A 110,630-nucleotide genomic window follows, 5' to 3' on the forward strand; every position below is an offset into this window, starting at 1 on the left:
TCTGGGCCGTGGCCATGAAGGAGAAATACGGCGCCAACGAACGCAGCCAGAAGCTCAAGTACCACATCCAGACCTCGGGCCGCAGCCTGCATGCGCAGGAAATCCAGTTCAACGACATCCGCACCACCCTGCAGGCGTTGATCGCCATCTACGACAACTGCAACTCGCTGCACACCAACGCATTTGACGAAGCCATCACCACGCCGACCGAAGAATCGGTGCGCCGCGCCATGGCAATCCAGCTCATCATCAACCGCGAATGGGGCCTGGCCAAGAACGAGAATCCGTCACAGGGCGCCTTCATCATCGAAGAGTTGACCGAGTTGCTCGAAGAAGCCGTGCTGCTGGAGTTCGAGCGCATTGCCGAGCGCGGCGGCGTGCTGGGCGCCATGGAAACCGGCTACCAGCGCGGGCGCATCCAGGACGAGTCCATGCACTACGAGATGCTCAAGCACACCGGTGAGTTGCCCATCATCGGCGTCAACACCTTCCGCAATCCGCACGGCGATGCGGTGCAGGACAAGCTGGAGCTCGCGCGCTCTACCGAAGAAGAAAAGCAGAACCAGCTCAAGCGCCTGGACGACTTCCACCGCCGCCACGCCGCCGAATCACCGGCCATGCTCAAACGCCTTCAGCAGGCCGTGATTGAAAACCTCAACGTGTTCGAAGTGCTGATGGAGGCCGTGCGCGTCTGCTCACTGGGGCAGATCACCAATGCGCTGTTTGAGGTGGGTGGGCAGTACCGGCGGAATATGTAGCCGGCTCGTATAGCCCGGTTTAACCCGTCGCCCCGTCCTGCGCGGCAGGCTGCAAGTCATGCTTGCCCATCGAATAGGAAAGCGCGTAAATGCCGTGTGTCATGCCCGCAAGGGCGCCTGCAGCCTGGAGATGCTGCGGCGACAGCTCTTCGGCCAGGGCATGTTGCAGGGCTTCCGTTTCATAGGACGACAGCAAGACAATCCAGTCAGCGGCGGCATCCCCGCCGCGGATTTTTTGTTCTTTCGTCATGGCGGCCTGCGGCGTTCGGGTTTGCAGCAGGTGCGCCCCGACGATGCCCCTGCTTTCTGCCAGGCGCGCCAGCAGCTTGTCCAGCCAGGCCCGCAAAGTCCCTGCCTGTCCATCGGCAGGTGACAGGCGAATCGTCAGCATCGCCCGGCCCAGTCCGGCGCCAAAACTGCTGAGCAGCTGGCACTGGCTGCGCACCATGTGCAGGTGGTGCGGCATCATCTTCGTCGACCATGGTGACGGGTTATTCAGGCTCTGCAGGTATCCCGCAGAGGTGAGGGTTTCATACGATGCCAGCTCATACATCACAAAAAACCCTGTTCCTCCATCGATGTTGGACCAGCGTGAGCCGCGCAGAAAGCCGTCTATGCCCATGCGCTCCGGAAAGTGTTCGCGGGAGTGCCACTCCTGGAACTCCTCGCGTTGTGCGGGCAGGATATCCCACCACATGGCAACTGCAGCCTTGCCTAAAAGTGCCATATCGTCGAACCTCAGTAAAACCAGCTTGCCGGAACGGTGACCAGTTTGGGGAAAGCCACCATCAGGAACATCACCGCGAACTCGGCGATCATGAACGGGACTACCCCCTTGGTGATGTCGTCCATGCTGATCTTGCCGACACCCGCCACCACATTGAGCACCGTGCCGACCGGCGGCGTCACCAGCCCGATCGAGTTGTTGATGATGAACAGCACGCCGAAGTAGACCGGGTCTATGCCCGCGGCCTTGACCACGGGCATCAACACAGGCGTCAGGATCAGGATGGTGGGCGTCATGTCCATGGCCGTGCCGACGGCCATGACCAGCACCATGATGGCGACCATCAGCAAGATCGGGCTGTCCATGAAGGGCTTGAGCAGGCTGACCACCATCGCCGGCAGATTGGCCACCGTGATCAGCCAGGCGCTGACCATGGCTGCGGCGATCAGGAACATCACGACGGCACTGGTCTTGGCCGATGCGACGAACACGCCGTACAGCTGCGGGAGCTTGAGTTCGCGGTAGATGACGGTGGATACGAACAGGGCGTAGACGGCCGCCACCACGGCCGCCTCGGTGGGCGTGAACACGCCCATGCGCAGGCCGACCAGGATGATGACCGGCAGGACCAGCGCCCAGGTGGCATCGCGGAACGCCTTCATGATCTCTGCAGCCGACTTGCGCGGCGGCGGCACGATCTTCTCGCTGCGCACCAGCCAGGCCCAGGTGATCCAGAGCGCGCCGCCGATCAGCAGGCCCGGCACGATGGCCGCGAGGAAAAGCTTGGAGATCGACACATTGGCCGCCACACCGAAGATCACCAGCCCGATGCTGGGCGGGATCACCGGGCCGATCACGCCCACGGATGCGATCAGGCCGCCTGCGCGCACCTTGTTGTGCCCTGCCTTGACCATCATCGGCAGCAGCAGCGCGGTGAGCGCGGCCGCGTCCGCCACGGCCGAACCCGACAGCGCCGACAGCAGGCAACCGGCCATGATGGTCACGTAGCCCAGCCCGCCCTTGACGTGGCCGACCAGCGCCAGCGCCAGGTCGACGATGCGGCGCGACAGGCCGCCGACGTTCATGATCTCGCCGGCCAGCATGAAGAAGGGCACAGCCAGCAGCGGAAAGCTGTCGGCGCCGCCGACCAGGTTCTGCGCGAGGATCTGCGCGTCGAACAATTGCAGGTGCCACATCAGGGCCACACCGCTGGCCAGCAGCGCAAACGCGATCGGGATGCCCAGGGCCATGGCGGCCAGCAGCGAGCCAATGAAGATGGCGATGGTCATGGGCGCGCTCCGGCAATTTTGTCTGACTCTCGCGCGTCGTCCAGGACCTGCTTGAGCTGCACGGCCTCTTCCGACTCCTGCACCATGACCAGTTCATCCTCTGACAGCCGGCCGGTGAGGACCTTCCACAAATCCAGCAACAGCAGGCCGCACGCAAGCACGCCGAACACGAGGCCCGAGAGGTAAACGATGGACATGGACCAGCCCGTCGTCGGCGCCGTGACGTCCCAGTTGATCTTGACCTGCTCCCAGCTGCCCATGGCCAGCAGCACCACGATGAAGATCATCAGCACGTGGCCGATGATGAGGCAGATCTTTTTGCCGGTGACCGGCAGCCGCCCGACCACCATGTCGATGCCGAGGTGGCCGTGTTCACGCAGCGCGACCAGCGCTCCGAGAAAGGTGCCCCAGATGAAGAGCCAGCGCGACAGCTCTTCGGACACCGTGATGCCCGAGTTAAAGCCGTAGCGCAGCACGACATTGCCGAACACCAGCACGACCATGAGGGCCAGGCCGAGGGCGATGAGGAACTCGATGCCTCTGCAGGCCTTGTCGACAAACTTTTCCATCTCAGTTTTGCGCGGCAAGAGCCTGCGCTTCGCGCGCGATGTCGGTCACGACCCGAAGGCCCTGCAGGTAGGAGCGCGGGCCGAACCCCTGGATCGTGCCCTTCACGGCCGGCGAGATGATCGAGTGGTGGCGCCATGGCTCACGTGTCGCGAGGTTGGACATGTGCACCTCAATCACCGGGAAGGGCATGGCCTTGATCGCGTCATGCAGCGGCACGCCATGCTGCGTGAGCCCGGCGGGATTGACCAGTGCGCCCTGCGCCGCGTCGATGTTCTGGTGCAGGAAATCGATCAGCGCCCCTTCATGGTTGGACTGGATGGTCTCTAACGTCACGCCCAGTTCGCCGGCCAGTTTGGCCAGCATGTCATTGATCTGTGCGAGCGTGGTGGTGCCGTAGATGTGGGGTTCGCGGCGGCCGAACAGGTTCAGGTTGGGCCCGTGGAGGACAAGTATTTTCATGGGATCAGAACCTGGAACTCAGAACTTCGACACGCGTTCCAGTTCGGACTTGAAGAGCGTCACGATGGCCGGGTCATAGGCGGCGGAAAACTTGTCGTACACAGGACGCACTTCGGCGCGCATTTTGGCCAGCTCGGCGGGCGGCACGTCGTTGTAGAGCATGCCCTTGGCCGTCAGTTCGCCCAGGGCCTTGGCCGAGACCTCACGGCTGACCACACGCTGCCAGTTTTGCGCTTCGATGGCGGCGTCCTGCAGGATCTTGTGTTCCGTCGCCGAGAGCTTGTCCCAGAAGCGCTTGCTGATCTGGATCGGGTTGGTGGCGTAGACGTGGTTGGTGCCGCTCACGTACTTCTGCACTTCATAAAACTTGCTCGAGGCGATTACCGCGAAGGGGTTTTCCTCGCCATCCACAGCCTTGCTTTCGAGCGCGCCGTACAGCTCGGCAAAGGGCATCGGCACCGGGTTGGCCTTGAAGGTCTTGAAGGTCTCCAGGAACACCGGGTTCGGGATCACGCGCAGTTTCAGGCCTTCCAGGTCGGCGCCCTTCATGATGGGGCGCTTGCTGTTGGTGACGTTGCGAAAGCCCAGGTCGAAGAAGCCCAGCACGATCACGCCTTTTTCAGGCAGTTTGGCAGTGAGCATCTTGCCCAGGGGGCCGTCGACCAGCGCGTCAGCCTGTTTCGCATTGGCGAAAAGGAAGGGAAAGTCGAGCAGCCCGAACTCCTTGACGATGCCGTTCAGCGACGTCGTCGAGGCCACCAGCATTTCCTGCACACCGCCCTGCACCGCGGACTGCTGCTGCAGTTCGTTGCCGAGCTGCGAGGCCGCGAATTCCTGCACCTTGATCTTGCCGCCGCTCTTGGCGGCGACGATCTCGGCGAATTTGCGCACGCCCAGGCTGGTCGGGTGGTCGGGGTTGTTCAGGTGGCCGAACTTGATGGTGCGTTCCTGGATGTCCTGGGCCAGGGCCGCGTTTGACAGGCCCAGCAGGGCGGCTGCGGCCAGGGCGAGGGTACGGCGGGTGAAACGGATGGAAGGCATCGACGTCATGGAAGGGTCCTTTGTCTCGGATTTGGATAGTGGAAAAACGGGCGACCGGCAGCGCCAACACGCGCGCCACCATCGAGGCAGGCTGGATCATCGGTTAAAGTGGAAAGTCTTTCCACTATGGAAAACCATTAGCATTTTCTGGTTCATCCGGGCTCAAGGCATGGCCCAATATGCCTATGCCCCCGCCTAAAAACGCCGTTTCCCCATGAGCACCCTTCTCGAACGAAGCTTTAAAACCCTGGAGCAGCTGGCCGCGCACCCCGAGGGGCAGACCGTGTCCATGATTGCCGCGACGCTCGACATGCCGCTCAGCGCCACCCACCGGCTGCTGGCCGAGCTGTGCCGCTGCGGCTATGTGCGCCAGGTGCGCGAGCAGGGCGAATACGTGCTCACCATCAAGCTCGTGTCGCTGGGCCTGAGCTTTTTGAGCGCCTCGGGGGTGGTCGATGTGGCGCAGCCGCTGCTCGACAGCCTGGCCGAAGAATCGGGCGAGCTGGTGCGGCTTGCCGTTGTCGATGGTGATGACCTCACCTTTGTCGCCAAGGCCCAGGGCGCGCGCCGCGGCCTGCGTTATGACCCGGACATGGGCCTGTCGGTGCGCCTGTCATGCAGCTCGGCCGGCCACGCCTGGCTGTCAACCCTGAGCGACGAAGAAGCCATGCGCCTGGTGGCCAAACAGGGCTTCGGCCTGCCCAAGGACTTCGGCCCCAGAGCCCCCACCACCGTCAAGGCATTGCTGGCCTATGTGCAGGCAGCACGCAAGCGCGGCTTCAGCATGATCAGTGAAGTGTTTGCGCCGCAGATGACGGCCATGGCCGCACCGGTGATGTCACCCACGGGCGCGATCGGCGTGGTCACCATCGCCGGCCCGCTGGTGCGCCTGACCGAGGCGCGCATGGAGGAGTTGTCGGAAGCCTTGCTGCACACGGCCGGAGAGATCCGCGCGGCGAGCGGTGCGTCAGCCATGTTCAAGAAGCGGGCCTGAGCAGGTCGCCGTCCGGCTCAATGGTGAGGACCCCACGGGCCTTCCCAGAGCGGCATGGCCGGGTTCGTTCCAACTGTGCGTTTTGCCATGGGCCGGGTTTTTGCCGGCTTGGCCTTGGGGGCGGGCACACGCGGGGTTTGTGTCTGGCTGGCGGCAGGGGCTGGACGGTCGCCGGCAGCGTCTGACGCGTGCAGACCCGTGGTTGCGAAGGCGGTCGCGAGGCCGACCCACGCAAGGGGGCGCAAGATAAAGACCAGCATCTGAAACCTCCCGTCGTGAATCGTCGTGACGATGGGCACCACGCAAAGGACGTGCCAGAACCTGGCGTTGACCAGGCGGCGCCGGGGCTGTTGGTGCTTATCCCCGCGGGCAGGCAGGCCCGGCATCAACGGCCAGATTTTCTTAATGCAAAGTGGCTTGGGCCCAATCAATACCTTGGGTATCAGCTATCGAATTGATAGCAACGGGAACCATCGGCCAGCAGCGGGCGCCGGCATAAAAAAAGCGCCCTGAAGGCGCTTTTTTTGGATGCAGCCCTTGGGCCGCATCGGCAAAACCGGCTTAACCCTGGTGCGGGCGCTTGCCTGGGTTCTTTTTGCTGCGGGTGTGCGAACCGCGCTCCAGGCTGATTTTCTGGCCGCGGCCGGTCGTGATCGTGTAGCCCTTTGGCGGGACTGGCTTGGGGGCGCAGATGTCGGCTTCGACTCTGATTTTCTTGGGCATGGAAGACTCCGGTTAAAAATGGCGTAGCCCGTGATTTTAAGCTACTGCGCGCCTTTTGCCCTGGAATGCCCCATCAGGCATGCAACAGGGCCAGTTACAAAGCAAAGCGGCGCCTGGGAGGGCCGCAGGCCCCAAGGCCTTACTCGATCGTCGCGCCGGAAGCCTGCACGATGCCCTTCCACTTCTGGTAGTCGGTTTTCAGCAGGGTGGAGAACTGCTCGGGCGTCATGTTCTGCACTTCGGCGCCTTGTGCATGGATGGCAGCTTTCATGTCGTTGGTGGCCAGCAGCTTGTTGACCTCGGCATTGACCGTGGCCACGATCTCTTTGGGCGTGGCCGCCGGCATGAAGAGGCCATACCAGGTGCTGACGTCAAAGTCCTTGTAGCCCAGTTCGGCCACGGTCGGAATGTCCGGCAGCGAGGTGCTGCGGCGGGCCGAGGTGACGGCCAGCGGGCGCAGCTTGCCCGATTTGATCTGGGCGATGGCCGACGGCAGCGACGACACCATCAGGTCCACATTGCCGGCCAGCACATCCATCATGGCGGGGTTGGAGCCCTTGTAAGGCACATGGCGCAGCTTGATGTTGGCGGCGCTGTTGAAGATTTCACCGGCCAGGTGGATGGTGGTGCCGTTGCCGGGTGAGCCATAGGTGATGGAGTCAGGCGCTGCCTTGGCGGCGGCCACCACATCGGCAAGCGTCTTGAAGCGTGACTGCACACCGGTGACGATCACGACGGGCGTGTAGGCCACATGGGCCACGGCCACCAGGTCTTTGGTCGGGTCGTAGCTCAGGTTTTTGTACAGCCAGGGCGCCACCACCAGGTTGTCTTTCTGGCCCATCACCATGTCGTAGCCGGTGGGCGCTGCGCGAACGGCCTCGGCAATGCCGATGGTGCCGCCGGCGCCGCCGCGGTTGTCGGGCACCACGGTCCACTTGGCGGACTCCGTCAGCTTGGTGGCGACCAGGCGCGACAGGATGTCGGTGCCGCCGCCGGGCGGGAACGGAACGATCAGGCGGATCGGCTTGGCCGGGTAGGTTTGGGCCTGCGCGGCGCACAGCATGAGCGCCAGGGCAATGAAGGACAAGATTTTGCGAAGCATGGGGGAAGGTCTCCTTATGGGGCTTGCAAGCATAAGGCGAATGAAATAGACGCGCCCGCCTGCAGCCGGTTTGACCTTCGATTTTATTCGCCGGCCTGTCTATACAACATGAGGACGACCGCCGGCCAGACCGTGATCCGCGGGGGCCGGCGTCTCGTTTGGCGATGGGCCGGATGCCTGTTAAATCATCTCCAGCGGGGTGGCGCGAGACGGCGGCCGGAACAGCGCGTCCAGTTCGGCCAGCTGTTCACCGCTGAGCTGAACCTGCGCGGCCGCCACGTTCTCCCGCAGCCGGTCGGGGTGGCCGGTCTTGGGAATCGCGATCACGCCGTCCTGCGCCAGCAGCCAGGCCAGCGCAGCCTGCGCGGGCGGTATGTCGTGACGCCCGGCAAAGTGCGCAAGACCGTTGTGGTGCAGCAGGCGCGCCTGCTCGATGGGTGAATACGCCATGACGGGCACGCCGCGTTCGCGCAACCAGGGCAGCAAGTCCCACTCGATGCCGCGCCGCGTCAGGTTGTAAAGCAGCTGGTTGGTTTGCACGCCCTGCCCGCCCGGCACGTTCCACAGTTCCTGCATGTCGGCGAGGTCGAGGTTGCTCACGCCGTAATGCCGGATCTTCCCGGCCTTTTGCAAGGCCATGAGCGCCTGCATGGTTTCGGCCAGCGGCACCGAGCCGCGCCAGTGCAACAGGTAAAGATCGATGCGGTCGGTGCGCAGCCGCCGCAGGCTGCGCTCGCACGCCGCCACCGTGCCCGCCTTCGAGGCATTGTGCGGATACACCTTGGTCACGATAAAGGCTTCGTCGCGCCGCCCCTGCAAGGCCTCGCCCACCAGTTCTTCGGACAGGCCCTCGCCATACATTTCCGCGGTGTCGACCAGCGTGCAGCCCAGGTCCAGGCCCAAGCGCAAGGTCGCCAGTTCATCCGCGCGGCTCGCCCGCGCATCGCCCATGTTCCAGGTGCCCATGCCCAGGGCGGGGACGGCTTCGCCGCAAGGCAGCAATACGGTTTTCATGAAGGCCATCTTAGAGCTGTTCATGCCGGTTCACCCCAGGACGGAGTGCATTTCACTGATGCGCGTATGGAATCAATCCAGCCCGAAGAATTCATGTTTCGAGTGGCTGCGAGACGTAGCATGGCGGGGCTTTCACTGCGCCACGCGCTCACCTGATGGAGACAGACATGAAGATCATTCGCAGCAAGGATTTCACCGCCGAACGCGCCTGGGGCGCGATGACGGTGGCCAATATGCAGGGCATCACCACACGGCTGCACTGGACCGACAAACCCTACAAGTGGCACATCAATGAGGGCGAAGAAGTGTTTGCCGTGCTCGACGGCCGCGTCGAGATGCGCTACCGCGACAACTGCGGCCAGTGCTCGGTGATGCTGGAGACCGGCGACATCTTTTTTGCCAGCGCCGGAACGGAGCACATCGCCTCGCCGGTGGGCGAAGCCCGCGTGCTGGTGGTGGAAGTGGAAGGCAGCGACTGAAGCCCGTTCCCTGGCAAACTTTACGAAGCCGCCGCCGGCAGCGGCAAATTGACCAGCAGGTTTTGCGGCTTCAACCGGACCACACCGTCGGCGTTCATCATGAGCCCCAGGTACACCGGCTTGCCCGCCACATCGGCGCGCATCTCGCGCGGGTCGGCAAAGTCCAGGCGGAACAAACTCACCAGGCGCTGAAGGCGCGCGGGCTCCACCTCGCGGCCTTCGTACAAATCGTTGAGCAGCGCCGTCGCCTCGACGTCCAGGCCCACATGCCAGCGCCAGGCTTCGTCGTCCACCTTTTGCACCGGCCGGATGGTCACCGTGACACCCAGGAAGTGACTCACCCATTTTTGCAAGACACCAGCCAGCGCCTTGAGGCCCGAACGCGCGCGCACCATGGTGAGCACCAGGCCGTGGCTGAGGTCGTTGCTGACTTCGTGGGTGAGGTCCAGCAGGAAGCGGTGGCGCCCCGCCTGCTGCCAGTAGTCCACGGCATTGCCGTCGTTCAGCACCTGCAACTGCACGGCCGCCACGGGTGCACCCGCCTCGGCCAGAAAGCGCCCGAAGTCCCCCACGCCGCCGGTTTCATGGAACATGTCGATCACTTCCAGGTCGCCGCTCAGCACCTGGCCGTCCTGCGTGCTGATGCGCTGGGGGCGAAACAGCATCTCGGCCGCGCGCATTTCATAGGCATCGGTGGAGCCGTCCAGCATGTTGTGGAGGATGGCCTGCGCCACCAGGTCGATAAAGAGCGGCGGTATGTTGATATGGCCCGTGCCGTCGCGCGGAAAGAGCCCGAGGTAATACGCCTCCAGGGTGCCGGCGGCCAGCAGGCCGTCGCGAAAGCGCAGGAACAGCGTGTAGTTGTCCCGCGCGTCGGCGTCCTTGAAGGCCTGCAATTCAGGCGCCGCCACCGGCCGGGACGGAGAGGCCACCAGCGCGGCATGCAGGGCGCGCTCGGCTTCGCATGATTCCGGCACCAGCGCCAGCTCGGGCCGCGCCAGGAAAAGCCGCAGGTAATCGTCGCTCGGCTGCAGCCAGCCGCGTTCGTTGCGCAGGGGCTGGTAAAAACTGCCTTGGGGCCATGGGTTTTGCATGGGCGCAATCGTCTCATACCGCACCGGAAAAGGTTTCGCCCCGACAATTGCTATATTTTTGATAGCTATACACCTTTAACCAGTAATGGCTACAGGCAATTTTTGCTTTAGATCTCCCGCACCGGCCCGCCACGGGCTGCTTACACGCTGTTGCATCACACCCCCACCCCGGTGCAATTTTTCCGGCCGGCAGGAGTCCATCTACCTGTGGACCCAAGCGGGCGGTAAAGTGCCCCTTACGCCCGAGGCCAATCCAGGCAAGCCAGCGACCCCATGCAGGAAGAGAGCATCACCATGACACCCTCGTTGAAAAACCCATTGCAGCGGATTGGCCTTCGTGCCCTGCCTGGCCTGGCTGGCCTGCGTGGGGGACCGGCAGCCCTGGCTGTTGCCTTCCTGCTGCAGCACCCCGCCAGCGCGCAGGATTCCGTCATCACCTTTCCCGAGCGCACCTGGTCTGACACCCATCAGCCCGTGCAGCGCGACCTGCAAGGCCGCCCGTGGGACGAATCCCCCGGCCAGCGCGCGTTGCGGGAGCAGGCACAACGTGACTTCCAGTCTCGCCAGATCCAGCCCCAGTACAACAGAGACAGCCAGTACAACCGCGAGCGCCATGACGAATGGGTTCAGCGCCAGCAACAGCGCCGGCAGCAGGAAATACTTCAGGGCCCGCAACTCGAACTGCAGCGCCGGCAAGGCGAAGAACCCATCGGCCAGCGCGCCCTGAGGGAGCAGGCGCAGACGGAGCGCGAGAACGAGCGCTTCCGGCAGGAAGCACAGCGCAGGTCCGGCGGCGCGGGCACCCCCAAGCCAGGCAGCGGAAGCGGTTACCCACGTTAGGGCAAACCGTTGCCACTGCGGGCGTTCGCAAAAGCCCGTCTGGCTAGGCGCGCCAGCCGCAGACAGTGCACCAGCACGGCAAGGCGGCGCAACAACGCCAGGCGGGCTTTTGCGAGCGCCCGCTAGGGTTGCCGATCACGCAAAACTACCTAAGGGTCTGCCCGGTATCGCCCCCGTAAGCGGATAGCTAGGATGACCACCTTGTGTTCACGGGCCTATGCCTGCTGCTGCATATGCCGGGCCGCCTGAACGCCCCGTGACGTCAACCCCTACCCGCCGGAGACTAATTTGTCAGTGGAGTTCATTCTCGAAACACGAGGGCTGACCAAGGAATTCAAGGGTTTCGTGGCCGTCAACAACGTGGACCTCAAAGTCCAGCGCGGGCATATCCATGCGCTGATCGGCCCCAACGGCGCCGGCAAGACCACCTTCTTCAACCTGCTGACCAAGTTCCTGACGCCGACGCGCGGCAGCATTGTTTACAACGGCAACGACATCACGGCCGAGCAGCCCGCACAGACCGCGCGCCGCGGCATCGTGCGTTCGTTCCAGATTTCCGCCGTTTTCCCGCACATGACGGTGCTGGAGAACGTGCGCGCTGCGCTTCAGCGCAACCTGGGCACCTCCTTCCATTTCTGGAAACCCGAAGACAGCCTGTTCCACCTGCACGACCGCGCCCGTGAACTGCTGGCCGAAGTCGACCTGGGCGGCTTCGCCGACGAGCTGACGGTGAACCTGCCCTACGGCCGCAAGCGCGCCCTGGAGCTCGCCACCACGCTGGCGCTGAAGCCTGAGCTGATGCTGCTGGACGAGCCCACCCAGGGCATGGGCCACGAAGACGTGGACCGCGTGACGCAACTGATCAAGAAAGTCTCGGTCGGCCGCACCATCCTGATGGTCGAGCACAACATGAACGTGGTGTCGTCGATCGCCGACCGCATCACGGTGCTGCAGCGCGGCGCCATCATTGCCGACGGCCCCTACGGCGAGGTCTCGAAAAACCCGCTGGTGATCGAGGCGTACATGGGCACGGCGAATACCGAGTTGCAAGGAGCCCACTGATGTCGAAGGAGCTCCTCAAATTAGAAGACCTCAACGCCTGGTACGGCGAGTCGCACATCCTGCACGGCGTGAACCTCTCGGTGAACGAAGGTGAAGTCGTGACCCTGCTGGGCCGCAACGGCGCAGGCCGCACCACCACCATGCGCGCCATCGTCGGCATGACGGGCGCGCGCAAAGGCTCCATCAAGATCAACGGCGAAGAAGCCATCAAGCTGGCGCCGCACAGGGTGGCACGCCTGGGCGTGGGCTACTGCCCCGAAGAGCGCGGCATTTTCGCCAGCCTGACGGCCGAAGAAAACCTGATGCTGCCGCCCACCATCGGCCCGGGCGGCATGAGCCTGGACGAGATTTACGCGATGTTCCCCAACCTGAAGGAACGCGCCAGCAGCCCCGGCACGCGCCTGTCGGGTGGCGAGCAGCAAATGCTGGCGGTAGCGCGCATCCTGCGCACCGGTGCGCGCCTGCTCCTGCTCGATGAGATTTCCGAAGGCCTGGCGCCCGTCATCGTGCAAAAGCTCGCCGAGATGATCCTCACACTCAAGGCCAAGGGCTACACCATCGTGCTGGTCGAGCAGAACTTCCGCTTTGCCGCACCGCTGGCCGACCGCTTCTACGTGATGGAGCACGGCCGCATCGTCAAGCAGTTTGCGCAAAGCGAGCTGGCCGGCAACATGGGCATGCTGCAGGAATACCTCGGCGTCTGACGCTGAAACACGACCAGCCTTTTTACCGTTTTTTCGATTTCCCCACCCCGGTTCACCCCCATCCATAACAGGAGACACCATGAAACTCAAAACACTCGTTGCCGCACTCGCCGTCGGCCTCACCGGCGCCGCCTTCGCGCAAAACACCGGCCCGATCAAGATCGGCATCATCACCGACATGTCCAGCCTGTATGCCGACATCGACGGCCCGGCCGGCGCGGAAATGCTGAGGTGGGCCGTGCAGGACTTCGGCGGCAAGGTGCTGAACCGTCCTATCGAAGTGCTGAGCGCCGACCACCAGAACAAGGCCGACGTCGCATCGTCCAAGGCCCGCGAGTGGATCGACAAGGATGGCCTTCAGATGCTGATCGGCGGCACCAACTCCGGCACGGCGCTGGCCATGTCCAAGGTCACCACCGAAAAGAAAAAACCCTTCATCGCCATCGGCGCCGGCTCGGCCCGCCTGACCAATGAAGACTGCTCGCCTTACACCGTGCACTACGCCTATGACACGGTGTCGCTGGCCAAGGTGGCCGGATCCGCCCTGGTCAAGGCCGGCAACAAGAGCTGGTACTTCCTGACCGCCGACTATGCCTTCGGCTACTCGCTCGAAGGCGATGCTTCCAACGTGGTCAAAGCCAACGGCGGCACCGTGACCGGCGCCGTCCGCCACCCGCTGAACGCGTCCGACTTCTCGTCCTTCCTGCTGCAGGCGCAGTCTTCCAAGGCACAGATCCTGGCGCTGGCCAATGCCGGCGGCGACTTCACCAACGCCATGAAGGCCGCCAAGGAATTCGGCATCGGCAAGACCATGAAGGTCGCCGGCCTGCTGGTGTTCATCAACGACGTGCACTCCCTGGGCCTGGCCAACACCGAGGGCCTGCAGCTGGCCGACAGCTGGTACTGGAACCAGGACGACGCTTCGCGCAAGTTCGCCAAGCGCTTCTTTGACAAGTACAAACGCATGCCTTCCAGCCTGCAGGCCGCCGACTACTCGGCCACGATGAACTACCTGAAGGCCGTGCAAACTGCCGGCACCACTGACTCCGACAAGGTCATGAGCACGCTCAAGGGCATGAAGATCGACGACTTCTATAACAAGGGCCAGATCCGCGCCGACGGCCGCATGATCCACGACATGTACCTGTATGAAGTCAAGAGCTCCAAGAACTCCAGCACGCCATGGGACTACTACAAGACCATCGCCAAGGTGCCGGGCGACCAGGCCTTCACCACGGTGGCCGAATCCAAGTGCGCGGCCGTCAAGAAGTAAGCCGGTAACTGACGACAAAAAAGACGGAGAAGAGCGAGGGGTTCGGTCCAGCCGGTCATTCACGCAGAAATGCAGGAATGGCCGGCTGCTTCCTTGAACGGCCTCCCGCTCCCGCCACAATTAACGGTATTGGTGTCCTGACAGGTTCCCATGGAAATTTTCGGTATTCCCCTGCAAGCGTTTATGGGCCAGCTGATGCTGGGCCTGGTCAATGGCGCGTTCTACGCCATGCTGAGCCTGGGGCTGGCGGTGATTTTCGGCCTGCTGGGCATCGTCAACTTTGCGCACGGCGCGCTCTACATGCTGGGCGCGTTCGCCGCCTGGATCATGCTGGACCAGTTCGGCATGAACTACTGGTTCGCGCTGGTGCTGGCGCCGCTGACGGTCGGCATTCTCGGCGTCATCATTGAGCGGCTCTTCCTCAAACACCTGTACAAGCTGGACCCGCTCTACGGCCTGCTGCTGACCTTCGGCCTGGCGCTGGTGCTCGAAGGCGTGTTCCGCGAAATTTACGGCGTCTCCGGCCAGAACTACAACGTCCCCGACCTGCTGGCCGGCTCCATGGACCTCGGCTTCATGCGCCTGCCGATCTACCGCGCCTGGGTGGTGGTGATCTCGCTGGTGGTCTGCCTGGGCACCTGGTTCCTGATCGAGCGCACACGGCTGGGCGCCTACCTGCGCGCCGGCACCGAAAACGCGCCGCTGGTGCAGGCCTTTGGCGTCAACGTGCCCATGATGGTCATGCTGACCTACGGTGCAGGCGCCGCACTGGCAGGCCTGGCCGGCGTGCTGGCCGCGCCCATCATCCAGGTCAACCCGCTGATGGGCTCCAACCTGATCATCGTGGTGTTCGCCGTCGTCGTGATCGGCGGCATGGGCTCCATCCTCGGCTCGGTCATCACCGGCCTGGGCCTGGGCATCGTCGAGGGCCTCACCCGCGTGTTTTACCCTGAGGCTTCCAACATCGTGGTGTTTGTCATCATGGTCATCGTGTTGATGTTCCGGCCCGCCGGCCTCTTCGGAAAGGAAGCGTAATCATGAGCGCCCTCTCCACTAAAGCCGCCAACATGCTGCGCATCACCTACCTCGTCCTGCTGGCTTTTGCACTGGCTGCGCCCTTCCTGGGCCTGTATCCGGTGTTTGTGATGAAGCTGCTGTGCTTCGCGCTGTTTGCCTGTGCCTTCAACCTGCTGCTGGGTTTTACCGGCCTGCTGTCTTTCGGCCATGCGGCCTTCTTCGGCTCGGCGGCGTATGTCACCGGCTGGTTCATCAAGTCGCAAAACTGGACGCCCGAGCTCGGCCTGCTGGCCGGCGCGGTGGCGGCCGGGCTGATCGGCCTGCTGGTCGGCCTGGTGGCGATACGCCGCCAGGGCATTTACTTCGCCATGATCACGCTGGCGATTGCGCAGATGGTCTACTTCGTCTGCCTGCAAGCGAGCTTTACCGGCGGTGAAGACGGCCTGCAGGGCGTGCCGCGCGGCAAGCTGTTCGGCGTGCTGCCGCTCGAATCCGACATCTCGCTGTATTACGTGGTGCTGGCGGTGTTTGTGGCCTGCTTCCTGTTCATCTCGCGCATCGTGCATTCGCCCTTCGGCCAGGTGCTCAAGATGATCCGCGAGAACGAGCCGCGCGCCATTTCGCTGGGCTACAACGTCGATCGCTACAAGCTGCTGGCTTTTGTGCTGTCAGCCTCGCTGGCGGGTCTCGCCGGCTCGATGAAAACGCTGGTCATGGGTTTTGCCACGCTGTCGGATGTGCACTGGTCCATGTCCGGCGAGGTCATCCTGATGACGCTGCTGGGCGGCGTCGGCACTTTCTTCGGCCCCGTCATGGGCTCGGGCATCGTCATTGCGCTGCAGAACCTGCTGGCCGATAAAGTCGGCTCGTGGGTCACCGTGATCATCGGCGTGATCTTTGTGCTGTGCGTGCTGGCCTTCCGCAAGGGCGTGATCGGCGAGTTGCAGGCCTTCCTGGAGCGCCGCCGCAACGCCGCCAAGGCGGCATCGCAGCAAACCTGAGCAGCGACTACCGCCCACAAAAAAAGCGCGCAAGATTTGCGCGCTTTTTTATTAGGTGGTCAAACGATCAGGGGCCGTCGGTCGACAGCGCGTAGTTCACATGCTGCGGCACGACCAGCTGCCCCTGGCTGTTGGGCACCGCCTCGATATGGATCTGCGGCTGCGCCGCGGTCACGCTGCCGAAGATAGTGGCAAACGCAATGTCGGCCGCATCACGCCCTGTGGCGAAACGCACAAAACCCATGGGAATGGCTGTGCCCGAGGGGTCGAAGATGTACCAGCGCTCACCCAGGTAGACCTCCACATACGCGTGGAAATCCGGCGGGCCCAGCACCGGGTCGGCGCCGTAGTCCATGCCGCTGGCCATGCGCGCCGGCAGGCTGGCGGCGCGGCACAGCGCGATCATCAAATGCGCAAAATCGCGGCACACACCGACCCGTTCAATCAGGGTGTCGATCGCCGAGGTGGTGCTGTTGCTGGTGTTGCCCTGAAAGCTCACATGCTGCTGCACCCAGTCGCAAATCGCCTGCGCGCGGCTGTAGCCCAGCGGCAAATGGCCGAACTGGCTATTGGCGAGCGTGAGGAGCCGGTCCGACTGGCAATAACGGCTGGGATACAGGTAAGGCAGCACCTCGCCGGGCAGGGCGAGCGGGCCCAGCTCAGGCAGCGACGCCGGTTGCGCCTCATAGTGAATAAGCTCCACCACGGCCGTATAGCTCAGCGTGAAGTTGCCGGGCTGGGCGTGCACGCGCAGAAGCCGGCTTTGTGTGGCCGGGTCGGTGTAGCCGCTGGTGAGGACTGGCTGGCTCAGGCCCAGGGACTCCTGCACGACGATCTGCCGCGGTGTGTAAGCGGCCTGGAGGTTGAAGATGAAATCGGCGCCCGGCGCCATCACCTCGTAACTTAGCACGGTGGAAAACTCTAGCCTGACCATACGATGCCTTATGCCTTTTGCGTTGAGGGGATTGGCCCCGAAAAGGGCCGTATGTCTGTAGCGGCGGAAACCGCCTGCCATCAACTTCCATTAGGCGCGTAAAAAAAGCCTGCATTTGTCGTTGGCGAAATTTCCCGGGCGTGCCTGCCCACCGGGGCCGACATTGCGGCGTCGTCTGCACCTACAGCGGCAAGGGGTCTGCCAGTTTTTTGTATCCGCTATGCTTTTTATAGCTACCGGCCTAGATACACAAAGGGCTGGAGGCCGATTTCTTATAAATTCCCAGGCACACGAAACTCGCGCCGGTAGGCGGAAGGAGACGTCCCGAGCGTCGCCGCGAAATGCTGGCGCAGCGACACCGCCGAGCCAAAGCCCGCATCAACGGCGATCTGCTCCATCGAGCGGTCTGTCGTTTCAAGCTGGCGCTGCGCCAGCCCCAGGCGCTGGCTGGTGAGCCACTGGCCCACCGTGGTGCCCGTGACCTGCCGGAAATGCCGCGTGAAGGTGCGCCGGCTCATCAAGGCCCGCGCCGCCAGCGCATCCAGGCTGTGCGGCTGGCCCAGGTTTTTCTGCACCCACGCGAGGATGGCCGACAGCCGGTGGTCGGCGCCCGTGGCCGGCACAGGCTGCTCGACATACTGCGCCTGCCCGCCCTGGCGCTGTGGCGCCACCACCATGCGGCGCGCCACACGGTTGGCCACCTCGGCGCCGTAGTCCAGGCGCAGCACATGCAGGCAGCAATCGATGCCGGCCGCCGTGCCGGCAGACGTCAGCACATCGCCGTCGTCCACATACAGCACATCGGGCTGCAGGCGCACCTGCGGGTAGCGCGCGGCAAACTCGGTGGCCAGCGCCCAGTGCGTGGTCGCCGGCCGGCCGTCGAGCAAGCCAGCTTCAGCCAGCACAAACGCGCCCAGACACAGGCCCACGATGCGCGCGCCGCGCCGGTGCGCGGCTTGCAAGGCTTTGAGCAAGGCCTCGGGCGGGCGCTCCCTCGGGTCGCGCCAGGACGGCACCACGATGGTCTGCGCCTTTGCCAGCGCACCCAGGCCTTTTTGCACCTGGATGCCGAAGCCCGAGGTGGTGCGCAGCGTGCCGGGCTTTTCAGCGCACACCACCAGCCTGAAGCGCGGCTGGTCAGCGGCGGAAAAATCATTGCCGAACACCATGCAGGGCACCGACAGGTGAAAGGGGCTGATGCCATCAAACGCGACCACGGCCACCGAGTGGTCCTGGCCGGCGGTAGAAGAAGCGTTCCGGGTTGATTTGAGGGCGCGTGGCGACATGACCCGATTCTATCGAGTATTGACATTCGGGCCACTGTCTAAAAAACCCGCCCGGCACAACAATTCAGGCACCGAGCAACGCTTTAACTTTCAGAAAGCTTTTTATGACCCGCACCGATGCCAAAGCCCCGCGCCGCGCCCTTGTCGTGATCGACGTCCAGATGGAATATTTCAACGGCGGCCTGCTGATCGAATACCCGCCCGTGGCCCAGACCCTGCCCAACATCGGCCGCGCCATGGACGCCGCCCGCGCGGCCGGCATTCCGGTGGTGGTGGTGCAGCACAGCGAATCCGCCGCCGCGCCGGTGTTTGCCAAGGGCTCGGCCACCTGGGCGCTGCACGACACCGTGGCCAGCCGCCCGCGCGACCATTACATCGAAAAAGCCTGGCCCAGCGTCTACACCGGCACCGACTTTGCGCAGTGGCTGGAGCAACGCGGCATCGACACGCTCACCGTGATCGGCTACATGACGCACAACTGCGATGCATCCACGATTTTCGAAGCCACGCACCGCGGCCTGCATGTGGAGTTTTTACAGGACGCCACCGGCGCCCTGCCCTATGCCAATGAAGCCGGCCAGGCCAGCGCCGAAGAAATCCACCGCGTGTTCAGCGTCGTCTTCCACTCGCGCTTTGCCGCCGCCGGCTCCACCGATGCATGGATCACCGCCATCCAGGCCGGCGGCCGGCTGGAGAAGAACAATGTGCTCGCGTCGAACCACGCGGCGGTGGCCGCGCGCTGAGGGCGTAGGAGCTTAGTCCTCCAGCAAGCGCACCTTCACGCTCTTGCCCTTGACGCGGCCGGTGGAAAGCTTGTGCAGCGCATCGGCCGCGATGCGGCGGTCCACCGCGACATAGGTGGAGAACTCGTTGACGTTGATCTTGCCGACCTGCTCGCGGGTGAAACCGGCATCGCCGGTCAGCGCGCCCAGCACGTCGCCCGCGCGGATTTTTTCCTTGCGGCCGCCGACGATCTGCAGCGTCACCATGGGCGGCAACAGGGGCTCATTGCTGGCGGGCGTCAGTTCGCTCAGCTTGTGCCAGTCGGATTCGGCCTTCTGCAGCACCTCGATTTTCCCGACGTAGCCCATCTCGTCCATGCTGGCCAGGCTGATGGCCCAGCCCTCTTCATCGGCGCGGCCGGTGCGGCCGATGCGGTGGATGTGTACTTCGGCGTCCGGCGTCACATCGACGTTGATGACCATCGCCAGTTGCGCAATGTCCAGCCCGCGCGCGGCCACGTCGGTCGCCACCAATACGGAGCAGCTGCGGTTGGAGAACTGCACCAGCACCTGGTCGCGCTCGCGCTGCTCCAGCTCACCGAAGAGCGCCAGCGCGCTGAAGCCCTGCTCTTTTAAATAGGCCACCAGTGCGCGGCACTGTGACTTGGTGTTGCAAAACGCCAGCGTGCTGGCCGGGCGGAAGTGCCGCAGTACTTGCGCGACGGCGCCCAGGCGGGCTTCATCGTGGTCGCTGTCGGGCACCTGGTACCAGCGCTGCTGGATCTTGGTTTTTTCATGCTGGGCCTGCACCGTGATGGTTTGCGGCGTCTTCATGAACTGCTGGCTCAGCTTGGCGATGCCTTCGGGATAGGTGGCCGAGAACAGCAGGGTTTGCCGCTCTTTCGGGCACTGCTTGGCGACGGTGACGATGTCCTCGAAGAAGCCCATGTCCAGCATGCGGTCGGCTTCATCCAGCACCAGGGTGTTCAGCGCTTCCAGCGTCAGATTGCCGCGGGCCAGATGGTCCATGATGCGGCCGGGCGTGCCCACCACGATGTGCGCGCCGTTTTCCAGGCTGGCGGTCTGGTTGCGCAGCGGCACACCGCCGCACAGCACCACGACCTTGGTGTTTTCTTCGGCCCGCGCCAGGCGGCGGATCTCGGTCGCTACCTGGTCGGCCAGCTCGCGCGTGGGGCACAGCACCATGGCCTGCACGGCAAAGCGGCGCGCATTGAGGTTGGCCAACAGCGGGATGGCAAAGGCGGCAGTCTTGCCGCTCCCGGTTTTGGCCTGGGCGATCAGGTCTTTACCCAGCAGCGCGACAGGCAGGCTGGCTGCCTGGATGGGCGTCATGCTGAGGTAGCCGAGCTGCTTGAGGTTGGCCAGCACAGCGGGCGTCAGGGGCAGGCTGGCGAAGTCGGTGCTGCCGGCGGAGGAAGGGGAGGAAGGGGAACTCATCCCCCATTATCGGCTTCGCCTCTAAAAGGGGGGTTTCAGCGATGGTTAAACACCGGCCGGCGCTTCTCCACAAAGGCCGCCGTACCCTCACGCGCATCCTGCGACGCCGCCGCGATCATGAACTGCGCAGCCTCGATCGCCAGGCCTTCGTCGATAGATACGTTGAGGCCGCGCGTCACCGCGCGCAGCGAGGCCGTCACCGCCACGGCGGAGTTGGCGGCGATCAGGTCTGCCATACGCAAACACGCCGGCAGCAAGTCAGGGGCGGGCACTACGTGGTTGATGAGGCCGATCAGCAAGGCCTCTTCTGCACTGATGGCCTCTCCGGTCAGGATCATTTCATTGGCGCGCTTGCGGCCGATGTGCCGCGGCAGGCGCTGCGTGCCGCCAAAAGGCGGCGGAAAGCCGAGGCGGATTTCGGGCTTGGCAAAGCGGGCATGCTCCGCCGCGATCGCCAGGCTGCACGCCTCCATGGTTTCGCACCCGCCGCCGAAAGCCATGCCGTTGACGGCCGCGATGATGGGTTTGGAATAGTTCTCGATGCGGCGCGTCATGGCCTGGCCGCGCATGACGAAGTTGCGGTACGCCGCTTCGGGCGACGCGGCGATATCAGGCGCGAAGCCGGCAATATCGGCACCGGCGCTGAAGGCCTTGTCGCCCCGCCCCGTCAGCACCAGGCAACGCACACTGTCGTCGCGCTCCAGTGCGTTCAGCCGGTCCATCAATTCGTCGATCAATTCATAACTGAGTGCATTCAGTTTTTCGGGACGATTCAGGGTGAGCACCACGTGCTGGCCATGGCGTTCGGTTTCTATCAGCATGCGGCCTCCAGAAGACTCCGGGGAAAAGCGCCGGATGATGAAAGTGACAGCACGCCGCAACCGCGCGGGGCGCCCACAAAGTAGGTCGCGGCCTGCGGCGTGACAAAAGACTGGCCGCTCTCCAGCACAACGTCGCTGTCGGGGCCCAGCCCGGCCAGCGCATCGCTGGTGATCCAGAGCGTGCCTTGGGCGCAGGTCAGGGCCTGGCCGCGCGGCAGGCGAAAGCGTTTCGGGATGGGCCCGAGCTTCAATGGGGTTTGTGGGGCGTGCATGGCGGACTCCTTGAAAAGTGTGGTTTGATTCTTCAACGGAGCCGGCCCGCGTGGCCGGATGGTTTGTCATCCGGGGTATTCCAATCGTTCATGCCATGCTGAGTCCTTCCTCCTCCCACGCCCTGCGTGCCATGTCGCTCGACGCCATACGCGGCTTTGAATCGGCTGCGCGCCACTTAAGCTTTACAGCGGCCGCCGAAGAGCTGTGCATCACGCAATCCGCGGTGAGCAAACAGGTCAAAAGCCTGGAAGACGCGCTGGGCACGGCCTTGTTCCTGCGCGGCGGAAAAGGGCTGAGCCTTACGCCCGAGGGCCGCCAGCTGTTTGAGGCGGCCCGTGCCTCGCTGGCGCAGCTGGCTTCGGCGGTGGACCGCTTGCTGGCGGCAGACAGGGTGTCAGTTTCAGTCTCGACAACGCCGTCATTTGCCGCGCTGTGGCTGGCGCCCAAGCTCGCGCAATTTCAACAACTGGAGCCCGCCATCGACGTGCGCGTCGACGCCTCGGAAGCGCGGGCCAACCTGGAGCGCGAAGGCCTGGATATGGCTGTGCGCCTGAGCCCGGTGCAGCCCGGTGAGCCCGGGCCGCCGTTCCTGTTGCAGGAGCAGGCCCTGCTGGTCGCAACACCGGCCCTTGCGGCGCGCATCAAAACGGCTGACGGCATCCTGCGCACCTCACTGCTGGTGTACTACGACCCGGCCACGCGCTTTCCGTGGATGTCATGGCCGGCCTGGTACGAGCGCCTGGGCCTGCAGCAATCGGCGCAGCAACCGTGCCTCTATTTTTCGCAGTACGAGCACGTTCTGACCGCCGCCGTGCAGGGCGCCGGCATTGCCATAGGACGCACGCCGTTGGTGTTGCCGCTGCTGCGCAGTGGCCAGCTTGAGGTGGTCCTGCCCGGCGAGACGGTCCCGGGCCTCGGTTACCGCATCGTCATCTCGGCGCACAGCGCTGAACGGCCGGCGGTACAGAAATTTCGTGCCTGGCTGGAGCGCGAACTCGCCCTCGAAGCCATCGGCTGAGGCAATTGCGTAAAAACTACTGAGCGCTGCCAGATCATCACCAGTCCCCACGACCGCTCGCCCTGAGGCATCGAAGGGCTGGTGTGCCACAGTGGCTTCGATACGCCGTCAGGCGTACCCTGTCCTGAGCCTGTCGAAGGGTCAGCCCGAACGGTGTGGTGTTCGGAGCTACCGGAAGATCAAACAGTCCAAGCGCCCGTGGTCTCGAGTACCGGTGAGAGTTCCGCTTCACCCCAACGCAAAGGCAGCGAATTTTCCACCAGCCGCATGGACTGCACCTTGAAGCGCAGCAGGCGCTGCGCGCCGGTGAAGACCTCGACCTCCGGGCCGTCCCAGATAATTTCGGCCGTGACGGCCAGGTACAGCAGGTCTCCGTTGTCGAAGTCGGCAAACAGCAAGCCGGCGCGCGGGTTCACCGCGATATTGCCCAGCGTGTTGAAGAAAAAATTACCGAAAAAGTCCGGCATGGTGAGCGTGCCGTCGGCATCCACCCGCACAAAGCCAGGCTTGCCGCCGCGGTGCGACACATCCACACCGCCGGCACGGCCGGCCTGTTCATCATCGCCCTTGTAAGCGGTGGCGATGAAAAGGGTGTCGGCCAATTCGATCATGCGGCGTGCTGCGTCGTTCAGCTGGGGGGATTCATGTACCACCGGTTTGGCCGATAGCGCCTGGTCAGCATAGACAGGCTCACGCGCCTGGATGTACTTGGGGCAGTTGCCGAAACTCTGGCTCACCTCCACCGCAAAGCCTGACGCGCTGAGCCCGCGCACGATGCCGTTCATGCGGTTGCGCCGGCGGGTATGCGGCTCCAGGCCCAACAGGCCGATGGGCGCGCCGTCAACCAGCGTGCCTTGCAAGGGATCACCCGCCAGGGGCTGTGCGCGCAGCACCAGGTGATGCGCATCGGGCGAGTGGATAAAGCCGGGCGGCTGGGCCAGCATCGACGCCCAGGGCTGGCCGGCGCCGTCTACCGTGCCGGCCACGATAAACGGCAGCTGCTCAAAAAACTCGCGGTGCTGGTCGGGCATGAAGTCGCGGATCACACGCGGGCCGATTTCCGCCATGCGCGCGCGCACAGCCGCGCCCACGCGGGCCTGCACCGCGCGCTCGCCTTCGTGAAAAGTTGCGGTGGTCATGCTGCCAACCCTACCGGTGTTCTGACCATGGGCACAAAGCGCGGCAAGGCTTCGATGCGTGCCAGCCAGGCGCGCAGCTTGGGATAAGCCTCCAGCGACACGTTGCCTTCGGGCGCGTGCGCCGCATAGCTGTAGTTGGCGATGTCGGCCAGCGTCGGTGTGCTGCCCGCCAGAAACGCGGACTGGCCGAGCTGCTGCTCCATCACCGCGAACAGGGCGTGGGCGCGTTCAATCGCCTCGGGGCTTTCGGGGCGCTTGAACAGCTGGATCACACGCGCGGCAGCGGGGCCGTAGGCGAGCTGCCCGGCCGCCACCGAGAACCAGCGCTGCACGGCCGCGGCGGCCAGCGGGTCGCGCGGTAGCCACTGGTCGGCGTCCGGCGCATAACGTGCATTGAGGTAGACGAGGATGGCATTGGAGTCGGCCAGCGTGACGTCACCATCCTGGATCACCGGCACCTGGCCGAAAGCGTTCATCGCCAGGAAGGCCGGTGTTTTGTGGCCTTTGGCAGCCAGGTCGATTTCGATGCGCTCAAAGGGCAGGCCCAGCAGCGATAGAAAGAGTTCCACCCGATGCGAGTGGCCGGAGATGGCGACACGGTGCAGGCGTATGGGCTGGGCCGGCGTGGCTTTGGCGATGGGTGTGCTCATGGTTGGTCTTTCGGGTTATGGGCTGGGCTGTATGGAATGGGTCTGTCAGGGATGGATTCTGTTTGAACCGTTAATCTGAATAAATGGCTGAAATCAGATTTAACTAATCCGATTAATGGATTAATAAGCGCAACAGGCGTAGCATCTCGCCCATGGACAAACTCAAGGCCATGCAGGCTTTCATTCACATTGCCGAACAAGGCAGCCTGACCGCCGCGGCGCAGGTCATGGAGTCGTCGCTGCCCGCCATGGTGCGCACGCTGGCCGGCTTTGAGGCTGAGCTGGGCGTGCGGCTTTTCAACCGCACCACACGGCGCATCTCGCTCACCGAAGAAGGCCGGCGCCACCTGGAAAGCTGCCGCCAGGTGCTGACCGCGCTGGCCGATGCCGAGGCGGCGCTCTCGGCCGACGCGGCCGAGCCCGCCGGCCACCTCACCATCACCGCGCCCATGCTGTTTGGCGAAATGCATGTGGCGCCCGCCGTGACGCGTTTTGTGCAGCACCACGACAAGATGCGCTGCTCCATGGTGCTGCTGGACCGCGTGGTCAACTTGCTCGAGGAAGGCATCGATGTGGGCATCCGCATCGGCGAGCCCGAAGACTCCAGCCTGGTGGCGCAAAACGTGGGCTACATCCGCCGCCTGGTGGTGGCCAGCCCGGCCTGGCTGCGCCGCCATGGCGTGCCCAAACACCCCAAAGACCTGCTCAAGGCCAACTGCGTGCGCATCACCGAGCATTCCCCCACGTGGGGACCGTTCATCGACCAGGGCCGGCCCCTGCGCCTGGCCGTCAGTGGTAATCTGGAGTTCAACCAGATCGCGCCGGCCGTGGCGGCGTGTGTGGCGGGGGCGGGCCTGGGTTCATTTTTCTCGTACCAGGTGGCGCCGTTTTTGAAGACAAAGCAGCTGCGCACCGTGCTGCAGGATTTCGAGCCGCCGCCCCGGCCCATCAACCTGGTCTATCCGCACGCCCGGCTGCTGCCCATGCGCACACGGGTGTTCATCGAGTGGATGAAAAAGGAACTCCGGGAGTTCCAGTCTTGAGAGCCGGCAATCAGGCACCAGATAGCCAACACAGTACAAACACAGTAAATAGAAGACAGCAGAACAAGGAATACAGCGCATGCAGACTTTTGACTTTGACCTTTTTGTGATCGGCGGCGGCAGCGGCGGTGTGCGCGCGGCGCGCATGTCGGCCCAGCGCGGCGCACGCGTGGGCCTGGCCGAAGTCGCCGCGATGGGCGGCACGTGTGTGAACGTGGGCTGCATCCCGAAAAAGCTCTACAGCTATGCCGCGCATTACGGCGACAGCTTTGAAGAGTCGCACGGCTTCGGCTGGGTCGGCGAAAAACCGGTGTTCGACTGGGACCTGCTCAAGGCCAACCGCGCGCGCGAGATTGCACGGCTCAACGGCATTTATGTGCAGCTGCTCGAAACCGCCGGCGTAAAGATCATCAAGGGCTGGGCGCGGCTGCTGGATGCGCACACCGTCGAGGTCGACGACCAGAAGTTCACCGCCAAACACATCCTGGTCTCCACCGGCGGCACCGCCACCGTGCCGGCCGTGCCGGGGCGTGAGCATGTGGTGACCTCCGACCACATGTTTGACCTGAATCCCTTCCCCAAACGTTTGCTGGTGGTGGGCGGCGGCTACATCGCCAGCGAATTCGCCTCCATCTTCAACGGCCTGGGGTCAGAAGTGACGCAGGTGCATCGCGGCGACAAGCTGCTCACGGGTTTTGACGACGACGTGCGCCGCTTTATCGGCGCCGAGATGAGCAAAACCGGCATCAAGCTGCAGTTCAACTCACACGTCGCGGCCATCACGAAGACCGGCTCGGGCCTGCAGGTTGAACTCAAAGAGGGCGGCGTGAGCCTTGAAGTCGACACCGTGCTGTATGCCACGGGGCGTGTGGCCAATGCCAACGGCATCGGCCTTGAAGCCGCCGGTGTGACAGTCAACGCCGCCGGTGCGATCCAGGTGAATGACCAGTACCAGACGTCGGTACCGTCGATTTATGCATTGGGCGACGTGACGGCCCGCCTGCAGCTCACACCGGTGGCAACCGGCGAAGCCATGGTGGTGGTCGACCAGCTCTTCGGCCCCGCCGCCGGCAAGAAGCCGCGCAATATGAGCTATGAGTTTGTGCCGACGGCCGTCTTCACCCACCCCAACATCGGCACCGTCGGTTATTCGGAAGCCGATGCGCGCAAAAAATTCGGCAAGGTCACGGTGTTCCGCGCCGACTTCAAGGCGCTCAAGCACACGCTGAGCGGCAGCACCGAACGCACGCTGATGAAGCTGCTGGTCGAAGACGCCACCGACCGCGTGGTGGGCCTGCACATGGTAGGCCCCGACGCAGGTGAAATCGTGCAGGGCTTCGCGGTTGCCATGAAGGCTGGCGCCACCAAGGCGATCTTTGACAGCACCATCGGCATTCACCCCACTGTGGCCGAAGAGTTCGTGACGATGCGGGATCCGGTCAAGGACTGAGTTCAGCGTGCTTTAAGAACGACTAACGGAGAGAAAGAAAAATGAGATTGCTGATTGCGCTGATTCTTCCGTGGCTGACTTTTTTTACCATCGGGCGGCCGTTTGCAGGCATTTTTTGCCTGCTGCTGCAGATCACCCTGATCGGCTGGTTGCCGGCCACGATCTGGGCCGTTTATGCACTGAGCCAGTACAAAACGGACCAGAAAATCAAGGCGGCGATGGCCGGCCAGGGCCGGGCCTGAGCAACCCGCCCGCGGGCTGCGCTCAATCCGTGTCGGCGTCGCTGTCGTCGGCTGCTTCCGCATCCGGCTCGCGGTCTTTCAGCCGCGCCGCCAGGCGTTCGCGAAGAGCGCCGGCTTCGTCCAGGAACTGCGGCACCGGCACCGCCGGCGCCATGCGCAACGACGGCGGGTAGATGGTGGACAGATAAAGCTTGTTGGACAGGCGCTTGTTCTGCAGCCAGTTGGTGCCCAGCATGGCCACAATGCCCAGCACCGCCACACCTGCCACCAGCCCGGCCAGGCCGCGGCGGCGTTGCGGCACGATGACCGTCAGGTGCACATAAATGGCCACCGCGGCGCCCAGCAGCGCCAGCTGCACTTCATAACGCGCCAGGCTTTCCAGCGAGAACATGAAAGCCAGCAAACCGGCCAGCGCCGAAACAAGCTGTATCGCCAGCGCACTGGCGCACGCGATGCGCACATGCCGCCAGAACTGCAGGCGGTGCGTAAAGAGTTTGGTGGCCAGCGCCCACAAGCCCGCCCATACGGCGGTGCCCATCGCGACGGCCGCGATCAGCCCAGGCAACTGCCGCGCCAATTGGGAAGGCTCGGTCAGTGTCAGCCACGACTGGCCCACCACCAGCGCCAGCATGCCCAGCACAGCCAACACCGTCCAGGCGACGGTGCGCCAGGGGAAATGCGGCAGCGGCTCTTCAACGGCTATGGGTTCGTCGGCCAGGCGCAAGCCGAGCTTCAGCCGCCCCAGGGTCAGCGCTTCGCCGGCAGGCCAGTTGAACTGCGCGCCCTGCCCATGCTGGGTGCGGCCCAGCGCCACACCATTGCGTGTGTCCAGCACCTGCACGGTGACGCCGCCCTCGGGTGTGCGGTCTATGCGCAGGTGTTCACCTGCCACATGGCTGTCGTCCAGCACCAGGTCGGCCGTCAGCGCGCGGCCCAGGGTGACGGGCCAGTGCCGCACATCGAAGCGGGCTACCACAGCGCCGTTGCGGTCGGTGGCCTGCAAGAGGCCCAGGATGGCTGCGCTCATGGTGCGGCCTCCCACTTGAACCCGGCAAGGTAATGCGCGACCAGCTTGAGGCCGTTGTCAAAACTCACGCCCTGCGCATCCATGCGGCCCTGCACGCCGCGCACGGACTGGTTGACCGACATGGTCAGCACCGACACGTCATACAGGCCCGGCAGCTTGCGGTAGGCGCTCATGCAGACCACGGCGCGCATCGGCATGCCGCCGGTTTCGATGAAGCGCTCCGAGCACTCGGCCGGCGTGGCCTTGCGCGAGCCCCGGGTGGCGAAGTATTCGTTGGCAAAGCTTTGTGAGTACATCGCAGAAAACCGCAGGGGGCCCAGCTTGGGCGCGTTGTAGGCCTCGTAGCGCAGGCGAATAAAACCGGTGTTGAAATCGCCGGCAAACACATGGCTGTCGATCTGGCAGTCGGTGCGTTCGAGGTCGAAGGCCTTGAAGTCAGGCGCACGCCCGCGGCCCCAGCAACGGGCCAGCGCATCGTCGGGCACCGGCACGCTGTAGCCGCCGTGTTTTTGCGCGGTCAGCGGCGCGGCGGTGAAGCGTTGTGTCAGCAGCGCCTGGTGTTCGGCCAGCTGGCGCGCCACTTCGGCATGCGCCGGCTTGGTAATGGGCTTGGCCGATGCGGACCTGGCCAGCAGGGCCTGGGCAAATTCGGCGGGGATGAGAAAGCTCAGCAAATCGCCGTCCAGCCGCTTGGACACATTGACGCCGACCACCTGGCCTGCGTCGTCGAGCGCGGGGCCGCCGCTCATGCCGGGATTGAGCGCGCCGCCGAAAAAGATGCGCGGGTAAAAGCTGCGCTGCACCAGGCCGTTGTAGGTGCCCTCGGTCACGGCGAAGCCGATGTCCAGCGGGTTGCCGAGCGAGTAGATGCGCTCGCCGCGCGCCAGCGGCCTGTCGGCCCCGCGAAAGGCCAGCTGCGGCATGCCGGTGGCGGGCGCCTTCACGCGCAGCAGGGCCAGGTCGTTGCGCACATCAAAGGCCAGCAGTTCAACTTCGGCCTCCTTGCCGTCGACCGGCACGTAAACGCCGCGGTAGCGCTCGGGCTCCAGCGCGAGCTGGCTGGCCACGTGGAAGTTGGTGATGATGAGGCCGTTGGCCGAGACAAAAAAGCCCGAGCCCACACTGGCCTGGGTGTTGGAGTTGCGCAGCAGGGTGCGTATCTGCACCAGCTTGTCGCGGGTTGTTTCGTAGGCTCGTTGGGCGTCGCGGGAGATTTGGGCCGGGGCCGCGGCAGGTGCGGTGGCTGCTGCCGGGGCGCCGCGTGCGGGCGCTGGCGCCTGGGCGTGGGCTGCCTGCAAGGACAGCAGGCCCGCAACGGCAGCCAGAAGGGCGCGCCTTAAATGCCTTGATGGCGTGGAATGGTTCATCGATGCATTCTAGGGCGCGGCCATTACGTTTGCCGCACAATGAGGGCATGCCCCGGTTCCACCGCTCGTCCCCTTCAACACAAGGAATTTGCATGCGCCGTCTGCTCAACAACGCACTCCTGCTGATCACGGTCTTCACAGCCGGCGCAGCACAGGCGTCTTCACCGGATGCCTGGTCTGCGCATGACAAGGAAGTCGCTGCCGCCTGCGTGAAAGCCAGCGGCCTGAAGAACGCCAAACCCGCTGGCCAGCCCATGGCCTATGACGACAGTGTGGGCATGACGGCCTTGCTGGTGGCCGGCCGCTACCCGCAGGCGCACATGAAGAACCGGCCGGGCCGCGTGCTCTGCCTGTTCGACCGCAAAAAACGCGAAGCCGCCGTCACCGAAGCCGACCAGCTCAGCCTGGCACCGGCCACCCCGTCTAAAACCAAGAAGTAAACGAAGACATGCCCTACCTCCCTCCTTTCATCGCCCCTACCCGATACAAAGACCCGGCCGCCGCGCTGGCCCAGGTTCGTGCCATTTACGACCAGCAGATCGCCCACCTGCGCGATGCGATGCAGCGTTATGTGGCCGGCGAAACCCTGCCCGGCCATGTGCGCGCCTGCTACCCCTTCGTGCGCATCCACACCGACACGGTGGCCCGCGCCATCCTGGAAACACCGGACATTTCGCAACTGAGCTTCGGCTTCGTCGCCGGGCCCGGCCGCTTTGAAACCACGCTGACGCGGCCCGACCTGTATGGCAATTACTACCTGGAGCAGTTCCGCCTGCTGATGCAGAACCACGATGTGGAGCTCGAGATCGGCACCAGCACGCAGCCCATCCCCATCCATTTTTCGTTTGCCGAAAACGACCACATCGAAGGCAGCATGGATGCGTCTCGCCGCATGCTGATGCGCGACGTGTTCGACCTGCCCGATCTGGGCGCGATGGACGACGGCATTGCCAACGGCACGTATGAACCCCTGCCCGGCGAACCGCAGCCGCTATCGCTGTTCACCGCGGCCCGTGTTGACTATTCGCTGCAGCGCCTGCGCCATTACACGGGCACCTCGCCGCACTGGTTCCAGAACTTTGTGCTGTTCACCAACTACCAGTTCTACATCGACGAGTTTGTGCGCCTGGGCCATGAAGCAATGGCCGACCCCAACAGCGAGTACATCGCCTTCATCGAGCCCGGCAATGTGGTGACGCGCCGCACCGGCCTGCCTGCGGCGCCCGGCGACGAGCTCGGCGTGCAGCCGCCGCGTCTGCCGCAAATGCCGGGCTACCACCTGCTGCGCGCCGACCGCACCGGCATCACCATGGTCAACATTGGTGTCGGCCCGGCCAACGCCAAGAACATCACCGACCACATTGCGGTGCTGCGCCCGCACGCCTGGATCATGCTGGGCCACTGCGCCGGCCTGCGCAACAGCCAGCAGCTGGGCGACTACGTGCTGGCCCACGGCTATGTACGTGAAGACCATGTGCTGGACGAAGAGCTGCCGCTGTGGGTGCCGATCCCCGCGCTGGCCGAAATCCAGAAGGCGCTGGAGCAGGCGGTGGAAGACGTGACACAGGCCGTCGGGCCGGACCTCAAACGCATCATGCGTACCGGCACGGTAGCCTCTACCGACAACCGCAACTGGGAACTGCTGCCCGGCAACCAGCCGCAGCGCCGCTTCAGCCAGAGCCGCGCGGTGGCGCTCGACATGGAAAGCGCAACGATTGCCGCCAACGGTTTTCGCTTTCGCGTTCCCTATGGAACGCTTCTGTGCGTCAGCGACAAACCGCTGCACGGCGAGATCAAGCTGCCCGGCATGGCCAACCACTTCTACCGCGAGCGCGTAGACCAGCACCTGCGCATCGGCATACGCGCTGTCGAGTTGCTGCGCGCCGAAGGCATCACCCAGCTGCACAGCCGCAAGCTGCGCAGTTTCTCGGAAGTGGCCTTCCAGTAATGCCACCGGCCCAGCCTGCTATTGCTATGTTTTGTATAGCAAGAAGTCAATGCAGGTATTGGGCTGGAGGCCTATTTCATATATAAACTCGCCAGACACCATGGACCCGCAGCCGCCCCTCATCCTGATCACCGCACCCACCCACGGCGTCGAGATCGACCTGATCTACGCCAGCGACAAGAACTTCACCGGCAAGGTGATTTATGAAAGTGCGCTGTGTTTTTTGCACCCGCAGGCCGAAGCCGGCTTGCGCAAGGCCATCGCCGCAGCGCGGGGCATGGGCTTTCAGCTGAAGATCTTTGACGCCTTCCGGCCCCAGGAGGCGCAAGAGGCGCTGTGGGCCGTGGCGCCCAACCCGGCCTACATCGCCGACCCGGCCAAAGGCTCCAACCACACGCGCGGCGTGGCCGTTGACCTCACCCTGGTGGGCGCCGACGGGCAGGCGCTGGACATGGGCACGCCGGTCGACACCATGAGCACGGCGTCGCACCACTTTCATGCCGCGCACCCGGTGGAGATCCAGCTCAACCGCATGAAGCTGTTGACCATCATGCTGGAAGCGGGCTTTGTGCACCACCCGAATGAATGGTGGCACTACCAGTTGCCGGACGCGAAACAGTTTCCGCTGATTGACAGCCACGCCTTCATGCACTGCGCGGCGCGCGCTGATACCGCGCAGGCTTAAAGCGACCGGGGAGGCTGTGGCGTTTCGTTGAGGGACGCGTCGGGCCCAGGCGTGCCGGCGATCTCGGCCCGCATCAGCGGCAAATACTGCGGGTATTCGCGCTGCATGAAGTCCACCAATGCTTCGCGCACCTTGCAACGCAAGTCCCAGTTCAGGCTGGAGTTGCCCGAGGTCACCAGCACGCGCAACTGCATGCTGCGCTCGCCCGCCTCTACCACCTGCAGCAGGCACAAACGCTTGTCCCACTCGGGCGCGGCTTCGCAGGCGCGGCGCGCGGCCTGGCGCAGCGGCTCCAGCGGCATGCGGTAATCCACCCACACAAACACCGTGCCGATGATCTGCGCGCTGCTGCGCGTCCAGTTCTGGAAAGGATTCTCGATAAACCACTGCAGCGGGATGATCAGGCGCCGCTCGTCCCAGATCTTGAGCACCACATACGTGCCGGTGATTTCTTCCACGCGGCCCCACTCGCCCTGCACGATGAGCACGTCGTCGATGCGCAGCGGCTGGGCCAGCGCCAGTTGCAGGCCGGCAATCAGGTTGCTGAACACCGGCCGTGCCGCGATACCAGCCACGATACCGATCACACCAGCCGAGGCCAGCAGGCTGGCGCCCACCTGCCGCGCACCGGGAAAAGTCATCAGCATCAGCGACAGCCCCGCCACCAGCACCATGAAGCCGGCGGTGCGCGACAGCAGCCGCGTCTGCGTGTGGATGCGGCGCGCGTTGAGGTTGTCCTCAACCTCGACCGAATGCTGGCCGATGACGCCCTGGGCGACGCCGTCGATGGCGCGCAGCGCGAGCCAGGTGAGCGTGGCCAGCAGCAGCAAGGCATTGCCGTGGCGCACCTGCGAGATCAGCGGCAGCGCATCGGGCGCGGCCTGCCAGACGGCCTGCAGCGCAATCAGCGGCAGCACAAAACGTGTGGGCCGCCAGCTGCGGCGCGCCACCGCGCTGGAGATGGGCAGGTTGCGTGTGAGGCGCCAGATCACCGCAGCGCCAACGCGGTGCACCACCAGCGCCAGCACCACCGCCAGTGCTGCAGAGATCAACACACGCCAGGAGGAGTCTTCCAGAAGATGAAGTTCGTTGAGATTCATCAATGAAGGACTTCGGTCATGGCCTCAAGTTCCCTGCAGGCGGTTATCCGGCCTTGCGCGGCTTGACGAGCCCCGCAGCCATCCTGGCATTGACGCGCGCGTTCTCCACGTCGGCATCAAAGGCCAGCGCCACGCCCATGCGGCGCTTCACAAAACTCTCGGGTTTGCCGAACAGGCGGATGTCGGAGTTGGGCACGCGCAGCGCCTCGGCCACGCCGTCGAACACGATGCCCTGCGCATCCACGCCGCCGTAAATCACGGCGCTGGCGCCAGGGCTCTTGAGGGCGGTGTTGACGGGCAAGCCCAAAATGGCGCGCGCATGCAACTCGAACTCGTTTTGCCACTGCGTGCACATCGTGACCATGCCGGTGTCGTGCGGGCGCGGGCTCACTTCGCTGAACCAGACGTCGTCGCCCTTGACGAACAGTTCGACACCAAAAAGCCCCTGGCCGCCGAGGTTGTCTGTCACGGCCTTGCAGATGTCGCGGCTCTTTTTGAGCGCGGCCTCGCGCATCGGGTGCGGCTGCCAGCTTTCGACATAGTCGCCGCTCACCTGGATATGGCCAATGGGTTCGCAGAAATGGGTTTCAATTTTCCCGTCAGCGCCGACAGCGCGCACGGTGAGCTGGGTGATCTCGTAGTCGAAGTCGATAAAACCTTCGACGATCACGCGGCCGTGGCTCACGCGGCCGCCGGCCATGGCGTAGTCCCAGGCTTTCTTCACGTCGTCAGGGCCGGCGATCTTGCTCTGGCCCTTGCCCGACGAGCTCATCACCGGTTTGACGATGCAGGGATAACCGATTTTGGAATCAATGGCGGCCTGCAGCTCCTGCAGCGAATCGCAGAACACGTAAGGGCTGGTCGGCACGCCCAGCGTCTCGGCCGCCAGGCGGCGAATGCCCTCGCGGTCCATGGTCAGCCGCGCGGCGCGGGCTGTGGGGATCACACGCACGATGCCCGCCGCTTCCAGCTCTTCGAGCATGGGAGTGGCAATCGCCTCGATCTCGGGCACGACCAGGTCGGGCTTTTCCTTTTCAATCAGGGCCTTGAGCTGGGCCGGGTCGCTCATGGTGATGGTGCGCGCATGGTGGGCCACCTGCTGACCCGGGGCGTTGTCATAGCGGTCGGTGGCGATCGTCTCCACCCCCAGGCGCTGCAGCGCGATCAGCACCTCCTTGCCCAGCTCGCCGGAGCCGAGCAGCATGACTTTGGTGGCGTGGGGGGACAAAGGGGTTCCGAAGATGGTCATAAGCGCTGTATTGGATGAGGGGGTCAGACGGAAAAGGGACGAGGGCGAGGGACGAGAGCCGCCGGGCGGGCGCCGCTGGCACTTACTTTACTGCACGGGGCCGGCGCGACCGGGTAGGACATCGCCCTTCCTGCCATCTCAGCCCTTACAGCCCGCCTTTCCCCTGCAAACCACCGGCCCATTGCAATCAGATGATAATTATTCTCAACTAGAACGATCCACCCCAGCCGCACGCGATGTGCCGCCGCCTGAAAGACACCATGTCCACCACACCCTCATCCTCACCATCGACCGAAGCCGCACCGCGCAAACGCCGCCCGCCGCGCCGCGTGCAGGTCACGCGCGTTGAAACGCTCAGCCCGCTGATGCGCCGCATCACCCTGCAGGGCGCGGAGCTCGAAGGTTTTGAGGTGAACGATCCGGCTTGCTACATGAAGCTGATTTTTCCGGAGCCCGGCCAGACCGAGCCCGAGCGCCCGTTGCCCGACGGCCCGCGGCCGAAATCCATGCGCACTTACACGCCGCTGGCGGTGCGCAACGATGTGCACGAGGTCGATGTCGATTTTGTGCTGCACGGCGACGGCCCTGCCTCCACCTGGGCCGCACAGGCGCAACCGGGCCAGGTGCTGTTTTTGATGGGCCCGGGGCCGGGCTACAAGCTCGCACTCGATGCGCCCACGCATTTCCTGATCGGCGACGACAGCGCCCTGCCCGCGTTTGAAACCATTCTGGCCAGGCTGCCTGCTAGCGCCCAGGCCAAGGTGCTGGTCGAGGTAGTGGATGCCGCTGAAGAGCGCGCGCTGCAAAGCCCCGCCAAAGTAGACGCGCAATGGGTCGCCCGCGGCGCAGACAACAACCAGGCTGGCCAGGCACTGGAAGCGGCCCTGCGCAAAGCCGGTGCGCCCGCAGGCGATGCCCGTATCTACCTGGCCTGCGAAGCCGCCGCCATGCGCCGCATCCGCACGTTGCTGATTGAAGAGCTGGGCGTGGAGCGCAGCCGCATCGTGGGGCGTGGGTACTGGAAGCTGGGCACCGTCAATCATCCGGATCACGATTACGGTGAGGATTGAGCCCCCACGGTCGCTCACTTTGTGTAGCTCCCTGCCCCCCGAGGGGGCCGCCCGCCTGTGGCCCGGCAAAGCCGGTTCCACGGCTCATGCTGGGTTGAAGAGTTGGGGTGCAGCTCTTCACTCGAGAGAAAAACCGACCTCTAGCCCATACCAGTCATGGACTTTCAGCTATCTATTTAATAGCAAACAGCCGCACCCCGACTCACAGGTCGAAGAACACCGTTTCCTTGTCACCCTGCATATGGATGTCAAAGCGGTACACCGGCCCGGCGCCGGTTACCTCGCGCTTCGCCACCAGCGTCCCACGCCGCGCCGCCGGCACGCTCGCCAGCACCGCATCCTTGCCGTTCGCTTCCACCTCATCCTCAAAGTAGATGCGCGTAAAGGTATGTACCAGCAGGCCGCGCATGGTCACGCAGACATTGATGAAGGGCGCTTGCCCCGCAGCGGCCACGCCGGGCTTGACGGTGAAAAACTCGTAGTGGCTTTGCGGCAGGGTGCCGGTGCCGCAGCGGCCGAAGCCGGTGAAGCCGCGGGCTTCAGCGTCCGTCACCGAGGCGATGGGCCGACCGCTGCCGTCGGGCTGGCCGATCTCGACCATGGCGTCCATCACGGCGTTGCCGGCGCCGTCAAACACCTGGCCGGTGATGCGGATGTGTTCGCCTTGCGCATTCGGCTGGGCCAGCACGGGTGTGAACAGGCTTTTGAGGTCGTAGCCGTATTGCGTGGGCGTGAGGCCGTAGGCAAAGAAGGGGCCGACGGTTTGCGAAGGGGTTTGTTTGAGTTGGCTCATGATTTTCTGTTCCGGCCGCTTATTCAAACCGCGTGGCCTTGGGGCCGCGTAGCACGATGTCGAACACATAACCGAGCGCGTAATCGGCTTCGGTCACGTCGAGGCTGAATCTGGAGACCATGAGGTCACGCACGCTCTCGGGCGCGCCCATGTACATCGGGTCGTAGCCCAGCAGCGGGTCGCCCGGGAAATACATCTGCGTGACGAGGCGGCTGGCGAAGTAGTCGCCGAACAGCGAAAAGTGAATGTGCTGCGGCCGCCAGGCGTTGGGGTGGTTGCCCCAGGGGTAGGCGCCGGGCTTGATGGTCTTGAAGCTGTAGCGGCCTTCGTTGTCGGTCATGCAGCGGCCGGCGCCCAGGAAGTTCGGGTCCAGCGGCGCGTCGTGCTGGTCGACCTTGTGCACATAGCGGCCGGCGGCATTGGCCTGCCAGACTTCCACCAGCGTATTGCGTACGGGCCGGCCGTCTTCGTCCATCACGCGGCCGGTGACGATGATGCGTTCGCCCAGCGGGGCGCCGTTCATGACGGCGTTTTGGGTCAGGTCGTTGTCCAGCGGGCCGAGTTGCTCTGCGCCATAGACGGGCGCATTGAGCTGAGCCAGCGCCTGTTTGATGGGAATCAGGGGCTGCTTGGGACCGCGCAGCAGGGTCGATTTGTAGCCGGGGTAGATATGCGGCGAGTGGCTGGTCCAGTCGCGGGGGGCGAGAAAGCTGTTGGTGAGGTCGGGTTTCATGGGGTGTCTCCGTGGATCAGGTGGCTGCCTGGCCGCCTTTTCAGGCGATTTTCGGCGCTGGGATGACTTTAATCGCGCCAAATAGTTATGTATATTGACATTTGATCGACTTATCCATAACCAAATTAACCAATCATGGCGCTTGGTGGTTAAATCCGCACATGGTCGATGAACGCATCAAATTCCGGCATCTGCAGTGCTTTCTGGCCGTCGCGCAGCACGGCAGCCTGCAAAAGGCGGCCGACGTGCTGGCCATCACGCAGCCGGCAGTGTCCAAGACGCTGAAAGAACTTGAAGGCCTGCTGGCGGTGCGGCTGTTTGAGCGCGGGCGTAAAGGCGCGGTGCCCACGCGGGAGGGCGAGGCCTTTATGCGCCATGCCGGCGCCAGTGTGAGCGCGCTGCGCGAGGCCGTTTCCAGCGTGGCGCAAACCCGGCGCCAGGGCAGCGCCGTCATCGCCATGGGCGTGCTGCCGACGGTGGCGCCCTGGCTGATGCCGCAACTGCTGCTGCGCCACGATGCCGCGGCGGAGCCGGGCGCGCGCACCAGCCTGCGCATTGAGACCGGCTCCAACCCCGAGCTGCTGACGCGCCTGCGCCAGCGCGAGCTGGACCTGGTGATTGGCCGCTTTGCCGAGCCCGCCCACATGGTGGGCCTGACGTTTGAACACCTGTATGCCGACCCGCTGGTGCTGGCGGTGCGGCCGGGGCATCCGCTGCTGGCCGAAGGCGCACCCAGGGGCCATCTGCTGGCAGGGCTGGAGGACTTCGCCGTCATCCTGCCGATGCAGGGCACCGCGATTCGCCATACGGCCGACAGTTTTTTCCTCACGCGCGGGCTGGCGCCACCGGCGCGCACGCTGGAAACGCTGTCGGTGTCGATTGCGCGCGGCTACGCGCTGCAAAGCGATGCGGTCTGGGTGTCGCCGCTGGGCGCGGCCAGGCCCGAGCTGGACAGCGGCATGCTGGTGCAGTTGGCCGTCAGCATGGACGGCACGGAAGAATTGGTGGGACTGACGCTGCGTGCGGACATGGCGCCCACCGAGGCGCAGCAGCGGCTGATCGGCCATATCCGCCTGCTGGCGGCGCAGCGCCGCAGCCAGGCAGCGCCGCCTGTTTAAGCGGCCACGGCGGGTTCGGCCTGCACCGCAAAACGCGCGGTCAGCTCACCCAGGCCCAGCTCGGCCAGCACTTCGCGCAAGCGCGCTTGCGCCGCACGGGTCCTGGCCGCCTGCGGCTGCGCGGGCCGGCTCGCCAGGATGAGCTCGTTCTTCATCGAATGCTCCCAGCCCACCAGCTCGGTCACGGTGACCTGGTAGCCGTTGGCTTCGAGCTGCAGGCAGCGCAGCACATTGGTGATCTGGCTGCCGAACTCGCGGGTGTGCAACGGATGGCGCCAGAGTTCGGCCAGCGGGGTTTTGGCCAGCGACAGCGCGCGGCTTTTCTTCAGCACGCCGGCGACTTCCGCCTGGCAACAGGGCACCAGCACCATGTGGCGCGCCTGCTTGGCCAGGCCGAAAGCAATCGCGTCGTCCGTGGCGGTGTCGCAGGCGTGCAGCGCGGTGACGATGTCGACCGCGGGCGGAAGCTCGGCTGAAGTCGTCGCCTCCTGCACTGACAGGTTCAGGAAAGACATGCGCGCAAAACCCAGGCGAGCGGCCAGGGTGCGGGATTTTTCGACCAGCTCGGCGCGGGTTTCAATGCCGTAGACATGCCCGTTCATGGCTTCGCCCTGGTGCGCCACGTTAAAGAACAGGTCGTAGAGAATAAAACCCAGGTAGGACTTGCCGGCCCCATGGTCGGCCAGGGTGAACGCCGCTTTGGCGGCCGCGACCTCGTCCAGCAAGGGGGCGATGAACTGGTAGAGGTGATAGACCTGCTTGAGCTTGCGCCGTGTGTCCTGGTTGAGCTTGCCTTCGCGCGTGAGGATGTGCAGCTCCTTGAGCAGCTCAATGGACTGCCCGGGGCGCAATTCTTCAATCACCTGCGCGGCGGGCGCGGGTTTTCCGGGGTTTTTGGAGGCTTTTGGCGCGCGCGCGGGACTGGGGGTTGGCATGGGGCAAGTTTAGTGGGCGCGCCTGGGCCCGTACGGGCAGGGGCATGCCCTTATCCGGGAAATGGAATAAAAAAGGAGCTTTAACAATTCTGGGCGCATAATCGAGCAGTACGGGTTGCAAAACACCCGGACAGGTTAGTGATCGGTCAGTTTCGCGCGCCACGGCGGTACTTCTTTGGTTTGTTGTGCTTTCGGGACCCCATCGCTTTTGTTTTTATGTGTTTTTTGAGGAGTCCCCATGGGCAATAAACTTTACGTCGGCAATCTGCCATACACGGTCCGTGACGAAGACCTGCAACAATCTTTTGGCGCCTTCGGCTCCATTACCAGCGCTAAAGTCATGATGGAACGCGACACCGGCCGCTCCAAAGGCTTTGGTTTCGTCGAAATGGGCAACGATGCCGAAGCTCAAGCCGCAATCGCCGGCATGAACGGCCAGTCCCTCGGCGGCCGTAGCATCACCGTGAACGAAGCCCGTCCGATGGAGGCACGTCCTCCCCGTACCGGCGGCTTCGGCGGCGGTGGTGGCGGCTACGGCGGTGGCGGCGATCGCTCCGGCGGTGGCGGCTACGGCGGCGGCGGCGGTGGTGGCCGTTCCGGTGGCGGCGGCTACGGTGGTGGTGGCGGCGGCGGTGGCCGCGGCGGCTACTAAGCCCTGCAAAACTAGCTGACTCAGCCCCGCGCTGAGCAAAGCACTAAAGGCTTCAAGACTTCGGTTTTGGAGCCTTTTTCTTTTGGGGGCCTGCGGCGCGGGCAGCCCCCAACCCCCTGTTGTTCACCATGCCTGAAGCGTTTGAAACATCTTTCAACGAATTAACTTGCACACAATTTAATTGTGCGCTACAATTCACCCATGCCAAACAAAACCGACACCGTTGACGCCATGCTGCAGCTGGACAACCAGCTGTGTTTTGCGCTGTATTCCACGTCGCTGGCCATGACCAAGCTGTACAAACCCATGCTCGATGAAATGGGCCTGACCTATCCGCAATACCTTGCCATGCTGGTGTTGTGGGAGCAGGACGGCCTGAGCGTGTCCGAGCTCGGCGAGCGCCTGTACCTGGACTCAGGCACGCTGACGCCGCTGCTCAAGCGCATGGAAACCGCCGGCCTGGTTTCGCGCATCCGCGCCGTGCAGGACGAGCGCCGCGTGCACATCACGCTGACGGCCGAGGGCCGCAAGCTCAAAGCCAAGGCCGCCAAAATCCCCGGCTGCATCATGAGCGCCACGCAATGCTCGATCCCCGAGCTGGTGTCGCTGACACAGCAAGTGCAGTCGTTCCGCAAGCGGCTGACTGCCTGACGAGCACCAGATCACTTTCACCACATCACCGAATTTTTAACCCGCCCCAAACCGGGGTATTTCCCAAAGGAAGCACCATGACCAAGCTCGAAAAAGTTCTCTACACCGCCCACGCCCACACCACTGGCGGCCGTGACGGCAAGTCCAAAACCGACGACGGCCGCCTGGACGTCACGCTGAGCTCGCCCGGCACCGCCGGCACGGGCACCAACCCCGAGCAGCTGTTTGCCGCAGGCTACGCAGCCTGCTTCATCGGCGCGATGAAGGCCGTGGGCGGCATGCAGAAAATCGCCGTCCCTGAAGACGTGTCCATCGACTCCAGCGTTGACCTGGGCAAGATCCCCAACGCCTACGGCATCGCCGTGCGCCTGGACGTGAGCCTGCCCGGCATGGACCGCGCCGCGGCCCAAGCCCTGGTGGACGCGGCGCACCAGGTTTGCCCTTACTCGAACGCGACGCGCGGCAACATTGACGTGACTATTACCCTGAAGTAAACGGAGCCCAACAGTCCCCTCACCAGCAGGGGCTGCGGGGCTGGCTTTGCCAGACCGCAGGCCCTGCCCCCTTGAGGGGGGAACAGGCTACACGCAGTGAGCCTGGACGGGGGTGTCACGAATGCGGCCCGCCGGTGTTGAACCGGCGGGCCGTTTCATTTACGGTGTGTGGATGAATACCGCCACTTTCCAGATTCGAAAAGACGCCCTGTCCGAAACGCGCTGGGTGAACGACGCGCCTTTGCCGCTGGCCCCTGGCCAGGTACGGCTGAGCGTGGAATCCTTCGCCCTCACAGCAAACAACATCACCTACGCGGCTTTCGGCGACGCGATGAATTACTGGCAGTTCTTCCCGACCGGCGACGAGGGCTGGGGCTGCATTCCGGTGTGGGGGTTTGCCACCGTGGCCGAATCGTTATGTGACGGCGTTGCCGTGGGGGAAAAGTTTTACGGCTACTACCCCATGGCCAACACGCTGGTGTTGCAGCCGGCGCGCATCACGCCCGCGGGCTTTTGGGACGGCGCCGAACACCGCAAAACGCTGGCCGCCGTTTACAACCAGTACATGCGCTGCAGCAGCGACCCGTTCTACACCGCAGCCACTGAAGATGTGCAGTCGCTCCTGCGCCCGCTGTTCATCACTTCGTTCCTGATTGACGACTTTCTGGCCGACAACGATTTTTTTGGCGCCCATACGATGCTGCTGTCCAGCGCGTCGAGCAAGACGGCGTACGGCACGGCGTTTCAGCTGGCCCAGCGGCCGGGGATTGAAGTCACCGGGCTGACCTCGCCGGGCAACGTGGCGTTTTGTGAAAGCCTGGGCTGCTACAGCCGCGTCGTCACCTACGGCCAGCTGGAGACCATCGCCGCCGGCACCGCCTGCATTTACGTCGACTTCGCCGGGAACGCCGGCCTGCGCCAGCAAATCCACAGCCGCTTCAGCCAGCTGCGCTACAACTGCTCGATAGGCGGCACGCATGTGGACGAGCTGGCCGCCAAAGGCAGCAGCCGCGACCTGCCGGGCCCCAAGCCCACCTTGTTCTTTGCGCCGGCGCAAATCAAAAAGCGCGTGGCCGACTGGGGTGCGCCGGTTTTTCGCCCAGCGGGTGGCCCAAGCCTGGCAGGCCTTCACGCGCAAAGTCGCCGGGGCAACGCCGCCCTGGCTCGCCCCGCAACGGCATGCGGGGCAAGCCGCCCTACATGCCGTTTACCAGGAAGTGCTGGCCGGCAAGGGCGACCCGCGCACCGGCCATATCCTGCTACCCTGATTGCTATAGTTTTGATAGCTACAACCCAATGCTGTCATTGGGCTGGAAGCACTTTTCATTCAAAACACAGGCATTTACAAGCCCCGCGCCTGCGCACGCACATCTGCGCGGACAATCGGGGGCATGACCGAAAAAAGCCCATCCCCCGCCAGCGACGCGCTGCATGTCTACGAGACGCTGACCCCTGACCGCGTGCTCGACGCGCTGGCCAGCGTGGGCTTGTTGGGCGACGGCCGCCTGATGGCGCTGTCCAGCTATGAAAACCGCGTCTACCAGGTGCACCTGGAAAGCCCTGTGGGCGATGCCGACCTGGCGGGCGACGTGGTGGTGGCCAAGTTTTACCGCCCCGACCGCTGGAGCGACGCGCAGATCAACGAGGAACACGCGTTTGCCGCCGAACTGATGGCGGCCGAAATTCCGGTGGTCGGCCCTTTGGTACTCGAGGGCAAGACGCTGAATCACTTCGACGGTTTCAGCTTCAGCGTCTCGCCCAGCCGCGGCGGGCGCCGGCCCGAACTCGACAACCTCGACGTGCTGGAATGGATAGGCCGTTTCCTCGCGCGCATCCACACCGTGGGCAGCGCCAAGCCTTTTGCGCACCGCCCCGCACTCAACCTGCAGACCTTCGGCTACGGCCCGCGCGACATCCTGCTGGCCGGCGGCGCAAAAGGCGCAGCAGGCGCGCATGGCACCCACGGATATATCCCGCTGGACATGGAGTCGCGCTGGTGCAAGGCGTTTGAAGAAGCCATGCTGGTGGCGCAATCGGTGTTTGAAAGCGTGGGCGATGTGCAAACCCTGCGCCTGCACGGCGACTGCCATCCCGGCAATATTTTGTGGACGCCCGAGGGCCTGCCGCTGGCGGGGCCGCATTTTGTCGACCTGGACGACGCCCGCAGCGGCCCGGCCGTGCAGGACCTGTGGATGCTGGTGTCGGGCGACAGGGCGCAGAGCACCCGGCAGCTGGGCGCGCTGGTCGACGGTTATGAAGAGTTCCGCGAGTTCGACCGGCGCGAACTCGCACTGATCGAGCCGCTGCGCACCCTGCGCCTGGTGCACTACAGCGCCTGGCTGGCGCAGCGCTGGCACGACCCGATCTTCCCGATCAACTTTCCCTGGTTCGGCTCCAGCGACTACTGGAAGGGCCAGGTCGACATGCTGGAAGAGCAGACCGAGGCCATGCAGGAAACGCCGCTGATTGTGTAAAGCCGTTAAAGCCGATTAGGCCGGTTAGGCCGGTCAGTTGCTAAGTACACATAGGGATTGCGATGAGCCCGAAAACGCAAGCCCCCACTAGCATGTCCCAAGCCCCGCACCTTGACGGCGGCACGTCTGGAGACATGCATGAAGTTCCGCCCGATTCTTTTGGCCGCCCTGCTGCTGGCCACCCACGGCTGGTGCGCCGCCCAATCCGCCCAATCGGCGTGGCCCACCAAGCCCATCACCATGATCGTGCCTTTCCCGCCCGGCGGCCTGGCCGACCTGGTGGCGCGGCCGGTGGCCGAGGCGATGTCGCGCGACCTCGGCCAGCCGGTCGTGGTCGAGAACAAGGCCGGCGCCGGCGGCGGCATCGGCATGGCCTACACCGCCAAGGCCAAACCTGACGGCTACACCGTCGTCATGGCGCTCTCTTCGTTCACCGTGATCCCCGAAGCCGACGCCCTGCTCGGCCGCGCCCCGATGTTTGCGCTCACCGACCTGCGCCCGATTGCGCGCTACACCGCCGACCCGACCGTATTGGCCGTGCGCGCCGATGCGCCCTGGCAGACCGTGCAGCAGTTTGTGGACGATGCGAAAAAGCGGCCCGGCGCGATCAACTATGGCTCGTCCGGCAACTACGGCACCATGCATGTGCCGATGGAAATCCTGGCGCAGAACGCCGGCATCAAGCTGACGCACATCCCGTTCACCGGCGCCGGCCCGGCGGTGGTGGCGCTGCTGGGCGGGCAGATCGATGCCGTGTCGACCGGCCCGGCCACCGTGCTGCAACAAGTCAAGGCCGGCAAGCTGCGCGTGCTGGCGCATTGGGGCAACGACGCCTTGCCTGCGCTGCCCGAGCTGGCCAGCCTGAAGGGCGCCGGCTTCAATGCCGAGTACGCGCAGTGGTCGGGGCTTTTCATCCCGGCGGCAACGCCCGAGCCTATCGCCCAGCGGCTGCGCGCCTCGGCCAGGGCGGCCGCGCAGGATGCGAAGGTCAAGGAAGTGATCCTCGGCGCCGGCAGCCCGGTGCTCTACCAGGACAGCCCGGACTTCGAGAAATACGTGCAGGCCGATGCCAGACGCATGGCGGAGGTCGTCAGGCGCATCGGCAAGGTCGAGTAAGTTTTTTCCCATCGGAGCCCTTTATGTCCATCCATTTCATCCGGTGCGCACTGCTCGCCCTCGGTGCGGCTTTTGCGGCAGCGCCCATGCCGGCCCTGGCGCAAAACTACCCGGCCAAACCGGTGCGCATCATCGTGCCCTTTGCCGCGGGCGGCCCGGCCGACGTCTATGCGCGCTTCATCGCGCAACGCCTGCAGGACTCGCTGGGGCAATCGTTTGTGGTCGACAACCGTCCCGGCGCGGGTTCCATCATCGGCACCGATGCCGCGGCCAAATCGGCGCCGGACGGCTACACCCTGCTGCTGATGTCGAACGCGCACACGGTGAACGAGTCACTGATTCCCAACAAGCCGTTCCAGCTGATGCGCGACTTCGTGGCGATTGCGCCCATCAATTATTCGGACCTGGTGCTGGTGGCCACGCCGGCGCTGCGGGCCAACACGCTCAAGGAGCTGGTCAGCGACGCCAAAGCCAGGCCGGGCAAGCTCAACTACGCCTCCTCCGGGCCCGGCACGCCGTACCACATGGCCGGCGAGTTGTTCAAGAGCATGGCGGGCGTCTACCTGGTGCACATTCCCTATCGCGGCAGCTCGGGTGCGCGCACCGATGTGATCGCGGGCCAGGTCGATGTGATGTTTGACGCCGTGACCACCATGGCCGAGCAGGTGAAGGCCGGCAAGGTCAAGGCCCTGGCCACCACCGGCAGGCAGCGCTCCGAGGTCTTGCCCAATGTGCCGACGCTGAACGAAGCCGGCGTGCCGGGCTACGAGGCCACCATCTGGCTGGGACTGATGGCGCCCCAGGGCACGCCCAAAGCCGTGGTCGACAAGCTCAACGAGGCCGTCTCCAGAATCGCCAGCCAGCCGGACGTCAAACAGGCCTGGGGCAAACAGGGCGCCGTACCCCTGGTGATGAGCCCCGAAGCGTTTGACAAGTACGCGAGGGACGACATTGCCAAGTGGGCGCGCGTGATCAAAAGCGCCCACATCACGGTGGACTGACGGTTTGGCAGCCCGCCCCAAGGACACATGCCATGACCACTGTTCACCTGCTCAGCGGCGGCGCCGCCCAGGGCCTTGTCACCCGGCTCGAAGCACGCTTGCAGCAGCAGCACCGCGCGGATATTGACGCCTGCTTTGGCGCCGTGGGCCTGATGCGCGACAAGCTGCTGTCGGGCGCGCCGTGTGACCTGGTGATACTCACCGAAGCCCTGGTGACCGAGCTGACCGCCGGCGCGGAGCTGGTGCGGGGCAGCGCCCGGGCCCTGGGCGTGGTCAAAACCGGCGTAGCCGTCAAAAGCGGCGCACCCGCACCGGCCGTGGACAGCCCCGACGCGCTGAAGGCGGCGCTGCGTGCGGCAAGCGGTATTTATTCTCCGGACCCGGTCAAGGCCACGGCGGGCATTCATGTGATGGGCGTGCTGCGGCAACTGGGCCTGGACGCAGAGCTTGCCGGCCGCCTGCGCGTCTACCCGAATGGCGCCAGCGCGATGAAGGCGATGGCGGACAGCGGCGAAGACGGGCTGATCGGCTGCACGCAGGTCACTGAAATCCTTTATACGCCCGGTGTGACGCTGGTGGCGCCGCTGCCCAAGGCTTTTGAGCTGGCCACGGTTTACACCGCAGCCGTGTGCGCCCGCGCCCGGGAGCCGCAAGCCGCCCAGGCGCTGATCGAACTGCTGGCGAGCGGGGACGCGGCGCCGCTGCGAAAGGCCTGCGGCTTCGAGTGACGGGGCGCCGCCCGTTCGGGCAAACCTACACCAGCAGCGCGTTCACACGCCGCACATACGCGGCAGGGTCGGCCGGCATGCCGCCTTCGGCCAGCAGGGCCTGGTCAAACAGGATGTGCGCCAGGTCGTCAAAGTTTTCGCCGCCCTCCAGTTTTTTCACCAGCGGGTGCTGGGCGTTGACTTCCAGGATGGGTTTGGCTTCGGGCACAGCCTGGCCGGCCTGTTTGAGCATCCGTGCCAGCTGGGTCGACATGTCGCCGTCCTGCACCACCAGGCAAGCGGGCGAATCCACCAGGCGCGTGGTGGCGCGCACGTCCTTGGCCTTGTCTTTCAGCGCTTCCTTCAACTTGTCGAGCACAGGCTTGAACTGGGTTTGCGCTTCTTCGGCGGCCTTCTTTTCATCCTCGTCCTGCAGCTTGCCGAGGTCGACCGCGCCCTTGGCGACCGACTGCAGCGGCGTGCCGTCGAAGTCGTGCAGGTAGTTGAGCGCCCACTCGTCCACGCGGTCGGCCATCAGCAGTACTTCGATGCCCTTCTTGCGGAAGATCTCCAGTTGCGGGCTGTTCTTTGCGGCGGCCAGCGTGTCGGCGGTGATGTAGTAAATCGCGTCCTGGCCTTCCTTCATGCGGGCCTTGTAGTCGGCAAAACCCACGCTCACGGTGTCGGTGGTCGATGAGGCGAAGCGCAGCAGTTTGGACAGGCGCTCGCGGTTGGCGAAATCCTCGCCCAGGCCTTCTTTGAGCACGGCGCCGAACTCGGCGTAGAAGGCCTTGAACTTCTCGGCATCGTTGGCGGCCATGTCTTCAATCATGGACAGCACGCGCTTGGTGCAGCCTTCGCGGATGGCTTTGACGGCGCGGCTTTCCTGCAGCAGCTCGCGCGAGACGTTGAGCGGCAGGTCGGACGAGTCCACCACGCCCTTGACGAAGCGCAGGTAGGTCGGCATCAGCGCCTGGGCGTCGTCCATGATGAACACACGCTTGACGTAGAGCTTCACGCCCGCGGCCTTGTCGCGGTTGAACATGTCCATCGGCGCCTTGGCCGGGATGAACAGCAGCTGCGTGTACTCGGTCGAGCCCTCTACGCGGTTGTGCGTAGTGGCCAGCGGCGCTTCGCTGTCGTAGCTGATCTGCTTGTAGAACTCGTCGTACTGGTCCTGGGTGATGTCCTTCTTGGCGCGCGTCCACAGGGCCGCGGCCTGGTTGACGGTTTCCCACTCGCCGGTGAACACCATCTCGCCGGGCTGGTCGTTCTCGCCCTCTTTCCATTCTTCCTTTTGCATCAGGATGGGCAGCGAGATGTGGTCGGAGTATTTGTTGATGATGCCCTTGAGCTTCCAGGCATTGAGGTAGTCCAGCGCGTCCTCTTTCAGGTGCAGGGTGATGCTGGTGCCGCGCTCGGCGCGTTCGATCTCGCTGACCTCGAATTCGCCGGTGCCGTCGCTGACCCAGCGCACGCCCTGGCCCGCCGGCAGGCCGGCGCGGCGGCTTTCCACCGTGATCTTGTCCGCCACGATAAAGCCCGAATAAAAACCCACGCCGAACTGGCCGATCAACTGCGCATCGTTTTTCTGGTCGCCCGAGAGCTTGGCCATGAAGTCGCGCGTGCCGCTCTTGGCGATGGTGCCCAGGTTGTCGATGGCTTCCTGCTGCGACAGGCCGATGCCGTTGTCGGTGATGGTCAGCGTGCTGGCCGCCTTGTCAAAACTCACCCGCACCTTGAGCTCGGTATCGCTTTCGTACAGCGATGCGTCGTTGAGCGCCTCGAAACGCAGCTTGTCGCAGGCGTCCGACGCATTGGAAATCAGCTCGCGCAGAAAGATCTCGGGGTTCGAATACAGCGAATGGGTCACCAGTTTGAGCAGCTGGGCGACTTCAGCCTGAAAAGAAAGCGTTTGTTTTGAACTCATGGGACCTGAAAAGATGGATTGGGAAGAAAAAAGGGAGGGAAACGAGGGCGAAACGGGAAAAAAGGGGGAAAAAAGCCGTCCGGACCACTTTGGGAGGCGACCCGGAGCATATGGAAACCGACCGTGAAATCTCAAGGATTTTCAGAGGGCAATTGAAACAAAGTAGTTACAAGTATTCAAAATTTAGAGAGCCAATACAGTTTGTGACATATGTCTCGGTCTCACAAGGTTTATCCAAGTCGTTGATTTTGTGAGACTTTTATCACTGACAAGGTTTTGGCGGGCGCTTACAGTTCAGTCACTAATTGTTACCAACCCCCTAAGGAGCCACCATGAACAAACTGCTACTGATCGCCGCCCTCGGTTTCGCCGCAATGGCTACCGCCCCCGCCCAAGCTGCCACGCAAACCGGCAACTTTGACGTCAACATCACCCTGACCAGCGCCTGCGTGTATACCAAGACGTCCGACGTGGTCTTCAATTACACCTCATTCCAGACGGCTGCCGCTGCCCAGACCACGGCCGGCGCTTTCACCGTCAAGTGCACCAACACGCTGCCTTACACACTGGCCCTGGACAGCGCAGGCAGCTACACCGACGCGGCCACCAACCTGGCCTACACCCTGACGCTGAGCTCTTCCAGCGCCACCGGCAACGGTTCGGCCCAGTCGTACACGGTGAACGGCTCCATCGCCGGCAACCAGGGCGGCACCTGCGCCACCGCCGGCGGCGTTTGCACCAACACCGGCAGCGCCAACAAGCAGCGCACCCTGACGATCTCTTACTAAGCAGCACGCAAGGCCAGCCTCATGCCGCACGCAATGCGCCGCATGGCTGCCGCAGCCTTGCTTGCCCTGGGCGGCCTTTCAACGCAGGCCGGGGCCGGTTCCGCGGCAGGCAGCTTTGCCGTCCATATCAACCTTGTTCCCATGGTGCCGGCCAGCCCCGCCAGCGGGCTGGGCCAGGTGCCCGCCTCCAGCGGGTTTTGCACCAGCGAATCCCTGAGCAAGGCGAGCAACGCCCTGGTCACCGTGGTGTGCGGCACCGGCCAGTTCGTCAGCATCCGCCCGATGCCGGGCAGGCCCTTTACCGGTACCCACGGCGGCGCTTTTCGTTATGTGTTCGGCCCGGGCATGGCCGCCAGCCCGCTGGCCAGCTCGCAGCTCAATCCTTATATAGGCACCGGCACCGTGACCTCGCTGCGCGTGCTCGACGTCAGCGGCCAGGAGGGCATTCTGGAATTCTTGGTAAGCTTCTGAGCCATGAATACTCCAAAGCCCGGGATTGCAGCCCTGTTGCCCGCCGTGTTGCTGGCCACAGCTTTTTCCGCACTGCCCCGGCATGCCGAGGCGGGCGTCTTTTCAGTCACGCCGGTTCGCATCTTCATGCAGCCCCGCGACCGGGCCGTGGCCATTACCCTGACCAATGAAGGCGACACCGAAGTCGCCCTGCAGGCCGACATCAATGTCTGGACGCAAAAGCCCGACGGCAGCGACGACCTGGTGCTGACCGAAGACCTGATTTTGTCGCCGCCCATCATCAAGCTCGCGCCCAAGGCCCGGCAGGTGGTTCGCCTGGCGCTGCTCAAGCCGGCCGACGCCAGCCGGCAACTGACCTACCGCATGATCGTGCGCGAAGTGCCCGAGGCGACCGCCGCCTCCGACAAAACCATTGACGTACCGATTGCCCTGGCGCTGTCGCTGCCGGTGTTCATCACACCGCCGGTAGCCAAACGCGAGGTCAGCTGTACGGCTGCGCGCGGCGCGGCGCAGGCACTGGTCGCCACCTGCGCCAACACCGGCACCGCCTATGCCCAGATCCGGGAAGTCACGTTCAAGCGCGGCGAGCAACAGCTGGCGCGCCTGGAAGGCGGCACCTACATCCTGCCCGGCGCCAGCCGGCCGCTGAGCGCCAATTCGACCCAAGCCGTCCCGCCCGGGCCCATGCAGGTCACGGTGACTTTTGATGACGGGAAGAGCCAGTCCTTCGAGGCCGCCCTGCCTTAGTGCCTAATCTCCAAAGATGCCAGGCCTGAGAAAAAACCGTGCTGCAAACCTAAGCCCCGCCGCAATTGCCCTGGCCACCACGCTGGCCATGTCTGCAGCACGTGGCCAGGAGCTCGTGCAGGCGCAGCAATCATCTCCGGCCGCCAGCCTGCCCGTCGTCAGCGCCACCACCAAAGAGCGGATCATCCCGCTGGAAGTCTCGGTCAACGGCGCCATCAGCGGCCAATGGGCCCTGCTGGAGCGCAACGGCATCCTGTACGCACCGGCCGACGCGTTCGAAGAGTGGCGCATCAAGCTGCGGGCCGCGGCCGTTTCGGTCGACTACCGCGGCCAGACCTGGTACCCGCTGACCGGCGTGCCGGGCTTTGAGGCCCGTTTCAATTTTGCCAACCAGTCGGTCGACCTGGTGTTTTCGCCCGCCTCGTTTGCCGCCACGCGGCTGGCGCGCGACAACGAAGCCGCACTCGTGCTCACGCCGGCCGTCCCGGCGGCCTTTGTGAACTACGACATCAGCTACACCGGCTCCAGCTTCAGGGGCGCGTCTTCGGTGCGCGATTTAAGCGCGCTGACCGAACTGGGTTTTTCGGGCAACTGGGGCGTGGTGACCTCCAGCTACGTGGGGCGCAACCTGACCGCCAGCGACCCCAACAGCCCGGCCGGCCCGGCCAGCTGGCGCCGGCTGGAGACAGTGTTCAGCCGCGACTTCCCGGAAAGCACCACCACGCTGCGGATCGGCGACACCATCACGCGCACCGGTGTCTTCGGCAACAACCTGTATTACGGCGGCGTGCAGCTGACGCGCAACTTCGCACTGCGCCCCGGCTTCATCACGCAGCCGATCCCGGTGATCGCCGGCACCTCCAGCGCGCCCAGCACGGTCGACCTCTATATCAACGACGCGCTGCGGCAAACCTCCACCGTGCCGACGGGGCCTTTCACCATCGACAACTTCCCGCTGATCACCGGCACGGGCGAGGCCCGCGTGGTGGTGCGCGATGTGCTGGGCCGCGAGACCGTGGTGGTTCAGCCTTTTTTCACCCACAACGACCTGCTCGAAGAAGGTTTGTCGGACTGGAGTTTCGAGGCCGGCAAGCTCAGGCGCAACCTCGGCCAGGACAATGCCAACTACGGTGCAACCTTCGCGTCGGGCCTGTGGCGGCAGGGTCTGAGCAAATCCCTCACGGCTGAAGCCGAGGGCAAGGTGTCGGCCGACTCATCGGCCCTGTCACTGGGCATGAGCTACGAGCTGCCGCTGCAGTCGCTGGGCCTGCTGGCGATCAGCCGCTCGCGCAGCAAGCTGTCCGGCCAGGGCAGCAAATGGGCTGCCGGGGTCGAGCGCACCAGCCTCAAGCAAAGTTTCACGGCGCGTGTTGAAGGCGCCGGGCGCGCCTACCGCGAGCTGGGCTGGGAAGACACGCGCCTGGCCAACCGCCTGCAGGCTTCGGCCAGCTACAACTACGCCACCGAAAACTGGGGCGCCTGGGGCCTGGGTTACGCCCGCATCAACACCTATGACCGCGGCTCGCTGTCAACCGCCAGCCTGAACTACTCCATGCGCGTCGGCCAGCGCGGCGCGCTGTCTTTCACCGCCACGCGCGTGTCGGGCAGCTCCCAGGGCAACTCGGTCGGCGCCACCTTGCTGCTGCCGCTGGAAAGCGGCGTCACGGTGTCCTCCAGCGTCACGCGCCGCGCAGGCCAGACCGACGCTTATGCCAGCGCCAGCCGTTCGCTGAGCAGCGACACCGGCACCGGCTGGCGCGCGCTGGCCGGCACGCGCGGCAATTCGGCCTACAGCGAAGGCGGCGTTTACATGCAGGGCGACAAGTCGCTGCTGACGGCCGACCTCAGCGCATCGCGCGACCAGCAGACGGTGCGCCTGGGCGCCCAGGGCGGCGCGGTGGCGATCGACGGGCGCGTGTTCGCCTCGCGCCGCGTGGACAACAGCTTTGCGCTGGTCGAAGTGGTGGGCTATCCCGATGTCAGCGTGGGTTTCCAGGGCAGCAAGCTGACGCACACCGACAAGGACGGCGTCGCCCTGCTGCCACGCCTGCAGCCCTACCAGCGCAACAGCATCCGGCTGGACCCGAGCGAGTTGCCGATCAGCGCGGAAATCGACAACATCGAACTGGTTGCCGTGCCGGCGTCGCGCACGGGGGTGAAGGTGACCTTCCCGGTGCGCTCGGGCCGCGCGGCGCTGATCAAGATTGATTTTGACGACGGCGAGGCCGCCCCGGCGGGCGCGATGGTGGCGCTGGGCGGCGATGCCAAGGAATTTTTTGTGGCGCGCCGCGGCGAAGCCTTCATCACCGGCATGCAGGCGAAAAACAGCCTGCGCCTCACCTGGAACGGCCAAAGCTGCAACCTGGCGATCGAATTGCCTGCAGGCGCCCTCGACGACATTACCCGCATCGGCCCGGTGCGCTGCTCAGGAGTAAAACGATGACGAATTTCTGGCGCACCGCCATCTTGCCCCGCATTGCCGCGGGTCTGCTCGCCCTGTGCGCCGGCAGCGCCTGGTCTTACAGCTGCAACATGTCGGCCGGGGGCACCGGCGTGCTGCTGGACACCTACAACGCTGCCCAGGACAGCAACGGCACCGTCACGCTCAACTGCACGCGCAGCAGCGCCGAAGCCACCACCCTCACCTACCGCATCAAGGCCGACAACGGCCTGAACTATTCCACCCAGCGGCGCGCGCGGCTCGGCACTTCCGGCAATTACATGGGCTACTGGCTGCAACGCGGAACGACGGTGGGCGGCTCTGCCACGTGCGCCAATGCCACCAACTGGCTGGAGCCGGCCACGGGTAACACCAACGTCATCACCGGCACATTGAACTTCGGCACCTCACTCAGCGCCTCGGCCGTCTGGGGCTACTGCGTGCGGCTGCCTTCGGTCAATATCATTTCCTACTTCTTCGCGTCAGCCGGGATCTATACCGACACGGTGTATATCTACGCGCAATACCCGGGTGTGGACGGCGGCGCGCTCACGCCCGAGGTGCCACTGAACTACACCATCGGCGTGAAAGAGCAGTGCGTGTTCAACTCCTTCCCGACCAGCCTCAACTTCAACTACACCTCGTTTTCCCCCACGGCGCAGACCGACACTGAGGTCTTCAACCTGCGCTGCAGCAGCGACCTTCCGTGGACAGTGGCGGTCAGCCCCAGCACCAGCACGGCACTGGGGCTGAACTACACCGTGGGCATCGCGCCGGCCAGCGGCACCGGCACGGGCGCCAACCAGCCGATCACACTGACCGGCACCATGCCGGCCGGGCAGACCGGCACCTGCGCCCTCGGCAGCTGCGCCGCCAAGGTCGTGCACACCGTCACCATCACTTACTGAGTTGCTGAGAGGCGCCTGAGAGCCAGAGGCGCAACCTGCGCTGCACATCCGCCGACGTGAGCAGCGCCATGTGATCGGTCTGCCAGGCGATGTATTGCCGCTCCTGCGGAAACACCAGGCTGCGCGCGCCATCCGCATGCAGGCCCAGGGCGCTGTGCACCGGCACCAGCCCGTCCCCCCAGAGCGCGTCCGCCAGCCGTGACCGGATGGATCCAACACCCCCGGCCGGCTCGCTTGACGTGCTGGCTGCCACCGTGAAACATGCCACGCCCTCGGGCAAGGGCAGCGGCTCACGGGCGTCGGGCGCCCGCTCGAAACGCCCCGCGTCGTGCCAGTCGGCCTGCAACACATTGCCGTGGCGCAGGTCGGTGATGCCGGCGCTGCGCACCTGGCCGATTTTGACAAAGGGGCGCGTCACGATATTGCTGCCGAGCACACCGTCGACCCAGCTGCCCAGGCGCTCCAGCGGCGCGCCGTGGTGCGGTGTGCCCAGAAACACCAATGACTTGAGTTGCGCCAGCCAGCTATGGCCCGCCCCTGCCGCGTGGTGGCAGGCGCTGCGCGCGACCAGGCCGCCCATGCTGTGCACCAGCAGTGTCAGTTCCTGCACAGGCTGCGGCCAGGCTTTGCTCAATTGCTGCAGCAGGTTGGCCAGTTGCTCACCGTTGGCGGAGGTGTGCAGGCCGGTGTTGTAGTGCAGGTAGACCGGCGTGTAACCCAGCTCGCGCGCCAGCTGCTCGCCGTGGCCGCCCAGCGCACCGGCTGTGGCGCTGTTCCACTGAAGATCGTTCATGCACAGGCCGTGAACCAGCACCAGGACCTTGCCCGTGGCGCCCGGCAGTTGCGCGGCCAGCGCCTGGCGGTCCAGCACCAGCGGCCGGCCTTCGCTGCGCAGGCGCATGGAAATGGCCAGCGGGTTGGCCGTCTCCTGCAACTGGTCGCCCAGCACGCCGTTCAGCGCCGACAGCATCGCCTCGCGCTGCGGCGTGGACGCCTTTTGCGCCGTCAGCGGCGCGGCACGCGACAGCGCCGCATTGGCCGCGCCGCCGGCCAGCCGCGTCACGCCCTTGATGCTGCCGTACACCAGGCCGGTAATGCCGGCGCGCCGCACCCCGCTGCTGCCCGGCAAGCGGTCGATGAACTTCGCGCCCAGCGGGCCGAACGGCGCGGCCACCGCCTTGTAGACATTGCCCTGCACTGTTTCGGCCAGGCCGGTGATACCCAGCGTCGCTTGCGTGGCCAGCTGCGCCAGCCCCTGGATGTCAGAGACGTGCAGCCAGGTGGGCAGCCGCTTTGAAGAAGGCGAAGCGGCCGCGGCGCCGGATGGTTCGGGTGTGTGCATGCCGCGATTGTGGGGGCAGGTGCGTGCACCGCGCAATGCCGGATGGCACGTTGAAGCCGGCCCTGCGCGATTAAACCCTGTGCCGGCAGGCCACGGCAAACAGGTGTCGTACCCCGCCGGGCTCAGTAGGTCAGCGTCACCGTGACGGTGTCTGAATAGAGGCCGGGGGCGGTCGTTCGCTGGGCCGGCACCCGGCCGTAGACGGTCTGCAGGATCGAGGTGGACTCTCCCTCGCCGGCGCCGCTGGCGGTGTCGGTGCCGATGGTGTTCCCCCAAGGCAAGGTGCGCGCGCTGTCGCGGTAGAGTTCGTAAGTGACATACTGCCCGGACGCGCTGCGCATACGGCGTGTGGTCCCGTCCGGGTTGTTGCCGTTGGACAGGCCCAGCCGCCATTCGGTGCCGACAGGGCAACGCACCCTGATGGCCGCCGTCTGGTTGAGGTCCGCCTTCAGCGAGTCGGTGTTGCCGAAGTTCAGGTCGGTGGCCAGGGTGATGCGGCAGGCGTTCGAGACGCTGGCGCTGACGCTCTGGGAAAAGGTGTCGCTACCGGTACCCCCCGCACCGCTGGTGCAGGTGGGTGGATAGGAGGCATTGCTCCAGGCCCAGTAAATCGTGCCGCCGCCAATCTGCGCCTGGTAGGCAGTTCCAGCCGGCAGGTTCTGCACTGCCGGCACGCGCCCATAGATGGCGGCAACGCCCTGCTGCTGGACACCGCCGCCGGGCACCAGCGCCGTGAAGCTGTAGACCGGAAAGCTGTTACCCGCGGGCGGCGGCGGGCCGATGACCTGGGTGCGCGCGGCGTCTGAATACAGGTCGTACTCCATTTGCGCGCCCTTGCCATTGCTCATGCGGCGCGGTCCGACGCCGGCGATCGGGCCCTCCGGCAAGTACATGCAGAGGCGGAAGTAGGTAGGGCTTGCGTTGGACCGGCAGGTATAGGGCAAGCTGGTCTGGGTGTCCGTGTGGCGGTCCGGGCTGGTCAGGCCGAAGACGATGCCGCCGGCGCTGCCGAGGGTGCAGCTTTGGGCCGTGGCCGGCGAAGGCGCGGCCAGGAGCATCAGCGCCCAGACAAAGGGCAGCCACCACAGCAGGCGGCGCGTCAAATGGCATGGCGGCAAAAAATCACGTGAAGAATCATGTTGCATGGCGAGCCTTTCGCTGGGTGGCGCCGGAGCCCCGGGCGCAGTGGGGGCGCAGTGGCAATGTCATTGGCAGGTCAGCACGCCGAGGTCGACGGAGCCCGTGCCGGGAATGCCCGCAGGCAGGGCAACGCCGCACTCGCCGCCCCGCACGAAAACACGCAGCGCCGCACCGGGCGGCGGGTCTTCCAGGTAGACCAGTCCGTCATGGCCGACGACAGCGCCCGGCCTGGCAACGGGAGCAGTCGCCAGCAAGGGGACGGGGCTGGGAGCTACGTCAAAACGCACCTGGCTGCCGGCCGCAATCCACTTGCCCGCCGTGTCGCGCAAGCTGAACTGCAAGGCCAGAATGCGCCGCAGTTCAAAGTTTGCGAGCATGCCGCTACGGCTTTCCGGCACGGCGTCCATGGATTCACGGGCGATGCGCATGTCGGCCGGGAGGTTGAGCGTGTCGATGGCCAGTTTGTTCTTCTGGTAGGCGTTGAGCTGGGTGACGAACAGTTCGCCATTGGCATCGGTCTCGCCGATGAGGCGGTTTTCCAGCCGCACCGGCACACCGGGCACGCCGCTGGTGCTGACCAGGGCAAAGGCATCGTCGACCCGGCGGGACGCGTGCAGGCCGCCTCGCATCAAGACCAGGCCGCCATTGGCGCTGCCGTACACCGTGCGGTTCGAGCTCCCGTTGGCCTGGCCGCCCTGCTGGTCGACGCCGGCGGTCCACTGCCCGACAGGACCCAGCCGGCTGACCTGGCCCCGCAGGCTCTGGCCATCGCCCAGGCCGGCCTGTACGCGCCAGCCCCAGCCCCCGACGTCACCCGGCGGGGTGCGCACGGCATTCAGCGCCAGGCTGTCCCGGCCCTGCGAATGCTGCACGCTGGAAGACACATAAAGATTGCGTTCCAGCGGCATGGACCAGGACAGGTAAAACCGGGCACCGCTGGCATCGTCAAGGTTGCGGTTGATGCTCAGATTAAGGTAGGCGTTACCCGGCAAGCTGTAGGACCAGCCGATGCTGGCATAACGCTCCGGCGGCGCGTTGAAATAGACCTGGCGGATCAGGCTGAAGCCGACCTGCCCCCAATCGCCCATACCGACGCCGAAATACGCCGAGTCGCTGCCGCGCGCTGGCAACTGCGTGGCCGGGATGGCCAGGCTGGCCACGTCCCGAAAGCCCGGGCTGCGCCGCAAGCTGTTGAGCGAAACGGTAAAGCGCTGGGTGTTCCACTGGTAGCCGCCGGCATGCTGCCGTCCGTTGGCGGGCGTGTTCATCGCCGCCGCGCTGGCCGACTGATGGCTGCCCGCCAGCGACGCGCTGAGCAGGCCCGTCTGGCCCGGCAACAGCCACACGCCGCCCATGCCGCCTTGCACCACGCCCGAGCCGGCTTCGGCATGGGCCTCCAGCGTCGTGGACGCCGACAGGCCGTAGCGCCCGCTCGCGCTGGCCAGCAAGCCGCTATAGGAAAAGGACTCCAGGCCGTAGTTGCGCCGCACTGTGCCCAGGTCCAGTGACCAGCTGGTCAGCCCCGCCTCCAGCAGCTGCGGCGCGCCGTACAAATCAAAGCTCACCGTGCGACTCTGCCCGTTGATGTCGGTGATCACCATCTGCGCCTGCCCGGCCCCGCCCAGCGAGGGGACGCCGCTGAGCTGGAATTGCCCGGGCTGCACCGTCTGGCTGGTCTGCTTGAGCCCGTTGATGAAAAGATCCACCGTCGACGGCAGCAAGGCCGAGCCCTGGAACGATGCCAGCGGCGTGGTCGCGCGGTAGGGCTGCAACGCGAAGTTGCTCGACAGCCGCACGCCACCGATGCGCGCGGCGCGCGACCACGGCAGAGAACCGGTCGTCAGGTCGCCGACGGTCAGCGACACCGCCTCGTCCGGGAAATTACGCTGCCAGCTGGTGTCCAGGCGGATGTTGCGGTACCGGGCCGTACTCCCTGCGCCGCTGTCGGCACCGCTGTCGGCGCGGCTGACCATGGTGTTGCTGTAGACGCCGGGCCCGACACCGAAGAGCCGTGCCTCGGTAAAGGCGCTCACCGTTTTTTGGCCGCCGCTGTTTTGGGCAAACAGGTCGTAGTTGGCCACCAGGCCGGGCACCTGGGTCGACGGGTCTACCCGCACCTGCTGGCTGGCCAGCGGGTCGAACTGCGCGCCGAACCGCACCACTGAGGCGTTGAGCAATTCCACCGGCGCTACCAGTGCCAGGCGTTGGGTGGCCACATTGAATTCCGCTGTCAGCCCCGGAACGGACGCCAGGGCAATCAGGCCGTCTTCCGCCGGGAAAGAAAGACCCGCAGGCAAATTGAGGCCTATCTGCTTGAGGGTCTGGGCGCTGGCATGCAGGCCTGGGGCAGGCGTGCCGGCCTTTTTGACAAAACGGGACAAATGGTCTGTCTTGACGGTGTTGAGCGTCACATCCAGGTAGAGCTCAAAGTCCTCTTCCGGCATGGCCGGCAAGACATTGGGGGCCCCTGCCGGAGAACGGCCGGGCAAGGGCTGTGCACCGGCACCGCCCCATGCGCCCAGAACGCCTGCCAGACTAAGGGCGAGTGTTGACCAGCGGCAGCGTCTGCTCTTCAAGGTCGGCATTGAATTTGGCCTTGAAGGCGCCTGCTCCGAAAGCACCGGGTGGGAGTGCGACCTTCAGCGGCCACTGCATCTGCTGGCCGGCCAACACATAGCCCAGCAGGCCCGGCGCCAGCACGGTGCGGCGGCCGTCAGCATCCACATAGGCCAGTTGCGCCAGTTTGAAGTGCGTGCGGCCTGTGTTTTTGACAACGAGTTGCGGCGGTTTCGACGCGGTTTGCAGGCTGGCCGACAAGGTGCTGATGTCGGTCTGCCTGCCGCCCACAGGCGAAGGCGCTTCCACGGCAACGAACACGGGCACCAGATAACGCATCAGGAACTGCAGGCCGGGCGGTGGGCTGCCGTCGACGGTGTCGACCTGTAGCTCGTCAACGATCAGGCGGTAGGACTGCTCAATGGCCGGCGCGACCGGCTGCTGGCGGATGAGGCGCACCAGTTGTTTGCCGCCGGGCGGAATCTCGACGGCCGGCGGGCTGGCGATGAGGTCGCGCGTGGGGGCGAGCTGATCCTGGTTGGCGGTTTGGGTCCATTGCTGCACCCGCACCTGCGCGCGCAGCGGCTTGGCGCCGGTATTGCTGAGCCAGATACCGTGCGCCTTTTCGCGTGGGGAAAATTCGAGGGAGATGGGCGAAACCTGCAGGTCGGCGGCCACGGCGTTGCCGCCGAAACCTGCCGCCCACAGGCACGCCATCAAGATGGCGGTGGTCACGCTCCGAAAGGCCCGGCAGCGGAAAAACATTCCCGATGACGGGGCAAGAGGGAGCGGATTCACCTTGAGTTCGCCAGCGAAAATCAGTAAGTGATGGTCGCGGTCACAGTGTCGGCATAAACGCCGGCGACAGCGTTAACGTTCGTCACGCGGCCATACACAGGAATGGCCTCGGGGTTACCCGTGCCGACGCTGCTGAAGGTGTCGCTGTTGACAACGTTGCCCCAGAAGGTGGTGTGGGTGGGCTCCTGGTAGAGGTCATAAGTGACGTAGTTGCCGGCTGTCCCCTGCATGCGGCGGCTGCCGAGCGCCGGCGTGTCGACTGAGCCCGTGTTGTTGGCGCCGCCGTTCAGGCCGATGGTGTAGTTCGTGCCGCTGGTGCAGGTCACGTTCAGGGTGCCGGTGGCGTCCAGGGTCACAGCCGCAGACGTGCTGGTTGTCCGAGCGAAAGCCACGGCGTCCGAAGGCGCACTGAATTGGCAGCCACTGTCAAGCGTCAGGCTGACGCCGAGGTCGGCGGTTTCGGTGACAGCCTGAGCGCTGCTCATGGCAGCCAGGGCGGCGAGGGCCACCAGGGCCAATTTGGTTTTGCCGAATGCGAATTTAGACATTGAAATTACTTTCTAAGGGTTGAAAAGAGTGCGAATTCTGGCTTGGGGGAAGTAACCAATAACGTACATTTGCGAATACTTTTGGCCGGCAAGTCCCAGGCAAATCATTTGCAATTGACACAAACCGGGGGTTGAAAGATGTCGTTGATGGGTTCGTCCTGAGCTGTATGGCCGGCATGTGGCAGCGGTTGGCAGTCCGCATGGATGTCCATCCAGAGAGCGTTTTTTCCGGTCAACCGCTGCAAGCGCCAGAGAATCAGCAAGCGCCGGGATGCATTCGACGCTTCACGCCGAAGCGGCTGCGCGAGCCGGACTGTCTGCGCTATGTAATAGGCAAACAAACCGTCGAGCTCGCTGGATTTGTCAAAGACGGCATCGGCCCCGGGAGGGCGGCGTGGTGGCAGGCACTGCGCGGCCAGGCGCCATGCTGTGCCCGGGCATGGGCATGGGCATGAGGTGCACTTTTGCAAGAAAAAGGCCTCCAGCCCATACGGGACCTGCGCTTACAGCTACAAATTCAATAGCAACATGATTTGCAGCGCAGGTTCGGGGGCGTTCAACGCCGCCTCAACAAATAAGACGAGGACATGCCCGCAGGCTGAAGGGCCGCAGCCAAGTGGGCGGCCAGGAAGGCGAAGGGCGCAAGCGCGAGGTTGTTGCTGCAGCCGGAAGACACCGGCGCCACGCTTGCGCGGGTGCCCGGGGAGGCCGACATGTTTTCCGCCGAGGTGCTGCGGCAGGGGCGTTTTGCCGAACTGTTTGCCGCAGGCTTCACCCTGTCTGACGGATCACGTTCAGGGTCACCGCCAACCCCTCATGGGCGCAGCACTAGGCGTGGGCGGCCGTTTGCTGCGTGCAATAGTTAAACAGGCCCTCCAGCTCACCGGATTTGTCAAACACCGCGTCGGCACCCAGGTCTGCTGCGCGCCGGCGGATCTCATCGGTGGCGTAGTTGGTCAGCACAACGACCTTCTGGTCGGGCTTGCGGTTGCGGCAGCCTGCCAGCACACCCAGGCCGCTGCCCTCTTTCAGGAAAAGATCGACGATGGCCAGGTGCCAGTCGCCGTTGTGGGACTGCAGCCACTCGGTGGCTTCGGCCTGTGTGGCACTGTGACCCGTGATTTCGACAGCGGCGATCTCCTGGAGCGCCTCGATGAGGTTGTCCAGAACGATCTTGTTGTCTTCGACGAGGTAAGTAATAAGTGCCATACAACCCACTTTAGGGCGCGGGCTGAAGGATGCTGCCATCCGTTGGCCCACATCCGGGTAGGACAGAGCACTGGTCTGCCTACACGAATGGGTGGACTGACCACCCGATCCAGAGCCACTCTAGAAGTGTTCGTGCGGGGCCAGGTAGCGCCACTGCCCCACCGGCAAATGGCCCAGGTTGACCCGGCCGATGCGCACGCGTTTGAGCCCGGTCACAAAAAGCCCCACTTGCTCGCACATGCGGCGGATCTGGCGTTTTTTGCCTTCTTTCAGGATAAAACGCAGCTGCTCGGGGTTTTGCCATGAAACCTGGGCGGGCTTGAGCGGCTGGCCGTCCAGACTCAGGCCGTGGTTCAGCAGGGCCAGCTTTTCGCGCGGGAACAGGGCCTGCACATTGGCGGATTCAGGGCCATAGCTCACGCGCACCAGATACTCTTTTTCGATGTCGGAGTCTTCACCGATCAGTTGGCGCGCCACGCGCCCGTCCTGCGTCAGCACCAGCAGGCCGATGGAGTCGATGTCCAGCCGTCCGGCCGGGGCCAGCCCGCGCAGCTGCTCGTGGCCCCAGCGCATGCGGCTGTTGCATTCGCGCCAGCGGTTTTGCGGCTGCACCAGCACCACGGCCGGTTCATGCCCGTCCTCGGCCTGGCCGCTGACGTAACCCACGGGCTTGTTGATCAGGATGGTGACCTGCTGGCGCTGCTGCTGCTCGGCCTGGCGGTCGATTTCAATGCGCGCGTCCACCGCCACGGGCTGGCCCATCACGGCCGGCGCGCCGTTCACGCGCACCCAGCCGCGTGCGATCCAGTCGTCGGCTTCGCGGCGCGAGCACAGGCCCAGCTCGGCCATGCGTTTGTTCAGCCGCACGGTGGCCGCCGGCGCGCCGGGCGCGGCGGCGGGCGCCGGGGTTTTGGGGATGCGGACGGCGGCGCCAGGCGGTTTGGGGCCGGCTCCGGGTTTGAGGGGTTCTGTCATTTGCTATTTACTATCTTTTTTATAGCTACAATCCCATACCAGTCATGGGCCGGGGCCATATTTCTCTTAAATTTTGCCTGGCAGCCCTCAGGCCACCCAGAGCCGGTACCCGACGGCGGTTTCCGTCAACAGATGTTTGGGCTGCGCCGGATCGGCCTCGAGCTTTTGCCGCAAGTGGCCCATATAGATACGTAAATAGTGATTTTGCCCTGCATGCGCCGGGCCCCACACCTCGCGCAGCAACTGGCGGTGCGTCAGCACCCGCCCGGCATTGCTCATCAGCACGGTGAGCAGGCGGTACTCGATGGGCGTCAGGTGCACCTCAACGCCGGCGCGCCGCACCAGCCGCGCCTGGCGGTCCACCACCACGTCGCCAAAACTGAACAGCGGCTCGTCGGGTGCGCCGTCGGCGCCGGCCGCACGCGGGCGGCGCAGGTTGGCGCGCACGCGGGCCAGCAGCTCGCCCACGCCGAAAGGTTTGGTCAGGTAGTCGTCGGCGCCGGCGTCCAGCGCAGCAATCTTGTCGGCCTCATCGGCGCGCGCCGACAGCACCACGATGGGCACCGCCGACCAGCCACGCACGTCGCGTATCACGTCCAGCCCGTCGCCGTCGGGCAGGCCCAGGTCCAGCACCAGCAGGTCGGGCTTGCGGGTGCCGGCTTCCGTCAGCCCGCGCTGCGCGGTATCGGCCTCAAACACCTGCCAGCCTTCGCCCTCCAGCGCTGCGCGGACAAAGCGGCGTATCTGCGGCTCGTCTTCAATCACAACGGCAACCGGCGTGGGGTGGGACATGGGTGGAAGGGGTTCAGGCGGTTTCGGGCGTATCGGGCATGGCCGGCGGCGGACGGCGCGGCAGGCTCACCGTGAATTCTGCACCACCCCCCGCGGCATTGCCGGCCGTAAGCTGCCCGCGGTGCGCCTGCACCACCGCCTGGCAGATCGCCAGGCCCAGCCCGACGCCCGGCGTGGCGGATTCGGCCACACCGCGCGTGAACTTCTCAAACAGCTCATGTTCGCGCCCGCGCACGGCCTCGGGCAGGCCGGCGCCGTGGTCGCGCACCGACAGCACCAGCGCCTTGTCGGTGACGTGCGCACCGACTTCAATCGGCGCCTGCCCGTATTTGGCGGCGTTTTCCAGCAGGTTGACGAGCACGCGCTCCATCAACACCGCATCAAACTCCACCAGGGGAAGGCCGGCCGGCAAATCGGTGGTGACGGCCTTGCCCGCCAGTGCATGCTGCGCCTGGCGGATCGCCGAACCCACGATTTCTTCAACCGACTGCCATTCGCTTTTGAGGTTGACGGCGCCGCTTTGCAGGCGCGCCATGTCCAGCAGGTTGTTGACCAGCGTGCTCAGGTGGCGCGCTTCGCTGCTGATGGCGCGGGCGGCTTCTGCTTGCGCCTCGCCCAGCGGCGGCGCCGTGCGCTGCAGGGAATCGGCCAGGCCGATGAGCGCCGTCAGCGGCGTGCGCACGTCATGCGAGATCGCCGCCAGCAGGACATTGCGCAGCTTTTCAGACTCCATCTGCACCACGGCCTCCTGCGCCACTTCTACATAGTGCACACGCTCCAGCGCTATCGCGACCTGCCGGGCCAGCGTGTCGAGCTGCTGCATTTGCTCCGGAATCAACAGCCAGCGCGGCTGCGCCGGCTTGAGCGCCAGCACGCCGCGCACCCGCATAGGCGCCTTGAGCGGGATGTAATGCCAGGCCTGCGCCGACAGGGTGGCGGTGGCCAGCCCGGCCGGCTGCTCGTTGCGAAACACCCAGTCGGCCACGCTGGCGTCGAAGTCCGGCGGCGGGTTGACCTGCGGCCGCAGCTGGTCATGCGCGTCGGTCGCCAGCACCAGCGCCTGCCCGCCGAAGTTGCGCTGCACGGCCGCCTCGCCCAGCTCGATCACCTGCTCGCTCAGCAGCGCCGCCGACAAATCACGCGTGAGCTCAAACAGCGACTGCGCGCGGCGCTCGCGGCTGGCCGCGATGCGCGCCTGAAAGCGCAGGCCGGCCGTGAGCTGGCCCGTCAACAGGCCCACCACCAGCATCACGCCGAAGGTCACCAGGTACTGCACATCGCTGACGGCAAACGACAGCCGCGGCGCCACAAAAAAATAATCAAACGCCGCGACGTTGAGAAACGCCGCCAGCGCCGCCGGCCCGCGCCCGAACTTCAGCGCCACCAGCACCGTGCCCAGCAGGAACAGCATGACGATGTTGGCCAGGTCGAAAAAAGCCAGCAGCGGCAGGGCCAGCAGCGTGATGGCGGCGCTGCCGGCCGCGGCCCAGGCATAGGCCGGCAACTTGCCCTGCCAGGCGGTGGCTTCGTCATCACTGGCCGAACGCTGCACGGCGCGCGCCAGGCGCCGCGCGCTGTCGGCGTGGCCCACTTCCACAATGTCCAGCGTGGGCGCCCGCCTGGCCAGCCGGCGCGTCATGGTCGGGCCCACCCAGAGGGCGCGCCAGCCCGGCACTTGCGGGCGGCCCACCACCAGCGTGGCGCAGTTGAGCCGCTGCGCCTCGTTCACCAGCTCGGCCGCGGCATCGCCGCCGGTCAGCACGGCCGTTTCGGCGCCCAGCCCTTCGGCCAGCTTGATCACGGCCAGGATCCTGTCGCGCTCGGCCACCTCCAGCAGCTGCAAGCGCGGTGTTTCCACATAGGCCGCATGCCAGCGCACATTGAGCTGGCCGGCCAGCCGCGCCGCCGTGCGCACCGTCTGCTCCGCGCCTTCGCGCGGGCCTATGCAGGCGAGGATGGCGCCTTCGGTGTTCCACACCGGGGCGATGGATTTTTCGACGCGGTAGCTGCGTACATCGTCTTCCACATGCTCAGCCGTGCGCCGCAGCGCAATCTCGCGCAGCGCGATCAGGTTGCCCTTGCGGAAAAAATTCTGCGCCGCGCGCTCAGCCTGCTGCGGCATATAAACCTTGCCGGCCTTCAGCCGCGCCATCAGCTCGTCGGGCGTGACATCGACCAGGATCACTTCGTCGGCCGCGTCCAGCACCGTGTCGGGCACGGTTTCATGCACACGTATGCCGGTGATCGCGCCCACCGTGCCGTTCAGGCTTTCCAGGTGCTGCACATTGACGGCCGACCAGACATCGATGCCGGCTTCCAGCAGCTCGTGCACGTCCTGCCAGCGCTTGGCGTGGCGCGAGCCTTCCACATTGCTGTGCGCCAGCTCGTCGACCAGCAGCACGGCCGGCTTGCGCGCCAGCGCCGCATCCAGGTCGAACTCTTTCAATGTGCGCCCACGGTAAGCCACCTCGCGCAAGGGCAACTGCTCCAGCCCCGCCAGCAGCTCCATGGTTTCGCTGCGGCCATGCGTTTCGACCACACCCACCAGCACGTCGCGCCCGGCCTTGCGTTCGCGCTGCGCGGCGCTGAGCATGGCGTAGGTTTTGCCCACGCCGGCGCTGGCGCCGAAGTAGATGCGCAAGCGGCCCCGGCGCGCCTTGTCATCCTCGCCGCGCAGGTGGGCCAGAAGCTGGTCGGGGTCAGGACGGGAGTCGGGGTAACTGGCCATGCCGCTGCGTTGTTGCTGTGTGTTTGAGGTGACTCAAAGGTCGCTGCGCAAAGGGTAACACCGGGGGCGTTCTTCCTGTGCATCAGGCTCATCCTTTTCAGGCACGACCGGATCTGGTTTGTCGCCGCGCCCCGCGATCCACCAGGCCACCGCCAGCGGCAGGCCAAAGGCCGCCAGCGCACTCAAGGCCCGCAAAAGTTCAGAGTCCATGGCCAAGCCCATGCCGTTCAAGGTGGCGCCGCCAGGAGACCAGCGGGCCGATCACGCCGTCGGGCACACACACCATGACGCGGTGCATGACCTCGGCGGCCATGGCCCCGGGCAGGCGGATCTCCAGCCGGACCTGCTGCTCATCCAGCCGCGGGATGCAGCGCACGATGCCGGCCCCCGCACAGTTCACCAGCGCGCGGCGAACCGTCAGGGCATCACAGCTGCGCACGGTGACATCCATCACCGCCCACTGCGTGCGCAGCGGCGGTGCGGCACGGGACGGCGTCAAACCAAACGATTCACAGTAAGCGGCATAGGCCATGGCGATATCTCTTAGCGAAGAGCCTCCAACGCAAGATTGAGCTTGAGCACATTCACCCTGGGTTCATCCAGGATGGCGAGCAGCGGCTGCTCGGTGTGCTGTTCGAGCAAGGCCTGGACTTTTTCTGCCGGCAAGCCGCGCGCCCTGGCCACACGGGCCACCTGGTAGCGGGCCGCAGCCGGGCTTATGTGCGGATCCAGCCCGCTGGCAGACGCCGTGACCAGGTCGACAGGCACCTGGGCGGTGTTGCCCGGGTCGGCCGCTTTCAGCGCTTCGATGCGGCCCTTGACGGCATCGACCAGCGCCGGATTGAGCGGCCCTTGGTTGGCGCCGCTGGAAGCCGCGGCGTTGTAGGGCATGGGGCCGGTGGCCGATGGGCGGCCCCAGAAGTGATGGGGGTCGCTGAAGTTCTGGCCTATCAGTTCGGAGCCGACGGGCTTACCGTCACGCACGATCAGGCTGCCAGCCGCTTGAGAAGGGAACAGGGATTGCGCAGCGCCGGTCACCACGAGCGGGTAGGCCACGCCGGTGGCCAGGGTGAGCACGGCGAACATCACCAGTGCGGGTCTGAGAATGGTTTTCATGAGTTTTCCTTGATGGAGGGGTTTCAGGCCAAATTCATGGCGACCAATAAAAGGTCAATCGCCTTGATGCCGATAAAAGGCACGGCCAGGCCGCCCAGGCCGTAGATCAGCAGGTTGCGGCGCAGCAGGGTGGCAGCGCCCACCGCGCGGTACTTCACGCCCTTGAGCGCCAGCGGGATCAAAAACATGATGATCAGCGCGTTAAAAATCACCGCCGACAAAATCGCCGAAGAGGGGCTGCCCAGGCGCATCACATTGAGTGCGGCCAATTGCGGGTAGGTGCTCACAAAAATCGCCGGGATGATGGCGAAGTACTTGGCCACGTCGTTGGCGATCGAAAACGTGGTGAGCGAGCCGCGTGTCATCAGCAAGGCCTTGCCGGTTTCCACAATCTCCAGCAGCTTGGTCGGGTTGGAGTCGAGGTCCACCATGTTGCCGGCCTCTTTGGCTGCCTGCGTGCCGCTGTTCATGGCCACCGCCACGTCGGCCTGGGCCAGCGCCGGCGCGTCGTTGGTGCCGTCGCCCGTCATCGCCACCAGCCGGCCCTCAGCCTGGTACTGGCGTATCAATTTCAGCTTGTCTTCGGGCGTGGCCTCGGCCAGGAAGTCGTCGACACCCGCTTCGGCGGCGATGGCGGCCGCCGTGAGCTTGTTGTCGCCGGTGATCATCACCGTCTTGATGCCCATGCGGCGCAGCTCGCCAAAACGCTCCTTGATACCGGCCTTGACGATGTCTTTGAGCTCTACGATGCCCAGCACCGCGCTGCCGTCGGCCACCGCCAGCGGCGTGCTGCCGCGGCGCGACACCTCGTCCGACACGCGCAGCACCTCGGCCGGCACGCTGCCGCCCAGCGACTCCACATGTTTGCGGATCGCATCGACCGCGCCCTTGCGCAGCTGGCGCGTGCTGCCGTCGGGGCGTTGCACGTCGATGCCGCTCATGCGCGTCTGTGCAGTGAAAGGCACCTCATGGCTCTCACCCACCAAAGCCTCACCGGCTCCAAGGCGCTGGGCCAAAACCACAATGCTGCGGCCTTCAGGCGTTTCATCGGCCATCGAGGCCTGCATCGCAGCGGTGGCCAGCTTGGCGCCGGTCACGCCGGGCGCCGGCAGAAAGCTGGAGGCCTGGCGGTTGCCGTGGGTGATGGTGCCGGTCTTGTCGAGCAGCAGCACGTCCACGTCACCGGCGGCTTCCACGGCACGGCCCGAGGTGGCGATGACGTTGGCCTGCATCATGCGGCTCATGCCGGCCACACCCACGGCAGAGAGCAGGCCGCCAATCGTGGTCGGGATCAGGCAGACCAGCAAGGCCACCAGCGCAGTGATGCTGACCACCGTGCCCGCGCCTGCCGCTTCCACGCTGAACATCGAAAACGGCAGCAAGGTCACGGTGACCACCAGGAACACAATGGTCAGCGCCACCAGCAAAATCGTCAGCGCGATTTCATTGGGCGTCTTCTGGCGTTTGGCGCCTTCGACCATGCTGATCATGCGGTCCAGGAAAGACTCGCCCGGGTTCACCATGATGCGCACGACCAGCCAGTCGGACAGCACGCGGGTGCCGCCGGTCACGGACGAGAAGTCGCCGCCCGATTCGCGCACCACCGCGGCTGATTCGCCGGTAATAGCGCTTTCGTCGACCGAGGCCACGCCTTCGATGACTTCGCCGTCCAGCGGGATCATGTCGCCGGCTTCGACCAGCACCACGTCTCCTTTTCTGAGGTTCTCGGCTTGCTCCGGCAAAAAGGTGGCGCCGTGTTTGGGCTCCTTCAGCTTCTTGGCCCAGGTGCTTTTCTTCAGGCTGCGCAGCGAGGCCGCCTGCGCCTTGCTGCGCCCCTCGGCCAGCGCTTCGGCAAAGTTGGCAAACAACACGGTGAACCACAGCCAGACGGCCACGGCAAAGATAAAGCCTGCCGGCGCTTCGCCCTGGCCCTGCAAGGCCTGCAGGCCCAGCAAGGTGGTCAGGATGCTGCCGATGTAGACAACAAACATGACGGGGTTGCGCCACTGCACGCGCGGGCTGAGCTTGGTAAACGACGCCGCGATGGCGGGTTTGAGCAAGGCAGGATCAAGCAACACAAAAGGTTTTTGGGTAGTCATATCAATTTCTCTTTGAGCCTTGCGCTTAGTGACCTGGCCAGAGCATCAAATGCTCGACCACCGGGCCCAGCGCCAGGGCAGGCACGTAATTGAGCAGGCCCACGAGCAATACGGTGCCTATCAGCAGCATCACGAACAGCGGGCCGTGCGTGGGCATGGTGCCGGCCGTGACCGGCAGGCGCTTCTTGGCGGCCAGTGCACCGGCAATGGCGAGCACCGGCACGATGACGCCGAAGCGGCCCAGCCACATGGCGATGCCCAGCAGCGTGTTGTAGAACGGCGTGTTGGCCGACAGGCCTGCAAAGGCGCTGCCGTTGTTGTTGCCGGCCGAGGTCAGTGCGTAAAGGATTTCAGAAAAACCGTGCGCACCGGGGTTGGCGATGCCGGCCTTGCCGGCGCCCGCCAGGACGGCGATGGCCGTGCCGGCCAGCACCAGGATGGGCGTCACCAGGATGGCGATCGAGGTCAGCTTCATCTCATGCGACTCGATCTTCTTGCCCAGGTATTCGGGCGTGCGGCCAATCATCAGGCCGGCGATAAACACCGCCAGGATGGCAAAGATCAGCATGCCGTAAAGCCCGGTGCCGACACCGCCGAACACCACCTCTCCCAGCTGCATCATCACCATGGGCACCATGCCGCCCAGCGGTGTGAAGGAGTCGTGCATGGCGTTGACCGCGCCGCACGAAGCCGCCGTCGTGATCACTGCGAAAAGGCTGGAGGCATTGATGCCGAAACGGGTTTCCTTGCCTTCCATATTGCCGCCGGCCTGCAAGGCGCTGGCAGCCTGGTCCACACCCAGCGGGGGCAGCAGCGGGTTGCCGGCTTGTTCGGCCGGCGTGATGGCCACCACCGCGATGACAAACATCACCGTCATCGCGGCCAGGACGGCCCAGCCTTGGCGCGGGTCGCCCACGGCGCGGCCAAAGGCAAAACACAGCGCCGCAGGGATCAGGAAGATCGCCAGCATTTGAAAGAAGTTGCTCAGCGCGGTCGGGTTCTCATAAGGATGGGCCGAGTTGGCGTTGAAAAAACCGCCACCATTGGTGCCCAGCATCTTGATGGCCTCTTGCGACGCGACCGGGCCCATGGCCAGGGTCTGCTTGTCAGATTTGGCGTCTTCCATCACAGGGTTGCCCTTGTCGTCTTTCAGGGTCTGGCCATCGGCGCCGGTTTTGGGCACCTGATAAGAAGTGGTCTCGAGCGTTGCGACTTCCTTGTAGCTGTCAAAGTTCTGGATCACGCCCTGCCCCACCAGGAAGAGGGCGAACACCAGCGACAGCGGCAGCAGCAGCCAGGCCGTGATGCGTGTGACATCCACCCAGAAGTTGCCAATGGCGCCCGTGGCACGCGCGGCAAAACCGCGGAACAGCGCAAACACCACCGCAATGCCGGTGGCGGCGGACAAAAAGTTCTGCACCGACAGCGCCAGCATCTGCGTGAGGTAACTCATGGTGGACTCACCGGCATAACCCTGCCAGTTGGTGTTGGAGACAAAACTGACCGCGGTGTTAAAGGCCGAGTCGGGCGACACCGCGGCCATGCCGGCCGGGTTGAGCGGCAGCCAGACCTGCAGGCGCTGCAAGGCATACACGGCAATGAAACCCAGCACATTGAAGGCCAGCAAGGCCAGTGCGTACTGCGACCATTTCATGCTGGTGTCGGCGGACGTGCCGGCCAGGCGGTACAGCGGCGCTTCGACCTTGTGCATCCAGGCGGGAAGGCTGCCAGAGTAAATGCGCGCCAGCCAGATACCCAGCGGCCAGGCAGTGACCAGCAGGACACCGAGAAAGAGAGCCAACAGGCCCCATGACGAATTGCTCATCAAAACTCCTCAGCGCAAATCAGCGCATAGACGAGGTAGGTGAGCAGCACGATGGCGCAGACGCCGCCAAAGCCGTACAAAACATCCAGGCTGATCATGAGCGGCCCCCTTCCGGCTTTTCGAGCTTCTGAAAGCCCCAGACCAGCAGCACCATCACACCCCACAGGGCGGCGGCGCCAAGAATAAACGCGAGATCCATCACTTCACTCCAACGAATAACGATGGAGAAAGTGTCGGATCCGGCGTGTAAAAACGGGGATGAAAGAGGGGTGGCCGGTATAAAGAAAGCGTAAAAACCGGGCGAAAACGCCTGGTTTTTGTCCTATCCCGCAAGCCAGCGTATCGCGCTGCCGATCACCATATAAAGGCCAATCGCCAGCAAACCGGTAAAGAAAAGACGCTTGAAGGCTTTCTCATCCAGCCGCCCGCGCAGCATCTGGCCCGCCGCCATCCCCAGCAACGCTGCAGGCAAAGCCGCCAGCCAGCCCCAACCTCCGGGCACGGCGTCTGCCGAGAATGAACCTTCGAGCGCCAGGCGGCCAAAGAGCGCGACGGTGGACACCGTGAACGACAGCCCCAGCGCCTGCACCAGCTCATCCTTCTTCAAATGCAGGGCCTGCAGGTAAGGCACAGCCGGAAAGACAAAGACCCCGGTGGCAGCCGTGATCGCGCCGGTAATCAAGCCGGTGGCGCCGGACGAGAACCTTTCACCGCGGCGAGGCACCGACAGCGAAACCGCGGCAAGCCCCAGAACGGCATACACCATCAAGGCGGCGCCCAAACCTGCCGAGGCCACATTGGCGTTGAGGGTGACAAGGCTGACGGGCGCCCACAAGGTTCCGGCCAGCACACCCAATTGCAAAGGCCAGAGGCGCCTCACCAGGCGGCCCAAGGCAGCCCCGTCCCACATCTGCCAGGCGTTCGTCAGGAACGAAGGCAGGATCAAAATGACGGCGGCGTGGGCGGGCGGCATGACGCTGGCCAGCAAACCCATGGAAAGCGTCGGCAAGCCCAGCCCGACGACCCCTTTGACCAGGCCGGCCAGCAGGAAAACTGCCACCACCACTCCGAGAATGAAGACTTCGTGCCCCGGGCCCGTGAGGGCAGCCGCCGTGTTTGAATCGATATGAGCTGCATTCATGGCGCCCATTTTGGGCAAGCGCATCTGCGGGCTCAAGCTGTAATATCTTTCGGCAGCCTTCGCCATTTCCGAAGGCCGGGAGAATTTTGTGACTGCCAGCCTCCGCTTTGACCTTGTCGACCTTCGCCTCTTTCTTCACGTCACGGACACCGGCAGCATCACGGCGGGCAGCAAGCTCTCTCATCTGGCGCTGGCCTCGGCCAGCGCGCGCATACGCGGCATGGAAGACGCGTTGGGCGTTGCCTTGCTCGAACGGCTGCGCTCCGGCGTCAAGCCGACCAAGGCGGGCCTGGCCGTTGCCCACCATGCGCGGCTGGTGCTGCAGCAGCTGGATCGCATGCACGGCGAGATCGACGACTATGCCGGCGGCATGGCGGGCAAGGTCCGGCTGCTGTCCAACACCGCCGCCATCACCGACTACCTTCCCGAAGCGCTGGCGGCGTTCCTCAACGCGCATCCCGCCATCGATGTCGAGCTGGAAGAGCGCACCAGCCACGCCATCGTGCTGCAGCTGCTAAGCCAGGCGGGCGACCTGGGCATCGTGGCGGATTCCACCGATACCTCCCAGCTGGAAACCCAGCCCTTCCGCCGCGACCGGCTGGTGCTGGTGGCGTCACGGCAAAACATTCCCGGACGCTCGCGGCACATCTCGTTTGCGGACGCGTTGCACCATGATTTCGTCGGGCTGGGCGAAGACAGCGCGATGCAGCAACACCTGGACGCGCAGGCCGGGCGCCTCGGCCTGCGCATGCGCACACGCATCCGGCTGCGCAGTTTTGAGGCGGTGTGCCGGATGGTGGAGGCCGGCGTGGGTGTGGCCGTGGTGCCGGCGATTGCGGCGCAGCGCTATGCGGGAGCGGGCAGGTTACGTATCCTGAAACTCGACGATGCGTGGGCGGACCGTGAACTGCTGGTGTGCGCGCGGAAGTTTGCGGACCTGTCGGCGCCGGCGCTCAAGCTGGTAGACGCCCTGTGCGCCACCGGCGCGGGCCAGGCGACATGAGCAAACCCGAATCGCTATCAATTTAATAGCTACAAGTCCTTTCCGGTATTGGGCAAGAGCTCTTTTTTGCTTGAAAAAACGCTGGACCGCAGGGCGCCCAGGTCCAGCACACGCAGGCCGCCGTATTCGATGCGGATAAAGCCGCGCGCCTGCAGTGTGCTCAGGGCCTCGTTCACACGCTGGCGTGACAGACCCACCAGGTAGGCCATCTCCTGCTGCGTGATGCGCAGGATTTCACCCACACCGGGGTAGAGCACCGGGTTGAACAGCGCGGCCAGGCTGCGCGCCACGCGGATGTCGGGGTTGTTCATGCGGTCGATCTCGCGCGCGACGATGAACTGGCCCAGCCGCTCATTGAGCTGGTTCATCACAAAGCGGTTAAAGCCGATGGAGTGGTCGAGCAGCCAGTGGAAATCTTCGACCGGCAGCCCGGCGACGACTGTCTTGCGCAGCGCCTGGATGTTGTAGCGGTAGGGCTCGCGCTTGAGCACCGTGCCTTCGCCGAACCACGCGCCCGGCGGCAGGCCGGTGAACGTCATGGTCGCGCCCTGGGCGCTGTCGGTGCTCATCTTGAGCAGGCCCTCGACCACGCCGAACCAGTAGGTCACCGGTTTGCCGACGCGGCACACATAGTCGCCGATGTTGGCGTCGCCCACACGCACGCTGGCCACGGCGCGTTCGCGCTCGGCCGGCAGCAGCTCGGCCAGCCAGTGAATGCCGGCCAGCTCCTGCGCATCGGGCATGCGGGCGCGGATCTGCATCGACTGGCCGGTCATTGCTGGCATGCAAGCTCCTGGGAATCCTGGGTGACCTGGAAGTGGGCTAGGGGAAAGTCCGGGGGAGTAATCACCCTTGAATTGTCGTTGGAACGACAACCCAACGTCAAATGCATGTCTACCATGCATCCAAGAGACAACTTTTGGGCTAGCGGCGACCGGACGGCCGGGACCCAGGGCACAACAACCAAGAGACAAGGAATATGCAGACCACGTTCCCACGATTGCTGCTCAAACATGCGGCCGAACGCCCCGGCGCCGCCGCCATGCGCGAGAAGGAGTACGGCATCTGGCAGGCGCACAGCTGGGCCGGCATGGCCCAACTGGTCGAGCGCATCGCCTGCGGCCTGCATGCAGCCGGCCTGCAGCGCGGCGAACACGTGGTCATCATCGGCGCCAACCGCCCGCGCCTTTACGCCACCATGCTGGCGGCCCAGTCGCTGGGCGCGGTTCCGATTCCGCTGTACCAGGACGCCGTGGGCGCCGAGTGCGTCTTCCCCATCACCAACGCCGACGTGCGCTTTGCGCTGGTGGAAGACCAGGAGCAGGTCGACAAGCTGCTGGAAATCCGCAGCCAGTGCCCGCAGCTGGACCAGATCATTTACGACGACCCGCGCGGCCTGCGCAACTATGCCGAGACCGGCCTGCAGTCGCTGGATTCGTTGCTGGAAAAAGGCGAGGCCTTCGCCGCGCAGCAGCCCGGCTTCTTCAAGGCGGAAGTCGAAAAAGCCCATCATGACGATGTGGCCGCGATGTTTTTCACTTCCGGCACCACGGGCAACCCCAAGGGCGTGGTCCACACCCACAACACCCTGCTGGACCGCGCCAAAGCCGGCGCCGATTTCGACAAGCTCACCGCTGCCGAAGAAGTGCTGGCCTACCTGCCGCCCGCCTGGGTCGGCCAGAACATCTTCAGCTACGCCCAGTGGCTGGCCTGCGGCTATGTGGTCAATTGCCCCGAGAGCGCCAGCACGGTGACGATCGACCTGAAGGAAGTGGGCCCGACCTATTACTTTGCGCCTCCGCGCATTTTTGAAAGCCTGCTGACCACGGTGATGATCCGCATGGAAGACGCCGGCCGCATCAAGCGCAGCATGTTCAATTACTTCATGGGTGTGGCCAAGCGCGCCGGCCCCGCGCTGATGGACGGCAAGCCGGTGGGCGCGCTTGATCGCCTGCTGTATGCGCTGGGCAGCGTCATGGTCTACGGCCCGCTGCGCAACACGCTGGGGTTTTCGCGCGTGCGGGTGGCCTACACCGCCGGCGAGGCGATTGGCCCCGACCTGTTCACCTTCTACCGCTCCATCGGCATCAACCTGAAGCAACTCTACGGCTCGACAGAGACTGCCGTGTTTGTCTGCCTGCAGCCGGACAACGAAGCGCGCGCGGACACCGTGGGCGTTCCCATCGCAGGCGTGCAGATCAAGGTGGCCGAGAACGGCGAGATCCTCGTCAAGTCGGCCGGCCTGCTCAAGGAATACTATAAAAACCCCACGGCGACGGCCGAGGTGCTGAGCGCCGACGGCTGGTACCACACCAGCGACGCGGGTTTTATCGACGCCAGCGGCCACCTCAAGATCATCGACCGCGTCAAAGACGTGGGCCGCATCAAGGGCGGCGCCAACGACGGCGCCATGTTTGCGCCCAAGTATGTGGAGAACAAACTCAAGTTCTTCCCGCACATCAAGGAAGTCGTGGCCTACGGCGACGGCCGTGAAAAAGTCTGCGTGATGATCAACATCGACTTCGATGCCGTGGGCAACTGGGCCGAACGCCGCAACCTGCCTTACGCCGGTTACACCGACCTGGCGCAAAAGCCCGAGGTCTACCAGCTCATCAAGGAGTGCGTCGAGAAGGTCAACGCCGACCTGAGCGTGGACACCCTGCTGGCGGGCTCGCAGATCAGCCGCTTCCTGGTGCTGCACAAAGAGCTGGACGCCGACGACGGCGAGCTCACGCGCACCAACAAGGTCCGCCGCGGTTTTATCGCCGACAAATACCTGCCGCTGGTCGATGCGCTTTACAGCGGCAAGACCGAGCAGTTCATTGAGACGGTGGTGAAGTTTGAAGACGGGCGGTCTGGCAGCGTCAGTGCCACCTTGAAGATCGACGACACCAAAACCTTTGCCCCCGTGAAGGCAGCAGCATGAGCAAGAAGATCGGCGACGTCATTCTCGACGTCAAAAACATCTCCCTCAGCTTCGGCGGCGTGAAAGCGTTGTCGGATATCTCCTTCAATGTGAAGGAGCACGAGATCCGCGCCATCATCGGCCCCAACGGTGCAGGCAAAAGCTCCATGCTCAACTGCATCAACGGCGTCTATGCGCCGCAGCAGGGCTCCATCACTTTCCGCGGCCAGACCTTCAAGCACATGAACAGCCACCAGGTGGCGGTGATGGGCGTGGCCCGCACCTTCCAGAACCTGGCGCTGTTCAAGGGCATGAGCGTGCTCGACAACATCATGTCGGGCCGCAACCTCAAGATCAAAAGCAACCTGCTGCTGCAGGCGCTGCGCATAGGCCCGGCCGAAAAAGAAGAAATCATGCACCGCGAGGCGGTGGAAAAAATCATCGACTTCCTCGAAATCCAGGCCTACCGCAAGACGCCGGTGGGCCAGCTGCCCTACGGCCTGCAAAAGCGCGTCGACCTGGGCCGCGCGCTTGCGATGGAGCCGCAGGTTTTGTTGCTGGACGAGCCCATGGCTGGCATGAACGTGGAAGAAAAACAGGACATGTGCCGCTTTGTGCTGGACGTGAACGATGAGTTCGGCACGACCGTGGTGCTGATCGAGCACGACATGGGCGTGGTGATGGACATCTCCGACCGCGTCGTGGTGCTCGACTACGGCAAGAAGATCGGCGACGGCAGCCCCGACGAAGTACGCAATAACGAAGACGTGATCCGGGCATATCTCGGAACAAGTCACTAGCGGCAGGACTCAACAGATGGCATTCTTTCTCGAAACTTTGCTGGGCGGCCTGATGGCCGGCATGCTGTATTCGCTGGTGGCGCTGGGCTTTGTGCTGATCTTCAAGGCCTCAGGCGTCTTCAACTTTGCGCAGGGTGCGATGGTGCTGTTTGCAGCGCTGGCGATGGCGCGCTTTTCGGAGTGGATTCCGCAGTGGACGGGCATCAACAGCCTGCTGCTGGCCAACGTCGCGGCCTTTGTGATTGCCGGCGCCATCATGTTTGTGGTGGCCTGGGTGATTGAATTTCTGGTGTTGCGCCACCTGGTCAACCAGGAGGGCGCGACCCTGCTGATGGCCACGCTGGGCATTGCCTATTTCCTTGAAGGCCTGGGCCAGACGCTGTTCGGCAGCAGCATCTACAAGATCGACATCGGCATGCCCAAGGAGCCCATCTTTGTGCTGGAGTCCGCCTTCCAGGGCGGCGTGCTGATCAACAAGGAAGACCTTTACGCCGCGCTGATCGCCGCGGTGCTGGTGGCTGCGCTCAGCGTGTTCTTCCAGAAGACGGCGACCGGCCGTGCACTGCGCGCCGTGGCCGACGACCACCAGGCCGCGCAGTCCATCGGCATTCCGCTCAACCGCATCTGGGTCATCGTCTGGTGTGTGGCCGGTGTGGTTGCACTGGTGGCCGGGATGATCTGGGGCAGCAAGCTGGGTGTGCAATTTTCGCTTGCCACTGTGGCGCTGCGCGCGCTGCCTGTCGTGATCCTGGGTGGACTGACTTCGGTGCCCGGCGCGATTATTGGCGGGCTGATTATTGGCGTCGGTGAAAAGTTGTCCGAGGTTTATCTCGGGCCTTTTGTCGGTGGTGGTATCGAAATTTGGTTTGCCTACGTTTTAGCCTTGGGCTTCCTGTTGTTCAGGCCACAAGGGCTGTTTGGCGAAAAAATTATTGACCGCGTCTGAAAGAAAAAGAACACAACATGCTTTACAGAGAAAACGGCCAGTTCAAAACCACCTACCGGGCGGATCAGCAGATCTTCCCCATCCTGCAGGACCGCGTCTTCATCGGCCTCTTCCTGCTGTTCGCGTTTGCCGTCGTGCCCCTGCTGGCCAGCGACTACCTGTTTCGCGCCATCCTGATTCCTTTCCTGATCATTTCACTGGCTGCGCTTGGCGTGAACATCCTGGTCGGCTACTGCGGCCAGATTTCGCTGGGCTCGGGCGCCTTCATGGCCGTGGGTGCTTACGGTGCCTACAACTTCTTTGTGCGCATTCCCGGCATGCCGCTGATCCCGGCGCTGATCCTGGGCGGGCTGTGCGCAACGGCGTTCGGCATCCTGTTCGGCTTGCCCAGCCTGCGTGTGAAGGGCCTGTACCTGGCCGTCGCCACGCTGGCTGCGCAGTTCTTCAGCGACTGGATGTTCCTGCGCATCAAGTGGTTCACCAACGACTCGCCTTCGGGCTCTATCTCGGTCAGCAACCTGCAGGTGTTTGGCCTGCCGATTGACAGCGCGGTGTCGAAGTACCTCCTCTGCCTGTCGCTGCTGGTGGTGATCGCGCTGCTGGCCAAGAACCTGGTGCGCGGCGCCATCGGCCGTGAATGGATGGCCATCCGCGACATGGATGTGGCCGCCGCAGTGATCGGCATTCGCCCGATGTACGCCAAGCTCAGCGCCTTCGCGGTCAGCTCCTTCATCATCGGCATGGCCGGTGCGCTCTGGGCTTTTGTGCACCTGGGCTCGTGGGAGCCGGCGGCGTTCTCGGTGGAGTTTTCCTTCCGCCTGCTCTTCATGGTGATCATCGGCGGCCTGGGTTCCATCCTGGGCGGCTTTCTGGGCGCGGCCTTCATCACCATCCTGCCCATCGTGCTGAGCCAGGCGCTACCGGCCATCACACGGCTTTTTGGTTACGAGATGGGCACGGCCGGCGTTTCGCACGCGGAGCTCATGATTTTTGGCGGCCTGATTGTCTGGTTCCTGATTGTGGAGCCGCATGGTCTGGCCAAGTTGTGGTCGATCGGCAAGCAGAAACTGCGCCTCTGGCCGTTTCCCCATTGACCGGTCCGGGGACTGCTCGCAACTACCAATGCGTTTTAAGGGCTTTGTCCGTTTACTCAGGTATCCGCTTCTTTTTGAGTATGTGGATGTGTTTTTTCAGGGTGCTTTGCTTTTAATTTTCAGGAGACAACAATGAAGATTCGCAGTTTGATTCTGGCGGTGGCAGCCATTGCCGCCGGCGCTTCGTCCCTCGTGACGACCAGCGCTTATGCGCAGGCGAAAGAGCAGTTCTTTCCGCTGCTGTCTTACCGCACCGGCCCCTACGCGCCCAACGGCGTGCCATGGGCCAACGGCAAGCAGGACTACCTCAAGATGGTCAACGCCCGCGACGGCGGCATCAACGGGGTGAAGCTGACGTATGAAGAGTGCGAAACCGGCTACGCCACCGACCGCGGCGTGGAATGCTATGAGCGCCTGAAGAGCCGTCCCGGCGTGGCGGTGTTTGACCCGCAGGCCACCGGCATCACGTTTGCGCTGACCGAGAAAGTCCCCACCGACAAGGTGCCGCTGATCACGCTGGGCTACGGCCTCTCGGTGGCGCAGGACGGCCAGGCCTTCAAGTGGAACTTCCCGCTGATGGGCAGCTACTGGACGGGCGCCGACATCCTGATCCAGCACATCGGCAAGAAAGAAGGCGGCCTGGACAAGCTCAAGGGCAAGAAGATCGCGCTGGTCTACCACGACTCACCATTCGGCAAGGAGCCGATTCCGCTGCTGCAGGAACGCGCCCGCATGCACGGCTTTGACTTGCAACTGATCCCCGTGACGGCGCCCGGCGTCGAGCAGAAATCGGCCTGGCTGCAGGTGCGCCAGACCCGCCCGGACTTCGTGCTGCTGTGGGGCTGGGGCGTGATGAACTCCACGGCCCTCAAGGAAGCGCAGGCCACCGGCTATCCGCGCGACAAGATGTACGGCGTGTGGTGGGCCGGCGCAGAGCCTGACGTGAAAGACGTCGGCGAAGGCGCCAAGGGCTACAACGCATTGGCGCTCAACACCTCGGGCACGCAGCCCAAGGTCATCCAGGACATCCTGAAGTACGTGCACGACAAAGGCCAGGGCACGGGCCCCAAGGATGAAGTCGGCCAGGTGCTGTACACGCGCGGCGTGATCATCCAGATGCTGAGCATTGAAGCGGTGCGCCGCGCCCAGGAGCGTTTCGGCAAGGGCAAGGTCATGACCGGCGAGCAGGTTCGCTGGGGCATGGAAAACCTCGCACTGGACCAGAAGCGCCTGGACGCGCTGGGCTTTGGCGGCGTGATGCGGCCGCTGAGCACCTCGTGCTCCGACCACATGGGCTCGACCGCCGCCCGCGTGCAGACCTGGAACGGCAGCAAGTGGGAGTTCAGCTCCGACTTCATCCAGGCCGACGAGCAGATCCTCAAACCGATGATCAAGGCCGGTGCCGACAAGTACCTGGCCGACAAGAAGATGACGCGCCGCACTGCGGCCGATTGCCAGAGTTAGGCTCCCCCGTGGCGGCGCTATGCGCCGCCTCCCCCTCAAGGGGCGACACTGGCGGCCCGGCAAAGCCGGTTCCGCGGTGTCCTTGCCTTGAAACCCCCTGGTCAGACGGGGGGATGTGGCTCTCGCGAGCCGCCAGCCTTGAGAGCTGATTGCCCTGGCAGCAGCCCTCAAGATTGGTCAGGAAAAAATATGGACACACCCAACATCGTTCTCAATGTCAACGGCATCGAGGTCATCTACAACCACGTGATCCTGGTGCTCAAGGGCGTCTCGTTGCAAGTCCCGCAGGGCCGCATCGTGGCCATCCTGGGCGGCAACGGCGCGGGCAAGACGACCACGCTGCGCGCCATCTCCAATCTGCTACGGGGCGAGCGCGGCGAGGTCACCAAAGGCTCCATCGAGCTGCGCGGCGAGCGCATCGAAAACCTCTCGCCGGCCGACCTGGTGCAGCGCGGTGTGGTGCAGGTGATGGAAGGGCGGCACTGTTTTGCCCACCTGACCATCGAGGAAAACCTGCTGACGGGTGCCTACACCCGCACCAGCAAGGCTGAAGTGGCGGCCAACCTGGAGAAGGTCTACAACTACTTTCCGCGCCTGAAAACCCGCCGCACCTCGCAGGCAGCCTACACCTCGGGCGGCGAGCAGCAGATGTGCGCCATCGGCCGCGCGCTCATGGCCAGCCCCTCGATGGTGCTGCTGGACGAGCCCTCGATGGGCCTGGCGCCGCAGATCGTCGAGGAGGTCTTCAACATCGTGAAAGACCTGAACCAGAAGGAGCAGGTCACCTTCCTGCTCGCCGAGCAGAACACCAACATGGCGCTGAAGTACGCCGACTACGGCTACATCATGGAAAGCGGCCGCGTGGTGATGGACGGTGCGGCGAGCGACCTGGCCAACAACGAAGACGTGAAAGAGTTCTACCTTGGCGTGGGCGGCGGCGAACGCAAGAGCTTTAAAGACGTGAAAAGCTACAAGCGCCGCAAGCGGTGGCTAGCCTGAGCGCAGCGAGGAACACGCCCCATGAGTGCATTTTTTGACCCTTTTGAAACCCGCTCCCCCGCCGAACGCGAAGCGGCCCTGCTGACCGCCCTGCCGCAGCAGATCGCCCATGCCAAGACGCGGGCGCCCGCGTTCACCGCCATCCTCAAGGGCATCGATGCCCAGGCCGTCACGTCGCGTGCCGCACTGGCGCAGTTGCCCGTGACCCGCAAGTACGAACTGCTGGAGCGCCAGCAGGCCGAGCGCGCCCCCGGCGGCAGCGGCGATGCGTTTGGCGGTTTCAGCGCCTTGCGTTACGGCGCGCACATGCCCCATGTGTTTGCCAGCCCCGGCACCATTTATGAGCCGGGCGGCACACGCAAGGATTACTGGCGCATGGCCAGGGCCATGTTTGCCGCGGGCTTTCGCCCGGGGCAGCTGATCCACAACAGCTTCAGCTACCACTTCGTGCCGGCCGGCGCCATGATGGAAACCGGCGCCCACGCGCTGGGCTGCACGGTGTTTCCGGGCGGCACCGGGCAGACCGAGCAGCAGGTGCAGGCCATGGCCGAGCTCAAGCCGGCCGGCTACATCGGCACACCGAGCTTTTTGAAAATCATTGTGGAAAAAGCCGCTGAAATGAAGGTGGCGCTGCCCACCGTCACCCGGGCGCTGGTGTCGGGTGAGGCCTTCCCGCCCAGCCTGCGTGACTGGCTGGGTGAGCGCGGCATTGCCGGCTACCAGTGTTATGCGTCGGCCGACCTCGGGCTGATCGCCTATGAAACCGAAGCCCGCGAGGGGCTGGTGCTGGACGAAGGCGTGATCGTGGAAATCGTGCGGCCCGGCACCGGCGACCCGGTGGCCGAGGGCGAAGTGGGCGAACTGGTGGTCACCACGCTGAACCCTGACTACCCGCTGATCCGCTTCGGCACGGGCGATCTTTCTGCCGTGCTGCCGGGCGCCTGCCCGACGGGGCGCACCAATTCGCGCATCAAGGGCTGGATGGGCCGGGCCGACCAGACCGTGAAGGTGCGCGGCATGTTTGTGCACCCAGGCCAGGTCGCCGACATTGCCCGGCGCTTTCCCGAAGTGCTCAAGGCCCGGCTGGTGGTCAGCGGCGAGATGGCCAACGACAGCATGCACTTCCAGGTCGAGACCGCGTCGGCCCCCAGCGGGCTGGACCAGCGCATCAGCGAGGTGATACGCGACGTGACCAAACTGCGCGGCACCGTGCAGCTGATGGCGCCCGGAAGTCTCCCCAATGACGGGAAGGTTATTGAGGACGCCCGCAGCTACAAGTAACAGGCGACACACGGCCGCACCACAACGGCGCGGATGACGGGAATGCCCTTACGTAGTTCCCGCGATGTTCTACGGCGAATGGAACCGTAAACTTGGCGCGTTCATTACAAGGAGACGCTCATGAAACGCCTGTTAGTCCTCGCCGCTGTCGCGACGGCCTTTGCCGCCCACGCCCAAGCCCCCGCCTTCCCCGGCTCCAAGCCGATCACGTTTGTGGTTCCTTTCGCGGCTGGCGGCCCGACCGACCGCGTCGCGCGCGACCTGGCCGAAGCCATGCGCAAGTCCATGGGCGGCGGCGCCAACTTCGTGGTTGAAAACGTCAACGGCGCCGGCGGCACCATCGGCGCGGCCAAGGTGGCACGCGCCGCACCGGACGGCCATACCCTGCTGCTGCACCACATCGGCATGGCGGCCGCACCGGCGCTGTACCGCAAGCTGCCTTACAAGATGCCCGATGATTTCGAGTACCTGGGCATGATCAACGAAGTGCCCATGACCATCATCGGCAAACCGCAGCTGCCGGCCAACAACTACCGCGACTTCGAAAACTACATCCGCGCCAATTCGGGCAAGCTGAACATCGCCCACGCGGGCCTCGGTTCCGCATCGCACCTGTGCGGCCTGATGTGGCAAGCGGCCATCAACGCCAAAGACGCGATGACCACGATCCCATTCGGCGGCACGGCGCCGGCGATGAATGCGCTGGTGGGCGGCCAGGTCGACATGATGTGCGACCAGACCACCAACACCACGGGCCAGATCGAGGCCGGCCGCGTCAAGGCATTTGCCGTGACCACCGCCAAGCCCCTGTCGAGCAACAAGCTGCTCAAGGACTACCCGACCCTGCAGGAAATGGGCCTCAAGGGCTTTGACCTGACGATCTGGCACGGCCTGTACGCACCCAAGGGCACGCCACCCGCCGTGATGACCCAGATCAACAACGCCCTGAAAGTGGCGCTGAAAGATCCTGAATTCATCAAGAAGCAAGAGGGCCTGGGCGCCGTGGTGGTAACCGACAAGCGCGTCGAGCCGGCCGCCCACAAGGCTTTTGTCGTCGCCGAAATCAACAAGCTCAAGCCGGTGATTGAAGCTGCCGGCAAGTTTGCCGACTGAACGACCTCTGACACTTCTCACCAAAGCCGCCCTGCAATTGCCGGGCGGCTTTTTTCATGGCCTGGCCCGCTAGGTTTAACCCTCTTGAAGCCCCCTGCGGGGCACGGTAAGGTGCCTGACTACCAGTCGGCCCTCTCTTTTCTGGAGCCCATTTTGAGAAAAATCCTTAAGCAAAATCGCAGGTTAGCCCTTGCGGGTATTGCACTTTCAGCTATTAATTTGATAGCAATCCCGGTATCCGCCCAAACCACCTGGCCCACCCGGCCGGTCAAGATCGTCGTGCCTTTTGCGCCCGGCGGCACCACCGACATCCTGGCCCGCGCCATGGCGCCTGAGCTGTCCAAAGCTTTCGGCCAGTCTTTTGTGGTCGAGAACCGCGCCGGCGCTGGCGGCAACATCGGCGCCGACGTCGTGGCCAAATCGGCGCCGGACGGCTACACCTTGCTGATGGGCACTGTCGGCACGCACGGCATCAACAAGTCGCTGTACAGCAAGATGAGCTACGACCCGCAAAAGGACTTTTCGCCCATCACTCTGGTGGCGGGCGTGCCGAATGTGATGGTGGTCAACACCGAAAAAGCCAAGGCGGCCGGCATCAACAACGTGGCCGACTTCATCCGCGTGGCCAAGGCCAACCCCGGCAAGTTCAACATGGCCTCCAGCGGCAACGGCACCTCCATCCACCTGGCGGGCGAGCTGTTCAAGACCATGAGCGGCACCTACATGACGCACTTCCCGTACAGCGGCTCCGGCCCGGCGCTGCTGGCCCTGGTAGGCGGTGACATGGACGTGATGTTCGACAACCTGCCTTCGTCGATGCAGCTGATCAAGTCCGGCAAGCTCAAGGCGCTCGCCGTGACGAGCTCCGAGCGCTCGGCGGCGGTTCCGGATGTGCCGACGGTGGAGCAGGCCGGCGGCGCGGCGCTCAAGGGTTTTGACGCCAGCTCATGGTTTGGCCTGCTCGCCCCTGCGGGCACACCGCCCGAGATCGTCAACCGCATCCAGCAGGAAGCCGCCAAGGCGCTGGGCACGCCGGCCATCAAGGAAAAGCTGCTGGCGCAAGGCGCCATCCCCAGCGGCAACACGCCGGCGCAATTCACCGCCTTTATCAACGCCGAGCACAAGAAGTGGGCGCAGGTGGTGAAGGCCTCAGGCGCCAAGGTGGACTGAGTCTCCAGAAGCTTCAATTTTCCACCCCCCTTTTTTCAGAGGTAAATACATGGGCGTTTTGGACGTCGGGCCTTTCTATCACGGTACGAGAGCGGATATGCAGGTTGGCGGCTTGCTGACGGCAGGGTTCAGATCGAACTACGACGACAGCGTGGTGATGAACCATATTTATTTCACGGCTTTGCCCAAAGTGGCCGGACTTGGCGCGGAGATGTCCAAAGGCGAAGGTGCACCGCGGGTTTACATCGTGGAGCCCACAGGCGAATTTGAGAACGACCCCAACGTCACTGACAAAAAATTCCCTGGCAATCCAACGCGGTCCTACCGAAGTGGATCACCTTTGAAAATCATCGGCGAACTCGACAGCTGGGAACCCTACGATCAGGAGTTCATCCGGCAGCTCAGAATTCGCGTCCAGGCAGGGATGGGAGAGATTCTTAACTGAGGGTCGGCGATAGAAGCGGTTGGGGATGAGCGATTTTTAAGCGTCGCTGGCGCATCCCCTCCAATGCAAAAAGCCCTGTCACCAGGGCTTTTTATGGAGGCAACGAAAGCCTTGCGCCTAGACGCCCCAGACCACTTCGTGGCCGTTCTGGTGGTTGCGCTGCAGCATGTCGATAAAGGGCATGGCGCGCTGGCGCAGTCCCAGGCCGTCGCCGGGCACGACGGCATCACCGGCATTGGCGTCATGGGCTTCCTCATGGGCAATCGCCGCCTTGAGCGCCTCGATGGCGGCGGGCATTTGCTCGGGCAGGATGATGCCCTTGGGGCCGGCGTCCTTGCCGATGATCTCCAGCACCTTGCGGCCGTTGGCTTCCAGCATGATCACATCGCCGGCGTCTTTTGATTTGAATTTGTAAAGCATGGATGGGCTCCTCTAGTTAGACAGACGGACCATTATGGAAAGTTTTGGGGCCCCTGTATGTAGGCTGGTTTCACCTCTTGCCCCCTCAGGGTTTCCGGCTGCGCGGGCCTGGCGAGCCGGGCGGCTCAAGCAAAATGGCGGTCTATGTTCAATATCGCCACTGTCCCCAAGTCGGCCCGCCAGGCGCTCAGCCAGGACGGCCTCAGCCTGCTGAACCCGGCCGAACTGACGGCCACGCTGGAACTGGGCGCCGCCTGGGCGCCCGGCTGGAACGCCCTGATCCCTTCCTGGGACCGGCTGCCGCCGGATGCGCACCTGAAGGACGGCGGGCACTACCGCAAGCGCCGCCATTCCTGCTTTGTGCAAGACCTGGCTACCGGCGCGCTGGTGCAAACCCCGCACCGCGCGCACTGGCAACCCACCGACTACAACGCGCTGCACGGCGGCTTCGAGCGCTGGTTTGACCCGGTCGAACCGGCGGTGGCAACGGCCCCGGCGTGGACGGATTTGCTGGCCAGCCTGGGCAGGCTGTTTGCCCAGGTGCAGCCGGCCAAGCACTGGCACATTGAAGCGCACCAGTTCCGCATCGACACCGCCGGCGGCGTAGGCCGGCCCACCCCGGAAGGCGCGCACCGCGACGGCGTCGATTTTGTGGTGGTGATGATGGTGGCGCGGCACGGCGTCAAGGGCGGCGAAACCCGGGTGTTTGACGCCAACGGCCCGCACGGCGTACGCTTTGTGATGCAGGAGCCGCTGACGGCGCTGCTGCTGGACGACGCCCGCGTCATCCACGAGACCACGCCCATCCTGCCGGCAGACGACCAGCCGGCAAGCAGCTTCCGGGACACGTTGGTGCTCACTTACAGAGCATCGGGATTCCAGGCGCCCTAGCCTTCCAGGCCTCTCAAGCGCCCGGGGCCGAAGTATCGGCCCCTTTTTTTTGCGCTGTTGCACACAGTTTCTGGATCAGGGGGAAAAACCCGCTTGACGGTTTTAGTTTAAACCTAAACAATTAAAGCAAGATTAATCCAGAGAGTACGCATTCATGCACATTCTTTGCCTGGGCGGTGGTCCCGCAGGTTTGTATTTCGCCCTGCTGATGAAGCTGCAGAACCCCGCGCACACCGTGACGGTGGTCGAGCGCAACCGGCCTTTTGACACCTTCGGCTGGGGCGTGGTGCTGTCCGACCAGACGCTGGGCAACCTGCGCGTGGCCGACCCGGTCAGCGCCCAGCTGATCGGCGACGCCTTCAACCACTGGGACGACGTGGAGGTGTTCTTCAAGGGCACGTCCGTGCGCTCGGGCGGCCACGGTTTTTGCGGCATCGGCCGCAAGCGCCTGCTCAACATCCTGCAGGATCGCTGTATCGAACTGGGGGTTGACCTGCTGTTTGAAACCGACGTGCAGGACGACCAGGCGATTGCCGCGAAATACAAGGCCGACGTCGTCATCGCCAGCGACGGCCTGAACAGCCGCATCCGCAACCGCTATGCAGACACCTTCAAGCCCGATGTGGAGCTGCGCGCCTGCCGCTTTGTCTGGCTGGGCACACACAAAACCTTTGACGCCTTCACCTTCGCGTTCGAGCAAACCGAGCACGGCTGGTTTGCCGCGCACGCCTACAAGTTTGACGAGAACACCTCGACCTTCATCGTCGAGACGCCCGAAGCTGTCTGGAAGGCCCACGGCCTGGACCAGATGAGCCAGGAAGAAGGCATTGCCTTCTGCGAGCGCCTGTTTGCCAAATACCTGGACGGCAACGCGCTGATGAACAACGCCACGCATGTGCGCGGCTCGGCGATCTGGATTCGTTTTCCGCGCGTGGTGTGCGAGCGCTGGGTGCATGAGGCGTCTATCAACGGCAAGCAGGTCCCCATTGTGCTCATGGGCGATGCGGCGCACACGGCGCATTTCTCGATCGGCAGCGGCACCAAGCTGGCGCTCGAAGATGCGATTGAGCTGGCCAACTGTTTTGCGCAACACGGTGATGCTGCTGCGGCGCTCAAGACCTACGAAGCGCTGCGCTCGGTCGAAGTGCTGAAGATCCAGAATGCCGCGCGCAACTCCACCGAGTGGTTTGAGAACGTGGACCGCTACAGCGGCATGGAGGCCGAGCAGTTCTTTTACTCGCTGCTCACACGCTCGCAGCGCATCAGCCATGAGAACCTGCGTGTGCGCGATGCCGCGTGGTTGCAGGGTTATGAGCAGTGGCTGGCCAAAAGCAATGCGCCGCATGCACCACCGCCGATGCTGTTGCCTCTGAAGGTACGCGAGCTTTCTTTGAAGAACCGCATCGTCGTCTCCCCCATGGCCACCTACAGCGCCATCGACGGCGTGCCGCAAGACTTCCATCTGGTGCACCTGGGCGCACGCGCGCTCGGAGGCGCCGCGCTGGTGTTTGTCGAAATGACCGCACCGTGCGCAGAGGGCCGCATCACCCCCGGCTGCCCGGGCCTGTGGAACGACACGCAGGCCAAGGCCTTCAAGCGCATCGTGGATTTTGTGCACGCCTCGGGCGCCGGCGCCAAGATCGGCATGCAGCTGGGCCACAGCGGCCCCAAAGGCTCGACGCAAGTCGGCTGGGAGCAACCCGACGAACCGCTGGTCACTGGCAACTGGCCTTTGCTGGCGGCCAGCGCCGTGGCGTACGGCCCGACCAACCAGACGCCGAAAGCCATGACGCGCGCCGACATGGACCGCGTCAAGGCGGAGTTCGTGCAGTCCACCCGCTACGCGGCCGAAGCCGGCTTTGACTGGCTGGAGCTGCACTGCGCCCACGGCTATTTGCTGTCGAGCTTTATCACGCCGCTGACGAACCAGCGCACCGACGACTACGGCGGCAGCCTGGAAAACCGCTGCCGCTTTCCGCTCGAGGTGTTTGCCGCCATGCGCGATGTGTGGCCGGCCTACCTGCCGATGAGCGTGCGGATCTCGGCGCACGACTGGGCGCCGGGTGGCAACACCGCCGACGACGCCGTGGCGATCGCCCGGATGTTCAAGGCCGCGGGTTGCGACTTCATCGACGTGTCGTCAGGCCAGACCACGCGCGCGGCCAAGCCGGTGTACGGCCGCATGTACCAGACGCCGTTTGCCGACCGCATCCGCAATGAAGTGGGCATCCAGACCATCGCGGTCGGTGCGATCTCGGAAGTCGACCACGTCAACAGCATCATCGCCGCCGGCCGCGCAGACTTGTGCGCGATTGCCCGCCCGCACCTGGCCGACCCGGCCTGGACGCTGCACGAAGCGGCCAAGCTGCAGAGCCGGCATGTGAACTGGCCGCAGCCCTACCTGAGCGGGCGCGACCAGCTCTACCGCGAGATTTCCAAGCAAAAGGAGCTTGAAGCCCAGGTGGAGCAAGCACAAGTAGCTATCAAATAAGTAGCAAAGATAAAAATACCGATACCACCAAGGAGACCCACCATGGACATGGAAGCACGAGGCCACAGCGAACACCCCGAAGCATTGCGGCTCTGGCTGCGCATGCTGACCTGCACGCAGCTGGTCGAAAAGCAGGTGCGCACCCAGCTGCGCGAGCAGTTCGATACCACCTTGCCGCGGTTTGACCTGATGGCCCAGCTCGAGCGCAGCCCTGAAGGCCTGAAGATGAATGAGCTGTCGCGCCGCATGATGGTGACCGGCGGCAACGTCACCGGCATCACCGACCAGCTGGTCGCCGAAGGCCTGGTGGAACGTGTGGATGTGGAGGGCGACCGCCGTGCCTACCGCGTACGCCTGACCACCCGCGGCCGCAAGCTCTTCGACGAGATGGCCGCCGAGCATGAGGCCTGGATCGTGGCGGCCTTTGAAGGCCTGTCCGCACGTGAAGTGGAGTCCCTGCACAAGCTGCTGGGCAAGGTCAAGCAGCACCACACCTTGCTCGCCGACGCCAAACTGGAAACGACATGAAGCACTACATCAAGCTGGGCAATCCCATGCACGCGCAGTTCGATGCGCTGGCCCATCACCAGGCCGAACACTTCGCCTATTCGTTCGACGCGGGTGTGGCCACGCTGACGCTCAACCGCCCCGAGCGCAAAAACCCGCTGACGTTTGACTCCTACGCGGAGCTGCGCGATTTGTTCCGCACGCTGAACAGCGCCACCGACGTGAAGACCGTGGTGATCACCGGCGCCGGCGGCAATTTCTGCTCGGGCGGCGATGTGCACGAAATCATCGGGCCGCTGACCAAGATGACCATGCCCGAGCTGCTGGAGTTCACCCGCATGACGGGCGACCTGGTCAAGGCCATGCGCCTGTGCCCGCAGCCCATCATCGCGGCGATTGACGGCATCTGCGCCGGCGCGGGCGCCATGATGGCGCTGGCCGCCGACATGCGGCTGGGCACCGCCCAGGCCAAGACGGCCTTCCTCTTCACCCGCGTGGGCCTGGCCGGCGCCGACATGGGCGCTTGCGCCTTGCTGCCGCGCCTGATCGGCCAGGGCCGCGCCTCCGAGCTGCTGTTTACCGGCCGCGCCATGAGCGCGCAGGAAGGCCTGCAGTGGGGATTCTTCAATGCGCTGCATGAGCCGAAAGACGTGCTGGCAGAAGCGCAGAAGCTGGCGCAAAGCCTGGCCGACGGCCCGACTTTTGCGCACGGCATGACCAAGACCATGCTGCACCAGGAATGGGCCATGACGCTGGACCAGGCGATCGAAGCCGAGGCGCAGGCGCAAGCCATCTGCATGCAGACGCAGGACTTCACACGCGCCTACGAAGCGTTTTCGGCCAAACAAAAACCGGTGTTCCGCGGCGACTGACCCGCCCCCCCCGACAAGCTCACAAGGCAAGGATGTTTCACGCATGAGATCGACGACCGCCCACCTGGCGCTGCCATTCTTTGACGATGTCCACCGCGACCTGGGCCGGCGGCTGGCCGACTGGATGCCGCAGCAGCACGTCGACGAAAGCGACGACCGCCAGGCCTGCAAGGACTGGGTCCAGCTGCTGGGCGCCAACCAGTGGCTGCGCTATTGCGTGCCGGCCGGCAAGGACGGCGCACTCGGCGGCGCACTTGAAAAGCTCGACTCCCGCGCGCTGGTGATCCTGCGCGAGACGCTGGCATTTCATTCGCCCTTGGCTGATTTCGCTTTTGCGATGCAGGGCCTGGGCAGCGGCGCGATCACGCTGGCGGGAACGCCCGCACAGCAGGCGGCGTATTTGCCGCAGGTGGCCAGCGGTGCAAAGATTGCCGCCTTTGCCCTGAGCGAGCCGGATGCCGGCTCAGATGCCGGCGCCATGACGACCTCGGCCGTGAGCACGGGCGACGGCTGGGCGGTCAACGGCAGCAAGACCTGGATCAGCAACGGCGGCATTGCGGATTTTTATGTCACCTTCACCAAGACGGATCCGCAAGCCGGCACACGCGGCATCACCGCCTTCATCGTGGACGCAGCAAACAAAGGCCTGGACACCAGCGAACACATCGCCGTGATGGCGCCGCATCCCCTGGCGACGCTCAAGTTCACGCACTGCCAGCTGCCGCAGGATGCCCAGCTGGGTGCGCTGAACGGCGGCTTCAAGCTGGCGATGCAGACACTGGATATCTTCCGCGCATCGGTGGCTGCGGCGGCATTGGGCATGGCACGGCGTGCGCTGGCCGAGGCAGTACGCTTTTCCAAAGAACGCAAGATGTTCGGCCAGACGCTGGCGGACTTCCAGCTCACGCAGGCCAAGCTCGGCGAGATGGCCGCGCTGGTCGACGCAGCCGCCCTGCTGACCTACCGCGCCGCGTGGATGCGCGACGAAAGCGAACGGCTGGGCAGCGGCGCGCGCATCACCGCCGAAGCCGCCATGGCCAAGATGACCGCCACCGAGAACGCGCAGAAGGTCATCGACATGGCGCTGCAGATGCACGGCGGCCTGGGCGTGAAAGTAGGTACCAAGGTGGAAAGCCTTTACCGCGACATCCGCTCCCTGCGCATTTACGAAGGCGCCACCGAAGTGCAGCAACTCATCATTGGAAAGGCCGTATTGCAATCATGAGCACCTCTGTGTCCGATCCCGTCGTTTCTTCCGCGCCCGCGGCGCCTGCGGCGCCTTCGGCCCAGGCCGACCACTTTGTGCACGACCGCCTGCCGCCGCCGGCGCAGTTGCCTCGCATGGTGTACCCGCTGCCCGAGCAGCGCATCGCGGCGCAAGCCAACCTGGTGCAGACCCTGTTTGCCAATGCTTTTCATGAGGGGCGCGCGGACAAACCCATGCTGCGCTCGGACAAGATCACATTGACGTACGCCGATGCGCTGGAACGCGTCAACCGGATTGCGCAGGTGCTGACACAAGACTTCAAGCTCCAGCCGGGCAACCGCGTCCTGCTGCGCGGCGGCAACTCCATCGGCATGGCCCTGGCCTGGCTGGGCGTGGTGCAGGCCGGGCTGGTGGCGGTGGCCACCATGCCGCTGCTGCGCGCCAAGGAGCTGGGTGAAGTCATTGAAAAGGCCCGCCCCGCGCTGGCCCTGTGCGACGCCGGCCTGCTGGAAGAGCTGCAAACCGCCCAAGCACAAAGCGATACCTTGCCCGCCATCGTGCCCTTCAACCTGATGGACGAGCCCGGTTCGCTGGCCGTGCTCTCGGCGCAAAAAGACGGCAAGTTCACACCCTGCCCGGTGTCGGCAGACGACATTGCCCTGATGGCGTTTACCTCCGGCACCACCGGCAAACCCAAGGCCGCGGTGCACACCCATCGCGACGTGCTGGCGGCCTGCGAAGCCTGGCCGCGCCATGTGCTCAAAGCCAGGCCTGATGACATCGTGGTCGGCTCGCCGCCGCTGGCGTTTACCTTCGGCCTGGGTGGCATGCTGATTTTCCCCATGTGGGCGGGCGCATCGGTGTACTACCCGTCCATCGGCTACACGCCGGAGGCGATGGTCAAGCTCATCAACCAGGTGGGCGCCACTGTTTGCTATACCGCGCCCACCTTCTACCGGCAGATGGCCGCCTTTGCCAAACAGCATGGCGTGCCCAGCCTGCGGCTGTGCGTGAGCGCCGGCGAAAGCCTGCCGGATGCCACGCGGCAGCTGTGGAAAGACGCCACGGGCATCGAGATGATCGACGGCATAGGCGCCACCGAGATGTTCCACATCTTTATCTCCGCGGCGGGGCAAGACGTGCGCCGCGGCGCGATCGGCAAAGTGGTGCCGGGTTACACCGCCAGGGTGGTGGACGATGAAGGCGTGGAAGTGCCGCGCGGAACCATCGGCAAACTCGCCGTGGTGGGCCCTACCGGCTGCCGGTATCTTGACGATGAACGCCAGGGCAACTATGTCAAAGGCGGCTGGAACTACCCGGGCGATGCCTTCATGCAGGACGCAGACGGCTACTTCTTCTACCAGGCGCGCGCCGACGACATGATCATCACCGCCGGCTACAACGTGGCCGGCCCGGAAGTGGAAGACGCCCTGCTCAAGCACCCGGCCGTGGCCGAATGCGGTGTGGTGGGTTTGCCCGACGACGACCGCGGCATGATCGTCAAGGCCTTTGTGGTGCTCAAGCCCGGCGAGGCCGGCGGTGACGGAACGGCCAAGGCCCTGCAGGACCACGTCAAGGCGATGCTTGCGCCCTTCAAGTACCCGCGCCAGATCGAGTTCGTGGACAAGTTGCCACGCACGGAGACCGGCAAGCTGCAACGTTTCAAACTGCGCCAGTCATGAAGTTCACGGTTCAAAAGCAGGTCCGCTTTCATCACTGCGACCCGGCCGGTATTGTTTTTTACCCGCAGTTTTTTTACCTGCTGCACGAAGTTCAGGAAGACTTTCTGGCCCACATCGGATTTCCGGAGCATGTGCTGATTGCCGGCGGAACAGGCGTGCCGATTGTGGACCTGAAGACCGAGTTCCTCGGCATGTGCCGCAACGGTGACCCGCTCACGATGACCCTGGAGCTGACGCGCATCGGTAACTCGAGCATGGGCATGCAGTACGAAATCCACGGCGCGCCCTCCACACCAGACGCCGCCAATACCCTCAGGCTGAGGGCCCACGGCGTAGTGGTCTATTCACAAGTTCCAAACGGCAAACCGGTGCGCATCCCTGACGACATGCGCCGTGCCCTGATGCCTTATCTGCAAACACCCCTGGAGACACATGTTTAAAAAATTACAGCCACCCGACTGGGCAGAACCCAAGGGATATGCCAACGGCATCCTGGCGCGCGGCGCGCTGCTTTTTGTGGGCGGCCAGATCGGCTGGAACGCGCAACAGCAATTTGAAAGCGATGACTTCGTCGCACAGACCCGCCAGGCGTTGCTGAACATCGCAGACGTCCTGAAAGCCGGCGGCGCCGGGCCTGAGCACATGGTCCGCATGACCTGGTATGTGGTCGACCGCGTGGAATACATCGACAACCTCAAGGCGCTGGGCGGCGCCTACCGTGAAGTGATGGGGAAGAATTTCCCCGCAATGACCTGCGTGGAAGTTGCCGGCCTGGTGGAAGAGCGCGCGCGCGTGGAGATCGAGGTGACGGCAGTCATTCCGGACTGACACGCCCGGCCATCGAATAAAACCACGCACGCATTACGACGCATTTCGACGCATTGCGGGCAGCACCCACGCCGCAGAAAGCGCAGCATGCTCAGGCCTGAGCGGTATGCTCCAGCTCCAACAGGATGGTCGACACCAGCTTGCCCGGGACGTCTGCCGCGCTTAAACGGATGACGTTGCGCGGTCCAGGCTTTCGGGCCTCAAAGACCTCGGGCGCTGCTGTCACCTCGATCACCACAATAGCCCGGTCTGCGGATTGCTGCGCGAACTTTCTCCAGTAAGTGAACGCCGGGCTGTTAATGACTTTTCCCGTGGTGACGATGCAATGGGGCAACTCGGACGTGTCGGCGAGTTCGCTCATGTTCTTCAGCATGCGCGGGTGCTTGATCGATCCGCGGCTCAGGCTTGCGAGTACGGTCTCCTGCATGGACTGGTCCGGCAGCAGGGCCCACACCACCATCGCGGACGGGTCCAGCAGGGGACCGGGCTCCTGCACCCCAGGGGTTTCCAGCCACGCCACAGCCGAGTCGGGGCTCATCACCCGCCCAAACATCACCATCACGCGGATGCGGTCACCTTCAACCTTGCGCTTGACCTTCATCCCCTTGAGCCGCGCGAGCTGCCACAGAACGTACCACTGCAGGGAGTTCAGCTTCCTGTCTTGTGCGGCATCCGAAGAGAGATGGGTCACGCTGAGCCATAACTAGCCGAGCGGCGGCCCCCTTTTACGCAGCAGGCGCAGGTGCAGATGGCTTCCCAGCCCTTCGCCCCAGGCCAGCAAAGCCTCGAGCGCGCCCGAAAGCAACCCCCGGTCAATCATGACTTCCAGCGGGAGCAGGTCTTTGGCGAACATATGCCTCGGCGATATCCGCATACGCTGTTCGACTGCGTCGGAAATCATCACATCCAGCGCAACCGCCTCGTGCGCCGAATGAAAAGCCCTGTCCATGAGGCGTGACAGCTTCTGCGATGAGACACCCGCCTGGTACAGCGGCTGCAGGGGATTGAGCAACCAGCGCGCGTCGCTTTCCGTGATGCGGCCTTTGTTGATCAATTCAGCCAGCCTGCTGGTCACCTGCTGCACGCTATAGGTTGTATGGGCACCTAAACCGGCAACGAGGTGTTGCCAGCGCCCAGCCTCCATTTCATGGCTTAGCGAATCCTGGAAAACAAATTCAAAGTCCTCATCGTGGGATCGGGACGGCTCCGCCTCCAAATCGCTCATTATTTGCATGTCGCTTCCTTTAATTTCTTCAAGCCGCACTGGCTGTGCTGGCCGACCACCTGGTGTGTCTGCGCCTGTTTAGGTTCGGCTCTTTTGACCGCGACGCTATGAGCTGCGCATCACTACAAGCATTCATCGTCGCGCAGCTGCGGCGCTACCAGACCGGGAGACACCCGGGTCAGAATGCAAGCTCGTACCGCACAAAATTCAGCAACTGCCGGCGGAGCTTATCGAGGGTGTTTCCACCCCATCGGCCGGAGAATGAACGCCGAATCGGCCCAGCGCGTTCGCGATGGTCTCGCGCGCAATCCGCCTGCTTGCCACCTCGCGCCGCATCCGGGAGAGTTCGCGGCTTTGCTCATCGTTGCAGGGCAGTCCGCCGAATAGCCTTCCGGTCCCAGCCGGGATCAGTTCCTCAATCCAGCGGCGCACAACACTCTCGTGCACACCCAGATCACGGGCAAAAGCCGCAACCCGGTTGCCTGGTTGCGTCGCCTGCCGTGTTGAGTTCCGCTGAAGCCTGACCCGATCTTTCCATCAAATCTTGACCCACACTCTTTGTGAGCAGAGAGTGCTCACGGTGTGGATAAGTTCTTGATCTTCTCCTTTTTGGGCTGAGTCTGTGTGGATCTGCCTCAAAGTGCGCCGCTGTTTCCGCGATTTTGTTGCCTCGATTCCCAGCCAGGTGGCCAGCTTCTCAGCGTAGGGATCGAGCTTGCTTGAGCTGACCCGCCTTGCGTACCTGGGCTCAGCCTCATCGGACCGAAGGTACTTCTTTACTGTGTTGCGAGCCAGGCCTGTACGCCTTGCAATCTCGCGGATGGACAACTGATCTCTCAATGCCCACCGCCTGATGACATTCAATGTCGCCACGTCTATCACTCCTAATTTCCCTCTGCTTTTAAAACAAGCAGAGTAGTGCCTACGTGGGTCAGGTTTCGATGGAAATTACTGCTCTAACCGGGTCAGATTTCGACGGCATTCAACAACAAGAGAGCTCAGACGCACCTTCTCAGGGAATTTGGTCTCTGAAACCTATCCCGGTGACGGCAACGATTCGAGGTCCGCTCATCAGTTACGCACTGACGAACTCGTATGACCATGAAATGAGGGTGCGAAGCAAGGGATTAGATCCACCCTGGAGCCTAAGAGGAGCAGAAGGCGACCAAGTGAGTTGACTTCAGATGACGGACTATTCCGGCCTAAAGCTTAGCCGCAGACCTCAACGCGCAAGGCAATTGATGACGGACAGCAAAACGCCCACATGAAGTGGGCGTTTTGGTACTAGCTTGGTTAACTAGAATGTTGGTTGCGCGGGCAAGATTTGAACTTACGACCTTTGGGTTATGAGCCCAACGAGCTACCAGGCTGCTCCACCGCGCGGTATCTGTATATTGTAGCTTACTCTGCCTTGGCCGTGTCAGCTGTAGTGTCTTCTGACACTTCAGGGCGATCCACAAGTTCAACCAGAGCCATCGGAGCATTGTCGCCAACGCGGAAACCCATCTTCAGGATGCGGGTGTAGCCGCCAGGACGAGCCTTGTAGCGAGGGCCGATCTCAGCAAACAGCTTGACGACCATGTCGCGGTCACGCAGGCGGTCGAATGCAAGGCGCTTGTTGGCCAGCGTGGGTTCTTTACCCAAGGTAATCATGGGCTCTACCACCCGGCGCAATTCTTTGGCCTTTGGTAGCGTGGTCTTGATGACCTCGTGCTGCAGCAGCGAGTTCATCATGTTGCGCAGCATGGCGAGGCGGTGCTCGCTGGTGCGGTTGAGTTTACGTAGTCCGTGTCCGTGGCGCATGGTGCATTTCCTTTTTTAAAATCCGGGCAGCCGTATCAGGTACTGCCCGTGCGAGATCCCCTTCAAGCGGGATCTTGTGACTTGAATTAGCGCTTGTCGAGGCCGGCGGGAGGCCAGCTTTCAAGGCGCATTCCTAGTGTCAGGCCGCGGGAGGCCAGCACTTCCTTGATCTCGTTAAGAGATTTACGTCCCAGATTGGGAGTCTTAAGCAGCTCGTTTTCAGTGCGCTGGATCAGATCGCCAATGTAATAGATGTTTTCCGCTTTGAGGCAGTTTGCCGAACGAACGGTGAGTTCGAGCTCGTCGACAGGGCGCAGCAGGATCGGGTCGAATTGCTGTGAACTGCGCTGAACGGGTGCGTCAAAAGCGGCCAGTTCATTACCTTCGAGCTGTGCGAACACGGCCAGTTGCTCAACCAGAATTTTTGCCGAAGCACGCACAGCATCTTCAGCCGTTACAGCGCCGTTGGTTTCGATTTCCAGCACAAGCTTGTCGAGGTCGGTGCGCTGCTCAACGCGGGCGCTTTCAACGATGTAGCTCACGCGCTTGACGGGCGAGAACGAGGCGTCCAGCACGATACGGCCGATCGATTTTGGCGACTCGTCACCGTAGCGGCGCTGGTTACCTGGCACATAGCCGCGGCCATTCTCCACCTTGATCTGCATGTCGATCTTGCCGCCATGCGACAGGTTCACGATCACGTGCTCAGGGTTGATGATTTCCACGTCGTGCGGCGTCTGAATATCGGCGGCGGTAACAGGGCCTTCGCCGTCTTTGCGCAAGCTCAGCGTAACTTCATCACGGTTGTGGAGCTTGAACACCACGCCCTTGAGGTTCAACAGGATGTTGACGACGTCTTCTTGCACACCGTCGATGGACGAGTACTCGTGCAGGACGCCCGCGATCGTCACTTCAGTGGCGGCGTGGCCCACCATGGACGACAACAGCACCCGGCGCAGCGCGTTGCCCAGCGTATGGCCGTAGCCACGCTCGAACGGCTCCAAAGTCACCTTGGCGCGGTTGGCGCCAAGCTGCTCAACATTGATGGTTTTTGGTTTCAACAAATTAGTCTGCATGCAGTCTTCCTCTCAATACCCTCGGTTCGTTACACCGATAAGGCCGGCGAAGCACACCCTGGCGATACGGTGCCCCGTATCGCAGGAACGAAAATTAGCGTGAGTACAACTCGACGATCAACGATTCGTTGACGTCGGCAGCAAACTCATCGCGGTCAGGAACCTTCTTGAAGGTGCCTTCGCCTTTGTCGGCATTCACATCGACCCAGGCAGGCAAGCCGACCTGTTTTGCGAGCTCAAGAGCTTCGGTGATGCGGGTCTGCTTCTTCGACTTGTCGCGCACGGCGACTACATCACCAGCCTTGACCATGTACGAAGGAATATTGACCGAGCTGCCATTTACCGTGATGGCCTTGTGCGACACCAGTTGACGCGCTTCGGCACGGGTAGAGCCAAAGCCCATGCGGTACACCACGTTATCCAGGCGGCATTCCAGGATGAACAACAGATTGGCGCCCGTGTTGCCCTTGCGACGATCGGCCTCTTCGAAATAGCGACGGAATTGCTTCTCGAGCACACCGTACATGCGCTTGACTTTTTGCTTCTCGCGCAATTGGAGGCCGAAGTCAGAGGTACGGGTACCGGAGGTACGGCCGTGCTGGCCTGGCTTGGAATCAAACTTGGCCTTGTCGCTGATGGCGCGGCGTGCGCTCTTCAGGAACAGGTCGGTGCCTTCACGGCGGGATAGTTTGGCCTTGGGGCCTAGGTAACGTGCCACTTGATTGTCCTTTTTTCATCTGCTGCAACTAAATGCAGGAGCCGGAGGTCATGACCTGCCGGCGGTGGGCTTGGTTAAAGATGCCTGGCACCTGACGGGCTGAAACAATCCGTCCGACAACCAGGCAAGGGATTAAATGCGGCGACGCTTTTGTGGGCGGCAGCCGTTATGCGGAACAGGAGTAACGTCTGCAATCGAGTTGATCCGGATGCCCAGTGCACCCAAAGCGCGAACTGAAGACTCACGGCCTGGACCAGGACCCTTGATTTCTACATCGAGGTTCTTGATGCCTTGCTCAATGGCGGCACGGCCGGCCACTTCGGAGGCGACCTGCGCGGCGAAGGGGGTTGACTTGCGCGAACCCTTGAAGCCCTGGCCACCGGAAGATGCCCAGGACAACGCATTGCCCTGACGATCCGTGATGGTGATGATCGTATTGTTGAAAGAAGCGTGAACGTGGGCGATGCCATCGGCCACGTTCTTGCGAACTTTCTTGCGAACGCGCTGTGCGGCGTTATTGCTTGGTGATTTTGCCATGACGACCTCTCAATTATTTCTTCAAAGCTGCAGCGGCCTTGCGCGGACCCTTGCGAGTACGGGCATTGGTCCGTGTGCGCTGGCCACGCATGGGCAAGCCACGACGGTGACGGAAGCCACGGTAGCAGCCGATGTCCATCAGGCGCTTGATGTTCATCGTGGTTTCACGACGCAAGTCACCTTCGATGGTGAACAGGGCGATCTGCTCACGAATTTTTTCCAGATCACCATCGGTCAGATCTTTGACCTTCTTGGCGTAAGCGATGTCACATGCTTCGCAAATTTTGCGAGCACGTGTGCGACCGATGCCAAAGATAGCAGTCAAACCGATTTCGGCGTGCTGCTGCGGCGGAATATTGATACCAGCGATACGAGCCATGTTCGTCCTCTAAAACTCTTGAAATCAGCCTTGACGCTGTTTGTGACGCGGATCCGTGCAAATCACACGGACAACGCCCTTGCGACGGATAACTTTGCAGTTACGGCAAATTTTCTTGACCGAAGCTGAAACTCTCATTTCTATTACTCCTAAACTTTCACTCTGTGCTTACTTGGCACGGAAAACAATTCGTGCACGCGATAAATCGTAAGGCGTCAATTCAACCGTTACCTTGTCACCGGGAAGAATGCGGATGTAGTGCATACGCATTTTTCCCGAGATATGCCCCAGTACAACATGTCCATTTTCCAGCTTCACCCTGAAAGTCGCATTGGGGAGGTTTTCTACAACCTCGCCTTGCATCTGGATCACATCGTCTTTAGACATATCCCATCAAATACCCAGTTAACCGCCCAGTGACGTCTTGAAGTTCGCCTTTTTTAGCAACGACTCATACTGTTGCGACATCATGTAGTTCTGTACCTGTGCCATGAAATCCATGGTCACCACGACAATAATCATCAACGACGTGCCGCCGAAATAGAACGGCACGTTGTATTTCAAAATCAAAAACTCCGGCAGCAGACATACGAAGGTGATGTATACAGCACCCGCCAACGTCAAGCGCACCAGGATTTTGTCAATGTAGCGAGCTGTCTGGTCACCCGGACGAATACCAGGAATGAACGCGCCGCTCTTTTTCAGGTTGTCTGCGGTTTCTCGGCTGTTAAATACCAGTGCCGTGTAGAAAAAGCAGAAGAACACGATCGCGCTGGCATACAGCATCACATAAATAGGCTGGCCTGGTGTCAGCGTGCTGGCGATATCTTTCAGCCAGCGCATGCTTTCACCCGAACTGAACCATCCCACCACAGTTGCGGGCAGCAAAATGATCGACGAAGCAAAGATGGGGGGAATCACACCCGCCATATTCAACTTCAAAGGCAAGTGCGATGACTGGCCGCCATAGACCTTATTGCCCACCTGTCGCCGGGCGTAATTCACAAGAATCTTGCGCTGCCCACGCTCCACAAACACCACAAAATAGGTCACCAACACAACGACAGCGACGATCAAGATGGCGATCAGAATGCTCATTGCGCCTGTACGCACCAGCTCCAGCAAACCGCCCATCGCGCTCGGCAATCCTGCCGCAATGCCTGCAAAAATCAGAATCGAAATTCCGTTACCCAAGCCACGCTCGGTAATCTGCTCACCCAGCCACATCAAAAACATCGTGCCGGCCGTCAGGCTAAACACGGCCGTCATGCGGAATCCAAAACCAGGCACCAACACCAGGCCCGGTGAACTCTCAAGTGCTACGGCAATGCCCATGGACTGGAACAAGGCTAGGGCTAAAGTACCGTAACGGGTGTACTGGGTAATCTTGCGACGACCCGCCTCACCTTCTTTTTTCATCTGCTCGAACGTCGGAACGACATACGTGAGCAGTTGCATGATGATCGAGGCCGAGATGTACGGCATGATGCCCAAGGCAAACACCGTGAATCGCGACAGGGCGCCACCGGAGAACATATTGAACAGATTCAATATGCCGCCTTGCTGACCCTTGAAAAGTTCTTTCAACTGACCAGGGTCAATCCCTGGCACCGGGATGTGCGCGCCAATGCGGTACACCACCAGGGCCAGCAGCAAAAACACAAGCCTGTTCCGCAAATCACCGTACTTGCCGGTTTTCGCAATTTGAGCCGAGTTAGTTGCCACTGATTTATCCAGTCAGGTATTTAAGCGACGGAGCCGCCGGCGGCTTCAATGATGGCCTTGGCACCTGCCGTGGCGGAAATGCCGTTCAGCTTCACAGCCTTGGACAGCTCACCCGACTTGATAACCTTGACGTTCTTGGCGAGCTGACCCACCAGGCCAGCCGTCTTCAGTGCCAGCAGATCCACTTCGGCCAGGCCGAGCTGTTCCAGCGCGCTCAAAGTGACTTCTGCATTGAATTTCAGCAGATGCGACTTGAAGCCACGTTTTGGCAAACGACGTTGCATGGGCATTTGACCGCCCTCGAAGCCTACCTTGTGGTAGCCGCCTGCGCGGGACTTTTGACCCTTGTGGCCGCGTCCAGATGTTTTACCCAGACCGGAGCCAATGCCGCGACCGACACGTCGTTTGGCATGTTTGGCGCCTTGGCCTGGCTTGATTCCGTTCAATTCCATTTTGAGTCTCCGCTCAGACAATCTTGACCAGATAGCTGATCTTGTTGATCATGCCGCGCACTGCGGGCGTGTCCTGCAATTCGCTGACGCTGTTGACGCCACGAAGGCCCAGACCGCGCACGGTGGCGCGATGCGATTCCTTGGTGCCAATCGGGCTGCGAACCAGCTGGACTTTTACTTTGGTTTCTTTGGTCATTTCAGTGCCGCCTTAGCCGAAGATTTCTTCGACGGATTTGCCACGCTTGGCCGCGATTTCCGAAGCAGTCGTGGAGTTGTTCAGTGCATCCATCGTGGCGCGCACCATGTTGTATGGGTTGCTCGAACCGTGGCTCTTGGCGACGATGTCGGTGATACCCATTACTTCGAAAACAGCGCGCATTGGGCCGCCGGCAATGATACCGGTACCCTTGGGAGCCGGCGCCATCATGACGCTGGCAGCACCGTGGTGGCCGAACACATTGTGGTGAATCGTGCCGTTCTTCAACGAGACCTTGGTCATGTTGCGACGCGCTTCTTCCATTGCCTTTTGCACAGCCGCAGGTACTTCTTTCGATTTGCCCTTGCCCATGCCAACGCGGCCGTCACCGTCACCAACCACCGTGAGCGCGGCGAAACCGAGGATACGGCCGCCCTTCACGACTTTGGTCACGCGGTTGACCGCGATCATTTTTTCCTTCAGACCATCGTCTGGAGCGTCGTTGTTCGATTTTGCTTGAAACTTAGCCATACTTAATTCCAGTCTGCTTAGAACTGCAAACCAGCTTCGCGAGCCGCATCAGCCAGCGCTTTAACGCGGCCGTGGTACGCAAAACCGGCGCGATCAAACGCCACTTTTTCAACACCTGCTGCTTTTGCCTTTTCAGCAATGCGCTTGCCAATGGCTTGCGCAGCAGCAACGTTTCCACCTTTACCCGAGGCGCCGATTTCCTTGCGCACTTCCACCTCTGCAGTGGAAGCGGCAGCCAGAACCTTGGTGCCGTCGCCAGAAATAACGCTGGCGTAGATGTGCAGATTGGTGCGATTGACGGTCAGACGGGCAACACCTTGCGTAGCAATGCGGATGCGGGTCTGGCGTGAACGACGAAGGCGCTGCTCTTTTTTGGTCAACATGATGCAGCTCCTTATTTCTTCTTGGTTTCTTTGATCGTGATTTTTTCATCCGCATAACGGATGCCCTTGCCCTTGTAAGGCTCGGGAGGACGAACAGCGCGCACTTCAGCGGCGATTTGCCCCACACGTTGACGATCAGAACCCTTGATCACGACTTCCGTCGGGGTTGGGGTTTCGACCTTGATACCGGCCGGCATGTCCATCACCACGGGGTGGGAGTAGCCCACCGTCAGGTTCAGCTTGGCGCCTTGCGCCTGTGCCTTGTAACCCACGCCGATCAGGCTGAGCTTTTTCTCAAAGCCCTTGGTCACACCCGTCACCATGTTGTTCACGAGCTGACGCATCGTGCCGCTCATGGCATTGGCTTCACGCGAATCGTTGGCCGGAACAAAAGTCAGCTTGCCCGCATCATTCTTGATGGTGACAAGTGCGTTCTGTGCCAGTGCCAGGGTACCGAGGGCACCCTTGACATTGATCTGGTTTTCTTTCATGGCCACGTCCACGCCTTGGGGCACGGTCACTGGCATTTTTCCTACACGAGACATTTCAGTTTCTCCTCAATGCCGCCGTTAGGCCACGTAGCAAAGCACTTCACCACCGATACCGGTAGCGCGGGCTTTACGATCAGTCATGACACCTTGCGGGGTCGTGACAATTGCCACGCCGAGGCCGTTCATGACCTGGGGGATGGCGCCATGGCCTTTGTAGACGCGAAGACCGGGGCGGCTGACGCGCTCGATGCGCTCAATCACGGGGCGGCCTGCGTAATACTTCAGGGCGATTTCCAGCTGGGACTTGCCTTCGTCGGTCTTGACGGAGAAGCCATCGATGTAGCCCTCATCCTTCAGTACCTGCGCGATGGCAACTTTGACTTTCGACGACGGCACCAGCACAACGGCTTTTTCAACCATTTGTGCATTGCGGATGCGGGTCAACATGTCGGCGATAGGATCACTCATGCTCATTTTGTGGTTCTCCTATGCTTACCAGCTTGCCTTGGTGATACCAGGGATATCACCAGCAAAAGCCAACTCGCGAATTTTGGCGCGAGCCAGGCCGAATTGACGGAACGTACCGCGTGGTCGACCCGTGATTTCGCAGCGGTTGCGCTGGCGAGTCGGGTTGGCGTTGCGGGGCAACTTTTGCAACTCAAGACGGGCCAGAGCGCGCTCTTCATCGGAGCGCTTGGCGTCGTTGGACGTTGCCTTGAGTTCAGCGTATTTTTTGGCGAACTTGGCGGCGAGTTTCTCGCGCTTCAGTTCACGTTGCAGTAAAGCTTGTTTTGCCATGTCCCGCCTCAGTTCTTGAACGGAAAACGGAAAGCGGTGAGAAGTGCCTTGCACTCTTCATCGGTCTTCGCCGTTGTGGTGATGCTGATATTGAGACCGCGCAGGGCGTCAACCTTGTCGTACTCAATCTCAGGGAAAATGATTTGCTCTTTCACGCCGATGTTGTAGTTTCCGCGGCCGTCAAAGGCCCGGCCGGAAATACCGCGGAAGTCACGCACGCGGGGCAGGGCCACGGTAACGAAACGATCGAGGAACTCATACATCTTCACGCCGCGCAGGGTCACCATGCAACCGATAGGCAGGTCTTCGCGGATCTTGAAACCGGCGATAGCCTTCTTGGCCTTGGTCACGACAGGCTTTTGGCCGGCGATCTTGGTCATGTCGCCGACGGCGTTGTCCATGACCTTCTTGTCGGCAACAGCCTCGCTCACACCCATATTGAGCGTGATCTTGGTGATGCGGGGAACCTGCATGGGCGAGGTGTAGCCGAATTTCTCAACCAGGCTGGGGGCGATTTTTTCGCGGTACTGGGCTTGCAGGCGGGCCTGCGGAGCAGCTTGTTGTACAGGTGCGGTCTTTGCCATGTTATGCAGCCTTGATTTCTTCGCCGCTGGACTTGAAGACGCGCACTTTCTTGCCGTCTGCCAGGAGCTTGATGCCAACGCGATCCGCCTTGCCGGTAGCGGCATTGAAGATTGCCACGTTCGACTGGTGAATCGGCATGCTTTTTTCGACGATGCCGCCGGTGGTGCCCTTGAGGGGATTGGGCTTGGTGTGTTTTTTCACCAGGTTGATCCCGTCCACCAGCACGTAGCTGTCGTCTTTGCGCAGCGAAATTTTGCCGCGCTTGCCTTTGTCGCGACCGGCGATCACGATGATCTCGTCGCCTTTACGGATTTTGTTCATGGCGAGTCCTTACAGAACTTCAGGAGCCAGGGACACGATCTTCATGAACTTTTCAGTGCGCAACTCGCGCGTCACTGGTCCGAAGATGCGGGTGCCGATAGGCTCCAGCTTGGCGTTAAGCAACACTGCTGCGTTGCCGTCGAATTTGACGAGGGAGCCGTCACCGCGGCGGATGCCCTTGGCGGTGCGAACGACCACAGCACTGTAAACCTCGCCTTTTTTGACGCGGCCACGTGGAGCGGCTTCTTTGATGCTCACCTTGATGACGTCACCAACGCTGGCGTACCGGCGCTTGGAGCCGCCCAGAACCTTGATGCACATCACGGACTTGGCACCCGTGTTGTCAGCAACATCGAGCTTGGATTGCGTTTGAATCATTTAAATGTGTTCCCAACTTGCACCGGAAGGCAACCCCTTGGGGCCACCAGCCAATCAGTCTTGGGCCTGTCGTCCACACTGCAAACCACTTGCAATGCTTCCGTTAGGCAGAATTCCTCGCCTTTTTAGAGCGAAGCCCACGATTATGGCGGAGTTGTCCTGCGCTGTCAACCGGCTACTTTGAAAATATCCCCACTACGCGCGCATCCGCCCCCTGAACACGGTTGCTGCGGGAAGTTACAGGAAGAACAGAAGCAGGGAAAGCCTGAAACCGGAGACGCTGCGGGGCGTAATCTCCCGATAGCCTGGAACGCAGTCCAGACAAAAGTTTAGGGCCAAATTGGCACTTTGCCCAATAACCACCTTGGCCTTTTGCTATCAAAAACAGAGTGAATGAGTGCTCACTTTTATCGACCCTCAATCGGGCAAGCTCAGATATTGGCTGCAAAGCAACACAAATGCGTCCAGCTGCGGATCCACCCCGTTTTCCTCTTGCAGCAGCTTTGCGACGGCGGGTGCGAGCGTTCTGGCCAGCGCGGCATCCAGAAACAACAGGCGGGACCTGCGCGCCAACACGTCCTCTACGCAGCGCGCATATTCATAACGAGCGGCAAAGCGCACCATGGCTTCGGTCAGCCCGCCGCCCAGTTCACGGCCGGCGCCTGGCAGGCTTTCCATGGCCGGGGCATCGCTTCCATATAAATGAGCCCCGGGCGCTTCGCTGATCGTGTGACCCGAATTGTGAGCACCAACCAACTTTAATTGCGTGGTGGCGCCATTCGGGCGCGACGGCAGCAAGGCCGCGGCAAAACACTTGTCCAGCACATCCTCTGCCATGGCCCGGTAGGTAGTCCATTTGCCGCCCGTCACCGTGACCAGGCCGCTTTTGCTGACCAGCACGGTGTGTTCGCGCGACAGCGCCTGGGTGCTGCCGGCGTCGTCGTCCGGCGGTTTAACCAGCGGGCGCAGGCCAACCCAGATGCTTTTGATATCCGCCGGGCCCGGAGCGCGGCTCAAGTAACGTGCCGACTCGCGCAGGATGAAATCGACCTCTTCCCTGAAAGGCAGCGGCTCGCGCGCCAGGTCATGGCGTGGGGTGTCGGTGGTGCCCAGAATGGTCTTGCCCAGCCAGGGCACTGCAAACAGCACCCGCCCGTCGGCCGTTTTGGGGATCAGCATGGCGTGATCGGTGGGCAAAAAGGAGCGGTCGACCACGATGTGCACGCCCTGGCTGGGCGCCACCATGGGTTTGGGGTCGCGGCCTATTGCCTGCCCGTCCTGCAGGCGCAGCTGGTCCACCCAGACGCCGGCCGCATTCACCACGCAGCTCGCCCTGATGTCAAAGGTGCGCCCCGTTTCCTGGTCGCTCGCATGCAGGCCGACGAGCTTGCCGTTTTCATGGATCAACCCCGTGGCGGCGCAGTAGTTCACCAGCAGCGCGCCCTGGCGTGCCGCCGTGCGGGCCAGCGCCAGGGCCAGCCGCGCGTCGTCGAACTGGCCGTCCCAGTACTTGACGCCGCCCTTGAGGTCTTGCGCCTGCACCGTCGGCAGGCAAGCCTGCGTTTCACGCCGGCTGAGGAATTCCGTTGCCCCCAGGCCCGCCTTGCCGGCCAGGGCGTCATACATCTTGAGCCCGATGCCGTAAAACGGCGCTTCCCAGAACTTGTAGGAGGGCATCACAAACGCCAGCGGCTGCGCCAGGTGCGGCGCATTGGCCAGCAGCGTGGTGCGCTCGTGCAAGGCCTCGCGCACCAGCGAAATGTTGCCCTGCGCCAGGTAACGCACACCGCCGTGCACCAGCTTGGTGGCGCGGGACGAAGTGCCTTTGGCAAAGTCGTGCGATTCGACCAGGATCACGGAGAAGCCGCGCGCAGCGGCATCCAGCGCCACGCCCAGGCCGGTGGCGCCGCCACCGATGATGGCGACGTCGTAGTGGCGCGGCTCGGCCACGCGGGCCATCAGGTCCTGGCGCCGTGTGGCGGCAGGCGCGAATTCAGTCGTCATGGGCTTTGCTTCCCGTTGTCATAAAAACCCATTTTTAAAGTGCGGCTAGCTTACCCCAGCACCATGGCGGGCCATGGCGGCTGGAGCCTTCAGCGAACCAGCAAAAAGCAGGCCGTGCAGCACGCAGGCGCCGCACGGCCGCACGGCTTAGCGAACCTTGCCGTCCTTCCAGGCTTGCAGCAACTTGTCGTAGTTGATGGTTTCGCCTTTGGGCTTTTCATTGCTCAGTTTGGCCCAGGGTGCGGCCTTGTCGCTCAGCCACTTGGCAGGGTCACCCTTGGGATTGAGTTTGGGCGGGCACTTGGCCATGCCGGCGCGCTCAAGCCGGCCCATCACGTCATCCATCTCGCCGGCCAGCGTGTCCATGGCGGCCTGCGGCGTCTTCTCGCCCGTCACGGCTTGAGCCACGTTCTTCCACCACAGCTGCGCCAGCTTGGGGTAGTCGGGTACGTTGGTGCCGGTAGGCGACCAGGCCACGCGCGCCGGGCTGCGGTAGAACTCCACCAGGCCGCCCAGCTTGGGCGCCATGTCGGTCATGGCCTTGGACTGGATGTCCGACTCGCGGATCGGCGTGAGGCCGACGATGGTCTTTTTCAGCGAGGTGGTCTTGGCGGTGATGAACTGCGCGTACAGCCAGGCGGCGGCCGTCTTGTTCTCGTCGTGGGCGGCAAAGAAGGTCCAGCTGCCGACGTCCTGGTAGCCGTTTTGCATGCCCTGCTTCCAGTACGGGCCGTTGGGGCCGGGCGCCATGCGCCACTTCGGCGTGCCGTCGGCGTTCACCACCGGCAGGCCCTTCTTGGTCATGTCGGCGGTGAAGGCCGTGTACCAGAAGATCTGCTGGGCGATCTGCCCCTGGGCCGGCACCGGGCCGGCTTCGCCGAAGGTCATGCCGGTGGCTTCCTTGGGCGCGTACTTCTTCATCCAGTCCACGTACTTGGTCAGCGCGTAAACCGCCGCCGGCGAGTTGGTCGCGCCACCGCGCGCCACCGAGGCGCCCACCGGCGTGCACTTGTCGGCCGCCACACGAATGCCCCATTCGTCGATCGGCAGGCCGTTGGGCGTGCCGATGTCGGCCGTGCCGGCCATCGACAGCCAGGCATCGGTAAAACGCCAGCCCAGCGACGGGTCTTTTTTGCCGTAGTCCATGTGGCCGTAGATGGGCTTGCCGTCGATGGTCTTCACGTCGTTGGTGAAGAACTCGGCGATGTCTTCATAGGCGCTCCAGTTCAGCGGCACGCCCAGGTCGTAGCCGAACTTGGCCTTGAACTTGTCCTGCAGGTCCTTGCGCGCGAACAGGTCGGCGCGGAACCAGTACAGGTTGGCAAACTGCTGGTCGGGCAACTGATAAAGCTTGCCGTCGGGCGCGGTGGTGAACTTGGTGCCGATGAAATCCTTCAGGTCCAGGCCGGGGTTGGTGTACTCCTTGCCCTTACCCGCCATGTAATCGGTCAGGTTCAGCACCTTGCCGTAGCGGTAGTGCGTCCCGATCAGGTCGGAGTCGCTGATCCAGCCGTCATAAATCGACTTTCCCGACTGCATGGAGGTCTGCAGCTTCTCGACCACATCGCCTTCCTGGATCAGGTCGTGCTTGACCTTGATGCCGGTGATTTCCTCGAAGGCCTTGGCCAGCGTTTTGGATTCGTACTCATGGGTGGTGATGGTCTCGGACACGACCGAGATTTCCTTCACGCCCTTGGCCTGCAGCTTCTTGGCTGCATCGATGAACCATTTCATCTCGGCCAGCTGCTTGTCTTTGGACAAGGTGGATGGCTGGAACTCGTTGTCAACCCACTTCTTCGCCTCGGCTTCGCCTGCCCAGCTGTGGCCGGCCATGGCACACACCGCGGCCACCGCCAGCGCCGTATAACGCATCTTCATGACTTGTCTCCTCATAGTTCACTCCCCGTGGTTGAAGGCTTGTTCGGCTCCGGGGAACAATGAGCCGGGGTCCTTTTTGTTTTCACTTTCTTCCTTCTTGCTTCCTACTTCTTTTGCGCCCATCAACCCTTGCGCATGATGAATGCGAGCAATGCGATTGACAGCACAAAGCTGATCCAGATTGAGGGGTCCGCCTCGAGTCCCAGCCAGCCGGCGAGCTTGCCGCTGATGCCGACAAAGATCAGGTTCAGATAAGCCGCACTGAGCAGGCCGATAAAAAGCCGGTCACCGCGTGTGGTCTCCAGCGGCAAAAAGCCGCGCCGCATCGTCGTCGGCGACTTGATCTCCCACAGCGTCATGCCGACCAGCATCAACACGATGCAGCTGAAAAAAATCGCCACCGGCGTCGTCCAGGCCATCCACTCAAACATCTGTCGCCTCCTTTTTAACGGCCTCAGCGCCGCACATGAATCCATGCAAGTGCCACCGCGGAACCGGCTCTGCCGGGCCGCAAGTGGCGCCCCCTGAGGGGGAGGCGCCGAAGGCGCTTCGGGGGGGAGTCATACCCGGCCCATCGCGAAACCCTTCGCGATGTAGTTACGAACAAACCAGATGACGATAGCGCCCGGCACGATGGTCAGCACGCCGGCGGCGGCCAGCGTCGCCCAGTCCATGCCCGAAGCCGACACGGTGCGCGTCATGGTCGCCACGATGGGCTTGGCATTGACGCTGGTCAGCGTGCGCGCCAGCAGCAGCTCCACCCAGCTGAACATGAAGCAGAAAAACGCCGCCACGCCCACGCCGGCCTTGATCAGCGGCAGGAAGATGCGCACAAAAAAGCGCGGGAAGGAATAGCCGTCGATGTAGGCGGTTTCGTCGATTTCGCGCGGGATGCCGCTCATGAAACCTTCCAGGATCCACACCGCCAGCGGCACGTTGAACAGCAGGTGCGCCAGCGCCACCGCAATGTGCGTATCCATCAGCCCCACCGTTGTGTAGAGCTGGAAGAAAGGCAGCAAAAACACCGCCGGCGGCGTCATGCGGTTGGTCAGCAGCCAGAAGAACACATGCTTGTCACCCAGGAAGCTGTAGCGCGAAAACGCATAGGCTGCCGGCAGCGCTACGGTGATGGAGATCACCGTGTTGATGGCCACGTAAATCAGGCTGTTGATATAG

Annotated in this window: 116 protein-coding genes, 1 tRNA gene and 2 pseudogenes (2 of these 119 only partly in view); 51 read left to right on the forward strand and 68 right to left on the reverse strand. The window is 63.5% G+C overall.

The window, feature by feature from the left end:
• A protein-coding gene (gene icmF, locus DT070_RS04005) for a fused isobutyryl-CoA mutase/GTPase IcmF (RefSeq protein ID WP_122954248.1) crosses the window boundary here: on the forward strand, positions 1-758 show its final stretch. 2,566 nt of this gene lie to the left of the window's left edge; only the last 758 of its 3,324 coding nucleotides appear in the window; its start codon lies off the left edge, out of view; its stop codon occupies positions 756-758.
• A gap of 19 nt (positions 759-777) precedes the next feature.
• Here icmF and DT070_RS04010 read toward each other — a convergent pair whose 3' ends face one another.
• From DT070_RS04010 to DT070_RS04030, 5 genes are read right to left on the reverse strand one after another with little or no spacing between them, the layout of a single operon-like run.
• On the reverse strand, positions 778-1,485 hold the full coding sequence (locus DT070_RS04010) for a hypothetical protein (RefSeq protein WP_122954249.1): 708 nt from the start codon (positions 1,483-1,485) through the stop codon (positions 778-780).
• A gap of 11 nt (positions 1,486-1,496) precedes the next feature.
• A complete protein-coding gene (locus DT070_RS04015) occupies positions 1,497-2,774 on the reverse strand; it encodes a TRAP transporter large permease subunit (protein WP_122954250.1) in 1,278 nt (425 codons plus the stop codon).
• Positions 2,771-3,343, reverse strand: a complete 573-nt coding sequence (locus tag DT070_RS04020; protein ID WP_122954251.1) for a TRAP transporter small permease — start codon at positions 3,341-3,343, stop codon at positions 2,771-2,773. Before DT070_RS04020 ends, DT070_RS04015 begins: the two co-directional genes overlap by 4 nt.
• A 1-nt stretch (position 3,344) precedes the next feature.
• On the reverse strand, positions 3,345-3,803 hold the full coding sequence (locus DT070_RS04025) for a type II 3-dehydroquinate dehydratase (RefSeq protein ID WP_122954252.1): 459 nt from the start codon (positions 3,801-3,803) through the stop codon (positions 3,345-3,347).
• An 18-nt stretch (positions 3,804-3,821) separates the two neighbouring features.
• On the reverse strand, positions 3,822-4,853 hold the full coding sequence (locus DT070_RS04030) for a TRAP transporter substrate-binding protein (RefSeq protein WP_228778580.1): 1,032 nt from the start codon (positions 4,851-4,853) through the stop codon (positions 3,822-3,824).
• 205 nt (positions 4,854-5,058) lie between these two features.
• On the opposite strand from DT070_RS04030, the gene DT070_RS04035 reads away from it, so the two are divergent.
• Positions 5,059-5,838, forward strand: coding sequence for an IclR family transcriptional regulator (locus tag DT070_RS04035; protein ID WP_122954253.1), 780 nt, complete (start codon positions 5,059-5,061; stop codon positions 5,836-5,838).
• Between the two features lie 561 nt (positions 5,839-6,399).
• On the opposite strand, the gene DT070_RS21215 is transcribed toward DT070_RS04035, so the two are convergent.
• The 3 genes from DT070_RS21215 to DT070_RS04050 form a co-directional block, all read right to left on the reverse strand.
• Positions 6,400-6,561, reverse strand: a complete 162-nt coding sequence (locus DT070_RS21215) for a hypothetical protein (RefSeq protein WP_007863796.1) — start codon at positions 6,559-6,561, stop codon at positions 6,400-6,402.
• A gap of 139 nt (positions 6,562-6,700) precedes the next feature.
• Positions 6,701-7,663 carry a tripartite tricarboxylate transporter substrate binding protein gene (locus DT070_RS04045; RefSeq protein ID WP_122954255.1) on the reverse strand — a complete coding sequence of 321 codons (963 nt, stop codon included), beginning with the start codon at positions 7,661-7,663 and terminating at the stop codon, positions 6,701-6,703.
• A gap of 180 nt (positions 7,664-7,843) precedes the next feature.
• Positions 7,844-8,677, reverse strand: a complete 834-nt coding sequence (locus tag DT070_RS04050) for an aldo/keto reductase (protein WP_122957243.1) — start codon at positions 8,675-8,677, stop codon at positions 7,844-7,846.
• 167 nt (positions 8,678-8,844) lie between these two features.
• Between DT070_RS04050 and DT070_RS04055 the strand changes: the two genes are divergently transcribed.
• The gene (locus DT070_RS04055; protein WP_122954256.1) at positions 8,845-9,156 is read left to right on the forward strand and encodes a cupin domain-containing protein; all 312 of its coding nucleotides are present in this window, start codon (positions 8,845-8,847) and stop codon (positions 9,154-9,156) included.
• A gap of 20 nt (positions 9,157-9,176) precedes the next feature.
• Here DT070_RS04055 and DT070_RS04060 read toward each other — a convergent pair whose 3' ends face one another.
• On the reverse strand, positions 9,177-10,250 hold the full coding sequence (locus DT070_RS04060; RefSeq protein WP_122954257.1) for a DUF6352 family protein: 1,074 nt from the start codon (positions 10,248-10,250) through the stop codon (positions 9,177-9,179).
• 294 nt (positions 10,251-10,544) lie between these two features.
• Between DT070_RS04060 and DT070_RS04065 the strand changes: the two genes are divergently transcribed.
• The 6 genes from DT070_RS04065 to DT070_RS04090 all read left to right on the forward strand — a co-directional run bounded on the left by DT070_RS04065 (position 10,545) and on the right by DT070_RS04090 (position 16,147).
• Entirely contained in the window at positions 10,545-11,090 is a 546-nt protein-coding gene (locus DT070_RS04065) for a hypothetical protein (RefSeq protein WP_153976290.1), read from the forward strand.
• Between the two features lie 288 nt (positions 11,091-11,378).
• Complete coding sequence (locus DT070_RS04070) at positions 11,379-12,152, forward strand: ABC transporter ATP-binding protein (RefSeq protein WP_122954259.1); 774 nt, start codon at positions 11,379-11,381, stop codon at positions 12,150-12,152.
• Positions 12,152-12,856 (forward strand): ABC transporter ATP-binding protein, encoded by a 705-nt coding sequence (locus DT070_RS04075; RefSeq protein ID WP_122954260.1) that lies wholly within the window; start codon positions 12,152-12,154, stop codon positions 12,854-12,856. Before DT070_RS04070 ends, DT070_RS04075 begins: the two co-directional genes overlap by 1 nt.
• A gap of 79 nt (positions 12,857-12,935) precedes the next feature.
• Complete coding sequence (locus tag DT070_RS04080; RefSeq protein ID WP_122954261.1) at positions 12,936-14,129, forward strand: ABC transporter substrate-binding protein; 1,194 nt, start codon at positions 12,936-12,938, stop codon at positions 14,127-14,129.
• Positions 14,130-14,279: 150 nt separating this feature from the next.
• Complete coding sequence (locus DT070_RS04085; RefSeq protein WP_122954262.1) at positions 14,280-15,164, forward strand: branched-chain amino acid ABC transporter permease; 885 nt, start codon at positions 14,280-14,282, stop codon at positions 15,162-15,164.
• A 2-nt stretch (positions 15,165-15,166) separates the two neighbouring features.
• Positions 15,167-16,147 (forward strand): branched-chain amino acid ABC transporter permease, encoded by a 981-nt coding sequence (locus DT070_RS04090; RefSeq protein ID WP_369973917.1) that lies wholly within the window; start codon positions 15,167-15,169, stop codon positions 16,145-16,147.
• Positions 16,148-16,214: 67 nt separating this feature from the next.
• Here DT070_RS04090 and DT070_RS04095 read toward each other — a convergent pair whose 3' ends face one another.
• Positions 16,215-17,081 (reverse strand): transglutaminase family protein, encoded by an 867-nt coding sequence (locus DT070_RS04095; RefSeq protein WP_122954263.1) that lies wholly within the window; start codon positions 17,079-17,081, stop codon positions 16,215-16,217.
• 272 nt (positions 17,082-17,353) lie between these two features.
• Entirely contained in the window at positions 17,354-18,367 is a 1,014-nt protein-coding gene (locus tag DT070_RS04100; protein ID WP_122954264.1) for a GlxA family transcriptional regulator, read from the reverse strand.
• A 104-nt stretch (positions 18,368-18,471) separates the two neighbouring features.
• Here DT070_RS04100 and DT070_RS04105 point away from each other — a divergent pair, with 104 nt between their 5' ends.
• The gene (locus DT070_RS04105; protein WP_122954265.1) at positions 18,472-19,110 is read left to right on the forward strand and encodes a cysteine hydrolase family protein; all 639 of its coding nucleotides are present in this window, start codon (positions 18,472-18,474) and stop codon (positions 19,108-19,110) included.
• Between the two features lie 12 nt (positions 19,111-19,122).
• Here DT070_RS04105 and dbpA read toward each other — a convergent pair whose 3' ends face one another.
• The 3 genes from dbpA to DT070_RS04120 are packed head-to-tail and all read right to left on the reverse strand — an operon-like array spanning position 19,123 to position 21,640.
• Entirely contained in the window at positions 19,123-20,547 is a 1,425-nt protein-coding gene (dbpA, locus tag DT070_RS04110; protein ID WP_122954266.1) for an ATP-dependent RNA helicase DbpA, read from the reverse strand.
• Positions 20,548-20,582: 35 nt separating this feature from the next.
• Positions 20,583-21,368: a crotonase/enoyl-CoA hydratase family protein gene (locus tag DT070_RS04115; protein WP_122954267.1), complete on the reverse strand. Its 786-nt coding sequence runs from the start codon at positions 21,366-21,368 to the stop codon at positions 20,583-20,585.
• Complete coding sequence (locus DT070_RS04120; protein WP_122954268.1) at positions 21,362-21,640, reverse strand: DUF2917 domain-containing protein; 279 nt, start codon at positions 21,638-21,640, stop codon at positions 21,362-21,364. The genes DT070_RS04115 and DT070_RS04120 overlap by 7 nt, the downstream gene beginning before the upstream one ends.
• 95 nt (positions 21,641-21,735) lie before the next feature.
• Between DT070_RS04120 and DT070_RS04125 the strand changes: the two genes are divergently transcribed.
• Positions 21,736-22,659, forward strand: coding sequence for a LysR substrate-binding domain-containing protein (locus DT070_RS04125; protein WP_122954269.1), 924 nt, complete (start codon positions 21,736-21,738; stop codon positions 22,657-22,659).
• A gap of 179 nt (positions 22,660-22,838) precedes the next feature.
• On the opposite strand, the gene DT070_RS04130 is transcribed toward DT070_RS04125, so the two are convergent.
• Positions 22,839-23,798 carry a pyridoxamine 5'-phosphate oxidase family protein gene (locus tag DT070_RS04130; protein ID WP_122954270.1) on the reverse strand — a complete coding sequence of 320 codons (960 nt, stop codon included), beginning with the start codon at positions 23,796-23,798 and terminating at the stop codon, positions 22,839-22,841.
• Positions 23,795-24,448 (reverse strand): glutathione S-transferase family protein, encoded by a 654-nt coding sequence (locus DT070_RS04135; RefSeq protein ID WP_122954271.1) that lies wholly within the window; start codon positions 24,446-24,448, stop codon positions 23,795-23,797. Before DT070_RS04135 ends, DT070_RS04130 begins: the two co-directional genes overlap by 4 nt.
• 152 nt (positions 24,449-24,600) lie before the next feature.
• On the opposite strand from DT070_RS04135, the gene DT070_RS04140 reads away from it, so the two are divergent.
• From DT070_RS04140 to DT070_RS04150, 3 genes are all read left to right on the forward strand, one after another.
• Positions 24,601-25,491, forward strand: a complete 891-nt coding sequence (locus tag DT070_RS04140) for a LysR family transcriptional regulator (protein WP_122954272.1) — start codon at positions 24,601-24,603, stop codon at positions 25,489-25,491.
• A 79-nt stretch (positions 25,492-25,570) separates the two neighbouring features.
• On the forward strand, positions 25,571-26,941 hold the full coding sequence (gene gorA, locus DT070_RS04145; protein WP_122954273.1) for a glutathione-disulfide reductase: 1,371 nt from the start codon (positions 25,571-25,573) through the stop codon (positions 26,939-26,941).
• 41 nt (positions 26,942-26,982) lie between these two features.
• Complete coding sequence (locus DT070_RS04150) at positions 26,983-27,183, forward strand: YqaE/Pmp3 family membrane protein (protein WP_122954274.1); 201 nt, start codon at positions 26,983-26,985, stop codon at positions 27,181-27,183.
• Between the two features lie 22 nt (positions 27,184-27,205).
• Here DT070_RS04150 and DT070_RS04155 read toward each other — a convergent pair whose 3' ends face one another.
• Together DT070_RS04155 and DT070_RS04160 are read right to left on the reverse strand one after the other, a co-directional pair.
• Entirely contained in the window at positions 27,206-28,210 is a 1,005-nt protein-coding gene (locus DT070_RS04155) for an FHA domain-containing protein (protein WP_122954275.1), read from the reverse strand.
• A complete protein-coding gene (locus DT070_RS04160; protein WP_122954276.1) occupies positions 28,207-29,577 on the reverse strand; it encodes a serine protease in 1,371 nt (456 codons plus the stop codon). Before DT070_RS04160 ends, DT070_RS04155 begins: the two co-directional genes overlap by 4 nt.
• Positions 29,578-29,669: 92 nt before the next feature.
• On the opposite strand from DT070_RS04160, the gene DT070_RS04165 reads away from it, so the two are divergent.
• The 3 genes from DT070_RS04165 (at position 29,670) to ddpX (ending at position 32,210) form a co-directional block, all read left to right on the forward strand.
• Positions 29,670-30,017 (forward strand): hypothetical protein, encoded by a 348-nt coding sequence (locus tag DT070_RS04165; protein ID WP_122954277.1) that lies wholly within the window; start codon positions 29,670-29,672, stop codon positions 30,015-30,017.
• Positions 30,018-30,025: 8 nt separating this feature from the next.
• Entirely contained in the window at positions 30,026-31,525 is a 1,500-nt protein-coding gene (locus tag DT070_RS04170; protein ID WP_122954278.1) for an AMP nucleosidase, read from the forward strand.
• Between the two features lie 100 nt (positions 31,526-31,625).
• The gene (gene ddpX, locus DT070_RS04175) at positions 31,626-32,210 is read left to right on the forward strand and encodes a D-alanyl-D-alanine dipeptidase (protein WP_122954279.1); all 585 of its coding nucleotides are present in this window, start codon (positions 31,626-31,628) and stop codon (positions 32,208-32,210) included.
• Here ddpX and DT070_RS04180 read toward each other — a convergent pair.
• Together DT070_RS04180 and purT are read right to left on the reverse strand one after the other, a co-directional pair.
• On the reverse strand, positions 32,207-33,310 hold the full coding sequence (locus DT070_RS04180; protein ID WP_122954280.1) for a mechanosensitive ion channel family protein: 1,104 nt from the start codon (positions 33,308-33,310) through the stop codon (positions 32,207-32,209). The genes ddpX and DT070_RS04180 overlap by 4 nt on opposite strands.
• Positions 33,311-33,353: 43 nt before the next feature.
• A complete protein-coding gene (gene purT, locus DT070_RS04185; RefSeq protein WP_122954281.1) occupies positions 33,354-34,559 on the reverse strand; it encodes a formate-dependent phosphoribosylglycinamide formyltransferase in 1,206 nt (401 codons plus the stop codon).
• A 260-nt stretch (positions 34,560-34,819) separates the two neighbouring features.
• Here purT and DT070_RS04190 point away from each other — a divergent pair, with 260 nt between their 5' ends.
• Positions 34,820-35,629, forward strand: a complete 810-nt coding sequence (locus DT070_RS04190) for a siderophore-interacting protein (protein WP_122957245.1) — start codon at positions 34,820-34,822, stop codon at positions 35,627-35,629.
• Between the two features lie 202 nt (positions 35,630-35,831).
• Here DT070_RS04190 and pcaG read toward each other — a convergent pair whose 3' ends face one another.
• Positions 35,832-36,422, reverse strand: coding sequence for a protocatechuate 3,4-dioxygenase subunit alpha (pcaG, locus tag DT070_RS04195; protein WP_122954282.1), 591 nt, complete (start codon positions 36,420-36,422; stop codon positions 35,832-35,834).
• 19 nt (positions 36,423-36,441) lie between these two features.
• Positions 36,442-37,155: a protocatechuate 3,4-dioxygenase subunit beta gene (pcaH, locus tag DT070_RS04200; protein WP_122954283.1), complete on the reverse strand. Its 714-nt coding sequence runs from the start codon at positions 37,153-37,155 to the stop codon at positions 36,442-36,444.
• A gap of 161 nt (positions 37,156-37,316) precedes the next feature.
• Between pcaH and pcaQ the strand changes: the two genes are divergently transcribed.
• The gene (pcaQ, locus tag DT070_RS04205) at positions 37,317-38,273 is read left to right on the forward strand and encodes a pca operon transcription factor PcaQ (protein ID WP_122954284.1); all 957 of its coding nucleotides are present in this window, start codon (positions 37,317-37,319) and stop codon (positions 38,271-38,273) included.
• Here the strand turns inward: pcaQ and DT070_RS04210 are convergent.
• Entirely contained in the window at positions 38,270-39,208 is a 939-nt protein-coding gene (locus DT070_RS04210) for an SAM-dependent methyltransferase (protein WP_122954285.1), read from the reverse strand. The genes pcaQ and DT070_RS04210 overlap by 4 nt on opposite strands.
• Positions 39,209-39,446: 238 nt before the next feature.
• On the opposite strand from DT070_RS04210, the gene DT070_RS04215 reads away from it, so the two are divergent.
• The 8 genes and pseudogenes from DT070_RS04215 to DT070_RS04250 all read left to right on the forward strand — a co-directional run bounded on the left by DT070_RS04215 (position 39,447) and on the right by DT070_RS04250 (position 46,324).
• Positions 39,447-39,860: an RNA-binding protein gene (locus DT070_RS04215; RefSeq protein WP_122954286.1), complete on the forward strand. Its 414-nt coding sequence runs from the start codon at positions 39,447-39,449 to the stop codon at positions 39,858-39,860.
• 201 nt (positions 39,861-40,061) lie between these two features.
• Positions 40,062-40,511: a MarR family winged helix-turn-helix transcriptional regulator gene (locus tag DT070_RS04220; RefSeq protein ID WP_122954287.1), complete on the forward strand. Its 450-nt coding sequence runs from the start codon at positions 40,062-40,064 to the stop codon at positions 40,509-40,511.
• Positions 40,512-40,588: 77 nt separating this feature from the next.
• Positions 40,589-41,005, forward strand: a complete 417-nt coding sequence (locus DT070_RS04225) for an organic hydroperoxide resistance protein (RefSeq protein WP_122954288.1) — start codon at positions 40,589-40,591, stop codon at positions 41,003-41,005.
• A gap of 172 nt (positions 41,006-41,177) precedes the next feature.
• A pseudogene (locus tag DT070_RS04230) lies at positions 41,178-42,273 on the forward strand (DUF2855 family protein).
• A gap of 123 nt (positions 42,274-42,396) precedes the next feature.
• Positions 42,397-43,479 carry a serine/threonine protein kinase gene (locus tag DT070_RS04235; protein ID WP_122954289.1) on the forward strand — a complete coding sequence of 361 codons (1,083 nt, stop codon included), beginning with the start codon at positions 42,397-42,399 and terminating at the stop codon, positions 43,477-43,479.
• A 138-nt stretch (positions 43,480-43,617) separates the two neighbouring features.
• Positions 43,618-44,595 carry a tripartite tricarboxylate transporter substrate binding protein gene (locus DT070_RS04240; RefSeq protein WP_122954290.1) on the forward strand — a complete coding sequence of 326 codons (978 nt, stop codon included), beginning with the start codon at positions 43,618-43,620 and terminating at the stop codon, positions 44,593-44,595.
• Between the two features lie 23 nt (positions 44,596-44,618).
• On the forward strand, positions 44,619-45,596 hold the full coding sequence (locus DT070_RS04245; RefSeq protein ID WP_122954291.1) for a tripartite tricarboxylate transporter substrate binding protein: 978 nt from the start codon (positions 44,619-44,621) through the stop codon (positions 45,594-45,596).
• A gap of 32 nt (positions 45,597-45,628) precedes the next feature.
• Positions 45,629-46,324: a substrate-binding domain-containing protein gene (locus tag DT070_RS04250; protein ID WP_122954292.1), complete on the forward strand. Its 696-nt coding sequence runs from the start codon at positions 45,629-45,631 to the stop codon at positions 46,322-46,324.
• A gap of 25 nt (positions 46,325-46,349) precedes the next feature.
• Here the strand turns inward: DT070_RS04250 and htpG are convergent, their stop codons facing one another.
• Positions 46,350-48,233, reverse strand: coding sequence for a molecular chaperone HtpG (htpG, locus tag DT070_RS04255; protein ID WP_122954293.1), 1,884 nt, complete (start codon positions 48,231-48,233; stop codon positions 46,350-46,352).
• A gap of 332 nt (positions 48,234-48,565) precedes the next feature.
• Between htpG and DT070_RS04260 the strand changes: the two genes are divergently transcribed.
• From DT070_RS04260 to DT070_RS04280, 5 genes are all read left to right on the forward strand, one after another.
• Positions 48,566-49,021 (forward strand): spore coat protein U domain-containing protein, encoded by a 456-nt coding sequence (locus DT070_RS04260; protein ID WP_122954294.1) that lies wholly within the window; start codon positions 48,566-48,568, stop codon positions 49,019-49,021.
• Between the two features lie 21 nt (positions 49,022-49,042).
• Complete coding sequence (locus DT070_RS04265; protein WP_153976289.1) at positions 49,043-49,492, forward strand: hypothetical protein; 450 nt, start codon at positions 49,043-49,045, stop codon at positions 49,490-49,492.
• A 3-nt stretch (positions 49,493-49,495) separates the two neighbouring features.
• Positions 49,496-50,239 carry a molecular chaperone gene (locus DT070_RS04270; protein WP_122954296.1) on the forward strand — a complete coding sequence of 248 codons (744 nt, stop codon included), beginning with the start codon at positions 49,496-49,498 and terminating at the stop codon, positions 50,237-50,239.
• Between the two features lie 88 nt (positions 50,240-50,327).
• Positions 50,328-52,682 carry a fimbria/pilus outer membrane usher protein gene (locus tag DT070_RS04275; RefSeq protein WP_122954297.1) on the forward strand — a complete coding sequence of 785 codons (2,355 nt, stop codon included), beginning with the start codon at positions 50,328-50,330 and terminating at the stop codon, positions 52,680-52,682.
• Positions 52,679-53,587 carry a hypothetical protein gene (locus DT070_RS04280; protein ID WP_122954298.1) on the forward strand — a complete coding sequence of 303 codons (909 nt, stop codon included), beginning with the start codon at positions 52,679-52,681 and terminating at the stop codon, positions 53,585-53,587. The genes DT070_RS04275 and DT070_RS04280 overlap by 4 nt, the downstream gene beginning before the upstream one ends.
• Here DT070_RS04280 and DT070_RS04285 read toward each other — a convergent pair.
• The 16 genes from DT070_RS04285 to DT070_RS04360 all read right to left on the reverse strand — a co-directional run bounded on the left by DT070_RS04285 (position 53,577) and on the right by DT070_RS04360 (position 71,856).
• On the reverse strand, positions 53,577-54,929 hold the full coding sequence (locus tag DT070_RS04285) for a triacylglycerol lipase (protein ID WP_122954299.1): 1,353 nt from the start codon (positions 54,927-54,929) through the stop codon (positions 53,577-53,579). The genes DT070_RS04280 and DT070_RS04285 overlap by 11 nt on opposite strands.
• A 122-nt stretch (positions 54,930-55,051) precedes the next feature.
• Entirely contained in the window at positions 55,052-56,074 is a 1,023-nt protein-coding gene (locus DT070_RS04290; RefSeq protein ID WP_122954300.1) for a spore coat protein U domain-containing protein, read from the reverse strand.
• A 60-nt stretch (positions 56,075-56,134) separates the two neighbouring features.
• Positions 56,135-58,513 (reverse strand): fimbria/pilus outer membrane usher protein, encoded by a 2,379-nt coding sequence (locus tag DT070_RS04295; RefSeq protein WP_164483711.1) that lies wholly within the window; start codon positions 58,511-58,513, stop codon positions 56,135-56,137.
• A 91-nt stretch (positions 58,514-58,604) separates the two neighbouring features.
• Complete coding sequence (locus DT070_RS04300) at positions 58,605-59,360, reverse strand: molecular chaperone (protein ID WP_164483712.1); 756 nt, start codon at positions 59,358-59,360, stop codon at positions 58,605-58,607.
• 83 nt (positions 59,361-59,443) lie between these two features.
• The gene (locus tag DT070_RS04305; RefSeq protein ID WP_122954303.1) at positions 59,444-59,971 is read right to left on the reverse strand and encodes a spore coat U domain-containing protein; all 528 of its coding nucleotides are present in this window, start codon (positions 59,969-59,971) and stop codon (positions 59,444-59,446) included.
• 828 nt (positions 59,972-60,799) lie between these two features.
• Complete coding sequence (locus DT070_RS04310; protein ID WP_122954304.1) at positions 60,800-61,180, reverse strand: response regulator; 381 nt, start codon at positions 61,178-61,180, stop codon at positions 60,800-60,802.
• A 120-nt stretch (positions 61,181-61,300) separates the two neighbouring features.
• Entirely contained in the window at positions 61,301-62,155 is an 855-nt protein-coding gene (locus DT070_RS04315) for a pseudouridine synthase (RefSeq protein WP_122954305.1), read from the reverse strand.
• An 87-nt stretch (positions 62,156-62,242) separates the two neighbouring features.
• Complete coding sequence (gene kdpE, locus DT070_RS04320) at positions 62,243-62,947, reverse strand: two-component system response regulator KdpE (RefSeq protein WP_122954306.1); 705 nt, start codon at positions 62,945-62,947, stop codon at positions 62,243-62,245.
• Between the two features lie 13 nt (positions 62,948-62,960).
• The gene (locus DT070_RS04325) at positions 62,961-65,675 is read right to left on the reverse strand and encodes a DUF4118 domain-containing protein (RefSeq protein WP_122954307.1); all 2,715 of its coding nucleotides are present in this window, start codon (positions 65,673-65,675) and stop codon (positions 62,961-62,963) included.
• A 33-nt stretch (positions 65,676-65,708) separates the two neighbouring features.
• Complete coding sequence (locus tag DT070_RS04330) at positions 65,709-65,885, reverse strand: hypothetical protein (RefSeq protein WP_153976288.1); 177 nt, start codon at positions 65,883-65,885, stop codon at positions 65,709-65,711.
• A complete protein-coding gene (locus DT070_RS04335; protein WP_228778578.1) occupies positions 65,875-66,174 on the reverse strand; it encodes a hypothetical protein in 300 nt (99 codons plus the stop codon). Before DT070_RS04335 ends, DT070_RS04330 begins: the two co-directional genes overlap by 11 nt.
• A 44-nt stretch (positions 66,175-66,218) precedes the next feature.
• Complete coding sequence (kdpC, locus tag DT070_RS04340; RefSeq protein WP_122954310.1) at positions 66,219-66,791, reverse strand: potassium-transporting ATPase subunit KdpC; 573 nt, start codon at positions 66,789-66,791, stop codon at positions 66,219-66,221.
• A gap of 23 nt (positions 66,792-66,814) precedes the next feature.
• Positions 66,815-68,890, reverse strand: coding sequence for a potassium-transporting ATPase subunit KdpB (gene kdpB / locus DT070_RS04345; RefSeq protein ID WP_122954311.1), 2,076 nt, complete (start codon positions 68,888-68,890; stop codon positions 66,815-66,817).
• A 25-nt stretch (positions 68,891-68,915) separates the two neighbouring features.
• Positions 68,916-70,715, reverse strand: a complete 1,800-nt coding sequence (gene kdpA / locus DT070_RS04350) for a potassium-transporting ATPase subunit KdpA (RefSeq protein WP_122954312.1) — start codon at positions 70,713-70,715, stop codon at positions 68,916-68,918.
• On the reverse strand, positions 70,715-70,813 hold the full coding sequence (locus DT070_RS04355) for a potassium-transporting ATPase subunit F (RefSeq protein ID WP_092130197.1): 99 nt from the start codon (positions 70,811-70,813) through the stop codon (positions 70,715-70,717). Before DT070_RS04355 ends, kdpA begins: the two co-directional genes overlap by 1 nt.
• Positions 70,814-71,037: 224 nt before the next feature.
• Positions 71,038-71,856: a sulfite exporter TauE/SafE family protein gene (locus DT070_RS04360; protein ID WP_228778577.1), complete on the reverse strand. Its 819-nt coding sequence runs from the start codon at positions 71,854-71,856 to the stop codon at positions 71,038-71,040.
• A gap of 88 nt (positions 71,857-71,944) precedes the next feature.
• On the opposite strand from DT070_RS04360, the gene DT070_RS04365 reads away from it, so the two are divergent.
• On the forward strand, positions 71,945-72,859 hold the full coding sequence (locus tag DT070_RS04365) for a LysR family transcriptional regulator (protein WP_122954314.1): 915 nt from the start codon (positions 71,945-71,947) through the stop codon (positions 72,857-72,859).
• A 29-nt stretch (positions 72,860-72,888) separates the two neighbouring features.
• Here the strand turns inward: DT070_RS04365 and DT070_RS04370 are convergent, their stop codons facing one another.
• Positions 72,889-73,635, reverse strand: a complete 747-nt coding sequence (locus tag DT070_RS04370) for a Crp/Fnr family transcriptional regulator (RefSeq protein WP_194965982.1) — start codon at positions 73,633-73,635, stop codon at positions 72,889-72,891.
• Positions 73,636-73,838: 203 nt separating this feature from the next.
• Here DT070_RS04370 and DT070_RS04375 point away from each other — a divergent pair, with 203 nt between their 5' ends.
• The 10 genes from DT070_RS04375 (at position 73,839) to arr (ending at position 85,076) form a co-directional block, all read left to right on the forward strand.
• Positions 73,839-75,785 (forward strand): AMP-binding protein, encoded by a 1,947-nt coding sequence (locus DT070_RS04375; RefSeq protein ID WP_122954316.1) that lies wholly within the window; start codon positions 73,839-73,841, stop codon positions 75,783-75,785.
• Positions 75,782-76,564 carry an ABC transporter ATP-binding protein gene (locus DT070_RS04380; RefSeq protein WP_007872991.1) on the forward strand — a complete coding sequence of 261 codons (783 nt, stop codon included), beginning with the start codon at positions 75,782-75,784 and terminating at the stop codon, positions 76,562-76,564. Before DT070_RS04375 ends, DT070_RS04380 begins: the two co-directional genes overlap by 4 nt.
• A gap of 16 nt (positions 76,565-76,580) precedes the next feature.
• The gene (locus DT070_RS04385; RefSeq protein WP_122954317.1) at positions 76,581-77,510 is read left to right on the forward strand and encodes a branched-chain amino acid ABC transporter permease; all 930 of its coding nucleotides are present in this window, start codon (positions 76,581-76,583) and stop codon (positions 77,508-77,510) included.
• Between the two features lie 17 nt (positions 77,511-77,527).
• Positions 77,528-78,604: a branched-chain amino acid ABC transporter permease gene (locus tag DT070_RS04390; protein ID WP_122954318.1), complete on the forward strand. Its 1,077-nt coding sequence runs from the start codon at positions 77,528-77,530 to the stop codon at positions 78,602-78,604.
• 132 nt (positions 78,605-78,736) lie between these two features.
• Positions 78,737-80,068, forward strand: coding sequence for an ABC transporter substrate-binding protein (locus DT070_RS04395; protein WP_122954319.1), 1,332 nt, complete (start codon positions 78,737-78,739; stop codon positions 80,066-80,068).
• A gap of 189 nt (positions 80,069-80,257) precedes the next feature.
• Positions 80,258-81,067 carry an ABC transporter ATP-binding protein gene (locus DT070_RS04400; protein ID WP_122954320.1) on the forward strand — a complete coding sequence of 270 codons (810 nt, stop codon included), beginning with the start codon at positions 80,258-80,260 and terminating at the stop codon, positions 81,065-81,067.
• 21 nt (positions 81,068-81,088) lie between these two features.
• Entirely contained in the window at positions 81,089-82,348 is a 1,260-nt protein-coding gene (locus DT070_RS04405) for a phenylacetate--CoA ligase family protein (protein WP_122954321.1), read from the forward strand.
• A 120-nt stretch (positions 82,349-82,468) separates the two neighbouring features.
• Positions 82,469-83,461: a tripartite tricarboxylate transporter substrate-binding protein gene (locus tag DT070_RS04410; RefSeq protein ID WP_122954322.1), complete on the forward strand. Its 993-nt coding sequence runs from the start codon at positions 82,469-82,471 to the stop codon at positions 83,459-83,461.
• 153 nt (positions 83,462-83,614) lie between these two features.
• Complete coding sequence (locus DT070_RS04415; protein WP_122957246.1) at positions 83,615-84,631, forward strand: tripartite tricarboxylate transporter substrate binding protein; 1,017 nt, start codon at positions 83,615-83,617, stop codon at positions 84,629-84,631.
• A gap of 49 nt (positions 84,632-84,680) precedes the next feature.
• Complete coding sequence (arr, locus tag DT070_RS04420) at positions 84,681-85,076, forward strand: NAD(+)--rifampin ADP-ribosyltransferase (protein ID WP_122954323.1); 396 nt, start codon at positions 84,681-84,683, stop codon at positions 85,074-85,076.
• A 117-nt stretch (positions 85,077-85,193) separates the two neighbouring features.
• Here the strand turns inward: arr and DT070_RS04425 are convergent, their stop codons facing one another.
• Positions 85,194-85,496 (reverse strand): DUF1840 domain-containing protein, encoded by a 303-nt coding sequence (locus DT070_RS04425; RefSeq protein WP_122954324.1) that lies wholly within the window; start codon positions 85,494-85,496, stop codon positions 85,194-85,196.
• A gap of 144 nt (positions 85,497-85,640) precedes the next feature.
• Here DT070_RS04425 and DT070_RS04430 point away from each other — a divergent pair, with 144 nt between their 5' ends.
• The 8 genes from DT070_RS04430 to DT070_RS04465 all read left to right on the forward strand — a co-directional run bounded on the left by DT070_RS04430 (position 85,641) and on the right by DT070_RS04465 (position 93,974).
• Positions 85,641-86,387 carry a 2OG-Fe dioxygenase family protein gene (locus tag DT070_RS04430; RefSeq protein WP_122954325.1) on the forward strand — a complete coding sequence of 249 codons (747 nt, stop codon included), beginning with the start codon at positions 85,641-85,643 and terminating at the stop codon, positions 86,385-86,387.
• Positions 86,388-86,541: 154 nt separating this feature from the next.
• Complete coding sequence (locus tag DT070_RS04435) at positions 86,542-88,878, forward strand: bifunctional salicylyl-CoA 5-hydroxylase/oxidoreductase (RefSeq protein ID WP_122954326.1); 2,337 nt, start codon at positions 86,542-86,544, stop codon at positions 88,876-88,878.
• 42 nt (positions 88,879-88,920) lie between these two features.
• Positions 88,921-89,406, forward strand: coding sequence for a MarR family winged helix-turn-helix transcriptional regulator (locus DT070_RS04440; RefSeq protein WP_122954327.1), 486 nt, complete (start codon positions 88,921-88,923; stop codon positions 89,404-89,406).
• On the forward strand, positions 89,403-90,257 hold the full coding sequence (locus tag DT070_RS04445; protein WP_122954328.1) for an enoyl-CoA hydratase family protein: 855 nt from the start codon (positions 89,403-89,405) through the stop codon (positions 90,255-90,257). Before DT070_RS04440 ends, DT070_RS04445 begins: the two co-directional genes overlap by 4 nt.
• Positions 90,258-90,300: 43 nt before the next feature.
• Entirely contained in the window at positions 90,301-91,482 is a 1,182-nt protein-coding gene (locus DT070_RS04450) for an acyl-CoA dehydrogenase family protein (RefSeq protein WP_122954329.1), read from the forward strand.
• The gene (locus tag DT070_RS04455; RefSeq protein WP_122954330.1) at positions 91,479-93,146 is read left to right on the forward strand and encodes a benzoate-CoA ligase family protein; all 1,668 of its coding nucleotides are present in this window, start codon (positions 91,479-91,481) and stop codon (positions 93,144-93,146) included. Before DT070_RS04450 ends, DT070_RS04455 begins: the two co-directional genes overlap by 4 nt.
• Positions 93,143-93,586: a thioesterase family protein gene (locus tag DT070_RS04460; protein ID WP_122954331.1), complete on the forward strand. Its 444-nt coding sequence runs from the start codon at positions 93,143-93,145 to the stop codon at positions 93,584-93,586. Before DT070_RS04455 ends, DT070_RS04460 begins: the two co-directional genes overlap by 4 nt.
• The gene (locus tag DT070_RS04465; RefSeq protein WP_122954332.1) at positions 93,579-93,974 is read left to right on the forward strand and encodes a RidA family protein; all 396 of its coding nucleotides are present in this window, start codon (positions 93,579-93,581) and stop codon (positions 93,972-93,974) included. The genes DT070_RS04460 and DT070_RS04465 overlap by 8 nt, the downstream gene beginning before the upstream one ends.
• 91 nt (positions 93,975-94,065) lie before the next feature.
• On the opposite strand, the gene DT070_RS04470 is transcribed toward DT070_RS04465, so the two are convergent.
• From DT070_RS04470 to DT070_RS04595, 26 genes and pseudogenes are all read right to left on the reverse strand, one after another.
• Positions 94,066-94,665 carry a hypothetical protein gene (locus tag DT070_RS04470; RefSeq protein WP_122954333.1) on the reverse strand — a complete coding sequence of 200 codons (600 nt, stop codon included), beginning with the start codon at positions 94,663-94,665 and terminating at the stop codon, positions 94,066-94,068.
• Between the two features lie 12 nt (positions 94,666-94,677).
• Entirely contained in the window at positions 94,678-95,208 is a 531-nt protein-coding gene (locus tag DT070_RS04475) for a hypothetical protein (protein WP_122954334.1), read from the reverse strand.
• A 594-nt stretch (positions 95,209-95,802) separates the two neighbouring features.
• A pseudogene (locus tag DT070_RS04480) lies at positions 95,803-96,081 on the reverse strand (IS21 family transposase); the annotation flags it as partial.
• Positions 96,082-96,505: 424 nt separating this feature from the next.
• A tRNA-Met gene (locus DT070_RS04485) sits at positions 96,506-96,582 on the reverse strand.
• Positions 96,583-96,600: 18 nt separating this feature from the next.
• Complete coding sequence (gene rplQ / locus DT070_RS04490) at positions 96,601-97,002, reverse strand: 50S ribosomal protein L17 (RefSeq protein ID WP_122954335.1); 402 nt, start codon at positions 97,000-97,002, stop codon at positions 96,601-96,603.
• Between the two features lie 86 nt (positions 97,003-97,088).
• On the reverse strand, positions 97,089-98,078 hold the full coding sequence (rpoA, locus tag DT070_RS04495) for a DNA-directed RNA polymerase subunit alpha (protein ID WP_122954336.1): 990 nt from the start codon (positions 98,076-98,078) through the stop codon (positions 97,089-97,091).
• A 94-nt stretch (positions 98,079-98,172) separates the two neighbouring features.
• Entirely contained in the window at positions 98,173-98,796 is a 624-nt protein-coding gene (rpsD, locus tag DT070_RS04500) for a 30S ribosomal protein S4 (protein ID WP_122954337.1), read from the reverse strand.
• Between the two features lie 132 nt (positions 98,797-98,928).
• Positions 98,929-99,333, reverse strand: a complete 405-nt coding sequence (rpsK, locus tag DT070_RS04505) for a 30S ribosomal protein S11 (protein WP_007869288.1) — start codon at positions 99,331-99,333, stop codon at positions 98,929-98,931.
• Between the two features lie 13 nt (positions 99,334-99,346).
• Positions 99,347-99,712, reverse strand: a complete 366-nt coding sequence (gene rpsM / locus DT070_RS04510) for a 30S ribosomal protein S13 (protein ID WP_074579313.1) — start codon at positions 99,710-99,712, stop codon at positions 99,347-99,349.
• A gap of 24 nt (positions 99,713-99,736) precedes the next feature.
• Positions 99,737-99,850 (reverse strand): 50S ribosomal protein L36, encoded by a 114-nt coding sequence (gene rpmJ / locus DT070_RS04515; protein WP_028820150.1) that lies wholly within the window; start codon positions 99,848-99,850, stop codon positions 99,737-99,739.
• Between the two features lie 30 nt (positions 99,851-99,880).
• The gene (gene infA, locus DT070_RS04520) at positions 99,881-100,099 is read right to left on the reverse strand and encodes a translation initiation factor IF-1 (RefSeq protein ID WP_007869286.1); all 219 of its coding nucleotides are present in this window, start codon (positions 100,097-100,099) and stop codon (positions 99,881-99,883) included.
• 18 nt (positions 100,100-100,117) lie between these two features.
• The gene (gene secY / locus DT070_RS04525; RefSeq protein WP_122954338.1) at positions 100,118-101,437 is read right to left on the reverse strand and encodes a preprotein translocase subunit SecY; all 1,320 of its coding nucleotides are present in this window, start codon (positions 101,435-101,437) and stop codon (positions 100,118-100,120) included.
• Positions 101,438-101,457: 20 nt separating this feature from the next.
• Entirely contained in the window at positions 101,458-101,889 is a 432-nt protein-coding gene (rplO, locus tag DT070_RS04530) for a 50S ribosomal protein L15 (RefSeq protein ID WP_122954339.1), read from the reverse strand.
• A gap of 13 nt (positions 101,890-101,902) precedes the next feature.
• A complete protein-coding gene (rpmD, locus tag DT070_RS04535; protein ID WP_122954340.1) occupies positions 101,903-102,085 on the reverse strand; it encodes a 50S ribosomal protein L30 in 183 nt (60 codons plus the stop codon).
• A gap of 12 nt (positions 102,086-102,097) precedes the next feature.
• Positions 102,098-102,616 carry a 30S ribosomal protein S5 gene (rpsE, locus tag DT070_RS04540; protein ID WP_092130234.1) on the reverse strand — a complete coding sequence of 173 codons (519 nt, stop codon included), beginning with the start codon at positions 102,614-102,616 and terminating at the stop codon, positions 102,098-102,100.
• Between the two features lie 17 nt (positions 102,617-102,633).
• Positions 102,634-102,999, reverse strand: coding sequence for a 50S ribosomal protein L18 (rplR, locus tag DT070_RS04545; protein ID WP_007869273.1), 366 nt, complete (start codon positions 102,997-102,999; stop codon positions 102,634-102,636).
• Positions 103,000-103,010: 11 nt separating this feature from the next.
• The gene (gene rplF / locus DT070_RS04550) at positions 103,011-103,544 is read right to left on the reverse strand and encodes a 50S ribosomal protein L6 (RefSeq protein ID WP_122954341.1); all 534 of its coding nucleotides are present in this window, start codon (positions 103,542-103,544) and stop codon (positions 103,011-103,013) included.
• A 24-nt stretch (positions 103,545-103,568) separates the two neighbouring features.
• Positions 103,569-103,964, reverse strand: coding sequence for a 30S ribosomal protein S8 (gene rpsH / locus DT070_RS04555; protein WP_122954342.1), 396 nt, complete (start codon positions 103,962-103,964; stop codon positions 103,569-103,571).
• Between the two features lie 18 nt (positions 103,965-103,982).
• A complete protein-coding gene (rpsN, locus tag DT070_RS04560; protein ID WP_092130237.1) occupies positions 103,983-104,288 on the reverse strand; it encodes a 30S ribosomal protein S14 in 306 nt (101 codons plus the stop codon).
• Positions 104,289-104,296: 8 nt separating this feature from the next.
• Complete coding sequence (gene rplE, locus DT070_RS04565; RefSeq protein ID WP_122954343.1) at positions 104,297-104,872, reverse strand: 50S ribosomal protein L5; 576 nt, start codon at positions 104,870-104,872, stop codon at positions 104,297-104,299.
• 1 nt (position 104,873) lies between these two features.
• Positions 104,874-105,194, reverse strand: a complete 321-nt coding sequence (gene rplX / locus DT070_RS04570) for a 50S ribosomal protein L24 (RefSeq protein ID WP_122954344.1) — start codon at positions 105,192-105,194, stop codon at positions 104,874-104,876.
• 9 nt (positions 105,195-105,203) lie between these two features.
• Positions 105,204-105,572 carry a 50S ribosomal protein L14 gene (gene rplN, locus DT070_RS04575; RefSeq protein ID WP_007869247.1) on the reverse strand — a complete coding sequence of 123 codons (369 nt, stop codon included), beginning with the start codon at positions 105,570-105,572 and terminating at the stop codon, positions 105,204-105,206.
• A 417-nt stretch (positions 105,573-105,989) separates the two neighbouring features.
• A complete protein-coding gene (locus DT070_RS04580) occupies positions 105,990-107,576 on the reverse strand; it encodes a glycerol-3-phosphate dehydrogenase/oxidase (protein ID WP_122954345.1) in 1,587 nt (528 codons plus the stop codon).
• A 147-nt stretch (positions 107,577-107,723) separates the two neighbouring features.
• A complete protein-coding gene (locus DT070_RS04585; RefSeq protein ID WP_122954346.1) occupies positions 107,724-109,454 on the reverse strand; it encodes an ABC transporter substrate-binding protein in 1,731 nt (576 codons plus the stop codon).
• A 122-nt stretch (positions 109,455-109,576) separates the two neighbouring features.
• Entirely contained in the window at positions 109,577-109,885 is a 309-nt protein-coding gene (locus DT070_RS04590) for a DUF2160 domain-containing protein (RefSeq protein ID WP_122954347.1), read from the reverse strand.
• 129 nt (positions 109,886-110,014) lie between these two features.
• A protein-coding gene (locus DT070_RS04595) for a carbohydrate ABC transporter permease (RefSeq protein WP_122954348.1) crosses the window boundary here: on the reverse strand, positions 110,015-110,630 show its 3' portion. It continues 206 nt past the right edge of the window; 616 of the gene's 822 nt are visible here — the last part of the coding sequence; its start codon lies beyond the right edge, outside the window; its stop codon occupies positions 110,015-110,017.

Origin of the sequence: Polaromonas sp. SP1 (assembly GCF_003711205.1) — a bacterium.
Classification (GTDB): Bacteria; Pseudomonadota; Gammaproteobacteria; order Burkholderiales; family Burkholderiaceae_C; genus Polaromonas.

Coding starts and splice junctions, on each gene's coding strand:
- pcaQ (WP_122954284.1), top strand. CDS start 37,317: ATGGTCGATGAACGCATCAAATTCCGGCATCTGCAGTGCTTTCTGGCC.
- rplO (WP_122954339.1), bottom strand. CDS start 101,889: ATGGAATTGAACGGAATCAAGCCAGGCCAAGGCGCCAAACATGCCAAA.
- ddpX (WP_122954279.1), top strand. CDS start 31,626: ATGGACCCGCAGCCGCCCCTCATCCTGATCACCGCACCCACCCACGGC.
- DT070_RS04425 (WP_122954324.1), bottom strand. CDS start 85,496: ATGCTTTACAAATTCAAATCAAAAGACGCCGGCGATGTGATCATGCTG.
- DT070_RS04305 (WP_122954303.1), bottom strand. CDS start 59,971: ATGTCTAAATTCGCATTCGGCAAAACCAAATTGGCCCTGGTGGCCCTC.
- gorA (WP_122954273.1), top strand. CDS start 25,571: ATGCAGACTTTTGACTTTGACCTTTTTGTGATCGGCGGCGGCAGCGGC.
- DT070_RS04115 (WP_122954267.1), bottom strand. CDS start 21,368: ATGCTGATAGAAACCGAACGCCATGGCCAGCACGTGGTGCTCACCCTG.
- DT070_RS04160 (WP_122954276.1), bottom strand. CDS start 29,577: ATGAACCATTCCACGCCATCAAGGCATTTAAGGCGCGCCCTTCTGGCT.
- DT070_RS04130 (WP_122954270.1), bottom strand. CDS start 23,798: ATGACCACCGCAACTTTTCACGAAGGCGAGCGCGCGGTGCAGGCCCGC.
- kdpE (WP_122954306.1), bottom strand. CDS start 62,947: ATGTCCCACCCCACGCCGGTTGCCGTTGTGATTGAAGACGAGCCGCAG.
- DT070_RS04270 (WP_122954296.1), top strand. CDS start 49,496: ATGAATACTCCAAAGCCCGGGATTGCAGCCCTGTTGCCCGCCGTGTTG.
- DT070_RS04060 (WP_122954257.1), bottom strand. CDS start 10,250: ATGCAAAACCCATGGCCCCAAGGCAGTTTTTACCAGCCCCTGCGCAAC.
- DT070_RS04215 (WP_122954286.1), top strand. CDS start 39,447: ATGGGCAATAAACTTTACGTCGGCAATCTGCCATACACGGTCCGTGAC.
- DT070_RS21215 (WP_007863796.1), bottom strand. CDS start 6,561: ATGCCCAAGAAAATCAGAGTCGAAGCCGACATCTGCGCCCCCAAGCCA.
- DT070_RS04225 (WP_122954288.1), top strand. CDS start 40,589: ATGACCAAGCTCGAAAAAGTTCTCTACACCGCCCACGCCCACACCACT.
- DT070_RS04240 (WP_122954290.1), top strand. CDS start 43,618: ATGAAGTTCCGCCCGATTCTTTTGGCCGCCCTGCTGCTGGCCACCCAC.
- DT070_RS04370 (WP_194965982.1), bottom strand. CDS start 73,635: ATGACCGGCCAGTCGATGCAGATCCGCGCCCGCATGCCCGATGCGCAG.
- DT070_RS04405 (WP_122954321.1), top strand. CDS start 81,089: ATGAGTGCATTTTTTGACCCTTTTGAAACCCGCTCCCCCGCCGAACGC.
- DT070_RS04245 (WP_122954291.1), top strand. CDS start 44,619: ATGTCCATCCATTTCATCCGGTGCGCACTGCTCGCCCTCGGTGCGGCT.
- rpmD (WP_122954340.1), bottom strand. CDS start 102,085: ATGACCAAAGAAACCAAAGTAAAAGTCCAGCTGGTTCGCAGCCCGATT.
- DT070_RS04080 (WP_122954261.1), top strand. CDS start 12,936: ATGAAACTCAAAACACTCGTTGCCGCACTCGCCGTCGGCCTCACCGGC.
- DT070_RS04380 (WP_007872991.1), top strand. CDS start 75,782: ATGAGCAAGAAGATCGGCGACGTCATTCTCGACGTCAAAAACATCTCC.
- htpG (WP_122954293.1), bottom strand. CDS start 48,233: ATGAGTTCAAAACAAACGCTTTCTTTTCAGGCTGAAGTCGCCCAGCTG.
- DT070_RS04260 (WP_122954294.1), top strand. CDS start 48,566: ATGAACAAACTGCTACTGATCGCCGCCCTCGGTTTCGCCGCAATGGCT.
- DT070_RS04475 (WP_122954334.1), bottom strand. CDS start 95,208: ATGCAAATAATGAGCGATTTGGAGGCGGAGCCGTCCCGATCCCACGAT.
- DT070_RS04150 (WP_122954274.1), top strand. CDS start 26,983: ATGAGATTGCTGATTGCGCTGATTCTTCCGTGGCTGACTTTTTTTACC.
- DT070_RS04410 (WP_122954322.1), top strand. CDS start 82,469: ATGAAACGCCTGTTAGTCCTCGCCGCTGTCGCGACGGCCTTTGCCGCC.
- DT070_RS04585 (WP_122954346.1), bottom strand. CDS start 109,454: ATGAAGATGCGTTATACGGCGCTGGCGGTGGCCGCGGTGTGTGCCATG.
- rpsH (WP_122954342.1), bottom strand. CDS start 103,964: ATGAGCATGAGTGATCCTATCGCCGACATGTTGACCCGCATCCGCAAT.
- DT070_RS04035 (WP_122954253.1), top strand. CDS start 5,059: ATGAGCACCCTTCTCGAACGAAGCTTTAAAACCCTGGAGCAGCTGGCC.
- pcaH (WP_122954283.1), bottom strand. CDS start 37,155: ATGAAACCCGACCTCACCAACAGCTTTCTCGCCCCCCGCGACTGGACC.
- DT070_RS04095 (WP_122954263.1), bottom strand. CDS start 17,081: ATGGTCAGGCTAGAGTTTTCCACCGTGCTAAGTTACGAGGTGATGGCG.
- kdpB (WP_122954311.1), bottom strand. CDS start 68,890: ATGACTACCCAAAAACCTTTTGTGTTGCTTGATCCTGCCTTGCTCAAA.
- DT070_RS04120 (WP_122954268.1), bottom strand. CDS start 21,640: ATGCACGCCCCACAAACCCCATTGAAGCTCGGGCCCATCCCGAAACGC.
- DT070_RS04050 (WP_122957243.1), bottom strand. CDS start 8,677: ATGAAAACCGTATTGCTGCCTTGCGGCGAAGCCGTCCCCGCCCTGGGC.
- DT070_RS04280 (WP_122954298.1), top strand. CDS start 52,679: ATGACGAATTTCTGGCGCACCGCCATCTTGCCCCGCATTGCCGCGGGT.
- DT070_RS04170 (WP_122954278.1), top strand. CDS start 30,026: ATGCCCTACCTCCCTCCTTTCATCGCCCCTACCCGATACAAAGACCCG.
- DT070_RS04590 (WP_122954347.1), bottom strand. CDS start 109,885: ATGTTTGAGTGGATGGCCTGGACGACGCCGGTGGCGATTTTTTTCAGC.
- DT070_RS04030 (WP_228778580.1), bottom strand. CDS start 4,853: ATGACGTCGATGCCTTCCATCCGTTTCACCCGCCGTACCCTCGCCCTG.
- DT070_RS04155 (WP_122954275.1), bottom strand. CDS start 28,210: ATGAGCGCAGCCATCCTGGGCCTCTTGCAGGCCACCGACCGCAACGGC.
- DT070_RS04085 (WP_122954262.1), top strand. CDS start 14,280: ATGGAAATTTTCGGTATTCCCCTGCAAGCGTTTATGGGCCAGCTGATG.
- DT070_RS04580 (WP_122954345.1), bottom strand. CDS start 107,576: ATGACGACTGAATTCGCGCCTGCCGCCACACGGCGCCAGGACCTGATG.
- DT070_RS04010 (WP_122954249.1), bottom strand. CDS start 1,485: ATGGCACTTTTAGGCAAGGCTGCAGTTGCCATGTGGTGGGATATCCTG.
- DT070_RS04210 (WP_122954285.1), bottom strand. CDS start 39,208: ATGCCAACCCCCAGTCCCGCGCGCGCGCCAAAAGCCTCCAAAAACCCC.
- DT070_RS04445 (WP_122954328.1), top strand. CDS start 89,403: ATGAAGCACTACATCAAGCTGGGCAATCCCATGCACGCGCAGTTCGAT.
- DT070_RS04435 (WP_122954326.1), top strand. CDS start 86,542: ATGCACATTCTTTGCCTGGGCGGTGGTCCCGCAGGTTTGTATTTCGCC.
- DT070_RS04460 (WP_122954331.1), top strand. CDS start 93,143: ATGAAGTTCACGGTTCAAAAGCAGGTCCGCTTTCATCACTGCGACCCG.
- DT070_RS04310 (WP_122954304.1), bottom strand. CDS start 61,180: ATGGCACTTATTACTTACCTCGTCGAAGACAACAAGATCGTTCTGGAC.
- DT070_RS04105 (WP_122954265.1), top strand. CDS start 18,472: ATGACCCGCACCGATGCCAAAGCCCCGCGCCGCGCCCTTGTCGTGATC.
- DT070_RS04290 (WP_122954300.1), bottom strand. CDS start 56,074: ATGCAACATGATTCTTCACGTGATTTTTTGCCGCCATGCCATTTGACG.
- pcaG (WP_122954282.1), bottom strand. CDS start 36,422: ATGAGCCAACTCAAACAAACCCCTTCGCAAACCGTCGGCCCCTTCTTT.
- DT070_RS04385 (WP_122954317.1), top strand. CDS start 76,581: ATGGCATTCTTTCTCGAAACTTTGCTGGGCGGCCTGATGGCCGGCATG.
- kdpA (WP_122954312.1), bottom strand. CDS start 70,715: ATGAGCAATTCGTCATGGGGCCTGTTGGCTCTCTTTCTCGGTGTCCTG.
- rpsM (WP_074579313.1), bottom strand. CDS start 99,712: ATGGCTCGTATCGCTGGTATCAATATTCCGCCGCAGCAGCACGCCGAA.
- DT070_RS04355 (WP_092130197.1), bottom strand. CDS start 70,813: ATGATCAGCCTGGATGTTTTGTACGGCTTTGGCGGCGTCTGCGCCATC.
- rpmJ (WP_028820150.1), bottom strand. CDS start 99,850: ATGAGAGTTTCAGCTTCGGTCAAGAAAATTTGCCGTAACTGCAAAGTT.
- DT070_RS04250 (WP_122954292.1), top strand. CDS start 45,629: ATGACCACTGTTCACCTGCTCAGCGGCGGCGCCGCCCAGGGCCTTGTC.
- DT070_RS04235 (WP_122954289.1), top strand. CDS start 42,397: ATGACCGAAAAAAGCCCATCCCCCGCCAGCGACGCGCTGCATGTCTAC.
- DT070_RS04430 (WP_122954325.1), top strand. CDS start 85,641: ATGTTCAATATCGCCACTGTCCCCAAGTCGGCCCGCCAGGCGCTCAGC.
- kdpC (WP_122954310.1), bottom strand. CDS start 66,791: ATGAAAACCATTCTCAGACCCGCACTGGTGATGTTCGCCGTGCTCACC.
- rpsN (WP_092130237.1), bottom strand. CDS start 104,288: ATGGCAAAACAAGCTTTACTGCAACGTGAACTGAAGCGCGAGAAACTC.
- DT070_RS04140 (WP_122954272.1), top strand. CDS start 24,601: ATGGACAAACTCAAGGCCATGCAGGCTTTCATTCACATTGCCGAACAA.
- DT070_RS04325 (WP_122954307.1), bottom strand. CDS start 65,675: ATGGCCAGTTACCCCGACTCCCGTCCTGACCCCGACCAGCTTCTGGCC.
- rplR (WP_007869273.1), bottom strand. CDS start 102,999: ATGTTGACCAAAAAAGAGCAGCGCCTTCGTCGTTCACGCCAGACCCGC.
- DT070_RS04065 (WP_153976290.1), top strand. CDS start 10,545: ATGACACCCTCGTTGAAAAACCCATTGCAGCGGATTGGCCTTCGTGCC.
- DT070_RS04265 (WP_153976289.1), top strand. CDS start 49,043: ATGCCGCACGCAATGCGCCGCATGGCTGCCGCAGCCTTGCTTGCCCTG.
- DT070_RS04180 (WP_122954280.1), bottom strand. CDS start 33,310: ATGAATCTCAACGAACTTCATCTTCTGGAAGACTCCTCCTGGCGTGTG.
- DT070_RS04090 (WP_369973917.1), top strand. CDS start 15,167: ATGAGCGCCCTCTCCACTAAAGCCGCCAACATGCTGCGCATCACCTAC.
- dbpA (WP_122954266.1), bottom strand. CDS start 20,547: ATGAGTTCCCCTTCCTCCCCTTCCTCCGCCGGCAGCACCGACTTCGCC.
- DT070_RS04450 (WP_122954329.1), top strand. CDS start 90,301: ATGAGATCGACGACCGCCCACCTGGCGCTGCCATTCTTTGACGATGTC.
- rplF (WP_122954341.1), bottom strand. CDS start 103,544: ATGTCTCGTGTAGGAAAAATGCCAGTGACCGTGCCCCAAGGCGTGGAC.
- purT (WP_122954281.1), bottom strand. CDS start 34,559: ATGACCATCTTCGGAACCCCTTTGTCCCCCCACGCCACCAAAGTCATG.
- arr (WP_122954323.1), top strand. CDS start 84,681: ATGGGCGTTTTGGACGTCGGGCCTTTCTATCACGGTACGAGAGCGGAT.
- DT070_RS04400 (WP_122954320.1), top strand. CDS start 80,258: ATGGACACACCCAACATCGTTCTCAATGTCAACGGCATCGAGGTCATC.
- DT070_RS04015 (WP_122954250.1), bottom strand. CDS start 2,774: ATGACCATCGCCATCTTCATTGGCTCGCTGCTGGCCGCCATGGCCCTG.
- DT070_RS04440 (WP_122954327.1), top strand. CDS start 88,921: ATGGACATGGAAGCACGAGGCCACAGCGAACACCCCGAAGCATTGCGG.
- DT070_RS04100 (WP_122954264.1), bottom strand. CDS start 18,367: ATGTCGCCACGCGCCCTCAAATCAACCCGGAACGCTTCTTCTACCGCC.
- DT070_RS04315 (WP_122954305.1), bottom strand. CDS start 62,155: ATGACAGAACCCCTCAAACCCGGAGCCGGCCCCAAACCGCCTGGCGCC.
- DT070_RS04165 (WP_122954277.1), top strand. CDS start 29,670: ATGCGCCGTCTGCTCAACAACGCACTCCTGCTGATCACGGTCTTCACA.
- DT070_RS04075 (WP_122954260.1), top strand. CDS start 12,152: ATGTCGAAGGAGCTCCTCAAATTAGAAGACCTCAACGCCTGGTACGGC.
- rpsK (WP_007869288.1), bottom strand. CDS start 99,333: ATGGCAAAATCACCAAGCAATAACGCCGCACAGCGCGTTCGCAAGAAA.
- DT070_RS04025 (WP_122954252.1), bottom strand. CDS start 3,803: ATGAAAATACTTGTCCTCCACGGGCCCAACCTGAACCTGTTCGGCCGC.
- DT070_RS04190 (WP_122957245.1), top strand. CDS start 34,820: ATGTCCACCACACCCTCATCCTCACCATCGACCGAAGCCGCACCGCGC.
- rplQ (WP_122954335.1), bottom strand. CDS start 97,002: ATGCGCCACGGACACGGACTACGTAAACTCAACCGCACCAGCGAGCAC.
- DT070_RS04390 (WP_122954318.1), top strand. CDS start 77,528: ATGCTTTACAGAGAAAACGGCCAGTTCAAAACCACCTACCGGGCGGAT.
- DT070_RS04455 (WP_122954330.1), top strand. CDS start 91,479: ATGAGCACCTCTGTGTCCGATCCCGTCGTTTCTTCCGCGCCCGCGGCG.
- DT070_RS04125 (WP_122954269.1), top strand. CDS start 21,736: ATGCTGAGTCCTTCCTCCTCCCACGCCCTGCGTGCCATGTCGCTCGAC.
- DT070_RS04055 (WP_122954256.1), top strand. CDS start 8,845: ATGAAGATCATTCGCAGCAAGGATTTCACCGCCGAACGCGCCTGGGGC.
- DT070_RS04135 (WP_122954271.1), bottom strand. CDS start 24,448: ATGAGCACACCCATCGCCAAAGCCACGCCGGCCCAGCCCATACGCCTG.
- DT070_RS04020 (WP_122954251.1), bottom strand. CDS start 3,343: ATGGAAAAGTTTGTCGACAAGGCCTGCAGAGGCATCGAGTTCCTCATC.
- rplN (WP_007869247.1), bottom strand. CDS start 105,572: ATGATTCAAACGCAATCCAAGCTCGATGTTGCTGACAACACGGGTGCC.
- infA (WP_007869286.1), bottom strand. CDS start 100,099: ATGTCTAAAGACGATGTGATCCAGATGCAAGGCGAGGTTGTAGAAAAC.
- DT070_RS04275 (WP_122954297.1), top strand. CDS start 50,328: ATGTCTGCAGCACGTGGCCAGGAGCTCGTGCAGGCGCAGCAATCATCT.
- DT070_RS04360 (WP_228778577.1), bottom strand. CDS start 71,856: ATGAATGCAGCTCATATCGATTCAAACACGGCGGCTGCCCTCACGGGC.
- rpoA (WP_122954336.1), bottom strand. CDS start 98,078: ATGCAGACTAATTTGTTGAAACCAAAAACCATCAATGTTGAGCAGCTT.
- DT070_RS04375 (WP_122954316.1), top strand. CDS start 73,839: ATGCAGACCACGTTCCCACGATTGCTGCTCAAACATGCGGCCGAACGC.
- DT070_RS04220 (WP_122954287.1), top strand. CDS start 40,062: ATGCCAAACAAAACCGACACCGTTGACGCCATGCTGCAGCTGGACAAC.
- DT070_RS04395 (WP_122954319.1), top strand. CDS start 78,737: ATGAAGATTCGCAGTTTGATTCTGGCGGTGGCAGCCATTGCCGCCGGC.
- DT070_RS04295 (WP_164483711.1), bottom strand. CDS start 58,513: ATGCCGGAAGAGGACTTTGAGCTCTACCTGGATGTGACGCTCAACACC.
- DT070_RS04465 (WP_122954332.1), top strand. CDS start 93,579: ATGTTTAAAAAATTACAGCCACCCGACTGGGCAGAACCCAAGGGATAT.
- DT070_RS04045 (WP_122954255.1), bottom strand. CDS start 7,663: ATGCTTCGCAAAATCTTGTCCTTCATTGCCCTGGCGCTCATGCTGTGC.
- DT070_RS04285 (WP_122954299.1), bottom strand. CDS start 54,929: ATGCACACACCCGAACCATCCGGCGCCGCGGCCGCTTCGCCTTCTTCA.
- rplX (WP_122954344.1), bottom strand. CDS start 105,194: ATGAACAAAATCCGTAAAGGCGACGAGATCATCGTGATCGCCGGTCGC.
- rpsE (WP_092130234.1), bottom strand. CDS start 102,616: ATGGCTAAGTTTCAAGCAAAATCGAACAACGACGCTCCAGACGATGGT.
- DT070_RS04330 (WP_153976288.1), bottom strand. CDS start 65,885: ATGGACTCTGAACTTTTGCGGGCCTTGAGTGCGCTGGCGGCCTTTGGC.
- rplE (WP_122954343.1), bottom strand. CDS start 104,872: ATGGCAAAGACCGCACCTGTACAACAAGCTGCTCCGCAGGCCCGCCTG.